The organism is Deinococcus sp. KSM4-11, from assembly GCF_004801415.1.
Taxonomy (GTDB): domain Bacteria; phylum Deinococcota; class Deinococci; order Deinococcales; family Deinococcaceae; genus Deinococcus.
The window spans coordinates 112,460-221,986 of sequence record NZ_SSNX01000003.1 but is presented as its reverse complement, the minus strand read 5'-3'; the positions used below and the strand labels follow the sequence as shown (position 1 = coordinate 221,986).

General features: G+C 68.7%; 115 protein-coding genes and 3 tRNA genes (1 of these 118 running past the window's edge). 69 read left to right on the top strand and 49 right to left on the bottom strand.

Translation table 11 applies throughout. From position 1 onward, the window contains the following. A protein-coding gene (clpP, locus tag E7T09_RS10975; RefSeq protein WP_168734808.1) for an ATP-dependent Clp protease proteolytic subunit crosses the window boundary here: on the bottom strand, positions 1–141 show its 5' end (the start). It extends 471 nt beyond the left edge of the window; only the first 141 of its 612 coding nucleotides appear in the window; it begins with the start codon at positions 139–141; its stop codon lies beyond the left edge, outside the window. A 155-nt stretch (positions 142–296) separates the two neighbouring features. Between clpP and E7T09_RS10970 the strand changes: the two genes are divergently transcribed. Then, a complete protein-coding gene (locus E7T09_RS10970; RefSeq protein ID WP_136389220.1) occupies positions 297–1,349 on the top strand; it encodes an aldo/keto reductase in 1,053 nt (350 codons plus the stop codon). Between the two features lie 54 nt (positions 1,350–1,403). Here E7T09_RS10970 and E7T09_RS10965 read toward each other — a convergent pair whose 3' ends face one another. Together E7T09_RS10965 and E7T09_RS10960 are read right to left on the bottom strand one after the other, a co-directional pair. Continuing rightward, entirely contained in the window at positions 1,404–3,080 is a 1,677-nt protein-coding gene (locus E7T09_RS10965; protein WP_136389219.1) for a ribonuclease J, read from the bottom strand. Between the two features lie 373 nt (positions 3,081–3,453). Continuing rightward, positions 3,454–3,528 (bottom strand) — tRNA-Glu (locus E7T09_RS10960). Between the two features lie 248 nt (positions 3,529–3,776). Here E7T09_RS10960 and dnaX point away from each other — a divergent pair. Next, complete coding sequence (dnaX, locus tag E7T09_RS10955) at positions 3,777–6,053, top strand: DNA polymerase III subunit gamma/tau (RefSeq protein ID WP_136389218.1); 2,277 nt, start codon at positions 3,777–3,779, stop codon at positions 6,051–6,053. Between the two features lie 67 nt (positions 6,054–6,120). Beyond that, the gene (locus E7T09_RS10950; RefSeq protein WP_136389481.1) at positions 6,121–7,671 is read left to right on the top strand and encodes a glycoside hydrolase family 10 protein; all 1,551 of its coding nucleotides are present in this window, start codon (positions 6,121–6,123) and stop codon (positions 7,669–7,671) included. 70 nt (positions 7,672–7,741) lie between these two features. Here the strand turns inward: E7T09_RS10950 and E7T09_RS10945 are convergent, their stop codons facing one another. Beyond that, positions 7,742–8,749: a LacI family DNA-binding transcriptional regulator gene (locus E7T09_RS10945; RefSeq protein ID WP_136389217.1), complete on the bottom strand. Its 1,008-nt coding sequence runs from the start codon at positions 8,747–8,749 to the stop codon at positions 7,742–7,744. Between the two features lie 134 nt (positions 8,750–8,883). Here E7T09_RS10945 and E7T09_RS10940 point away from each other — a divergent pair, with 134 nt between their 5' ends. Genes E7T09_RS10940 through E7T09_RS10925 form a run of 4 tightly spaced genes read left to right on the top strand, consistent with a single transcriptional unit; the run spans position 8,884 to position 11,888 of the window. Continuing rightward, entirely contained in the window at positions 8,884–9,396 is a 513-nt protein-coding gene (locus E7T09_RS10940) for a copper chaperone PCu(A)C (protein WP_136389216.1), read from the top strand. Between the two features lie 4 nt (positions 9,397–9,400). Beyond that, on the top strand, positions 9,401–10,054 hold the full coding sequence (locus E7T09_RS10935; RefSeq protein ID WP_136389215.1) for an SCO family protein: 654 nt from the start codon (positions 9,401–9,403) through the stop codon (positions 10,052–10,054). Then, positions 10,051–10,914, top strand: a complete 864-nt coding sequence (locus E7T09_RS10930) for a cytochrome c oxidase assembly protein (protein ID WP_240741748.1) — start codon at positions 10,051–10,053, stop codon at positions 10,912–10,914. Before E7T09_RS10935 ends, E7T09_RS10930 begins: the two co-directional genes overlap by 4 nt. 38 nt (positions 10,915–10,952) lie before the next feature. Then, entirely contained in the window at positions 10,953–11,888 is a 936-nt protein-coding gene (locus E7T09_RS10925; protein ID WP_168734807.1) for a quinate 5-dehydrogenase, read from the top strand. A 139-nt stretch (positions 11,889–12,027) separates the two neighbouring features. Here E7T09_RS10925 and E7T09_RS10920 read toward each other — a convergent pair whose 3' ends face one another. The 4 genes from E7T09_RS10920 to E7T09_RS10905 form a co-directional block, all read right to left on the bottom strand. Next, positions 12,028–13,224, bottom strand: coding sequence for an acyl-CoA dehydrogenase family protein (locus E7T09_RS10920; protein WP_136389214.1), 1,197 nt, complete (start codon positions 13,222–13,224; stop codon positions 12,028–12,030). 218 nt (positions 13,225–13,442) lie between these two features. Next, positions 13,443–15,536 carry an alpha/beta hydrolase gene (locus E7T09_RS10915; protein ID WP_136389213.1) on the bottom strand — a complete coding sequence of 698 codons (2,094 nt, stop codon included), beginning with the start codon at positions 15,534–15,536 and terminating at the stop codon, positions 13,443–13,445. Between the two features lie 59 nt (positions 15,537–15,595). Next, positions 15,596–16,213, bottom strand: coding sequence for a TetR/AcrR family transcriptional regulator (locus E7T09_RS10910; RefSeq protein ID WP_168734806.1), 618 nt, complete (start codon positions 16,211–16,213; stop codon positions 15,596–15,598). A 197-nt stretch (positions 16,214–16,410) separates the two neighbouring features. Continuing rightward, positions 16,411–17,406: a phosphotransferase family protein gene (locus tag E7T09_RS10905; protein WP_136389211.1), complete on the bottom strand. Its 996-nt coding sequence runs from the start codon at positions 17,404–17,406 to the stop codon at positions 16,411–16,413. On the opposite strand from E7T09_RS10905, the gene xpt reads away from it, so the two are divergent. Beyond that, positions 17,405–17,986 carry a xanthine phosphoribosyltransferase gene (gene xpt, locus E7T09_RS10900; protein WP_136389210.1) on the top strand — a complete coding sequence of 194 codons (582 nt, stop codon included), beginning with the start codon at positions 17,405–17,407 and terminating at the stop codon, positions 17,984–17,986. The two genes, E7T09_RS10905 and xpt, sit on opposite strands and share 2 nt — an antisense overlap. Before the next feature lie 115 nt (positions 17,987–18,101). Beyond that, positions 18,102–19,664, top strand: coding sequence for an acyl-CoA carboxylase subunit beta (locus E7T09_RS10895; RefSeq protein WP_136389209.1), 1,563 nt, complete (start codon positions 18,102–18,104; stop codon positions 19,662–19,664). 48 nt (positions 19,665–19,712) lie between these two features. Here the strand turns inward: E7T09_RS10895 and E7T09_RS10890 are convergent. The 3 genes from E7T09_RS10890 to E7T09_RS10880 all read right to left on the bottom strand — a co-directional run bounded on the left by E7T09_RS10890 (position 19,713) and on the right by E7T09_RS10880 (position 21,171). Further along, positions 19,713–19,802 (bottom strand) — tRNA-Ser (locus E7T09_RS10890). A gap of 2 nt (positions 19,803–19,804) precedes the next feature. Next, positions 19,805–19,880, bottom strand: a tRNA-His gene (locus tag E7T09_RS10885). A 109-nt stretch (positions 19,881–19,989) separates the two neighbouring features. Continuing rightward, entirely contained in the window at positions 19,990–21,171 is a 1,182-nt protein-coding gene (locus E7T09_RS10880; protein ID WP_168734805.1) for a cytochrome P450, read from the bottom strand. 133 nt (positions 21,172–21,304) lie between these two features. On the opposite strand from E7T09_RS10880, the gene E7T09_RS10875 reads away from it, so the two are divergent. Both E7T09_RS10875 and E7T09_RS10870 read left to right on the top strand, forming a co-directional pair. Beyond that, positions 21,305–21,736, top strand: a complete 432-nt coding sequence (locus E7T09_RS10875) for a MarR family winged helix-turn-helix transcriptional regulator (protein ID WP_168734804.1) — start codon at positions 21,305–21,307, stop codon at positions 21,734–21,736. After that, the gene (locus E7T09_RS10870; RefSeq protein ID WP_136389206.1) at positions 21,733–22,980 is read left to right on the top strand and encodes a cytochrome P450; all 1,248 of its coding nucleotides are present in this window, start codon (positions 21,733–21,735) and stop codon (positions 22,978–22,980) included. Before E7T09_RS10875 ends, E7T09_RS10870 begins: the two co-directional genes overlap by 4 nt. Positions 22,981–23,068: 88 nt before the next feature. Here E7T09_RS10870 and E7T09_RS10865 read toward each other — a convergent pair whose 3' ends face one another. After that, positions 23,069–23,764: a CAP domain-containing protein gene (locus tag E7T09_RS10865; RefSeq protein WP_240741747.1), complete on the bottom strand. Its 696-nt coding sequence runs from the start codon at positions 23,762–23,764 to the stop codon at positions 23,069–23,071. A 720-nt stretch (positions 23,765–24,484) separates the two neighbouring features. Here E7T09_RS10865 and E7T09_RS22450 point away from each other — a divergent pair. The 4 genes from E7T09_RS22450 to E7T09_RS10850 all read left to right on the top strand — a co-directional run bounded on the left by E7T09_RS22450 (position 24,485) and on the right by E7T09_RS10850 (position 26,218). Further along, positions 24,485–24,619: a hypothetical protein gene (locus tag E7T09_RS22450; protein WP_255578427.1), complete on the top strand. Its 135-nt coding sequence runs from the start codon at positions 24,485–24,487 to the stop codon at positions 24,617–24,619. Between the two features lie 163 nt (positions 24,620–24,782). Next, a complete protein-coding gene (locus E7T09_RS10860) occupies positions 24,783–24,980 on the top strand; it encodes a hypothetical protein (RefSeq protein WP_136389204.1) in 198 nt (65 codons plus the stop codon). Between the two features lie 37 nt (positions 24,981–25,017). Beyond that, complete coding sequence (locus tag E7T09_RS10855) at positions 25,018–25,863, top strand: IS5 family transposase (protein WP_136389203.1); 846 nt, start codon at positions 25,018–25,020, stop codon at positions 25,861–25,863. Between the two features lie 16 nt (positions 25,864–25,879). After that, on the top strand, positions 25,880–26,218 hold the full coding sequence (locus tag E7T09_RS10850) for a hypothetical protein (RefSeq protein ID WP_136389202.1): 339 nt from the start codon (positions 25,880–25,882) through the stop codon (positions 26,216–26,218). 323 nt (positions 26,219–26,541) lie between these two features. Here the strand turns inward: E7T09_RS10850 and E7T09_RS10845 are convergent, their stop codons facing one another. After that, complete coding sequence (locus E7T09_RS10845; RefSeq protein WP_136389201.1) at positions 26,542–27,555, bottom strand: GNAT family N-acetyltransferase; 1,014 nt, start codon at positions 27,553–27,555, stop codon at positions 26,542–26,544. Positions 27,556–27,626: 71 nt separating this feature from the next. Between E7T09_RS10845 and E7T09_RS10840 the strand changes: the two genes are divergently transcribed. The 6 genes from E7T09_RS10840 to E7T09_RS10815 all read left to right on the top strand — a co-directional run bounded on the left by E7T09_RS10840 (position 27,627) and on the right by E7T09_RS10815 (position 32,539). Further along, a complete protein-coding gene (locus E7T09_RS10840; protein WP_370293904.1) occupies positions 27,627–28,175 on the top strand; it encodes a DUF99 family protein in 549 nt (182 codons plus the stop codon). A 119-nt stretch (positions 28,176–28,294) separates the two neighbouring features. After that, positions 28,295–28,735 carry a MarR family winged helix-turn-helix transcriptional regulator gene (locus E7T09_RS10835; protein ID WP_136389199.1) on the top strand — a complete coding sequence of 147 codons (441 nt, stop codon included), beginning with the start codon at positions 28,295–28,297 and terminating at the stop codon, positions 28,733–28,735. Continuing rightward, the gene (locus E7T09_RS10830; RefSeq protein WP_136389198.1) at positions 28,732–29,709 is read left to right on the top strand and encodes a VOC family protein; all 978 of its coding nucleotides are present in this window, start codon (positions 28,732–28,734) and stop codon (positions 29,707–29,709) included. The genes E7T09_RS10835 and E7T09_RS10830 overlap by 4 nt, the downstream gene beginning before the upstream one ends. 17 nt (positions 29,710–29,726) lie before the next feature. After that, positions 29,727–30,689 (top strand): ring-cleaving dioxygenase, encoded by a 963-nt coding sequence (locus E7T09_RS10825; protein WP_136389197.1) that lies wholly within the window; start codon positions 29,727–29,729, stop codon positions 30,687–30,689. Positions 30,690–30,712: 23 nt separating this feature from the next. Next, positions 30,713–31,333, top strand: a complete 621-nt coding sequence (locus E7T09_RS10820; protein WP_136389196.1) for an alpha/beta hydrolase — start codon at positions 30,713–30,715, stop codon at positions 31,331–31,333. 84 nt (positions 31,334–31,417) lie between these two features. Beyond that, complete coding sequence (locus tag E7T09_RS10815) at positions 31,418–32,539, top strand: DUF4384 domain-containing protein (RefSeq protein WP_136389195.1); 1,122 nt, start codon at positions 31,418–31,420, stop codon at positions 32,537–32,539. Between the two features lie 52 nt (positions 32,540–32,591). On the opposite strand, the gene E7T09_RS10810 is transcribed toward E7T09_RS10815, so the two are convergent. From E7T09_RS10810 to E7T09_RS10800, 3 genes are all read right to left on the bottom strand, one after another. Beyond that, entirely contained in the window at positions 32,592–34,316 is a 1,725-nt protein-coding gene (locus E7T09_RS10810) for a M3 family oligoendopeptidase (RefSeq protein WP_136389194.1), read from the bottom strand. Between the two features lie 44 nt (positions 34,317–34,360). Next, positions 34,361–35,218, bottom strand: a complete 858-nt coding sequence (locus E7T09_RS10805; protein WP_136389193.1) for a stage 0 sporulation family protein — start codon at positions 35,216–35,218, stop codon at positions 34,361–34,363. 113 nt (positions 35,219–35,331) lie between these two features. After that, positions 35,332–35,709, bottom strand: coding sequence for a RidA family protein (locus E7T09_RS10800; RefSeq protein WP_136389192.1), 378 nt, complete (start codon positions 35,707–35,709; stop codon positions 35,332–35,334). Between the two features lie 353 nt (positions 35,710–36,062). On the opposite strand from E7T09_RS10800, the gene E7T09_RS10795 reads away from it, so the two are divergent. The 9 genes from E7T09_RS10795 (at position 36,063) to E7T09_RS10755 (ending at position 44,653) form a co-directional block, all read left to right on the top strand. Next, positions 36,063–36,380 (top strand): V-type ATPase subunit subunit G family protein, encoded by a 318-nt coding sequence (locus E7T09_RS10795; RefSeq protein ID WP_136389191.1) that lies wholly within the window; start codon positions 36,063–36,065, stop codon positions 36,378–36,380. After that, a complete protein-coding gene (locus tag E7T09_RS10790) occupies positions 36,377–38,401 on the top strand; it encodes a V-type ATP synthase subunit I (RefSeq protein WP_240741746.1) in 2,025 nt (674 codons plus the stop codon). Before E7T09_RS10795 ends, E7T09_RS10790 begins: the two co-directional genes overlap by 4 nt. Before the next feature lie 22 nt (positions 38,402–38,423). Beyond that, the gene (locus E7T09_RS10785; protein WP_136389190.1) at positions 38,424–38,744 is read left to right on the top strand and encodes a V-type ATP synthase subunit K; all 321 of its coding nucleotides are present in this window, start codon (positions 38,424–38,426) and stop codon (positions 38,742–38,744) included. A 13-nt stretch (positions 38,745–38,757) separates the two neighbouring features. Continuing rightward, the gene (locus E7T09_RS10780; RefSeq protein WP_136389189.1) at positions 38,758–39,330 is read left to right on the top strand and encodes a V-type ATP synthase subunit E; all 573 of its coding nucleotides are present in this window, start codon (positions 38,758–38,760) and stop codon (positions 39,328–39,330) included. Positions 39,331–39,341: 11 nt separating this feature from the next. Further along, positions 39,342–40,322 carry a V-type ATPase subunit gene (locus E7T09_RS10775; protein ID WP_136389188.1) on the top strand — a complete coding sequence of 327 codons (981 nt, stop codon included), beginning with the start codon at positions 39,342–39,344 and terminating at the stop codon, positions 40,320–40,322. Next, positions 40,315–40,641, top strand: coding sequence for a V-type ATP synthase subunit F (locus E7T09_RS10770; protein WP_136389187.1), 327 nt, complete (start codon positions 40,315–40,317; stop codon positions 40,639–40,641). The genes E7T09_RS10775 and E7T09_RS10770 overlap by 8 nt, the downstream gene beginning before the upstream one ends. Positions 40,642–40,728: 87 nt before the next feature. Further along, positions 40,729–42,477 carry a V-type ATP synthase subunit A gene (locus E7T09_RS10765; protein ID WP_136389186.1) on the top strand — a complete coding sequence of 583 codons (1,749 nt, stop codon included), beginning with the start codon at positions 40,729–40,731 and terminating at the stop codon, positions 42,475–42,477. Continuing rightward, on the top strand, positions 42,474–43,892 hold the full coding sequence (locus E7T09_RS10760) for a V-type ATP synthase subunit B (protein ID WP_136389185.1): 1,419 nt from the start codon (positions 42,474–42,476) through the stop codon (positions 43,890–43,892). Before E7T09_RS10765 ends, E7T09_RS10760 begins: the two co-directional genes overlap by 4 nt. Positions 43,893–43,978: 86 nt before the next feature. Beyond that, entirely contained in the window at positions 43,979–44,653 is a 675-nt protein-coding gene (locus E7T09_RS10755) for a V-type ATP synthase subunit D (RefSeq protein WP_136389184.1), read from the top strand. Positions 44,654–44,786: 133 nt separating this feature from the next. Here E7T09_RS10755 and E7T09_RS10750 read toward each other — a convergent pair whose 3' ends face one another. Continuing rightward, the gene (locus E7T09_RS10750; protein WP_136389183.1) at positions 44,787–45,359 is read right to left on the bottom strand and encodes a hypothetical protein; all 573 of its coding nucleotides are present in this window, start codon (positions 45,357–45,359) and stop codon (positions 44,787–44,789) included. A gap of 222 nt (positions 45,360–45,581) precedes the next feature. After that, positions 45,582–47,834 carry a xanthine dehydrogenase family protein molybdopterin-binding subunit gene (locus tag E7T09_RS10745; RefSeq protein WP_136389182.1) on the bottom strand — a complete coding sequence of 751 codons (2,253 nt, stop codon included), beginning with the start codon at positions 47,832–47,834 and terminating at the stop codon, positions 45,582–45,584. Positions 47,835–47,985: 151 nt separating this feature from the next. On the opposite strand from E7T09_RS10745, the gene E7T09_RS10740 reads away from it, so the two are divergent. From E7T09_RS10740 to E7T09_RS10725, 4 genes are all read left to right on the top strand, one after another. Further along, positions 47,986–49,176, top strand: a complete 1,191-nt coding sequence (locus E7T09_RS10740; RefSeq protein ID WP_136389181.1) for a CaiB/BaiF CoA-transferase family protein — start codon at positions 47,986–47,988, stop codon at positions 49,174–49,176. A gap of 166 nt (positions 49,177–49,342) precedes the next feature. Next, a complete protein-coding gene (locus E7T09_RS10735; protein ID WP_168734803.1) occupies positions 49,343–50,380 on the top strand; it encodes a diguanylate cyclase in 1,038 nt (345 codons plus the stop codon). A 162-nt stretch (positions 50,381–50,542) separates the two neighbouring features. Further along, positions 50,543–52,555 (top strand): DNA/RNA non-specific endonuclease, encoded by a 2,013-nt coding sequence (locus tag E7T09_RS10730; RefSeq protein WP_136389179.1) that lies wholly within the window; start codon positions 50,543–50,545, stop codon positions 52,553–52,555. Positions 52,556–52,676: 121 nt separating this feature from the next. Then, positions 52,677–54,110, top strand: coding sequence for a nitronate monooxygenase (locus E7T09_RS10725; protein WP_205746993.1), 1,434 nt, complete (start codon positions 52,677–52,679; stop codon positions 54,108–54,110). 275 nt (positions 54,111–54,385) lie between these two features. Here the strand turns inward: E7T09_RS10725 and E7T09_RS10720 are convergent, their stop codons facing one another. From E7T09_RS10720 to E7T09_RS10705, 4 genes are all read right to left on the bottom strand, one after another. Then, a complete protein-coding gene (locus tag E7T09_RS10720; protein ID WP_136389178.1) occupies positions 54,386–54,949 on the bottom strand; it encodes a phosphohydrolase in 564 nt (187 codons plus the stop codon). 1 nt (position 54,950) lies between these two features. Next, positions 54,951–55,859: an ROK family protein gene (locus tag E7T09_RS10715; RefSeq protein ID WP_136389177.1), complete on the bottom strand. Its 909-nt coding sequence runs from the start codon at positions 55,857–55,859 to the stop codon at positions 54,951–54,953. Positions 55,860–55,987: 128 nt separating this feature from the next. After that, the gene (locus E7T09_RS10710; RefSeq protein WP_136389176.1) at positions 55,988–56,287 is read right to left on the bottom strand and encodes a hypothetical protein; all 300 of its coding nucleotides are present in this window, start codon (positions 56,285–56,287) and stop codon (positions 55,988–55,990) included. A 10-nt stretch (positions 56,288–56,297) separates the two neighbouring features. Continuing rightward, positions 56,298–56,741, bottom strand: coding sequence for a thioesterase family protein (locus tag E7T09_RS10705; RefSeq protein ID WP_136389175.1), 444 nt, complete (start codon positions 56,739–56,741; stop codon positions 56,298–56,300). 49 nt (positions 56,742–56,790) lie between these two features. Between E7T09_RS10705 and E7T09_RS10700 the strand changes: the two genes are divergently transcribed. After that, the gene (locus E7T09_RS10700; protein WP_240741745.1) at positions 56,791–57,168 is read left to right on the top strand and encodes a cell division protein FtsB; all 378 of its coding nucleotides are present in this window, start codon (positions 56,791–56,793) and stop codon (positions 57,166–57,168) included. Between the two features lie 29 nt (positions 57,169–57,197). On the opposite strand, the gene E7T09_RS10695 is transcribed toward E7T09_RS10700, so the two are convergent. The 6 genes from E7T09_RS10695 to E7T09_RS10670 form a co-directional block, all read right to left on the bottom strand. Beyond that, a complete protein-coding gene (locus E7T09_RS10695; protein ID WP_136389173.1) occupies positions 57,198–58,508 on the bottom strand; it encodes a thymidine phosphorylase in 1,311 nt (436 codons plus the stop codon). A 49-nt stretch (positions 58,509–58,557) separates the two neighbouring features. Further along, entirely contained in the window at positions 58,558–59,103 is a 546-nt protein-coding gene (locus E7T09_RS10690; protein WP_136389172.1) for an AAA family ATPase, read from the bottom strand. After that, on the bottom strand, positions 59,087–59,542 hold the full coding sequence (locus E7T09_RS10685) for a (4Fe-4S)-binding protein (RefSeq protein ID WP_136389171.1): 456 nt from the start codon (positions 59,540–59,542) through the stop codon (positions 59,087–59,089). Before E7T09_RS10685 ends, E7T09_RS10690 begins: the two co-directional genes overlap by 17 nt. A 59-nt stretch (positions 59,543–59,601) precedes the next feature. Next, entirely contained in the window at positions 59,602–60,246 is a 645-nt protein-coding gene (locus tag E7T09_RS10680) for a hypothetical protein (protein ID WP_136389170.1), read from the bottom strand. A 10-nt stretch (positions 60,247–60,256) separates the two neighbouring features. After that, complete coding sequence (locus tag E7T09_RS10675) at positions 60,257–62,281, bottom strand: PQQ-binding-like beta-propeller repeat protein (protein ID WP_136389169.1); 2,025 nt, start codon at positions 62,279–62,281, stop codon at positions 60,257–60,259. Between the two features lie 218 nt (positions 62,282–62,499). After that, positions 62,500–63,462: a YafY family protein gene (locus tag E7T09_RS10670; RefSeq protein ID WP_136389168.1), complete on the bottom strand. Its 963-nt coding sequence runs from the start codon at positions 63,460–63,462 to the stop codon at positions 62,500–62,502. An 86-nt stretch (positions 63,463–63,548) separates the two neighbouring features. Here E7T09_RS10670 and E7T09_RS10665 point away from each other — a divergent pair, with 86 nt between their 5' ends. From E7T09_RS10665 to zapE, 14 genes are all read left to right on the top strand, one after another. Beyond that, on the top strand, positions 63,549–64,028 hold the full coding sequence (locus E7T09_RS10665) for a DinB family protein (RefSeq protein ID WP_136389167.1): 480 nt from the start codon (positions 63,549–63,551) through the stop codon (positions 64,026–64,028). A 13-nt stretch (positions 64,029–64,041) separates the two neighbouring features. Next, the gene (locus E7T09_RS10660) at positions 64,042–64,518 is read left to right on the top strand and encodes a DinB family protein (RefSeq protein WP_136389166.1); all 477 of its coding nucleotides are present in this window, start codon (positions 64,042–64,044) and stop codon (positions 64,516–64,518) included. Further along, positions 64,515–64,928, top strand: coding sequence for a DUF6157 family protein (locus E7T09_RS10655; RefSeq protein ID WP_136389165.1), 414 nt, complete (start codon positions 64,515–64,517; stop codon positions 64,926–64,928). Before E7T09_RS10660 ends, E7T09_RS10655 begins: the two co-directional genes overlap by 4 nt. Further along, the gene (locus tag E7T09_RS10650) at positions 64,925–65,824 is read left to right on the top strand and encodes a DUF3224 domain-containing protein (protein ID WP_136389164.1); all 900 of its coding nucleotides are present in this window, start codon (positions 64,925–64,927) and stop codon (positions 65,822–65,824) included. Before E7T09_RS10655 ends, E7T09_RS10650 begins: the two co-directional genes overlap by 4 nt. Before the next feature lie 50 nt (positions 65,825–65,874). Beyond that, positions 65,875–66,468, top strand: a complete 594-nt coding sequence (locus E7T09_RS10645) for a GNAT family N-acetyltransferase (protein ID WP_136389163.1) — start codon at positions 65,875–65,877, stop codon at positions 66,466–66,468. Positions 66,469–66,499: 31 nt separating this feature from the next. Then, the gene (locus E7T09_RS10640; protein ID WP_136389162.1) at positions 66,500–66,697 is read left to right on the top strand and encodes a hypothetical protein; all 198 of its coding nucleotides are present in this window, start codon (positions 66,500–66,502) and stop codon (positions 66,695–66,697) included. Next, on the top strand, positions 66,694–67,203 hold the full coding sequence (locus E7T09_RS10635) for a DinB family protein (protein WP_136389161.1): 510 nt from the start codon (positions 66,694–66,696) through the stop codon (positions 67,201–67,203). Before E7T09_RS10640 ends, E7T09_RS10635 begins: the two co-directional genes overlap by 4 nt. A 31-nt stretch (positions 67,204–67,234) precedes the next feature. After that, positions 67,235–67,756, top strand: coding sequence for a DinB family protein (locus tag E7T09_RS10630; RefSeq protein WP_136389160.1), 522 nt, complete (start codon positions 67,235–67,237; stop codon positions 67,754–67,756). 72 nt (positions 67,757–67,828) lie between these two features. Further along, positions 67,829–68,224 carry a low affinity iron permease family protein gene (locus E7T09_RS10625; protein ID WP_136389159.1) on the top strand — a complete coding sequence of 132 codons (396 nt, stop codon included), beginning with the start codon at positions 67,829–67,831 and terminating at the stop codon, positions 68,222–68,224. Between the two features lie 44 nt (positions 68,225–68,268). Then, positions 68,269–68,748, top strand: coding sequence for a DinB family protein (locus E7T09_RS10620; RefSeq protein WP_136389158.1), 480 nt, complete (start codon positions 68,269–68,271; stop codon positions 68,746–68,748). Between the two features lie 4 nt (positions 68,749–68,752). Continuing rightward, a complete protein-coding gene (locus tag E7T09_RS10615) occupies positions 68,753–69,163 on the top strand; it encodes an ACT domain-containing protein (protein ID WP_136389157.1) in 411 nt (136 codons plus the stop codon). Continuing rightward, entirely contained in the window at positions 69,160–69,756 is a 597-nt protein-coding gene (locus E7T09_RS10610; protein WP_136389156.1) for a histidine phosphatase family protein, read from the top strand. Before E7T09_RS10615 ends, E7T09_RS10610 begins: the two co-directional genes overlap by 4 nt. A 40-nt stretch (positions 69,757–69,796) precedes the next feature. Beyond that, positions 69,797–70,495 carry a S4 domain-containing protein gene (locus tag E7T09_RS10605; protein ID WP_136389155.1) on the top strand — a complete coding sequence of 233 codons (699 nt, stop codon included), beginning with the start codon at positions 69,797–69,799 and terminating at the stop codon, positions 70,493–70,495. A gap of 5 nt (positions 70,496–70,500) precedes the next feature. After that, positions 70,501–71,517, top strand: a complete 1,017-nt coding sequence (zapE, locus tag E7T09_RS10600; RefSeq protein ID WP_136389154.1) for a cell division protein ZapE — start codon at positions 70,501–70,503, stop codon at positions 71,515–71,517. Between the two features lie 7 nt (positions 71,518–71,524). Here the strand turns inward: zapE and dnaG are convergent, their stop codons facing one another. Further along, entirely contained in the window at positions 71,525–73,291 is a 1,767-nt protein-coding gene (dnaG, locus tag E7T09_RS10595) for a DNA primase (RefSeq protein WP_136389153.1), read from the bottom strand. A 216-nt stretch (positions 73,292–73,507) separates the two neighbouring features. Between dnaG and E7T09_RS10590 the strand changes: the two genes are divergently transcribed. Continuing rightward, positions 73,508–73,939: a hypothetical protein gene (locus E7T09_RS10590; RefSeq protein WP_168734802.1), complete on the top strand. Its 432-nt coding sequence runs from the start codon at positions 73,508–73,510 to the stop codon at positions 73,937–73,939. A 10-nt stretch (positions 73,940–73,949) separates the two neighbouring features. Here the strand turns inward: E7T09_RS10590 and E7T09_RS10585 are convergent, their stop codons facing one another. Beyond that, positions 73,950–74,273 carry a hypothetical protein gene (locus tag E7T09_RS10585; RefSeq protein WP_136389152.1) on the bottom strand — a complete coding sequence of 108 codons (324 nt, stop codon included), beginning with the start codon at positions 74,271–74,273 and terminating at the stop codon, positions 73,950–73,952. Between the two features lie 155 nt (positions 74,274–74,428). Here E7T09_RS10585 and E7T09_RS10580 point away from each other — a divergent pair, with 155 nt between their 5' ends. Then, a complete protein-coding gene (locus tag E7T09_RS10580) occupies positions 74,429–74,992 on the top strand; it encodes a type 1 glutamine amidotransferase domain-containing protein (protein ID WP_136389151.1) in 564 nt (187 codons plus the stop codon). A gap of 126 nt (positions 74,993–75,118) precedes the next feature. After that, positions 75,119–75,445: a cupin domain-containing protein gene (locus E7T09_RS10575; protein ID WP_136389150.1), complete on the top strand. Its 327-nt coding sequence runs from the start codon at positions 75,119–75,121 to the stop codon at positions 75,443–75,445. Between the two features lie 60 nt (positions 75,446–75,505). On the opposite strand, the gene E7T09_RS10570 is transcribed toward E7T09_RS10575, so the two are convergent. Beyond that, complete coding sequence (locus tag E7T09_RS10570) at positions 75,506–75,883, bottom strand: nuclear transport factor 2 family protein (RefSeq protein ID WP_136389149.1); 378 nt, start codon at positions 75,881–75,883, stop codon at positions 75,506–75,508. 107 nt (positions 75,884–75,990) lie between these two features. Here E7T09_RS10570 and E7T09_RS10565 point away from each other — a divergent pair, with 107 nt between their 5' ends. From E7T09_RS10565 to E7T09_RS10560, 3 genes are all read left to right on the top strand, one after another. Beyond that, a complete protein-coding gene (locus E7T09_RS10565; RefSeq protein ID WP_136389148.1) occupies positions 75,991–76,533 on the top strand; it encodes a histidine phosphatase family protein in 543 nt (180 codons plus the stop codon). Between the two features lie 113 nt (positions 76,534–76,646). Further along, positions 76,647–76,856 carry a hypothetical protein gene (locus E7T09_RS21890; RefSeq protein WP_168734801.1) on the top strand — a complete coding sequence of 70 codons (210 nt, stop codon included), beginning with the start codon at positions 76,647–76,649 and terminating at the stop codon, positions 76,854–76,856. Continuing rightward, on the top strand, positions 76,789–77,235 hold the full coding sequence (locus E7T09_RS10560; protein WP_136389147.1) for a nucleotidyltransferase: 447 nt from the start codon (positions 76,789–76,791) through the stop codon (positions 77,233–77,235). The genes E7T09_RS21890 and E7T09_RS10560 overlap by 68 nt, the downstream gene beginning before the upstream one ends. Before the next feature lie 348 nt (positions 77,236–77,583). Here the strand turns inward: E7T09_RS10560 and E7T09_RS10555 are convergent, their stop codons facing one another. The 4 genes from E7T09_RS10555 to gcvT all read right to left on the bottom strand — a co-directional run bounded on the left by E7T09_RS10555 (position 77,584) and on the right by gcvT (position 84,139). After that, complete coding sequence (locus E7T09_RS10555; RefSeq protein ID WP_136389146.1) at positions 77,584–79,599, bottom strand: hypothetical protein; 2,016 nt, start codon at positions 79,597–79,599, stop codon at positions 77,584–77,586. A gap of 112 nt (positions 79,600–79,711) precedes the next feature. Then, positions 79,712–82,588: an aminomethyl-transferring glycine dehydrogenase gene (gcvP, locus tag E7T09_RS10550; RefSeq protein ID WP_136389145.1), complete on the bottom strand. Its 2,877-nt coding sequence runs from the start codon at positions 82,586–82,588 to the stop codon at positions 79,712–79,714. Between the two features lie 103 nt (positions 82,589–82,691). After that, complete coding sequence (gene gcvH / locus E7T09_RS10545) at positions 82,692–83,054, bottom strand: glycine cleavage system protein GcvH (RefSeq protein WP_136389144.1); 363 nt, start codon at positions 83,052–83,054, stop codon at positions 82,692–82,694. Positions 83,055–83,140: 86 nt separating this feature from the next. Next, on the bottom strand, positions 83,141–84,139 hold the full coding sequence (gcvT, locus tag E7T09_RS10540; protein ID WP_240741760.1) for a glycine cleavage system aminomethyltransferase GcvT: 999 nt from the start codon (positions 84,137–84,139) through the stop codon (positions 83,141–83,143). Positions 84,140–84,370: 231 nt separating this feature from the next. On the opposite strand from gcvT, the gene E7T09_RS10535 reads away from it, so the two are divergent. The 4 genes from E7T09_RS10535 to E7T09_RS10520 all read left to right on the top strand — a co-directional run bounded on the left by E7T09_RS10535 (position 84,371) and on the right by E7T09_RS10520 (position 87,150). Next, positions 84,371–84,907: a 2'-5' RNA ligase family protein gene (locus E7T09_RS10535; RefSeq protein WP_136389143.1), complete on the top strand. Its 537-nt coding sequence runs from the start codon at positions 84,371–84,373 to the stop codon at positions 84,905–84,907. 10 nt (positions 84,908–84,917) lie between these two features. After that, positions 84,918–85,541, top strand: coding sequence for an NUDIX hydrolase (locus E7T09_RS10530; RefSeq protein WP_136389142.1), 624 nt, complete (start codon positions 84,918–84,920; stop codon positions 85,539–85,541). 99 nt (positions 85,542–85,640) lie between these two features. Further along, a complete protein-coding gene (locus E7T09_RS10525; protein ID WP_136389141.1) occupies positions 85,641–86,450 on the top strand; it encodes a class I SAM-dependent methyltransferase in 810 nt (269 codons plus the stop codon). 67 nt (positions 86,451–86,517) lie between these two features. Further along, positions 86,518–87,150, top strand: a complete 633-nt coding sequence (locus E7T09_RS10520; RefSeq protein ID WP_136389140.1) for an SDR family NAD(P)-dependent oxidoreductase — start codon at positions 86,518–86,520, stop codon at positions 87,148–87,150. 21 nt (positions 87,151–87,171) lie between these two features. Here the strand turns inward: E7T09_RS10520 and E7T09_RS10515 are convergent, their stop codons facing one another. Then, positions 87,172–87,720 carry a 5-formyltetrahydrofolate cyclo-ligase gene (locus E7T09_RS10515; RefSeq protein ID WP_136389139.1) on the bottom strand — a complete coding sequence of 183 codons (549 nt, stop codon included), beginning with the start codon at positions 87,718–87,720 and terminating at the stop codon, positions 87,172–87,174. Between the two features lie 99 nt (positions 87,721–87,819). Between E7T09_RS10515 and E7T09_RS10510 the strand changes: the two genes are divergently transcribed. After that, a complete protein-coding gene (locus E7T09_RS10510) occupies positions 87,820–88,614 on the top strand; it encodes an SDR family NAD(P)-dependent oxidoreductase (protein ID WP_136389138.1) in 795 nt (264 codons plus the stop codon). 9 nt (positions 88,615–88,623) lie between these two features. Here E7T09_RS10510 and E7T09_RS10505 read toward each other — a convergent pair whose 3' ends face one another. Continuing rightward, entirely contained in the window at positions 88,624–89,415 is a 792-nt protein-coding gene (locus tag E7T09_RS10505; RefSeq protein ID WP_136389137.1) for a phosphodiesterase, read from the bottom strand. Between the two features lie 109 nt (positions 89,416–89,524). Between E7T09_RS10505 and nucS the strand changes: the two genes are divergently transcribed. Further along, on the top strand, positions 89,525–90,274 hold the full coding sequence (gene nucS, locus E7T09_RS10500) for an endonuclease NucS (protein WP_240741744.1): 750 nt from the start codon (positions 89,525–89,527) through the stop codon (positions 90,272–90,274). Between the two features lie 12 nt (positions 90,275–90,286). Here the strand turns inward: nucS and hisD are convergent, their stop codons facing one another. The 7 genes from hisD to E7T09_RS10465 form a co-directional block, all read right to left on the bottom strand. Continuing rightward, positions 90,287–91,615, bottom strand: coding sequence for a histidinol dehydrogenase (gene hisD, locus E7T09_RS10495; protein WP_136389135.1), 1,329 nt, complete (start codon positions 91,613–91,615; stop codon positions 90,287–90,289). Positions 91,616–91,664: 49 nt separating this feature from the next. Further along, on the bottom strand, positions 91,665–92,345 hold the full coding sequence (locus tag E7T09_RS10490) for a hypothetical protein (protein ID WP_370293859.1): 681 nt from the start codon (positions 92,343–92,345) through the stop codon (positions 91,665–91,667). Continuing rightward, the gene (locus E7T09_RS10485) at positions 92,342–93,520 is read right to left on the bottom strand and encodes a phosphopentomutase (protein WP_136389134.1); all 1,179 of its coding nucleotides are present in this window, start codon (positions 93,518–93,520) and stop codon (positions 92,342–92,344) included. The genes E7T09_RS10490 and E7T09_RS10485 overlap by 4 nt, the downstream gene beginning before the upstream one ends. A gap of 121 nt (positions 93,521–93,641) precedes the next feature. Next, the gene (locus E7T09_RS10480; RefSeq protein WP_136389133.1) at positions 93,642–94,196 is read right to left on the bottom strand and encodes a hypothetical protein; all 555 of its coding nucleotides are present in this window, start codon (positions 94,194–94,196) and stop codon (positions 93,642–93,644) included. 111 nt (positions 94,197–94,307) lie between these two features. After that, positions 94,308–95,204: a pyridoxal kinase gene (gene pdxY / locus E7T09_RS10475; protein ID WP_136389132.1), complete on the bottom strand. Its 897-nt coding sequence runs from the start codon at positions 95,202–95,204 to the stop codon at positions 94,308–94,310. A 27-nt stretch (positions 95,205–95,231) separates the two neighbouring features. Continuing rightward, complete coding sequence (locus E7T09_RS10470; RefSeq protein ID WP_136389131.1) at positions 95,232–96,707, bottom strand: CHASE2 domain-containing protein; 1,476 nt, start codon at positions 96,705–96,707, stop codon at positions 95,232–95,234. Continuing rightward, positions 96,691–98,259 carry a FecR domain-containing protein gene (locus E7T09_RS10465; protein WP_136389130.1) on the bottom strand — a complete coding sequence of 523 codons (1,569 nt, stop codon included), beginning with the start codon at positions 98,257–98,259 and terminating at the stop codon, positions 96,691–96,693. Before E7T09_RS10465 ends, E7T09_RS10470 begins: the two co-directional genes overlap by 17 nt. Before the next feature lie 57 nt (positions 98,260–98,316). Between E7T09_RS10465 and abc-f the strand changes: the two genes are divergently transcribed. Next, the gene (gene abc-f / locus E7T09_RS10460; RefSeq protein WP_136389129.1) at positions 98,317–100,206 is read left to right on the top strand and encodes a ribosomal protection-like ABC-F family protein; all 1,890 of its coding nucleotides are present in this window, start codon (positions 98,317–98,319) and stop codon (positions 100,204–100,206) included. Between the two features lie 63 nt (positions 100,207–100,269). Here abc-f and E7T09_RS10455 read toward each other — a convergent pair whose 3' ends face one another. Continuing rightward, on the bottom strand, positions 100,270–101,424 hold the full coding sequence (locus E7T09_RS10455) for an Ig-like domain-containing protein (protein ID WP_136389128.1): 1,155 nt from the start codon (positions 101,422–101,424) through the stop codon (positions 100,270–100,272). A gap of 496 nt (positions 101,425–101,920) precedes the next feature. On the opposite strand from E7T09_RS10455, the gene E7T09_RS10450 reads away from it, so the two are divergent. Next, the gene (locus E7T09_RS10450) at positions 101,921–102,760 is read left to right on the top strand and encodes a carbon-nitrogen hydrolase family protein (RefSeq protein WP_205746991.1); all 840 of its coding nucleotides are present in this window, start codon (positions 101,921–101,923) and stop codon (positions 102,758–102,760) included. A 1-nt stretch (position 102,761) separates the two neighbouring features. Here E7T09_RS10450 and E7T09_RS10445 read toward each other — a convergent pair whose 3' ends face one another. Continuing rightward, complete coding sequence (locus E7T09_RS10445) at positions 102,762–103,982, bottom strand: toxic anion resistance protein (RefSeq protein ID WP_136389127.1); 1,221 nt, start codon at positions 103,980–103,982, stop codon at positions 102,762–102,764. A 173-nt stretch (positions 103,983–104,155) separates the two neighbouring features. Here E7T09_RS10445 and E7T09_RS10440 point away from each other — a divergent pair, with 173 nt between their 5' ends. Beyond that, positions 104,156–104,620, top strand: a complete 465-nt coding sequence (locus E7T09_RS10440) for an AAA family ATPase (protein WP_136389126.1) — start codon at positions 104,156–104,158, stop codon at positions 104,618–104,620. A 3-nt stretch (positions 104,621–104,623) separates the two neighbouring features. Here the strand turns inward: E7T09_RS10440 and E7T09_RS10435 are convergent, their stop codons facing one another. Continuing rightward, complete coding sequence (locus tag E7T09_RS10435) at positions 104,624–105,391, bottom strand: hypothetical protein (RefSeq protein WP_136389125.1); 768 nt, start codon at positions 105,389–105,391, stop codon at positions 104,624–104,626. Positions 105,392–105,596: 205 nt separating this feature from the next. Here E7T09_RS10435 and gatC point away from each other — a divergent pair, with 205 nt between their 5' ends. From gatC to E7T09_RS10420, 3 genes are all read left to right on the top strand, one after another. Then, a complete protein-coding gene (gatC, locus tag E7T09_RS10430) occupies positions 105,597–105,887 on the top strand; it encodes an Asp-tRNA(Asn)/Glu-tRNA(Gln) amidotransferase subunit GatC (RefSeq protein ID WP_136389124.1) in 291 nt (96 codons plus the stop codon). After that, positions 105,887–107,170, top strand: a complete 1,284-nt coding sequence (serS, locus tag E7T09_RS10425; protein ID WP_136389123.1) for a serine--tRNA ligase — start codon at positions 105,887–105,889, stop codon at positions 107,168–107,170. Before gatC ends, serS begins: the two co-directional genes overlap by 1 nt. 113 nt (positions 107,171–107,283) lie before the next feature. Further along, entirely contained in the window at positions 107,284–107,721 is a 438-nt protein-coding gene (locus tag E7T09_RS10420) for a hypothetical protein (RefSeq protein WP_136389122.1), read from the top strand. A 17-nt stretch (positions 107,722–107,738) separates the two neighbouring features. Here the strand turns inward: E7T09_RS10420 and E7T09_RS10415 are convergent, their stop codons facing one another. Then, positions 107,739–108,017, bottom strand: a complete 279-nt coding sequence (locus E7T09_RS10415; protein WP_136389121.1) for a hypothetical protein — start codon at positions 108,015–108,017, stop codon at positions 107,739–107,741. Between the two features lie 143 nt (positions 108,018–108,160). On the opposite strand from E7T09_RS10415, the gene E7T09_RS10410 reads away from it, so the two are divergent. Continuing rightward, positions 108,161–108,676, top strand: coding sequence for a hypothetical protein (locus E7T09_RS10410; RefSeq protein WP_136389120.1), 516 nt, complete (start codon positions 108,161–108,163; stop codon positions 108,674–108,676). Next, the gene (locus E7T09_RS10405) at positions 108,669–109,310 is read left to right on the top strand and encodes a ComF family protein (RefSeq protein WP_136389119.1); all 642 of its coding nucleotides are present in this window, start codon (positions 108,669–108,671) and stop codon (positions 109,308–109,310) included. The genes E7T09_RS10410 and E7T09_RS10405 overlap by 8 nt, the downstream gene beginning before the upstream one ends. A gap of 9 nt (positions 109,311–109,319) precedes the next feature. Here E7T09_RS10405 and E7T09_RS10400 read toward each other — a convergent pair whose 3' ends face one another. Beyond that, positions 109,320–109,505, bottom strand: a complete 186-nt coding sequence (locus E7T09_RS10400; protein ID WP_136389118.1) for a hypothetical protein — start codon at positions 109,503–109,505, stop codon at positions 109,320–109,322. Positions 109,506–109,527 lie beyond the last annotated feature (22 nt).

The following is a 109,527-nucleotide window of genomic DNA, read 5'->3' as shown; positions in this document are numbered from 1 at the left end:
CTGCGCCACGATGGAATTCGCCATCTGCGACTCGATGGGCGTGCCCACGAAGATGATCCGGTCTTTGAGCAGGCGCGAGTAGATGTCATAACTGCGTTCGCCGCGCCCGGTCTGCTCGATCACGTAAGGAATGATGCCCATGCGGGGGATTATAGGCCCGGTCAGCGGCGTGAATGGAGGGAAAGCTGGGATGCGCCGCCCGCCCATGACGCCCCTGGGCTGTTCTGGTGGTGCTCTGGCGGCTGTTTGGTAGCGCCGCCCACACCCCGCCCCCACCCGGGTGTGCACCCTGAAGTATGAATCTCCGCTCCTACCGCACCCTGGGCCGCTCGGGCCTGATCGTCAGCCCCCTGGCACTGGGCACCATGACCTTCGGCAACGCTGCATGGGGCAGTCCCGACGACGAGTCCGCGCAGATCCTGGACGCCTATCTCAAGGCCGGCGGCAACGTCATTGATACCGCCGACGTGTACTCCGGCGGGCGCAGCGAGGCCCTGCTGGGCCAGCTGATCGCCGACCGGAAGATCCGGGATCAGGTCGTGCTCGCCACCAAATTCGGCTTCAATGCCAGGAAGGGTGATCCGCACGCGGGCGGCAACGGGCGCAAGCACATCCACCAGGCCCTGGAAGGCTCGCTGCGCCGTCTGAAGACCGAGTACATCGACCTGTACTGGCTGCACGTGTGGGACATGGTCACGCCCGTGGAGGAGGTCTTGCAGACCCTGGGCGACCTCGTGCGCGCCGGGCAGATCCGCTACTTCGGACTGTCGGACATGCCCGCGTGGTACGCCGCCAAAATGGCCACCCTGGCGCACGCGCACCACGTGCCCGGCCCGGTCGCCATGCAGCTCGAATACTCGCTGGTGGCCCGCGACCTGGAAATCGAACACGCTCCGGCGGCCCGCGACAGCGGCCTGGGCATCGTGCCGTGGAGCCCGCTGGCCGGCGGCTTCCTGGCCGGGAAGTACCAGCAGGGCAGCGACCAGGTGACCGGCCAGGGTCGCCTGAGTGGCAGCAACCCCTTCCAGGGGCCGTTCACCAAGTTCACTGCGCGCAACTGGGCCATCCTGGACGCCCTGCGCGGTGTGGCCGCCGAGGTGGGCCGCCCGCCGGCCCAGGTCGCGCTGGCATGGCTGGTGGCGCAGCCCGGCGTGGCCTCGACCATCCTCGGGGCCAGTCGGCTGTCGCAGCTTCAGGACAACCTCGCCTCGCTGGAGATCACCCTGACGCCCGAGCAGCTCGGGACTCTGAACACGGCGGGCGCTCCCGCCACCCCCTTCTTCACGCCGGATCTGCGGCGCGTGGTCTTCGGTGGTGCGGACGTGCAGAACTGGGACGAGCAGGAGTAGGTGCAGGGAAAACCGGCCGCTCCCTGGGTGGGGCGGCCGGCTCACGCAGAGGGTTCAGTCCACGATCATGGGGATCAGTACAGGGTTGCGCCCGGTGACCTTGCGCACGAAGCGTCGTACGGCGCCGTACATGTCGTCCCGCACGTCTTCCAGCCGCTTCTTCTCACGCATCCCGGTCTCGATGGATTCCAGCGCCACCTTGCGGATCTGGTTGTCCAGGTCGCGGTTGGCGCGCACGAAGCCGCGCGACACGACCTCCACGTGCGGCGTGGGGTGCAGGATCGCGGTCATGATCAGGATGCCCTCCTGGCTCATGTTCACGCGGTCGAGCAGCACGTCGTCCCCGATGTCGCCCACACCCAGGCCGTCCACGTAGACCGCGCCGGCCGGCACCGTGCCCGTCACCTTGAACTCGTCGGCCGAGAGCTTCACCACGTCGCCGTTCTTGGCGATCAGCGTGCGCTTGGGCGGGCGCGGCAGGGTCTGTGCCAGCTTGGCATGGTTGATCTGGTGGCGGGGCTCGCCGTGCCACGGCAGGAAGAACTTCGGCCGTGCGAGGTTCAGCACCGTCGCCAGTTCCTCCTGCGAGCCGTGCCCGGACGCGTGCACGCGGTACGTGGGCGGGTAGACCACGTCCACGCCAATCTCGTACAGGCGGTTGATGACGAGGTTCACCGCCTCCTCGTTCCCGGGAATCGGGTTGCTCGACAGGATCACGGTGTCGCCCCGGCGCAGCGCAATCTTGGCGTGGTTCCCGAAGGCCAGGCGCGACAGGACGCTCATGGGCTGGCCCTGCGAGCCGGTGCACACGAACAGGATCTGCTGATCCTGCAGCTGCCCCACGTCCTCGGAGGTCAGGAACGGATCCGGCGCGTTCATGTACCCGAGCTGCGTGGCGACCTGCGCGTACTTCAGCATCGAGCGGCCTTCCATGACCACCCGGCGTCCGCAGCGGTGCGCGACGTCCAGCGTGTTCTGGATGCGGTGCACGTTGCTGGCGAAGGTCGTCATGAACACGCGGCCCTTGCAGTTCTTGATGACCTCCTCGAGGTTCCGCGCGACCTCCATCTCGCTGACCGTGCGCCCTGGCCGCTCCGCGTTGGTGGAGTCGCTGATCAGCAGCAGCACGCCGTCCTTGCCCGCCTGCTCGATCTTCGCGAGGTCGCTGAGCTTCCCGTCGCTGGGTTCCTCGTCCAGCTTGAAGTCCCCCGTGTGCAGCACCCGCCCGACCGGCGTGGTCAGGATGTACCCGGCGTTGTCCGGAATCGAGTGCGTCATGCGGATGAACTCGATGTTGAAGTGCTTCCCGATCCGCACCCGCTCGTTCTGGTCGATGTCGATCTCGCGCAGATCCGTGTCGGCTTCCTTAATGCCGAATTCCGCCAGTTTCTCGCGCACCAGCCCGAGCGTCAGGGGCGCGCCGTACACGGGCATCTTCGGCAGGCGGGGCAGGATGTACGGCAGGCCGCCGATGTGATCCTCGTGCCCGTGCGTGAGGATCATGCCCTTGATGAGCCCCGCGTTCTGTTGCAGGTAATCGATGCGCGGAATGATCAGGTCGATGCCCATCTGGTGCGAATCCGGGAAGGCCAGTCCGCCGTCGACGATCATGATCTCGTCTTCAAAGCGGTACGCGGTGATGTTCTTGCCGATCTCGCCCATGCCGCCCAGCGGCATCACTTCCAGGTGTGGCAGTACGGGCCCGTCCTGGCCATTGGTGTTCTGTGTCATGTGGTACTCCGTGTCCCCGGCCAGCCCACAGCCGGGCCGGAGTGTCTTGAATGAGGCGTGCGGCCCAGACGTGCGGCCAGATGGTGCGGTTGTGTCGCTGACCTTCACCCAGGGTGGGAAGGCAGACGCGGTTCACTCAAAGTAGCACAGGGGTACGCGCGGGCGCCCGGCCTGGGGTAAACGAATGGGTGGCGGAGCTTGGCGGCGTCCGAACATGGCCCAACCCGAACCGTCCGCGTTCGCTGAACCCGGGCCACAGCTCAACACAGAAGGGCTGTTGTCTCTATGGCGTTCAGGCGCTTCCACAGGTGCGCCGAATAAACCTCACACTCGCAGCCAACGAAAACGCCCCCGCTTGCGCGGAGGCGTTGTCTGGTGACCCCAACGGGATTCGAACCCGTATCGCTACCTTGAAAGGGTAGTGTCCTAACCGTTAGACGATGGGGCCACACCACTTCAGTTTTCGCTTGGGCGCCTGGGGTCAGGGCTGTTCGCGGACTGCCTTTCAAGGGGCACCTTTTCAGGCACCACAGAACTGTACAGGGGTGGTCTCATTCCGTCAATAGCTGGGGGGTGTGCGCGGCTCACTCCGGCGGACAGCGGGCCGCACTAGACTGCCAGGGTGAAGCGGTGCATGTTCAGCATTCGGCCACTGGCCACGGGTGACGCCGCCTCCGTGTGGCCCTGGGTGGCGTCTTGAGCGCCATCTACCAGCGGGCCCGGCCGATCCGCTGGGATCAGGTGGTGGGACAGGAGCACGTCAAGGATGTCCTGAAGGCGGCGCTGGAGCAGGGCCGGGTGGGGCATGCGTACCTGTTCTCCGGCCCGCGCGGGGTGGGGAAGACCACCACCGCCCGCCTGATCGCCATGACCGCGAACTGCTCGGGCCCGGCCCCGAAACCGTGTGGGGAATGCGAGTCGTGCCTGAGCGTGCGCGCGGGCTCGCACCCGGACGTCATGGAGATCGACGCGGCCAGCAACAACTCCGTGGACGACGTGCGCGACCTGCGCGAGAAGGTGTCGCTGGCGGCCATGCGCGGCGGGAAGAAGATCTACATCCTGGACGAGGCACACATGATGAGCCGCGCCGCGTTCAACGCCCTCCTGAAGACCCTGGAGGAGCCGCCCGGCCACGTGATCTTCATTCTGGCGACGACCGAGCCGGAAAAGATCATCCCGACCATCCTGAGCCGCTGCCAGCACTACCGCTTCCGTCGCCTGACGCCGGAGGAGGTCGCCGGGAAGCTCGCGGGCCTGGCCCGGCAGGAGGGCGTGAGTGCCGAACCGGCCGCCCTGCAGCTGATCGGCCGCCTTGCCGACGGCGCCATGCGCGATGGCGAGAGCCTGCTCGAACGCATGCTGGCCGCCGGCAGCGCGATCACTCGGGCGGGCGTGGAAGATGCGCTGGGCCTGCCGCCGGGCGAGCGGGTGCGGGCGGTGGCGGCAGCGCTGGTGGGCGGCGATCCCGGCGCGGCCCTGTCCGGCGCGGCGCAGCTGTACCGGGACGGCTTCGCGGCCCGCACGGTCGTCGAGGGGCTGGTGGCGGCCTTAGGCGCGGCCCTGCACGCCGAACTGGGCCTGAGTGAGGAGGGCCGCCTGGACGGCGCGGACGTGCCGAGGCTGCTGAAGCTCCAGGCGGCGCTGGATGAGCAGGAGGCCCGTTTCGCCCGGTCGGCGGATCAGCAGAGCCTGGAACTCGCCCTCACGCACGCCCTGCTGGCCGCCGATGGGGGCGGAGCGGGGAGTGCAGGCAGCGGCGCTGGGGCGGCCGTTCCTGCCGACATCACCCAGCGGCTGAACCGGCTGGAGAAGGAACTGGCGGGCCTGCGGGCCAGCGGAGCCCGTCCTGCGTCGGTGACCGCGCCCGTGGCCGAGTTCGATCCGGCCGCGCGGCGCGGCGCGGCCCCGGTGCGGGACGTGGTGACCGAGGCCGCAGCCAGCGTGGGGGAAGTGCCCGCCCCGGCACAGGGCAACTGGGCGGACGTGGTGCGGCAGGCCAGCATGCAGGTTCGGGCCTTCCTGAAACCGGCCCGGATGCACGCCGAGGCCGGATACGTGAGCCTGACCTACGACGGCAAGAACGCCTTCCATGCCAAGCAGGTCGTGTCGAAATTCGACGATCTGGCGAAACTGGTGTTGCAGGTGTTCGGTCCCGTGGTGTTCGAACTGGTCGTCCCGGACGGCGGTCGCAAACTCAAGCTGGGTGGCCCCGCCGATCCGGCCTCCGCGCCCGCACCGGCGACGCGGCCTGATCCCGCTCCGGCCCGCGCTGCGCCCGCGCCTGTAGCCGAGGTTCCGGAGGTCGCTCCCTTCGACCCGGCTCCCCGCCGCTCCGTGGCACGCGGCCCCACCTTCGATCCCGTGCCCGAGCCTCCGCAGGCGACCGCGGCGCCCCAGGTCACGCCAGACCGGCCTCCGCCCCGGCCCGCCGCGCGCGTGGCGACGCTGGATCCCCCGCCGGAAGTGCGGATTCCGCCCTCCAGTCCGGACGACGTGGCCCCCGCCCCCCTGCCCGAGGTCGAGCCGCCCGCATGGACGCTGGAGCACGCCGCCGATCCGGCTCCGGCTCCGGCGGACGCGCAGGGCGGAGACCGCGTGCCGCCACCCGCCGCCGCCCGCGACCTGTACCTGGGTGAGATCATCACCGAGGAGCCCGACTGGGACGACATCGGCGGCCCGCTGGAGACCGGTGGGCCGGACGTGGCAGCCCAGCTCGTGGACGCGCCCTTCGCGAACCTGACCGTGGAGCGTCCTGCTCCCGCGCCGCCGCCCGCTGCCCCCCTGCCCGGGCCGACGGAGCCTCGGCAGGCCACCGCCCCGGCCCGTGTGGGAGACATCCGCGCGCACCCCATGTATGAGGACATCAAGGGCCGCTTCTCCGGACGCGTGCGCGAGATCGGCAAGAATCGGTCGGTGCCCGCCACGTCGGCGCAGGCCGACGACGAACCCGGCGAGGACGAGGCGGAGGCCTGAGCGGAGGAGGCCGCGCGGGTTCACGTTCCTCTGAAACGCGTGCGCTAGCCTGCCGTTCGAACCCATGATGCCCACTGCCTTGCGCCGCGCCCTGCTCTGTTCCCTGCTCCTGACCGGAGTAGGCATGGCGCAGGACTCCCCGCCGCTGCCGACCAGCCCGGCCGCCATGCCCGTGGCCACGCCAGCCAGCGCCCTGCGGGGCCTGTGGGTGGACGCCTTCGGGCCGGGCCTGAAGACGCGGGCGCAGGCGCAGCAGACGGTGGACGACGCCGCGCGGCTGGGCGTGAATACGCTGTTCGTGCAGGCGATCCGCCGCGCCGACTGCCTGTGCCTGAACTCCACGTACCCGGCCGTGACCGACAAGGATCTGGAAAAGGGCTTCGACCCGCTGGCCGTGATGGTGAAGTTCGCCCACGCCCGGGGGATGCGCGTGATCGCGTGGGTGAGCGTGACCGGGGCGGCCAACATCACCGCTCCGAACAGCGATCCCCGGCACGTGTTCCGCACGCACGGCCCCGATGCGGGCGCGCAGTCCTGGCTGACCCGCCGTCCGGACGGCACGTGGCAGGAAGGCCGCGACGGCTGGCTCGACGTGGCCCTGCCGGACGTGCAGGACTACGTCACCCAGGGCATCGTGAGCCTCGTGAAGAACTACGCGGTGGACGGCGTGCAGCTCGACCGCATCCGGTACCCCGACGGGGACGTGTGGGGCTATGTGCCCGCCGTCCTCGACCGGTACCGGGCCGAGACCGGGGCCACCGGCACGCCCGCCGTGGACGATGCTGCGTGGGCCGACTGGAAACGGCAGCAGGTCACCAACCTCGTACGCCGCATTGCGCTGGAGGTCAAGGCGGTGCGGTCGAGCGCGTGGGTCAGCGCGGCGACCATCACGTACCTGGAACCGCCCCGCGCGGGCGACCTCGTGTCGTTCCGGCGCACCCGCACGTACTGGGACGTGCTGCAGGACTGGCCTACCTGGATGAACGAGGGCCTGCTCGACCTGAATGTCCTGATGAACTACAAGCGCGACACGGTGGAATCGCAGGCGGCGTGGTTCGACGGCTGGAACGCTTTCGCGCAGAGTGTCAGCGGTCGGGCCGACGGAGCACGCGCCCTGGTCGCGGCGGGCAGCGCCATGTACCTCAACCCCCCGGAAGTCACGGCCGCGCAGGCCGTGCGGGCCGTAAACAGTGGCCTGGGCTGGGTGGGGTACTCGTACCGCACGCCGACCGCCGCCGTGTACGGCGAGAAGGAGACGGGCGCGCAGGGACTGGACACCGTCCGCCGCCTGCTGACCGCGCCGGGCGCGCCGCTGGCGATGCCAGCCCAGTGGACGGCGGCCCCGCCGACCCTGCGCGGCCTGCTGGGCCGTGTGACGGGCACGGCCCTGCCCGGCTCGCGCGCGGTGGAGGCGTGGCAGGGCGGGCACCTCGTGGCGCGCGGCCTGACCGACGCCCTGGGCTATTACGGCTTCGCCACCCTCAAGGCCGGGGCGGTCGAGGTGCGCGTGGCCGGACAGCGCTGGACGGACAGCGTGCCCCCGCGCGGCGTGGTGCGCTTGCCGTATCTGCTGGTGCGCGATCTGCCGCCCCTGTCCGCCACTCCATCCAGCCCCTGAGTCGGCGGCGGCAAGGCGGGGCGATCAGAAGCCGTTTGTTCTGATCGCTGTGCCCAGCACCGGTTCCTGCTCAGGCGGTGTCGCGGATGAGCAGGCGCGGCTCGAAGCGGCGGGCGCGGGCGGGGCCCTTGAAGCCGTTCAGGCGCGAGAGCAGCAGCTGCGCGGCCTCGTAGCCCATGCTCTCGACCGGCTGATGCAGCGTCGTCAGGCCCCGCGCCGCCGCCCACGGCTGGTCGTCGAAGCCGATGATCCGCACGTCCTGGCCGGGCGTGAGGCCACGGGCACGCACCTCGTCGAGCAGCGCGCCCGCGAGCAGATCCGCCGAGGCGAAGACCGTGCAGGGCAGGCCATCCGGTGAGGCCTGGGCGTCGTCCAACAGGCTCGCCGCCGTGTTACGTGCGGCCAGCGTGTCGAAACTGGACGTGAATTCGCGCCGCACGCGGCGTCCGGCCGTCTCGAGCGCGCGCATGAATCCGCTGCGGCGGTCCTCAAACACGCGTGTGGTGAACAGCTGATCCAGTTCCGTCTCGACCCAGATGGCGTACAGCGCGCCGGGGAAGCTCGCGGCGTACTCGCCGGCCAGCACGCCGCCGCCCACGTTGTCCATGAACGAGCAGTCCACGTTCTCGGCAAAGGCGTCGACCAGCACGGTGGGCTGCTGGGTGCGCAGCCGCCGCTCGTGGAACATCTGCGTCAGGTTGTACGTCGCCATGACCAGGCCATCGGCTTGGTACGCCAGCGTGTGCGACCCCAGGTAGCGTTCCAGCCGCGAGCGGTCGAGCAGCGGGAAGATCGCCACGTCGTACCGGGCTTCCTGGAAGGCGGTTTCCAGGCCGTCCATCAGCCGGGCGTAGAACTCGGTGGTCAGCACCGGCAACAGCACGCTGATGGTGTAGCTCTTGCCGCCCGCGATCCGGCGGGCGTGGGGGTTGGGCGTGTAGTCCAGGTCGGCGATGGCGCGCAGCACGGTCTCGCGGGTCGCGCCCTTGACGGCCGCATGGTTGTTCAGCACGCGTGAGACCGTGCCGACGCCGACACCGGCCTGCCGGGCCACATCCTGGATGGTGGGTTTGCGCATGGTTTGCGAGCAGGATACCCGAAGTTGTGGAAGCGGGTTCCATCGGGGGACAATCCGGCCCCGGCCCCGGCCTAGACTGCGGGTCACGGCCCGGGTGTTCCTGCCCCGTGGCCCGTCCCCGAGGAGCCTGCCTGATGTTCCCCATTTCCGCTCTGTCCGCCCGTGTCCGGGCGCTGCTGGCCCTGGGGCTGCTGGCCGTCCCGGCGCTGGCGCAGTCGGCCGGGAATTCTATGGATCTGACCATGCCCACGCTGAAGTCCGCTGCGGCCAGTACCGCCCCCCTGGCCCTCAAGGTCACGGCGGCCCGCGTGGTCGCCGTGCCGCCCGGCATTGAGGACACCAGTGTATTTGTGACCCTGACCAACCCCGGGAGCCGGCCGGTCGTCCTGACGTCTGCGCAGACCGCCGTGTCGGCGCACGCCATGCTGATGCTCACGGTGAAGGACGCGCAGGGCCTCACGGGCATGAAAGCCACGCCGTCCCTTACGGTGCCCGCGCACGGCACGCTGGTGCTGGACGACGCCGGGCCGCACATCATGCTGATGGGCCTGAAACGCTCCCTGAAGCCCGGCGAGGTCGTGACCGTGATCCTCCGCGACCGGGCCGGCCACACCCTGAGCATCCGGGCTCCCGTCCGGAAACCCTGAGCCCATGACCGACTCGACCCCCACGTCCGAGACCGGCGCCCGTGCACGCCCGTGGTACGCGTCGGCGCTGCTGGCGGTGGTGGGCGTGACGCTCCTGCTGCTGGCCGCGTGGGGGTATGCCCGCTTGCAGAGCCCGTATCCTTTCTACGGCACGGCGTATCAGGGCGTGCGGGCCACGCCACTCAGCGGCGTGGCGCAGGGCGGCCGGGCGTACACCCTCACGCCCGGTGTGGGCGGCAAGACCACGGCGCTGTTCTTCGGCTTCACGCACTGCGCGAACATCTGCCCGCTGACCCTGTCGTACCTGAACAAGGCGCGTCAGCAACTGCCAGCCGCCGAGCGCGAGACCTTCCAAGTGCTGTTCGTGAGCATCGACCCCGCTCGCGATACGCCCGAGCGCCTGGGCGAGTACGTCTCGTATTTCGGCTCCGGGATCGGCCTGCGCATCCCAGAGCCCGCGCTGGGCGAGGTCGCGCGCGCGTACGGCGTGGGCTACCAGAAGGTGGACGTGAAGGGCGCCGAGTACCAGATGAACCACACCACCGCCACCTACCTGATCGACGCCGCCGGGAAGCTGAGACTGCTGTGGGACTACACGCAACTGCCGCAGGTGCCGCGCGTGGTCCGGGATATCGAGTACGTCATGGAGCACCCGTGAGTGCGCCTGCCGCCGGCGGCGTGAACCTGAACCCCACGCTGGCCGACCTGCTCACGCTGCATGCGCAGCCCGCGCTGCTGGTGCCCACGCTGCTGATCGGCGCGTGGTACGCGTGGCGCTTCGTGGCATCGCGCCGGACGGGGGACGGCCGGGCGCGCTGGCCGGTGTGGCGGGCCGCGCTGTTCGCCGTGGGCTGGGTGCTGCTGCTCCTCACCACGCAGAGCCGCGCGGCGACCCTCACGCAGAGCAGCATGGCACTGTACATGGCCCGCCTGATGATCCTCGCGGAGATCGTCCCGCCCCTGCTGGTGCTGGGGCTTCCCCGCGGCGTGCGGCTCGATCCCCGGCGCGGCGTGGGCCGCGTGCTCAACCTCCTGCTCGATCCGTGGCTGGCGCTGGCGGTCTGGACGGCCGTGATCGTCTTCTGGAATATTCCCGCCGGCTTCAACGCGTCCGTCGTCGCCAACACGGCCGCCACCCTGCTGCCCGGACTGTACCTGCTGAGCAGCCTGCTGGTGTGGTCGGTCATCCTGCGGCCCCTCCCGGCGGTGCAGCCCGCCGGCATCGGCTCGCGCGGGTGGTTCGGGCTGCTGGCCGCGCTGCCGATGATGTCGGTGGCGAGCGTGTGGCTGTACACGCCGCGCGTGCTGTACCAGCCCTTCGTGAACGCCCTGTGCCTGTGGAACCTGACCCCGCTGCAAAACCAGCAGCTCTCCGGCTGGATCATGATGCTGGCCGGATTGCCCGCGCTGGCGCTGGCGTTTATCCAACTGTTCCAGTGGCTGGTCGGCCTGACCGAGACCCAGGGGCTGCCGCCCGCCCGGCCCGCGCCCGGCCAGCCTCCGGAACCTCCCGCCTGAAGCTGCCGCTTTCACCTTGGGCCTAGAATGCCGGGCATATGACCACCCCCCTGGAAGGCTGGCAACCCGCCCCGGCCGGTTACAAACACGTCGTGAGCGTCTCCCTGGGCAGCAGCAAACGCAACGCCCGCGAGGAGATCACCGTGCTCGGCCAGCCCTTCATTCTGGAGCGCATCGGCACCGACGCCGACGCGAAGAAGGCCGCCGCGATGTTCGCCGCCCTGGACGGTAGGGTGGACGCCTTCGGGCTGGGCGGCGCCGACCTGTACGTCATTGCCGATGGCAAGCGTTACCTGTTCAACAACGTCAAGAAACTGATCGCGGGCGCGAAGATCACGCCGGTGCTGGACGGCTCGGGACTAAAGAACACCCTGGAACGCGACGCCATTGCGCAGCTCGATCCCCTCCTGAACTGGCGGTCGCAGAAAGTCCTGATGGTCAGTGCCGTCGACCGCTTCGGCATGGCCGAGGCGCTGTCGCAGGCGGGCGCGGACATCGTGTACGGGGACCTCGTGTTCGGTCTGAACATCGACCGCCCGCTGCGGAGCCTGTCCTCGTTGCGAACCGTCGCCAAGCTCGTGCTGCCGGTGATCACCAAGCTCCCGCAGGACTGGTTCTACCCGACCGGCGCGAAACAGGAAGTCAGCGTGGAGGGCAACGGCACCAAGTACTACGCCTGGGCCGACGTGATCGCCGGCGACACCCACTACGCCAAGCGCTACGCTCCGAAAGACCTGAAGGGCAAGACCATCCTGACCCAGACGATCACGGAAGCCGACCGCGCGTGGATGAAGGATCGGGGCGTCGCCCGCCTGATCACCACCACGCCCCGCATGGGCAGCCGCAACTTCGCCACAAACGTCCTGGAGGCCTTCTTTGTCGCCCTGAGCGGTAAGAAGGAAGCGCTGAGCGAAGGAGAGTACCTGAACTACATCCGGCAGGTGAACTTCAAACCCGAGATCAACGAGCTGTAATCCGGACGCCGACCCAGCCCCCTCGGTTGCGGGTTCGATCCGACCGAAGGGGGAGGGAGAACGAACGGAGTTCGGCGATGGATGGGCAGGCGGTGGCGTTTCGACGGTTCGGGCACCCGGCTGAATCCGGAGCCGCGGTTCAGCCCCAGCGCGGAGAGGCGCCCAGCAGGCCCAGGTGCGTCTTCCCGACGATCTCGTGCGCCAGCGGGTTGTTCGCGGGGTGAACGCCGCCCATGGACACGTCGCGGTACAGCCGCTCGAACTCGGTGCCCCGGAACACGCCGCTCCCGCCCATCACGTCCAGGGCCAGACCCAGGATGTGCCGGGCCCCCTGCACGGCCCGGTACTTGGCCGCCACGATCTTCGACGGCCACAGGCCGCCATGGTTCACGCCGCCCGACCAGTCGCTCGCCACGCGCTCGATCTGGGGCAGCATGGCCTCGAGTTCCAGGGCCATCTCGGCCACGAGGTGCTGGATCATCGGGTTGTGCGCCATGGTCGCGCCGCCCAGGGCCACCGAGGTCTTGCGGGTCGCGCTCTGCACCGTCAGGTCGAACGCCCGCTCGGCGCAGCCCGCGTAGATGTGGGCGAAATTAATCAGCGCCCACGCGAAGATGTTCAGCACGAAGGCGTCCGCCCCGGCCCAGTCGGCAGGCAGCACCCGAACGACATAGCGGTCCGGGACGAAGACGCCGTCCAGCAGCGTGTCGTCGCTGCGGGTGGCGCGCATCCCCAGCACGTCCCAGGTCTCGGAGATGCGGAAGCCCGGCGTGTCGCGGGGAATGAAGGCGTGCACGACCCGGGGCTGGGCCGGATCCGAGGTGTCCATGGCGTGCAGGCCGAGCCACGTCCAGACCGGGGACAGGCTGCCGAAGATCTTGTGGCCGCTGAAGCGGTAGCCGCCCTCGACGCGCTCGGCGCGGGCGCTGGAGTACATGACGGGCAGGTCGTTGCCGGCCTCGCCGTGCCCGGCGGCGAAGACCGCGCCGGCCGCCGCCTCGTGCAGCAGCCAGTCCAGGGAGGTGTCCCCGGCCCGGTGGAGGTCGGCCGCCACCCCGGTCCAGTACAGGTGCATATTGGTCGCCAGGGCGGTCGCGGGCGCGCGGTAGGCCAGGCGGCGCTGCTCACGGGCGACCTCGGCCAGCGTCAGGCCCGCCCCGCCCAGGTCTGCGGGAAGGGCGAGCTTCAGGTATCCGGCCGCCTGCAATTCCCGGAAGTCCTCGTCGAAGAAGCGGTTCTCGCGGTCGTAGCCGGGAGCGCGGTCGGCGAAGCCCTGGAGCAGGTCGTCGCTGAGCAGCGGCGGGCGGAACGGGGAATCGTGCAACGTGGTGGTCATGGCTGCCTCCTGGGGCGAAGTGAACGGGACGGACGTGAAGGACGGCCGCACGGGCAACGCGCACAGGGGTGTCCCGCGGGTGGTTCTGGTGGCGGGCATGCGCCGGGGCGCTCAGGGGGCAGGCGCGCGGTTCGGTGGCGGAAGTCCGGTGTGCAGGAGGAAGTGGTGACGCGTCATGGTGGCCCTCCTCGCAGGATGGTTTGGGCGCGGCCCGCGCCTCAGAGCAGTTCGGCGATCATGGCGGCGGCGCGGGCGGCCCCGGTCGTCTCGACGGGCCGGGAGGTGGCCGGGCGGCCGATGGTTGACGCGATGGCCCCGGCGATCACGCTGGGCGTGGCGGTCGTGAAGTCCATGCGGTGCCCGGCACCGTACCGGTTCAGGCGGTGCGGCACGTGGAACTGCTGTTCGAAGTGGTGGCCCAGCGGGAAGTACAGGAACGGCCGCCCGCACGCCACAAGTTCCATGGTGGTCGTGAGGCCCCCCTGCACGACCGCCAGATCGCATGCGGCCAGCAGCCGGTAGAGGTTGTGCACGTAGGCCAGCACCTCCAGGCCGTCCCGGATCGGCAGGGTGGCCGGGTCGATCCTGGGGCCGGCGACGACGACCATCCGCAGGCCCGGCACCAGGCGGCGGGCCTCATCGAAGGCGGCCACCACCCGGCGCAGCAGGGCCTCGCCCACGCCGGACCCGCCCACCGTGACCACGCAGACCGGTTCGCCCGGCGCAAAACCGAACGCGGCCCGCAGTTCGTCGCGCGCGGGCAGGGCCGCCGGGTCGAAGCCCGCGACATAGCCGGGAAACGCGAAGTGCGCTTCCGTCCAGTCGCGGATCATCGGCAGGCCCGGCCCGAACCGCTCCGGCACGATGTCGTCCGGCTGTCCCACGAACAGCGAGCGATCCCGGACGCGCGGGTGGCGGGCGAGGTGTTCGATCATCTCCGCGTTGTAGTCGGCGGTGAGGGCCGCCTCGGGCTGCCCGCCGTCCGGCATGGGCAGGTAGCCGACGAAATCGCTGAGCCAGACGTACGGAGCCGTTTTCAGTTCCGGGTTCTCGTGCAGGAAGTGGTCGACTTCCCAGGCCTCGTCGCCGATCCACAGGTCGTACGGCTGCTCGCGCACCACCTCGTGGAAGACCATGAAGTTCGCGACGAAGATCTCGTCCATGCGCCGCAGCGCCTGGAAGACGTGCAGGTCGTGCGCGGCGGCCTCCAGCTCGATGTGCCGGGACTCGCTCGCCAGGGCCGCGCTCGCGGGATGCACCCGCTCGCCCTCGGCATTCAGGACGCGGGTGACCGGATCCTGCGCCAGCCAGTCGATCTCCAGGTCCGGCACCAGGCGGCGCAGTTCGCGGGCGATGGCGGCGTCCCGCTGGGCGTGGCCCAGCCCGATGGGCGACGAGACGAACAGCGCCCGGCGGGGGCGGCTCGCCGCCCGAGTCCACACTGGCGGAAAGGACGCGGCCGGGCGGAGAAATTCGTGCAGCAGCAGGTTGACCCGCACCGGGTCGCGGCTCTGCGGCAGGTGCCCCGAGCCGTCCAGAGTCACCAGCTGCCCGCCAGTGGCGCGCGCCAGCTCCACGCCGTTCGCATGCGGCCGGATGGCGTCCTGGCTGCCGTGCAGCACCAGCGTGGGGCAGCGCACGCGGGCGCAGAGTTCCAGCAGCTCCGGTTGCGGCCCGCCCCCGCCCAGCCAGGAGGCGATCAGCGTGTCGGGATCGCCGTCCAGGCCCCAGCCCACGCAGTCCTCGATCACCTTCGTCGAGTGGGGTTCGGTGCAGGCCTGCCCGAAGAAGAACTCCAGAAATCCCCGGAAGTCCTGACGCCAGGCGTGGGCATTGAATTTCGCCCACCCCTCGGTGGTGTCCAGCGGCGTATCAAAGGGGTAATGCTGCCGCTGCGGTAGATCCGGCGCGAGGTTCACCGCCGCGCCGATGAACACGGCGGCCAGCACGCGCTCCGGGTGATCGGCCGCGAGGTGCAGCGCCCGCAGCGCTCCCATCGAGAGCCCGACCATGACGGCGCGTTCCGTGCCGGTCGCGTCCATGACGGCCAACGCGTCGGCCACGAACTCCTGAACGCGGTAGGCCTGCGGCTCCGCGGGCCGGTCGGACTGGCCGTTGCCCCGCCCGTCGTAGGTCAGGACGCGGTAGTGCCGCGCCAGGAAATGCACCTGCGCCTTCCAGAAGCGCGAGTGGATGATCGACCAGGTGGGCAGCAGGAAGACCGTCAACGGGCCGCTCCCGAAGACTTCGTAATGCAGCCGCACTCCATCCCGCTCGACGTGTCCTGACTGGTCCGGTTCGCGTGCCCTCATCTCTGCCCCCCCGGGGTTCCCAGCCCTCACGTCTGGGCGATGATGTGCCGACCTCGGCCTTACCCCTCCGGCACGCTGTGGTGCGCGGCCCGCTCGTCCAGCGTGGTCATCCAGCGCTCGATGGCCGCCAGGAGCGAGGTGTGTCCCTCGTCGATGCCCGACAGCCGCTGGTGGATGACGCCCGTGTTCATGGTGACGATCAGCGTGATCCAGTCCTCGGCCGAGAACGGGCCGGTGTCGAGCCGGTAGCAGCCGACGGCCTGCGAGACGGCCGTTCGCATGGCGTCCCGCCAAACCGTGTGGACGAGCAGCACCCGCGGCTGGTACTCCGGGCGGTTCCAGGCCAGGGCCTGCAGTTCCCACCAGATCTTCTGATAGGGCCGGTCCTCGTCCAGGTACCGCATGGCCTCCCGCCACTTCTCGATGAACGGGATCGGCGCGGCGTACATGGCCCGCTGCCGTTCCGTGAGGCGCTGGGTGAAGCGTTCCAGCACCCGCAGGAACAGTTCCTCCATCGAGCCGAAGTAGTAGTGGACGAGTCCATGGTTGACTCCAGCCTCCTCGGCCAGCGTCCGGGTGGTGATCGAGGCGTAGCCCACCTGGATCAGCAGCCGTTCGGCGGCGTCGAGCAGGCGCTGCTCCGTCTCGCCCCGAGGGCTGGCCCGGCTGGCTCTCACGCGCCTCGCCGCTGACCGCAGACAGATGATCGGCGGCGGTTCAATGGGCCGGAGCGGGGATCGTTCCCCTCCGGTGCTGCCCTCTGGTGTTCGATCCCATCAGCGTTCACGGGCACCTCCGGTTTTGGTCACCTGTCTTAGTCAAGTGTATAATTCTGACATCATGTCGTCAAGTGGTCAGTCGGTCATAGTGCTGGTCAACGCTCCAGATACGCCTTCCACTCCGGGAACAGCGGCGCCACCCGCAGCAGCTGCATCAGCGCGGTGCCGGGGCGGGTGTACCACAGGTCGGCCTCGTCCTGCCCCGGCTCACGGGTCAGACGGCGGATGGCATCGTCCAGCAGGTACGCGAGCAGGCGCAGGATGGCCCCGTCGCCCAGCGCTCCGGGCGCGGCTTCGGTATACCCGCGCAGCAGCTCCGGCGCGGCGAGCGGCCCGGCATAGCACAGGTCGATGACCGGGTCGCCCCACGCGGCGTCGCCCCAGTCGATCAGGGCCGTGACCGCGCCCTGCGGCGTGACCATCAGGTTGCCGGCGTGCAGGTCATTGTGCAGGAACACCGGAGCCGGGGGCGGCGCGTCGTGCAGGAGCTGGCGCACGGTCTCCACCGCCCACTGCGCGTCCTGCTGTCCCAGCCGCCGCGTGTCGGTCACGCGGGCCAGGGTGCGCTCCGGCACCGCGCCCTGGGCGGTGTCCAGCCAGCCGTTCGGATCGTCCACGGCGCTCACGCCCGCGTGCAGGTGCGCGAGTTCCTGCCCTGCCTCCCGCCACGCGCGGTTCAGGCGTGGATCGCCCGGCCGCCACCCGCAGCTGTCCAGGCTCTGCCCCGTTGCCCAGGCGTAGACCGTCACCGGCGCGTCCACGATGTCCCGGTCGTTGTCGAATACCAACAGTTCCGGCGTCCGCACCCCGGCACGAACGGCCGCCGGGACAGCCACGCTCTCCGTCAGGGTGTCCTCGGCGTCGCCGGGGCGGGGCACCCGCAGCGCCACGGCCTGCCCACGCCAGAGGGTGCGGTACACGCGGTTCACGATGCCCACGCTGGGCAGCCGGACCAGCGGCCCCGACAGCGCGTACTTGTGGGCGAAGGCCGACAGTTCCGTGGGGGTCAGATCCGGCAGGTCGGGCACCCGCGCAGTCTGCCGCAGCGGCCCGGCCCGCGCGCGCCATGAGACGGGTACACTCGCGGCCATGGAATCTCTCGTGCAGGCAATCCGGGAGCAGGGCGTGATCCTTCCCGGCGGTTTTCTCAAGGTGGACGGCCTGGTCAACCACCAGCTGCTGCCCCGCCTGACCCGTGAAATGGGCGTGCGGTTCGCGGAACTGTTCGCGCCGCTGCGGCCCAACAAGGTGCTGACCATCGAGGTGAGCGGCATCGCGCCCGCCATCGCCACGGCCATGGAACTCGACGTGCCCATGGTGTACGCCCGCAAGAAGAAACCCCTGACCATGAAGGAACCCGCCTACACGGCGTCCTCGGTGAGCCGCACCAAGGGCGGGAACGTCGACCTGTTCATCAGCAGCGAATTCCTGGGGCAAGGCGACCGGGTGGTCGTCATCGACGATTTCCTCGCGTCGGGCGGCACGCTGCGCGCCCTGACCGGCATGATCGAACTCAGCGGCGCGACCCTGCTGGGGCTGGGCTGCGTGGTCGAGAAGCAGTTCGAGCAGGGCCGCGAGCACCTCGCCGACCTGGAGGTGCCCATCCACACGCTGGCGAACATCGTCCGCATGAGCGAGCAGGACGGCATCGTGGTCGAGATCGGGAGGTAGGCGGCGGGGGCGTTCCCACCCGCCCGACGATCCACCGAGGCCGCAGGTGACGGCAGGGCAGGCCCGCCCGTCCGGGAGCGCCGCGCCCTAACACCCGTTTGGGTACAGTGACAGCATGACCCAACCCGCCGTGGAATTGCAGGAACTGATCGCCGCCATGGAGCAACGCCGCGCCAAGGTCGAGGCCGGCGGCGGCCCGGAGCGGGCTCAGAAGCAGCACGAGGGCGGCAAACTGACCGCCCGCGAGCGGATCGAGTACCTGCTCGACCCTGGCTCGTTCCTGGAGACCAGCACCTTCGTGCAGCACGCCCGCAACCGCCTGATGGACGGCGTGGAAGCCCCCGGCGAGGGGGTGGTCACCGGCAGCGGCACCATCGGGGGGCGGCAGGTGTTCGTGTTCTCCCAGGACTTCACGGTTCTGGGCGGCAGCCTGGGCAAACGCCACGCGGCGAAGGTGACGAAGATCATGGACCTCGCCGCCAAGACCGGCTGCCCCGTCATCGGCCTGAACGACAGCGCCGGGGCGCGCATCCAGGAGGGCGTGGACTCCCTGTCCGGCTACGGCGAGATCTTCTACCGCAACGCCATCTACTCCGGCGCGGTGCCGCAGATCAGCGCCATCCTGGGACCGTGCGCGGGCGGCGCGGTGTACAGCCCCGCCCTCACGGACTTCATCCTGATGAGCCGGGGCAGCAGCTACATGTTCATCACCGGCCCCGAAGTCATCAAGAGCGTCACGCGCGAGGACGTGACCTTCGACACGCTGGGCGGCGCCGACGTGCATACCCGCAAGTCCGGCGTGGCCCACCTCGCCTACGACGGCGACGAGGCCGTGCTCGACGGTATCCGGCACCTGCTCACGTACCTGCCGCAGAACGCCCGCGAGCAGCCCCCGGTGCGTGAGAACCGCGATCCGGCCACGCGCCGCACCGAGAAACTGCTCGACCTCGTCACGCCGGATCAACGCCGGCCCTACGCCATGCACGACGTTATCCACGAACTGGTGGACAGCGCCGAATTCCTCGAAATCCAGCCGGACTGGGCCAAGAACATCATTGTGGGCTTCGCGCACCTGGACGGCAGCCCGGTCGGCATTGTCGCCAACAACCCTAAGGTCATGGCGGGCACTCTGAACATCGACGCCTCCGACAAGGCCGCGCGCTTTATCCGCACCTGCGACTGCTACAACATCCCGATCCTGACGCTGGTCGACGTGACCGGCTTCCTGCCCGGCACGCAGCAGGAGTACGGCGGGATCATCCGTCACGGCGCGAAGATGCTCTACGCCTACGCCGAGGCCACCGTGCCGAAGGTCACGCTGATCACCCGCAAAAGCTATGGCGGCGCGTACCTCGCCATGAACAGCAAGGACATGGGCGCCGACGTGGTGTACGCGTGGCCGACCGCCGCCGTGGCCGTCATGGGCGCCGAGGGCGCGGCGAATATCGTGTACCGCAAGGAGATCAAGGACTCCGAGAATCCGGCCGCCACCCGCGCCGAGCTGGTCGCCAAGTACAAGGAGACCTTCGACAACCCGTACATCGCCGCGGCGAAGGGCTACATCGACGACGTGATTCCCATGGAAACCACGCGCCATCGCCTGATCCAGACCTTCACCATGCTGAGGGACAAGCAGGAGCAGCGGCCATACAAGAAGCACGGGAACATCCCGCTGTGAGCAGCCCAGGAGAATGCCCGGCAGCCATCGGACTGCCGGGCGGTGCATTGGCGAAGGGAGCAGGATTCGAACCTGCGGGGGCGTACACCCCTCCCGCCTAGCAAGCGGGTGCAATCAGCCGGACTCTGCCATCCCTCCGGTGGGGTGATCGGCGGGACTTGAACCCGCTGCCTTCCGAATCACACTCGGACGCTCTGCCGGAGGAGCTACGAACACCAGCAGGCAGTGTCGCAGCGTCTGGATCTGAACGCATGCGGCTCATGGCGTAGGCGCGATGGCCGATCTGCGCCAGACGTATGCCGCGTCAGGACTAAGGTGTGGAACTTCATTCCATCCACAATTCCCCCAATCCCCGGAACATGCTGCTCGGCCGCCTCGTAAAGCCTTTCAGCTCCATCTGTGGAAAGGCCGTCAACAGCTCCTCGAAGGCCACCCTGGCTTCCAGCTTCGCCAGTGGAGCGCCCAGGCAGAAGTGCAGGCCGCGCCCGAAGGACAGGTGCCGGTTGGGGCTGCGGATGATGTCGAAGCGGTCAGGGTCCGGGAACACGGCCGGATCGCGGTTGGCCGCCCCGATCACGGCGCTGACCTGCTCGCCTTTCTTCACGTGCTGGCCGCCGATCTCGATGTCTTCCAGGGCGGCGCGGAACAGGGCGCGCTGCACGGGCGGGTCGTAGCGCAGCATCTCCTCGATGGCGGTAGGAAGCAGCGCTGGCTGGGCGCGCAGGCGGGCCAGTTCGGCGGGGTGGTTCAGCAGCGCCAGCAGGCCGTTGCCGATCAGGTTCACGGTCGTCTCGTGCCCGGCGATGACCAGCAGCAGGCAGTTCGAGACGAGTTCGCCGGGCTTTAATGCCCCCAGTTCCTCCTCGGCGCGGACGAGGTGGCTGATCAGGTCGTCCTGCGGGGCGGCGCGGCGGGTCTCGACCAGCTCGGCAAAGTAGCCGCCCAGGGCCATGATGCTCTGCTGTGCCTTCTCGGCCGATTCTGGCGTGGCGGTGGCGAAGTCGCTGCCGTCGATGAAGTCGCCGGACCACTGGCGGAAGAGGTCGCGGTCGGCTTCCGGGACGCCCAGCAGTTCCGCGATCACGATGACGGGGAGGGGCATGGCGTAGTTCCGCATGGCCTCGAACGGCTGGCCGGGCGTCACGCGGGAGAGCAGGGTGCGGGCAATGCTGCGGATGTGCGCTTCCTGCTCCTCGATCACGCGGGGCGTGAAGGCGTGGGCGACCAGCTGCCGCATGCGGGTGTGATCCGGCGGATCGCGGTCGAGCATGTTGCCCGGCATGACCTCCTCGCCCGCGTCGCGGACTTTGGTGACGTCCTTGGTCAGGCGCTGATCCTTGAGCGCCTGTTCCACGTCACCGTAGCGGGTCAGCATCCACATGCCGCCGGTGCCGCGCGGGTGCGGTTGCCAGAACGCGCCGGGCTGGGCGCGCAGGTCGGCGTACATGGGGTACGGATCGGCGAGGATATCCGGCGCGAACAAGCCGGCGCTGCGGGGTGCGGTCATGAGTCCTCCTGGGTGTCCAGTGTAGGTGGCGGGGCGGGGCGCTTCGCGGCCAGCAGCTTCCTCACCTTCACTGTTGCATACTGCAACTGTGCCCACTAGCGAGGCCCCACTACCTTCGATCCCTGATTTACGCGTGCAGCCGCTGCGCTTCCTGACGGCGTACTGGAGCGTGTGGCAGGGCCTGTCCGGCCGGGCGAACAGCGAACTGGGCCGGCATGGACTCGATCTGCGCGCCTTCATCGCGCTGAGTTACGTGCAGGGCAGTCCGACGTCGCCCGGCGAACTGGCCCGCGTGCTGGACGTGCCCAAGTACGAGGTGACGCGCATCCTCGACCGGCTCACCGGACTAGGGGCCATCACCCGCCAGAGCCACCCCGGGAATGCCCGGTTCCGCCGCCTGGAGGTCACCCCGTCCGGGCAGACGCTGTGGGAAACGTCCCTGCATGCGGTCAGCACCCTCGTCGGCCCTGCTCTGGACGCCCTTGGATCGGGACTGGAACCCCTCACCGTCAGCCTGGAACACCTCGCCACCCTCACCGACATGCCCCCGGAGGAGATCCCATGACCAGCGCCATTCCCGAAGGTTCCGACCCGCACGGCCAGACCCGAACCGGTCAGGGCAAGTGCCCCTTTCCGCATGCTCAGGCGTCCCTAACGCGTAAGCCCGATCTGACGGCGCAGCCGGGCGGGCCGGTCGAACTGGACGGGCGCGGCATCTACCGCGTGAACGACTTCCAGGTGGCCCGCGAGGTGCTGCGCTCCGAGGACACGGCCCAGGCGGGCTTCGGCGCAGATATGGTCACGCAGCTGAGTGCCCTGAAGCACCAGCCGGTGCTCTACACCGAGGGCCAGGAGCACCATGACATGCGGCGGGACACGGCCCGCTACTTCACGCCGACCGCCGTGGCCGCGTACCACCCGTTCATCGCGGGCCTCGCCGACCGGCTGGTGGGCGACCTGGTCCGCCAGGGCGAGGGGAACCTCGACGACCTGAGCCTGACCATGGCCGTGCAGGTGGCCGCCCAGGTCGTCGGTCTGACCGACTCGCTGCTGCCGGGCCTGCAACGCCGCGTCATGGCATTCGTCGAGGGCGAGGGGGACAGTGAACCCGGTACGGAGAACACCCAGACCCTCGCCGCGCGGCTCCACCAGCTGGTGGACGTGCCGATGTTCTACGCGCTGGACGTGAAACCCGCCATTCAGGCCCGCCGCAAGCAGCGCCGCGACGACCTGATCAGCCACCTGCTCGACAAGGACTACAGCGACCTGGAAATCCTGACCGAGTGCCTCACCTACGGCACAGCAGGCATGGTCACCACCCGCGAGTTCATCTCGGTCGCCGCGTGGCACCTGCTCCAGCGCCCGGAACTGCGGGCCGACTACGTGCACGGTACGGAACCTGAGCGGCACGCCATCCTGCACGAGATCCTGCGGCTCGAACCCGTCGTGAACACCCTGTACCGCCGCGCCCAGACGGACATGCAGATCGGCGGCCAGCTCATCCCACAGGGCAGCGTGCTTGCGTTGAACGTCCCGAACACCAACGCCGACCCGACCATGGCCGGTGAGGACGCCGCGCAGCTGTGTCCGGGCCGCTCCCTGCCGCGCGGCGTGCAGGCGCCGGTGCTGTCGTTCGGCGATGGCCACCACCGCTGCCCCGGCGCGTTCCTGGCGATCCGCGAGAGCGATGTGCTGCTGCGCCGCCTGCTGATCTGGAACGACCTGCGGGTCGTGACGCCGCCCACTGTGACGTACAACGAAGTCATCAAGGGCTACGAACTGCGGAACTTCCGCATCGCGCTGGGGTAGGAGGGAGTGGGGCTGGGATTGTTCAGCCAACCTGGGGAACCGAATGGGGCGGCCCTGTGCTCAGCGTGGCCACTCCATCCGTTGCGGTTCAGCGCGTGCCGAAGTCCTGCACCCAGTAGTGGCCGTAGCTGCCACCCTGGGCGTAACCCACGCCGAGTTCCTTCAGGGCGGGGTTCATGATGTTCGCGCAGTGCCCGGCGCTGGTCAGCCAGCCCGCAACCACGCTCTCCGGAGTGCTCTGACCGGCGGCGATATTCTCCGCGATGCGTGTCCAGGTGTACCCGGCGGCTGTGATGCGCTGGTCGAAGGTGCGCCCATCCTGGCTGGTGTGCGAGAAGTAGTTTCGGGTGGCCATGTCGGTCGCGTGCCCCTGCGCCGCTTGTTCCAGCGCGGTGTTGTATGTCAGGGCCGTGGTCGCCGCGTAACTGGTCGTGCCGCAGGTGCGGGCCTGGGCACGGGCGGCGTTCGTCAGGTCGAGGACGCGCTGCGCGAAGGTGCCGCCGGGCGCGGTGCCCGTGGGTGGAAGAGTGGTTGAAGTCGCCTGCACGACCACCGGGAACTCGATGTAGGCGCTGATGTTCGAGGCGAGTGCGGCGCGCACGGTGGCGCTGCCGGTGGCTTTCGCGGTCACCAGTCCCGTCTGCGTTACCGGGGCAACGCTGCCGTTGGTGGTCGTCCACTTCAGCTGGCCGGGTTGTGCGGGGCGCCCGCTGATAGTCACGTTGAACTGCCGGGTCTGGCCCACGCTCAAGGTGGTGGGTGTCGCCGTGGTCAGTCCGGTCATGCTGGCGAGGCTAGCGTCGGAGGTGGGTACTGTGGTTGATGGCTGTCCGCAGGCGGCGAGAGTCAACGCCAGGATCGGGACGAGAAGGAGCAGGGAGGATTTCATCACCAGTCAGGAGATCAGACTGAGATGTGCCCGACCGCTGTCTGGAAGTCTCATGTCTCATCTACGCTCAATGCAGTTGGGGACGGCAAAGATGTCCAGGTGTGAAGTTTGTCGTATTAAGCCATTTTCATTTTTATCATGTGGCACTGCCAGCGCTGTTCTTCGGCCACACTTCCGGACCTGGCCTTGCGGGGGATCGAACCGATCCGCTGAACCTCGTCCTACGGCGCTATTCACCTGGGATGCCAAGGTCTCTCTAGCGCCGCCCTGGGGCAGATTCCTCCGACTGGGATCACTCGGCCTGGATGAGACCTGTCAGCTTGGGTGAGTGATCTCGTAGAAGATCGCCAACTGCTGACGTCAACGCTCATCACAACATTCTTACGGCTCGCGATCACCCTGCGGGAATAAAACTGGAACCACTGTGATGAGAGTGAATTGATGTCGTCCAGCACGCCGTCTAGAGACCTGGAGTGCTCTGCGATATGGGCAGGCCGTGGAAATGGGGGGGTAGGGTGGAACCCCCGCTTTCTGATCCGTTCCTAAACCCTGACTGGGCGCCAGTTAAAGGGGGGTATCATCCACCCACTGCTGGCGGCCTTCACACTTGATGGTATGAACGTTCCCCGCTCCCCCCTGACCCTGAAGGCCCCCGCGCCCCGGCTGGCGCTGCAGCCCCTCAACGGTCGCACTCAGGCCACACGCCCCCGTCAGGGCAACGCGTGCAGCCACCTGAGCTGGGCTGGCTGAGCGCAGAACCGCGTCGCTGACGAAGGGGCCGCTGCTGGGCGGCCTCTTTTTGCTCTTGTGCCCGTCATGGCGGCGCTGGTGTCACAGGCCTGTCACGGAAAGCGAGTTGGGGGGGTCTAAGGCTTGTAAGACTTTAGAAAGAGTTCCTTCTTCATGCTGAGGTATGACCAGCGTGGAGTATGGCCGACATGTCCGCCGCGTTCTGGAATGGGATGAAGTTGAAATCGAGCTGGAGGATCTGACGCCGCGTATCCCGGTGGATCTCACGCACGGTTCGGTGTTCCTTGTCGACGAGGAAGAGCCGACCACGCCGGCGCCCTCCCTGCTGACTTCGGTCGCCCGCCTGCTCGGCCGTCGCTAGGGCGTGTGCTCACGGTTGCTCGATAACCTGACAGGCTTTGAGTGCTCTCCATCGCCATGATCTGACAAACGACCAATGGGCTGCCCTGCAACCGCATCTCCCTGCCGCACGTGGTATCGGTGGTCGTCCCCGTCTCGACGAGCGAACCTTCGTCAACGCCATCCTGTGGCTCCTCCGTACGGGTGCGCCCTGGCGGGATCTCCCGCCTTGCTTCGGCAACTGGAGCTCCGTCGCTACGCGCTTCTACCGCTGGGGCCACCAAGCCGTGTGGACGCGCGTCCTCGCACAGCTTCAGCAACTTGCTGACGGGCAAGGTGACATTGACTGGAACAAGCAGTACATCGACTCCACCGTCGTCCGAGCCCATCAACATGCCGCAGGGGCACAAGGAGGTCAACAGCATGAAGCGCTCGGCCGCTCCCGAGGTGGGTTCAGCACCAAACTACACCTCAAGTGCGAGGGGCAGGGGAAACCGCTCGCTCTTCACCTCACTGGTGGTGAGCGCCACGACATGGTCGGCTTTCGCCCACTGCTCGACGGGGGGAAGGTGAAACGTTACGGTCCTGGGCGACCCAAGCAACGCCCGAAGCAATTGGTGGGCGACCGCGGGTACAGCAATGGTGTCGCTCGTCAAGAGCTGACTCGTCGAGGCATTCGCGCTGTGATCCCACCTAAGCGGAATCATCGCCGCCCCCAAGCGTACGACCATCGGATGTACCGTGAGCGGAATCAAATTGAGCGGGCGATCGCTCGGCTCAAGCGCTACCGCCGAGTAGCGACGCGATATGACAAACGGCAGCTCCATTATTTGACTTGGCTGACCATTGCGGTGGTATTGGCGTGGCTGCCAACTGAAGCGGCCGAATCAGGAATCGCGCACTGACAGGCACAATACGGGCATGAAGCCTTCTCCTGACCCCCTTCCCATTGTTTTACAAGCTCGCAATGACAAGCCGCACGACGTGACGTTGGTGCTGGAGCCGTGGGGGGAAGAGGTCGTGCTCCTGAGCGGTGTGACGGTCACCGTGACGGTTCACGGTGTGCGTGCACAAGAGGTTGAATTCGTTTGGGGCGAGCAGGACGTGACGCTCTTCGCGGCGCCAGGCAGCACGGTTGAGGTAGCAGATGAGCAAGGGTTACAGGTGCTTGAGTTAGATCTACCTGTTCCGGGCCTTCCGGAAGGAATGTCGACGCGTGCGTTCGTGAGTCAGGTACTCACAGGCGAGGACCAGACTTGACCCTGGCCCATGAGAACACGCCCTAGTTATATTGAGACTGGCAGGCTCGGCGCGGTCGGGCTTGGTGAGTGCGGTGAATCCGCCGCGGATTGGACAGACCGTCGTTGCGACTGCGATAGGGGTGCCTTGGATGAACCCGACCCGCACAGTGTTGCGGTGTAGGTCGGTATGGGGTCAGGCCAGGTTAGTGAGCGCTTCGCATCCTTTCGATTCCGACCGGCATGAAAAAACCCCGCTCTTGTTGCGGGGTACCCGCCGACTTCACCCGGTCGGATTCGATTGTTGGGTATGCTTAGTGTACGGTGGACACGAGATCATCTGCTTCATGAAAGCTTGAGCTGCCACTCTGTGAACGTCGCCCAGGGCTCGAAGCCCATGGCCTCGTTGATGCCGAGCATGGCCTCGTTGACCGTGGCGTTGTTGGTGCGGACGAAGCGGGCTTCCGGACACTGCCTCCGGACATGCTCGATCATGGCCGCCTTCACCCATTTGCCCAGGCCCAGGCCACGTGCCATGGGACGCACGCCGGTCGCCCCCTGGTGCAGCAGGGCGGCCCGCTCCGGCTGCCAGAACATCTCCGTAAAGCTGTCGATCTGTCCGCTGCGCGTGTCCTCGACCGCCATCAGGAAGCGCACCTCGCCGGCCTCCTCCAGCATGGCGTCCCACGCCCGGATCATGTCGGTGGTGATCGTCCAGTCCTCCATCTCCAGGTCGCCGCGCGGTGCGGTGTTCATAACCATCATCATGTCCGCCATGCGCTCCAAGTACTCGTCCGGGATGGTGCGCCAGACGTGCAGGCGGTACGGGTCACCGTCCGGCCGAGTCTGCCAGCGGGCCAGCAGGTCAGCGTCCACGGTGCTCAGGTCAAGCTGGCTCTGCCGGTTGGGGAGCGCAGCCTCGGCCCCCAGGTGCTCGGCGAACGCCTCACCCGCCGGCGAGCGGCTGGACGTGCCCGCCATGACCACGCGGCGGCCCTCGCGGTCGGCGACCTCGCGCAGCGCGGCCCACAGGCGGGTGCCGAGCCCCTGACGGCGCCTGGTGGGGTGCACCACGATGCGCGCGTGGGCGGAGTGGGTGTTCTGCTTGAGGTCGTACCCCAGCTTGGCCCAGCCGACGGCCCGGTCTCCGTCCCAGACCACGAAGTGATCCATCTGCTCGTCCGGGTTCAGCTGGGCCAGGCTGATCGCCTCTTTCTCGGGCAGCGGCGGCGGATCGCCGGGGTAGGCGAAGACGAAGGCATCGCGCAGCAACCGGCCGACCGCGAGTCGCTGTTCCTGCGGGGCGCTGCGGGGGTCGAAGGCCGTGGCCTTCAGTTCGTTACGGGACAGTGCGGTCATGGCCGCAGTGTGACTCCGGATGGTCAGAAGTGCATGGGCCAACTGGCGGATAGCCTGCACGGGTGAACGGGGTGCATGCCATCGGCTTCGACGACGCTCCTTTCGGCCGTGCCTGGCGGGGCGACGTCCGCGTGTTCGGCGCGGTCTACGCGGGTCGGACGCTGCACGGCGTGGTGTCCGGACGGGTGCGGCGCGACGGCCGCAACAGCACGGCCGAACTGGCCCGGCTGACCGTCCTGGCGGGCGAGCAGGTGCGGCTGATCCTCCTTCAGGGCATCGCGCTGGCGGGCTTCAACGTGGTGGAGATCGCGGCGCTGTACGAGGCCACGGGCTGCCCGATACTGGTCGTGGCCCGCCGGCCGCCGAATCTGGAGGCGGTGCGGATAGCGCTCCTGGCGCATGTGCCCGGCGGGGCGCGCAAGTGGCGGCTGGTGCAGGCGGCCGGGGAGATGGAGTCCTGCGCGGGCGTGTGGGTGCAGCGCGCCGGGTTGACGCCCACGCAGGCGGAAGAAGCGCTGGCCGCCCTGACGGTCACGGGCCGCATTCCCGAGCCGCTGCGGGCCGCGCATCTGATCGCAGGGGGCGTTACGCGGGGCTCGAGCCGGGGCCAGCGGGTCTGAGCGTGTGTGGGACGTTGGTTCTGCAACCAGTTCCATTCCCCCACTTGAATTTGCTTTGCAAAGCAAGTATATTCTGGTCATCGCCGGGAAGGAGCACGCAACCCGGCCAGGAGCGCCCGATGCTGAACCTCACTCCCACCGAAAAGCAGGCCTGGCGCGGCTTCCTGCACGCGCACGACACCCTCTGGAAGGGCCTGGACAGCGAACTCGCTCGGGACGACCTGAACCTTCCGGCGTACGAGCTGCTCACCACCCTGCAGGAGGCGGGGCTGAGCGGCATGCGGATGACCGAACTGGCCCGCACGCTGCGCTTCTCCGGGGGCGGCCTGACCCGACTGGCCGACAAGGTGCAGCGTCTGGGTCTGATCGGCCGCCGCCGCTGCCCCGAAGACGGCCGTGGCTGGGAGGTCTACCTGACCTCCATCGGCGAGGAGAAACTGCGCCGTATCCACGCCCGTCACCTGCGCGAGGTGCGCCGCCGGTTTCTCGACAAGCTCTCCCCGCAGGAGACCGAACTGCTCGCCGGTCTCTGGACGCGCTTTCAGGAGGACACCCCATGACCACCCTGCCGACTCGATGGCCCGCTCCGCTGGGCGGGCTTCACCACGTCAGCGCCCTGAGCGCCGACATCGCCGCGAACCACGACTTCTACACGCGCTCTCTGGGCCTGCGGCTGGTCAAGAAGACCGTCAACCAGGACTCGCCCGGCATGTACCACCTGTTCTACGCCGACGGCGTGGGCAGTCCCGGCACCGACATGACCTTCTTCGACTTTCCCCGCGCGGCCCGCGAGCACCGGGGTGTGGACGCGATCACCCGCACGACCTTCCGCGTGACGGGCGCACCGGCCCTGAGCGCGTGGGCGGCCCGCCTGGACGACCTGGGCGTACCCCATGGGGAGATCCACGTCCGGGACGGCCGCCTGCACCTCGACCTGGAGGACGTGGACGGCACCCGCCTGTCGCTGATCGACGACGGGGGAGAGGGGCCGCGCGGCGAGCCGAACCCGCACACCGACGTGCCCGACGACGATCAGATTCAGGGCCTCGGCTACAGCGCCTTCACGGTCGCGGATCTGGGCCCCACGCACGACCTCCTGACGCGCGGCCTGAATCTCGAAGAAGCGCGCGTGTACGCTCTGGACGGGCACCCGACCCACGTGTACGGAATGGCGGACGGTGGCCCCCACGCGGAACTGCACGTGACCGTCCGGAACGACCTGCCGCGCGCGAAACCCGGTGCCGGCGGTGTCCACCACGTCGCCCTGCGCGTCCACGACCAGGAGGACATGGCCCGCTGGCTGCTGCACCTGGCGGATCAGGGCTTCGGCAACAGCGGTCTGGTCGACCGGCACTACTTCCGCAGCATCTACATCAAGGACGGCAACGGCCTGGTCATCGAACTCGCCACGGATGGCCCCGGCTTCACCACCGACGAATCCGTGGATGACCTGGGCGTGCGGCTGGCCCTGCCGCCTTTCCTCGAAGCGCGCCGCGCGACCATCGAAGCCCACCTGCGCCCCCTCACCGTCTGACCCTCCCAGGAGACACCATGACCCTCAACCTCACCGGGTTCCACCACCTGACCGCCGTCTCCGGGAACATCCGCGAGAACAAACGCTTCTACACCCAGGATCTGGGCATGCGCCTCGTCAAGCGCAGCGTGAACCAGGACGACGTCAGCGCCTACCACCTGTTCTACGCCGACAACGTCGGGCATCCCGGCACGGACATCACCTTCTTCGACTGGAACGTGCCCCGCGAACGGCGCGGGAACAACACCGTGACCCGCACCGGCCTGCGCGTCAGGGACGACGCGAGTCTCGCGTACTGGCAGGGCCGCCTGGGCGACCTGAACGTGGCGCATGGCGAGATCGTGGAGCGCGACGGCCGCCATGTGCTGGACTTCGAGGATCGCGAGGGCCAGCGCCTGATGCTCGTCACGGACGGCGGCGCGGGCGATCCGCCGACCCCCTGGCCAGGCAGTCCCGTGCCTGCCGAGCACCAGATCCGGGGCCTGGGGGCAATCACCCTGACCGTACCGAACCTGCGCAATACCGATGTGGTGCTCCAGAAGGTCATGAACCTACGTCCCGTGCGCGAGTACCCCGATCCCGAGAGCCCCGCGCACACCGTGCACGTGTACGAGATGGGCGCCGGCGGCGGCCCGCACGCGGAACTGCACGTGGCCGTGCGGCCAGACCTTTCCCCCGCCACGCCCGGCGCGGGCGGCGTGCACCACGTCGCCTTCCGCACCCCGAACGAGGACGAGTACCACGCCTGGACCGAGCACTTCCGGCATTTCGGCCTCCAGACGAGCGGCGAGGTGGACCGCTACTGGTTTCGCAGCCTGTACTTCCGGGAGCCCAACGGCATCCTGTACGAGATCGCCACCGACGGCCCCGGCTTCGGCGTGGACGAGGACATGGCCACCCTGGGCGACAAGATCGTCCTGGCCCCCTTTCTGGAAGCCCGCCGCGAGCAGATCGTGGCGAACCTCAAGCCGATCGACTGAAGTTTCTACCCCCTGGAGCGCACATGACAGACCTCAACTGGATTCATCATCTGGAACGCGGCACGGGCGACCTGACCCTGCTGCTGCTGCACGGCACGGGCGGGAACGAGCATCAGCTCCTGGACTTCGGACGGCAGGTCGCACCGACCGCGACCCTGCTGGGCGTGCAGGGCCGATCGCTGGAGGAGGGCTCACCGCGCTTCTTCCGGCGCTTCACCGCCACGGCCTACGACCAGCCCCACCTGCTGTCCGAGGGGGCGGCGCTCGCGCACTTCGTCGCCCAGGCCGCGCAGGCATACGGCCTGGACGCGACGAAGGTCGTGGCCCTGGGCTACAGCAACGGGGCGAACATCGCCCTGGCGAGCCTCGCCTGGCATCCAGACGCCTGGGCGGGGGCGGTGCTGCTGCGCCCCGTGATGCCCATGGACGAGCCGCCGGGAACGCCCCTGAACGGCCTCCCCGTGCTCGTGACCAGCGGCGCCCGCGATTCGTACCAGCCCTTCGCCGCGCCCGTCGTGCCGTATCTGACATCCGTCGGCGCGAACGTCGAGGAGCACCTGCTGGCCGCCGGACATGAACTCACCGCGCAGGATGCCGACCTCACCGCCGCGTGGCTGCGCGGCCTGACGCTGCCGTCCGCCTGATCCACCCGCCAGCACCCCCGGATTCTGAGTGCGCCGTCAGACCCCATCAGCGGGCCGTCAATTGCTGTCTCCACACTGCACCCCATGAAGACCACCGCCACCGCCCTGCTGGCCCTGACCGCGTTCTCCGCCCTCTCGACCGCTGGAGCGCAGGCGAGGATCAGCGCTCAGAGCATCATCGTCAACCCCAGTGCGCCTGACCTGAACGTATCGGTGCGGGTCGACCGGGACGCCACCGGGAGCCAGAACCCCGCGTACCGCATCGGAGACGGCATCATCATCCGCGCCAGCGTGAACCGCGACGCCTACGTGTACCTGTTCAACCTCGACCCGAGCGGCGCGGTCGATCAGATCCTCCCGAACCGGCTGGGCGGCGACAACTTCGTGAAGGCCGGCACCACCCGCGCCTTCCCCGCTCCCGGTGACGGCTTCACGTACACCGTGGACGGCCCGGCTGGGCAGAGCAAGGTGCTCGCGCTGGCCAGCGTCAGCCCGCTGAACCTGGGCGAGCTCAGTGCCTTCAAGACCCAGCAGGACAGCTTTGCGACCGTGAACGCCAGCACGCAGGCCGGGCTGGCCCAGGCCCTGAGCATCGTCGTGAACCCCCTGCCGCAGAATTCGTGGGTCAGTGACACCGCGTTCTACACGGTCGCGGCCGTGAACCCCGTCACGACCGGCAGCCTGTTCGTCGGCACGAACGTCAGCGCCACCGTCCTGCTGAACGGGCAGCCGCTGGGGGGCAGCAACGCCACCTACGGCAACCTGCGCTCCGGCACGTACCCGGTGCGGGTGCAGGCGCGCGGCTACCGCGACTACGCGGGCAGCGTCACCATCCGCTCCGGCGCCGTCACCACCCTGAACGTGGATCTGGTGCCGCAGTTCCGCGCGCCCGTCCCCATGCCCCGGCCCGTGCCGACCCCGCCCGTCACGCCCTCCGGCACCGGTGGCACGGTGCTGGACTTCCTCGGGAACCTGCTCGGCGCGGTGACCGGCCTACCCATGCAGGATCCGGCCCGCAGCGCCTACGACCAGAAGCTGGGCGACCTTGAGGGCCAGGGCTACGCCATCCAGCAGAGTGTCTCGACGGCCAGCGGCTTCCAGGGCGTGCTCGTGAAGGGAGCCAGCAGCGTGACCGTCACGGTCGACCGGGGAGCCGACCGGACGGTTCGCGTGAACGTCAGCGAGACGACCACCTACCAGTACTGAGCGCTAGCACACCGGCGGCCCCCGTGAGCTGAGGCCGCCGGTGGCTGTGCGGTCAGGTCGCCGCGTCCGGCAGGAGCTGCCCGGTCAGGAAGGTCATCAGGCCCCGGATGTACTCCCGGTCGAAGCGGAACTCCACCCCGGCCGCCCGGTACAGCTCCGGCACGCTGGCCGCGCTGCCCAGCCGCAGGGCGGCTTTGTACCCGTCCAGGGCCGCGGCTTCATCCGCCTGCGCGGCCCGCCACACGCCCACGGCCGCCAGATAACACATGGCGTACTCGATGTAATAAAACGGCACCTGGAAGATGTGGTAATACTGCCAGCCCTTCGCGCGCACCCGCTCGTCCAGGCCGTCCCAGTTCACGAAGCCGTGGTAGACCCGGTCGAGTTCCAGCCACTTTGCGTCCAGGGCCGCGATGTCCACGCCCTGCGGCGCGTCGTGGTACAGCCAGTGCTGGAAGGCGTCCATCTGAGCCGCCCACGGCAGGAAGGCCACCACACCCTGAAGCTGCGAGGTGCGGTACCGGGCCAGCGCTTCTGTCGGGAACACGCCGCCCAGATGGTCGAGCGTCAGGAACTCCATGGCCATGCTCGGAATCTCCACGAATTCCGTGGGACTCCAGCGGTTCCACAACAGCGGCTGGCTCTCGCCGCTGTAAAAACCGTGGAAGGCGTGTCCGACCTCGTGGAACAGCACGCGCACGTCCTCGGCGCTGCCCACCACGTTCATCAGCACGAAGGGCTCGTTGCGGGTCGGGAAGTACTGACAGTAGGCGTGCGTCATCTTGCCCGGCCGGGATTCCAGATCCAGCAGACCGTGCCCCCGCATGTACGCGAAGCGCCCGGCCAGATCTCCGTCCAGCTTCGTGAAGACGTCGGCGGCCAGATCCTCCAGCTCCTCCGCCCCGCTGAACGGGATCAGGGGCGCGCGGCCCTCCGGATCCAGCAGGGTATTGCGGTTGTAATCCCAGGGGCGCACCGTGTCCAGCTCCAGCTGAGCGGCCACCTGCTCCACCAGCCCAGCCAGCACCGGCACCACCTCGACCTGCACGGCCTCGTGGAAAGCGCGGCAGTCGGTCGGCGTGTAATCCACCCGGTCGAGCGCCCGCCACTGGTACGCCCTGAAATCCGGCTCGTCCGCGTTGCGTGCCAGCTGTCGTCGCGTGACCAGCAGATCGAGCATCACCTCATCGAGCGCGGCCGAGACCCGCAGGTTGCTGTCTGACAGGGCCCGCCACGCGCTCTCCCGCGCAGCGCGATCCGGACTGTCCAGCCGCTGGCGGGCCTGCGGAATCGTGAGGGCCTCGCCGTCCAGGGTCACCGACTGGTTCCCGGTGATCACCGAATGCCGGTTCTTCTGCTGCTCGTGCATCACGCCCAGCTCCACGTTCGCCTCGCGGAACAGCGCCGCCGCATCCCGGAACCGGCGGTAGGTCAGCGCGAAGTCCGCCGCCGGCGTGTACCCGGGCACGGCCAGCAGTTTTTCCCGCAGGGCCTGATCAGCTCGCTCCGCATTGGGCATCACGTCCGCCAGGAAGGACTGGTACCGCTGCTGCACGTCCGGCTGATCCGTGTGCAGGTCGGCGTGCGTGGAGAGCTTCCCGGCCACCTCGGCCAGTGTGGAGGACAACTCACTCCAACGCGTCAGCCAGCCGGGAACGGCCGGGGCGTCCAGCGGTTCGTCCAGCAGCGCCCGGAAGCCCGGCGCATACGCGCTCCATTGCGACGCGGCGGGCGGCACGGCAAGCTTGTGTTCAACTGCGTCCAGGGTGCCGGTCATGCCCCGGAGTGTACCGGTTCCGGTTCCAGCTCACGCCTGCGCGCTCAGGCGTCTGTGCCCTGCTGGCGGGGGGATTTGCCCCCCCGCTCGCCGCCCGCCTTCTGGCCCTCGTCCGGAGCGCGGCGCAGTTCCGTGGCGACCACGCCCATCAGCATGCCCTGCTCGGTCAGGACATCCACCGTGCCGCTCAGGGGGTGCAGCTTGGTGACCTTCCCGCACGCGCCGCTGCCGTCGTGACAGACCTTCGCGTTCTTGCGCGGCAGGTTCTTCAACAGGTCCACGTACTGCGTGTGCTCGAACTGCAGGCAGCACAACAGCCGCCCACACGGCCCGGACAGCTTCTCCGGATTCAGCGGCAACTGCTGGTCGCGCGCCATGCGGATGCTGACCGGCGCGAAGTCCTGCAGGTGCGTGCTGGAGCAGTTCTCGCGCCCACAGGCCCCCAGCGCGCCCAGCATCTGCGCCTGCTCGCGCGGCCCGATTGCCGCGAAGTTCACGCGTGCCCGCGTCTGCGACCGCACCTCGCCGATCAGGCTGGTCAGTTCGATGCGCTCGTCGGCGCTGTAACTGACGGTCACGAGGCTCTCGTCGAGCGTGAATTCCACGGCCACCAGCTTCACTGGCAGGCTGCGTTCCCGCGCCCGGGCCCGCAGCAGCCACTTCAGATCCTCGCCCGCACGGTGCAGTTCCTCCCAGCGTTCCAGATCGCCCGGAGTCGCGGCCCGCAGCACCGCACCATACCGTTCGGATGGGTGTGGGTCGCTGGCCTCCCCGCGCACGGTCGCCACCTCCGGCCCGCGTTTGCCCTGCACGACGACCTTCGTTCCGACCGCATACGCCTCCTCACTCAGCATGGAGTGAAGGCGTGGGCTGCGCTCGAAGCGGACGGGCAGGACGACCATGGCGCGCAGCATGGCACGCGCCGCGTGGCAGCGTCGAGAGTTGAGGCACAAAAGGCGTACAGGGCCGGGGGCAGGAACTCGACTCAGGCTTCGCCGCGGCTATTGGCTTTCTGTCAGTGCCGCTCGGCCAGCACCTCGATCTCCACCCGCACGTCGCGGGGCAGGCGCGCCACCTGCACGGTGCTGCGGGCCGGGTACGGCGCCTTGAAGTGCGCTCCGTACACGGCGTTCATGGCGGCGAACTCGGCCATGTCGGCCAGGAACACGGTGGTCTTCACGACCCGGTCGAGATCGGTGCCGGCCGCCGCCAGCACGGCCCTGAGGTTGGCGATCACCTGCTCGGTCTGCTCCGTGATGCCGCCCTCCACCAGGTCGCCGGCCGGCGTGAGGGGAATCTGCCCGCTGGTCACCACCAGGTTCCCGAAGGTGATGGCCTGGCTGTACGGGCCGATGGCCGCGGGGGCACTGGGCGTCTCGATGATCTCTTTCATCCCCTGAGCATAGACGCCCGGCCTGCCGGGACGACCACCGTGGCCGAGTGCACCGGGCCGAACCGGCGATCATGTGGCCCTGACCTCACGCCCAGATGAAACGGGATCGGGCCGGATTCGCCGGGGCAGGCCCGCTTCCGCGCGTGGTGGCGCCGGAACAGCGTGCACAGGGACGCTTGCCCCCCGGCTCTATTTCAGGGCTGTGTTACGATGCGGGCTGAGTCTGACGCAATTATTACAAGTAGGTCGGGCCACCGGAAACCCTGTGCAAGACGACCCAGACCTCATCCCCTCAGGATGGGGCTTTTGGAGCGGAGTGCGCGGGGAGTACATCGGGAAAGGAGGAGTGGGTTTTGGACGTCTCAAGTCGAGTCTTAAGTGAACTGGCCAGCCGGGAAGCGGCGCTGGACGCGCAGATCGAAGCGGCTCGCGCGCAGGCAAAGCAGACCGTGGACGCTGCCGAGGCGCAGGCGGCCGGCATTGTGCGGGACGCGGAGGCTCAGGTGAAGGCCCTCCAGGCCGCGCACGAGCAGAAGCTGTCCGCAGAAATGCAGTCGATCCGTGACGCGGCAAGGGCGCAGGCGGGCGAGCAGGCGCAGGCCACGCGAACCCGCGCTGGCGACAAGCTGGGCCAGGCGGTGGAAACCATCATGAGGGCGGTGCTGCCGTGATCAACCCCATGCAGCAGGTGGTCGTCGCCGGCCGTCAGAGTGACAGCCGCGCGGTCATGCAGGCCCTCCAGCAGGTGGGCGTGCTGCACATCATTCCGCTGGAAGCACAGGGCTTCCAGAGCGGCCCCCTGTCCGGGCAGGCCGCCGAGGACCGTCGCGACGCCGAACGTCTGCTGGCCCGCACGGAAAGCACGCTAGGCGAACTCGACGCCTCGCGCGCCCCGCGCGCCGCCCTGCCCGCCGAGGAGCAGTGGAGCGCGCTGGTCGAGCAGGCCGCCGGTCCCGCCGGTGCGCTGGGCGACCGTGAAACCGCGCTGCGCAGCGATCTGGACACCCAGCGCACCTACGCCGACGTGGTGACCGCCCTGGCCCGCGCGGCCGGTGGCGTGGATCGCAGCGCCCGCGTGGCCGTCATTCCCCTGACGGTCGAGCAGCCGGCGGAGTTGCAGGCCGCGCAGGACGCCCTGAAGGCTGAACTCGGTGACCGCTTCGAGATCGGCACCCAGCGCGTGAGCGACCGCCAGACGGCTGTGGTTGTTGCGGTGCTCAAGGCGGACCGTGAGCGGGCCCGCGTGGCGCTCGGCAAGGCCCGCCTGGGTGAACTGAGATTGCCGGGCCGCTTCGAGCGGCTCCCGCTCTCCGAGGTCGCCTCGGCCTTCGAGGCCGTGGCGCGGAACAACCCGCAGGCGCTGGAACAGGTCGCCCGCGAGAAGGCCGCACTGGCCTCGCAGCACGGCGGCGTGCTGACCTCCATCCGCGACGCGCTGGCCGACCGGGTGGGCATCGACGACGCCCGCGCCCAGACGGCCCGCGGCAAGTACGGGTTCGTGCTCCAGGGCTACGTGCCGGAAGACCGCGTGGCCGACATGCAGCGCGCGCTGGAGCCCTACAAGCAGAGCGCCGTGTACGAACTGCACCCCGTCGACGCCCACCACGGCGACGGCGTGCCCGTGCAGCTGAAGAACGGCGCGTACACCGAGAACTTCGAGTTCATGCTGAACATCAGCGATCCCCCGAAGTACGGCACCTTCGATCCGTCATGGGTCGTGGCGTGGTTCTTCCCACTGTTCTTCGGCTTCATCGTCGCGGACATCGGCTTCGGCCTGCTGTTCCTGGTGGCCGCTCTGTGGGGCCTCGCCAAGGCCCGGCGCGGCGAGAGCCTGCCGATCGGCCTGCTGGGTATCACCCTCGATCCCGCGACCCTCAAGCGCGTGGGTGTGGTGCTGCAGACCATGAGCCTGTGGAGCATCCTGTGGGGCTTCCTCACGGGCGAGTTCTTCGGCAACATCCTGGAGAAGCTGCACGTCTTCTACGTCAATCCCGAGCTGATCCACCGCGTCTGGGGCGTCACGCTGGGCGCCGGGGAAGCGCACGAGACGGGCCTCATCCCGATCCTCTTCCCGCGCGTGCTGCCCGAATTCAGCAACACCATCATGCTGATCTGCATCGCCGTGGGCGTGATCTTCATGCTGTGGAGCTGGGGCCTCAAGGCGCAGCTCACGTACAAGCACAAGCACATGCACCACTTCTGGGAAGCGGTGGGCATGCTGGGCGGCCTGATCGGCCTGATCATGCTTGCCTACGTGTCCAAGGCCGGGCAGAACTTCGGGGCGCTCTCGAACTTCGGCAATCCCCTCGTGCTGCTGATGATCGTGGGCTTCATCGTGTTCGTGATCGGCCTGTTCGCCAGCCGCACCCCGCTGATGCTGATCGAGCTGCTCTCCAACGGCGGCAACATCATCTCCTTTACCCGACTGTTCGCGGTCGGCGTGGCCGCCGCGATCCTCGCGAACCTCGCCACCGACGTCGGCTGGGGCCTGGGCGGCGTGCTCCCGATCATCGGGCCGCTGCTGGGCATCATCCTGGGCTTCATCGTCCACCTGTTCCTGTTCGCCCTGACGATCCTGGGTCACGTCATGCAGCCCATCCGACTCGTCTGGGTCGAATACCTCAACCCCACCGGCTTCTACCAGGAAACCGGCACCCGCTACGCTCCCTTTGCCCCCGCGGCACGGAAATAACCCCACCTTTCGGAGGAACCATATGAAGAACACTGCTTTCAACGCCGCCAAGTACCTGCCCGCCCTCGCCCTGATGACCTTCGCCACCTCGGCCTTCGCTCAGGACGCCGCGACCACCGCTGCCACCACCGACTCCACCACCGCGGGCCTCAAGGCCATCGGCGCGGGCCTCGCGCTGGGCCTGGGCGCCGTCGGCACCGGCCTCGCGCAGGGCCCCATCGGCGCCGCCGCCGCGGGCGTCGTGGCCGAGCGTCCCGAGAAGTTCGGTCAGATGGCCATCTGGTTCTTCATCCCGGAAACGCTGGTCATCTTCGGCTTCGTCGGCTTCTTCCTCCTCAAGTAAGGAGGCCAGCGACATGAGCCTAGGGGACATTCTCGAAACCGAAATTCAGGGCGAGATCACGCGCATCCGCGAGGACGCGCAGGCGAAAGCCGCACAGATCGTCGCCCAGGCGCAGGAACGCGCCAGGAGCATGGTCGAGAGCCGCACCCGCGCTCTGGCGACCGATTACGCCGCCGGCCTGACCCGCGCGCGCTCGGCGGCCGACCTGGACGCCAACGCCCAGCGGCTCTCCGCGAGCGACAGCCTGCAGGTGCAGGCCTTCAAGGCCGCCGAGGACTACCTGCACTCGGCCACGACCGCGCCCGAGTACCCGCAGGTGCTCGCCAAGCTGATCAGCGAGGGCCTGGCCGCCCTGCCCAGCGCCGAGGTCATCGAGGCCGCCAGTGCCGAACATGACGCCGTGCGCGCCGCGCTCTCGCAGCTCGGCAAGACCCTGGAACTGCGCGCGAACGAGAGCGTCAAGACCGGCGTGCGTCTGGTCGGCCCCGGCGGCAAATCCAGCGTGCAGAACACCCTGCTGGGCCGCCTGAACGCCAGCCGCGCCGAACTGAGCGCCCAGGTCTCGCGCATGCTCGCGGAAGGCTGAGGGGGAAGCACGTGAACAACCCCTACGGGTACATCAACGGCCGCGTGCGCATGATGCGCACCGCGCTGGTCGAGTCCCGATCCATGGATGAGGCCGCCGGCACCGTGAACTACCAGGAGTTCCTGCGCCAGATCAGCGAAACGCCTCTGCGCGAGGATCTGGGCGATGCCACCGCGCAGGGCGCCGGCCTGGGCCAGCTCGACGAGGCCCTGAGCCGCAACTCCCTGAAGGCCATCCAGCAGCTGCGCTCGATTGCCACCGGGCAACCCGCCCAGGAGATCGAGGCGCTGCTGCTGCGCTACGACCTCCAGAACGTCAAGACGCTGGTGCGCGGCGTGCAGAACGGCCGCAGCGCCGACGACATCGTGGCGGGCCTGCTTCCGGCGGGCACCATTCCCTGGAGCGTCCTGCAAGGGGCGGCCCAGAGTGCGGACGTGCCCAGCCTCGCGCAGACCCTCTCGGTCGCGGGCGGAAAACTGGGCTCCATCCTGCGCGCGGCCGTCAGCGGCGGGGCGAGCACGCTGCTCGACCTGGAAGTCGCGCTGGATCAGGGGTACTACCGCGCGGTGCTGGCGGGCGTGCGCGGCACCAACGTGCGGCGCTACTTCACCCGCGAGATCGACGTGCGCAACATCCTGATCGCGCGGCAGCTGCGCGGCGGCGCGCCCAACGCCCGGTACTTCATTCCGGGCGGGCGGGACGTGACCGAGGCCGATTTCCTGCGGATCGCGGGCGGGGACAACTCCGTGTCCGCGCCGGATCTGCAGGCCGTCACCGAGGCGCCGGATCTGGGCAGTGCCGAGGCGGTCGCCCGCCGCCTGCTGGACGAGGCGAGCCGCAACGTGGCCATGGCCGACGCCCTGGGGCCGGGCGTGGCCCTGGACTTCCTGCGCCGCAAGGAACAGGAGATCGCCCGGCTGAGATTGATCGGCCGCGCGAAGTTCTACGGTCTGAGCAAGGACGAACTGCAAAAGGAGCTGGAAGGTGCGTAAAGTCGTCGTATTGACCGACCACGAGACCGCCACCGGCTTCCGCCTCGCCGGGGCCGAGGTCGTGGCCACCACGCCCGAACAGGCCCAGCAGGCGCTGGAACAGCTGATCACGGACGGCGACTACGGTCTGGTGGCCGTGGACACCAGCCTGATCCCCGATCCGGCGAGCAGCACGGCCCGTCTCATGCGCGGCCGGGAACTGCCGATCCTGCTCCCCATCCCCAGCCTGAAGGACGCCTTCTCGCCCGACACCGTGGACGCCAAGGCGTACATGGGCAAACTCGTGCGCGACACCATCGGCTTCGACATCAAGCTGTAACCGAGGTCAGGGTGTGTGGCGGCCACAGCGTGCAGACTGAACGCCCCGACAACCCCGCCCCCGACCTCTTTCCCTAAGGAGCACCAAATGACGCAGAACAAGAGCGGCGTCGTGCAGAGCATCGCAGGCCCGGCCGTAATCGCCAAGGGCATGTACGGCGCGAAAATGTACGACATCGTGCGCGTGGGCAGCGAGCGCCTCGTGGGCGAGATCATCCGCCTCGACGGCGACACCGCCTTCGTGCAGGTGTACGAGGACACGTCCGGCCTGACCGTCGGCGAGCCCGTGCAGACGACCAACCTTCCCCTCTCGGTGGAACTGGGGCCAGGGATGCTGAACGGCATCTACGACGGCATCCAGCGCCCGCTGGGCAAGATCCGCGAGGCCAGCGGCGACTTCATCGCGCGCGGCATCGAGGTGAGCAGCCTTGACCGCCAGCAGATGTGGGACTTCACGCCCAGCGTGAACGTCGGCGACACCGTCGGCGGCAGCGCCATCCTGGGCACCGTGCCGGAATTCAGCTTCACGCACAAGATCCTCACGCCGCCCGACCAGGGCGGCAAGATCGCGTGGATCGCGCCGGCCGGGCAGTACAACATCGACCAGACCATCGCCAAACTGGACGATGGCACGGAACTCCGCATGGCCCACTACTGGCCCGTGCGCGCGCCGCGCCCGGTAGCCCAGAAGCTCGACCCCAGCCTGCCCTTCCTCACCGGGATGCGCATTCTGGACGTGCTGTTCCCGCTGGTCATGGGCGGCACCGCCGCGATCCCCGGTCCCTTCGGGAGTGGCAAGACCGTGACCCAGCAGTCCGTGGCGAAGTACGGCAACGCCGACATCGTGGTGTACGTGGGCTGCGGCGAACGCGGCAACGAGATGACCGACGTGCTGGTGGAATTCCCGGAACTGGAAGACCCCAAGACCGGCGGGCCCCTGATGCACCGCACCATCCTGATCGCCAACACCAGCAACATGCCGGTGGCCGCGCGTGAAGCCAGCGTGTACACCGGCGTGACCCTCGCCGAGTACTTCCGCGACCAGGGCTACAGCGTGTCGCTGATGGCCGACAGCACCAGCCGCTGGGCCGAGGCGCTGCGCGAGATCAGCTCCCGCCTGGAAGAAATGCCCGCCGAAGAAGGCTACCCGCCCTACCTGGGCGCGAAGCTCGCCGCGTTCTACGAACGGTCCGGCGCGGTCAAGACCCTCGGCGGCGAGGACGGCGCGGTGTCCATCATCGGTGCCGTCAGCCCGGCCGGTGGCGACATGTCCGAACCCGTCACGCAGGCCACGCTGCGTATCACCGGCGCGTTCTGGCGACTGGACGCAGGCCTGGCCCGCCGCCGCCACTTCCCCGCCATCAACTGGAACGGTTCCTACTCGCTGTTCACGCCGATCCTCGACAAGTGGTACCGCGCGAACATCGCCGAGGATTTCCCCGAGCTGCGCCAGCGCATCGGCACCATCCTCCAGGAAGAAGCGTCCCTGCAGGAAGTCGTGCAGCTCGTCGGCCCCGACGCCCTGCAGGACAACGAACGCCTGATCATCGAGACCGGCCGCATGCTGCGCCAGGACTTCCTGCAGCAGAACGGCTTCGATCCGGTCGATGCCTCGGCGTCCATGCCGAAGAACTACGGCCTGATGCGGATGTTCCTGAAGTTCTACGACCAGGCCGATATCGCCCTCAAGGGCGGCGCGACCATAGACGAGATCATCCAGAGCCCCGTCATCGAGAAGCTCGCCCGCGCCCGCTACACGCCCGAGGATCAGTTCGCGGCCTACGCGGACGGCGTGCTCGGTGAACTCGATTCCACCTTCAAGGCGGTGAAAGCGTGACCCTCCTACAAAAGGAATACAACGACGTCGCCTACATCTCCGGGCCGCTGCTGTTCGTGAACGCCGCCTCGGACCTCGCGTACGGCGCCATCGTGAACATCAAGGACGCGAACGGCAAGATGCGCGGCGGTCAGGTCATCAGCGTGTCCGACCAGAACGCCGTCATCCAGGTGTTCGAGGAAACGCGCGGCCTCGACCTCGCCACCGCCTCCGTGAGCCTCGTCGAAGACGTGGCCCGCCTGGGCGTGAGCAAGGAAATGATCGGCCGCCGCTTCGACGGCCTGGGCCGCCCCATTGACGGCCTGCCGGAAGTGGTCGCCGAGCGCCGCCAGAGCATCAACGGCCAGCCCATGAACCCCGCCGCGCGCGCCAAGCCGGAGGAGTTCATCCAGACCGGCATTTCGACCATCGACGTGCAGACCTCGCTGATCCGTGGGCAGAAGCTCCCGATCTTCAGCGGCTCCGGTCTGCCGCACAACGAACTCGCCGCGCAGATCGCCCGCCAGGCCAAGGTGCCCGGCCACGAGGGTGACTTCGCCGTGGTGTTTGCCGCCATGGGCCTGACCCAGCGCGAAGTGTCGTTCTTCACGCAGGAATTCGAGCGAACCGGCGCGCTGGCCCGCAGCGTGCTGTTCCTCAACAAGGCCGACGACCCCGCCGTGGAACGCCTGCTGACGCCCCGCATGGCCCTCACGACTGCCGAGTACCTGGCTTTCGAGCACGGCTACCACGTCCTCGTGATCCTCACGGACTTGACCAACTACTGCGAGGCCCTGCGCGAGATCGGCGGCGCCCGCGAAGAAATTCCTGGTCGGCGCGGCTTCCCCGGCTACATGTACACGGACCTGGCGTCGCTGTACGAACGCGCCGGCGTGGTGCAGGGCAAGCCCGGCTCGGTCACGCAGGTGCCGATCCTGTCCATGCCCGACGATGACATCACCCACCCGATCCCCGACCTGACCGGCTACATCACCGAAGGGCAGATCGTGGTCGACCGCACCCTGAACTCCAAGGGCGTGTTTCCCCCCATCAACCCCCTGCCCTCGCTGTCGCGCCTCCAGGGCAACGGCATCGGCAAGGGCAAGACCCGCGCCGACCACAAGAACATCAGCGATCAGCTGTTCGCCGCGTACGCCAACGGCCTCGACCTGCGCAAACTGGTGGCCATCACCGGTGAAGACGCGCTGACCGAGACCGACAAGCTGTACCTGAAGTTCGCCGACGATTTCGAGACGTACTTCATCGGCCAGGGCGACCAGGACCGTTCCATCGACGACAGCCTGACCGTCGCGTGGGGCATCCTGAGCAAGCTGCCGCAGAGCCAGCTCACCCGGATCTCCAAGGACTCCATCGACAAGTACTACGGTCAGGCGATGGACGAGATGTGGCGCGGCGGCCGGAGCATGAGCGTCTGATTGGAGCGTGGATGGTAGAAGCCGGGCTTGCCCAGCGCCTATCATCCCAGCACCACCCATTCACCCACGACAGGAGGTGAACACACATGGCAGGACAGATCAGCCCCACCCGCAGCGCCCTGCTGGCCAGCAAAGCCAGCCTGAAAACCGCGTCCGGCGGTGCCGACCTGCTCAAGCGCAAGCGTGACGCCCTGATCGGCGAGTTCTTCGCCCTGGTCAAGGACGCGCTCGCCGCACGCGAACAGCTTTCGGGCGTCAGCAAGGGCGCCTACACCAGCCTGTTCGGCGCGAAAGCCTGGGACAGCCCTGAAGCCGTCGAGAGCCTGAGTCTCGCCGGCAGCAGTGACTACCAGATCGACATGCAGATCGAGAACCTGTACGGCGTGAAGGTGCCCAAGATCAACGTGCCCGAACGCACCCAGGTCTCGACCTTCAGCCCGATCAACGTCGGCGCGCGCACCATCCAGGCCTCCACCGACTTCGGCGGCGTGCTGGAAGCCATCGTCAAGGTCGCCGGCACCGAGACCAAACTCCGGCGCATCGGTGAGGAGATCAAGAAGACCTCGCGCCGCGTGAACGCGCTGGAACAGGTGGTCATCCCCGGTATTCAGGACGACATCCGCTTCATCCGCAGCGTGCTCGACCAGCGCGAACGCGAGGCTGGATTCACCCAGAAGAAGATCAAGGCCAAGATCGAGGCCAAGAACAAGGCCGCGAGGGAAGCCATCGCCGCCACCAGCCACGGCAGCGCAGCAGACTGAACGCGAGCAGTTCACGAGAAACCGCCCTCCGAGTGGGGGCGGTTTTTTTGATGCGTCACGGTGCGGTCGCTCTGGCCTGAATCCGTCCCAGAGCGTTCGTTCAGAAGGTGGAACGCTCTCCAGGGCGGCTGGTCTACTTCGGGGTCAGGGCGGTGACCTGCTGTTGCAGGGTGGCCACCTGGGCCTGCAACTGCCGGATCATGGTGGCCATCTGCTGGGCCGACAGGTCGCCGCCGACGATGGTCGTTTTGGCGTCGGTATTCACCTCGACGACCAGCGCGTTTCCCCGATCCGCGCGCAGGATGACGTCCCGCAGGATGAAGGTTCTGAGCTCGCTGCCGTTCCGGACGGCGTACCGCACCTCGTACGTCCCGAGGGGCAGCGTGCGGACATCCCGCTGGCTGGGGCCGAGTTCGGTGGCGGCGACCGGTCCGGAACCATACTGCCGGACGAGATCGGCGCTGGCAGGCACGATGGTCACGTAGACCAGCCCCCTGTACATGGGTGAGCCGACCTTGCCGGAGAGCACGCCGGAATTCGGGTAGTTGATGACCAGGGTCTGGGTGGGGCCGCTGACCGCCTGCGCCTGGGCGTCCTGTGGAGCCCTCCCGGTGAGGGTGGGCAGCAGGACGAACAGCGCCGTGGCCGTCAGGAGGGAGCGGAGGCGGAGGGCAGGCCGGGCCGACGTGGACAAGAGCGTGAACATGACAGGCTCCAGAGCGGCTTCCTGAGTAGGGCAGCCACCGTGCTCGGGTCAGGGCGAACGTGCGGCCGCGGCGCCAGGAATACCGGTATGCCACCCTGGAGATCGGACACCGTGTGTATTCCTTCACAGTGTGACCGGATATCTCATCGCAGGTCAACGGCGCCGACGGCGGAACAGCCCGCATTGGGTGCGAGTGTTCAGCTGTCGGCGCCACCCAAGCCATCAGGCGTTCTGCATCAGGCTCCACACCATCTCGGCAGTCACTGGCAGTGCCGTGACGCGGACGCCCACCGCGTCCTTGATCGCGTTGGCAAGGGCGGCCGCCCCGGCCGTAATCGGCGGTTCACCCACGATGCGCGCCCCGAACGGCCCGTGCTCCGAGGGCTGTTCGACCAGCACGGCGTCGATGGGGGGAATGTCGGTGGCGGTGGGGAAGGCGTACTCCATGAAGTTCGGGTTGCCGAGGGTGCCGTGTTCGAAGCGCTGGCCCTCGTACAGGCCGATGCCGAGGCCCTGCGCCATGCCGCCCTGCATCTGTCCTTCCACCAGCATGGGGTTCAGGGCGTACCCGACGTCCTGGATGGTGGCCGCGCCGAGCAGCGTGACGTGCCCGGTGTCCGGGTCGACGCGGACGTGCACGAGCTGCGCGGTGAAGCCGGGCGCTCCGGCCTTCAGGGCGGCGCGGCCCTCGGCGACGACGGGGCCGGGGCCGCCGGGCGTGCGCTGCCCGAGGGCGGCGAGCTTCCCGATGCTGATGCTCTTGTCGGGCACACCGGCGACCCGGGCGTGGCCCTGCGCCAGCTCGACGTCGTCGCGGTGCGCCTCGAAGTGCCGGGCGGCCAGGTCGAGGAGCTGGGTTTTGACCTGTGTGCTCGCGTCGAGCACTGCGCCGGACAGACTGATGGTGATCTGCGAGCCGCCAGAGCCGGGCGCGTATGGGCCACTGTCGGTGGTGCCCTGCACGATCTCGATGGTGTCCGGATCGACGTCCAGCGTCTCGGCGGCGATCAGCACCATGGAGGAGTGCACGCCGCTGATGTCCACGCTGCCCACGTGCAGGCGGACGGTGCCGTCGGTGTCCACTCGGCACACGGCCCCGGTGGGGGAGAACGCGCCGGGCCACCCGCCGATGGCGAGGCCCACGCCCTCGTTCGGCGTCTGTCCGCGCGCCAGCCACAGCGGATGCTCGCGCACCTTCTCCAGGCAGGCGTGCAGGCCGATGTCCGGCCAGGGGCGGCCGGTGCCGGTGGCGTCGCCCGCCTGCACGGCGTTCTTCACCCGCAGTTCCAGGGGATCGGTGCCCAGTTGCTGTGCCAGGTCGTCCACGGCGCTCTCCAGCGCGAACAGCGCCTGCGGCATGCCGGGCGCGCGGTACGCGCCGCTGGCCGCGCGGTTCAGCAGGAGTTCCTGCGTTCGAATCCGCACGTTCGCGCAGCGGTACATCCCGCCGATGATCGTGGCGATGATGCCCGCGTGCCCGAAGCGGAACACGCCGTTCTCGATCACGGCATGCACATCCAGCCCGACGATGGTTCCGTCCGCGTCGGCCCCGAGCTTCACGGTGATCTGCGTGCCGGGGGCGGGCATGGTGGTCAGCATGTCCTCGGTGCGGGTCAGCACCATCCGCACCGGACGCTCCGTGTGCAGGGCGGCGGCGGTGACCAGGGCGTCGGTGATGCCGTACTTCGCGCCGAAGCCCCCGCCGACCGTCATGGGTTCCACGCGCACGTCACCCTCGCGCAGGCCCAGTGCGCCCGCGACCTCGTTGCGCACGGTGTACTGGCCCTGCGTGCTGGTGTACACGGTGACCTGACCGGGCCTCAGGCCGGGTTCCGCCACGACTGCGTGCGGTTCCAGGTACGACTGGTGCACCGGGGAATTCACGTAGGTGCCCTCCACGACGGTGTGGGCGCTGCTCAAGGCGGCCTCCACGTCTCCCCGCTCGAAGGTGCGGGCCTCGTCGATATTGGTGGGGGCGTGCTCGGCCTCCGCGCCCGCCTCGCCGCCGTGCAGGCTGGCGAGGCTGGTCTCGGCCTTCGGCACTCCTTTCGGCCAGACCAGCACGTCGTCCGCGAGGGCCTGCGCGCCGTCCTCCACCGCTGGCAACTCCTCGTAGTCGATGTCCACCAGCGCGGCTCCGTCGGCCGCCTGCGCGTCGGTCTGCGCGAGCACCAGCACCACGGGCTGCCCGGCGAACACGACCTCCTCTCCGGCCAGGATCATGTTCGGGCGGGAGTACGCGGTGCGCCCGCCGTTCAGATCCGCGCCGGTCAGCACGGCCACCACGCCCGGCACCGCCAGGGCCGCCTGCGTGTCGATGTTCCGCACGCGGGCGTGCGGGTAGGGAGACAGCACCGGGCGGGCGTGCAGCATGCCCGCCAATGTCAGGTCGCCGGCATACCGGGCGCGGCCCCGCACTTTCTCCAGGCCGTCGATGATCTTGCGCCGCTTGCCGAGGTAGGTGGTCGTGGTCATGAAACCCTCCTGTCAGGTCAGACCGGGAGTCTACGACCGCAGCCGTCAGGAAACTGTCGGTCAGCGCCCATCCACGCGGCGTTCAGGTTAGACTCCGCCTCAACCTGTCCAGCCCGGAGGTTCCCCCCATGCCCTGCTCCACGGTGTTTCCATGATCCCCGCCCTACCGCTGTCCGGCGTGCGCGTGGCCGATTTCTCGCGCGTGCTGACCGGCCCCTTTGCCACCATGCTGCTCGGCGACCTGGGCGCGGATGTGGTCAAGGTCGAGCCGCCCGGCGGGGACGACACGCGCGGCTGGGGGCCGCCGTTTCAGTATGGCCAGGGTTCGGAGGGGCCCGGTGGGCGGGAATCGAGCTACTTCCTGAGCGTGAACCGCAACAAACGCAGCATCCTCCTCGACCTGAAATCCGAGGAGGGGCTGGACGCGGCCCACCGGCTGGTGGCGGGCAGCGACATTCTGGTGGAGAACTTCCGGCCCGGCACGCTGGATCGGCTGGGCCTGGGCTGGGACGCGCTGCACGAACAGTTCCCGCGCCTGATCTACGCGACCATCACGGGCTTCGGCCTGAGCGGCCCGTACCGCGACCGGGCCGGCTACGACGTGATCGCGCAGGGCATGGGCGGCATGATGAGCTACAACGGCGACTCCGGCGGCCCGCCGCTGCGGGTGGGCGTGGCCGTCGCGGACGTGTTCAGCGGCGCGCTGATTACGCAGGCGATCCTCGCGGCCCTGTACCAGCGTGAGAAGACCGGCGAGGGCGTGCGGGTGGACGTGAACCTGCTCGAGAGCGTGATCTCATTGGGCTCGTCGCAGGTGGGCCGCTACCTCGCGACCGGCGAGGTGCCCGTGCCGGTGGGCAACGACCACCGTTCCATCGTGCCGTACGGTACGGTGCGCTGCGGTGACGGTTACCTGAACATCGCCGTGGGGAACGACGCGCTGTGGCGGCGCTTCTGCGCGGCGCTGGGGCTCACGGCCCTCGGCGCGGACGACCGCTTCGCCACGAACGAGGGCCGCGTGACCCACCGAGAGGCCCTCGACACGCTGATGCTGGGCGGCCTGTCCGCCTTCACCCGGCAGGAGATCATGGAGCGGCTGGACGTGGCGGGCGTGCCCTGCGGCCCCGTGAACGACCTCGCGGAGGTGTTCGCCGATCCGCACGTGCAGGCGCGCGGCGTGGCCGTGACGGTGCCGCACCCCACGCTGGGCGAGACGACCGTGACCTCGCCGCCCTGGCGGTTCGGCGGCGAGGCGTTGCCGGTCCGCCGGGCGCCGCCCACCCCCGGACAGCACACGGCGGAGGTGCTGGCGGAACTCGCCGGGACGCCGGACACTCCCTGAGCTGGCCGGTGCCACCGGCCACACCGCCAGGAGGCGTTTTCCACCTTCCGTCGGCGTCCAGCCGCTACACTGATTCGGGCCAGATGAGCGGCGCGGGCTGCCGGGGCCACGGGTGCCGACGCGCGGCGCGTGTCCGGGAGTGACCTGAGGAATGTCGCCTGACGTGTTGACCCCTTCCAGACCTGACGAGTTCCGGGCGCCGCTAAGCGAGGTCGGCCAGCGCCGGGTGCTGACGGTGCTGGCCGTCCTCGCCGACGTGATTCACGCGGTTACGCTGGTGTACTTCTGGCAGCAGGGCAGCGCGCGCGCCACGCAGGCGGCGACCAGTCTGGTCATCACGCTGGTGCTCACCGGTCTGGCGCTGTGGCCGGCCTTTCCGCTGCGGCGGGTGCAGCAGATCGTGGTCGGTCTGGTCTGCGCGCTGCTGCTCCTGAACCTTCTGAGCGTCTACCAGACCGGGCGGCCCATCACATCCGGCCTGCTCATCCATCTGGTGATCCTGGCGCTGTTCGCGTACACCTGGCTGCCACCGCGCGTGGCGACCGCCGTGCTGGGCGTCAGTTACGCCGCGCTGGCGGGGGCCGCCGCCGCGTCCCGCATGCCGGACGTGCCGGGCGTGCTGCTGGTGGGCCTCACCCTGCCGCTGGTGTGGTACTTGACCGTGCACGGCCGTGAGGTCAGCCGGGAGCGCGGGCGCAGCGAGGCCCTGCGCACCCTGGCCTACCGGGACGCCCTGACCGGCGTGCACAACCGCCGTGCCGGTACCGAACGGCTCTCCAGCCTGCTGGACGGCCCGGTGGCCGGCGGCGGAGAGGTCGGCGGTGGGGAGGTCGCGGCCGCGCTGTTCGACCTCGACCACTTCAAGCAGATCAACGACACGCTGGGCCATCAGCAGGGCGACCGGATGCTGGTGGCCGTCGCGGACTCGCTGGTCGCGAGTTTCGGCGAGGGCGGCACGGTCGTCCGCTGGGGCGGCGAGGAATTCCTGGTGATCCTGACCGGCCTGACCCGCGCCCAGGCCCGCGAGCGGGTGGACGGCGCTCTGGACGCCGTGCGCGAGCTGTACCTGAGCGGCCTGCCCGCCATGACCATCAGCGCCGGGCTCGCGTTCGCCACTGAGACCCGCGATCCGGTCGCCCTGCTCGACCTGGCCGACGGCCGCTTGTACCAGGCCAAAGCCGCTGGCCGGAACCGCGCCCGCTGACGCGCCATGCCGCCCAGAGGGGCGATCACGGGGTGATCACCATCCGTGGCTACGCTGTGGGAAAGCGGGCGGGCAGTCCCTGTCCACCCAGCTCGGGGTGTTCCGCGTCCGCTCGCCCGCCACGTTCACCCGTTCCCGACAGTGGGAACGCCCGGGAGCCACATGTACCAGCCACAGGAGCTCCAGCAGATCGTCGAGCAGCGCCTGGAGCAGACGCGCCGGCAGCGCCTTCACTCGCACACCGAGATCCAGCAGGGCCGCCCGGATCTCGCCGAGGACGACCCGCAGCGCCGGGCCCGCTTCGAGGCGCACATGAGCGGCGACGCGCCCGTGAACGCCGAGAAGGTCTGGGGCGACGCGGACTTCGTGGACGCCGTGTTCCTGCTGGTGGGGAGCCGGGCCGCGCGGGCCGTTGCGAGGATCGTGACCGATGCCGGCCGGACGCCGCTCGGCACGGGCTTTCTGGTCAGTCCCCGCGTGCTGATCACGAACAACCATGTGCTGGAGGACGCGGCCAGTGCCGGGGACGCCTGGGTGCAGTTCAACTACGAACTGGACGAGACCTTCACCCCGCGCCCGCCCGACGTGTACGCCCTGCGGCCCGACCTGTACTTCCACGCAGTCAGCTGGCAGGATCTGGATTTCACGCTCGTCGCCGTCGGGGAGCGCCTGCAGGGCACGGGAAGTCTGTCCGCGCAGGGATACTGTCCGCTCAGTGACCGGCCGGACAAGCACGCTAAGGGCGCCACTGTGAACATCGTCCAGCATCCCGGCGGGGACTACAAGAAACTCGTGCTGCGCGGCAACCGTATCGTGGCCCGTACCGACAAGGTGCTGCACTACGAGGCTGACACCGAGGGCGGGTCCAGCGGCTCCCCGGTCTTCAACGACGCGTGGGAGGTCGTCGCGCTGCACCACTGGGGCTCCCCGCACCTGAGCACCGCCCTGCCGGACGGCCAGCCCCTGGGCACGCTGGTCAACGAGGGCGTGCGGATCAGCGCCATCGTGGAGTCCCTGCGCGCCGCGCGCGACCACCTGCCGAACCCGTACCTCGACGAGGTGCTGGCGGCCTCCGCGCAGTCCCGCCCGCAGGGAAGCGCGGCGAGTCCACCCGCGATGGAGACCCTGCCGTCCCCCGCACCCGTCGAGGCCCGCCTGAGCGTCCCCATCGAGATCACGGTACGCCTGGGCACGCCCGGCCCGGTTCAGACGGGTCCGGCGCCCACCGCGCCCTCTGGCCCGGAGCGCGTGCGGGTCGACCGGAACTACGGCAACCGCCCCGGTTTCGATGGGGCCTTCCTGCCGGGCCTGGGGGTGCCCCTGGCGGACATCGTGGCCCCGGTTCAGCGGCAGATTGCACCGCTGCTGGCCGGGCCAAGCAGTGGACTCCTGAGCTACCAGCATTTCAGCGTCGTCATGAACGGCGGGCGGCGACTGGCCTTCCTGACTGCCACGAACATCGACGGAGCCACCTACATTCCCATCGACCGCAGCACCGGACAGCCCGCGGCCGAGGCCGCCGAGGGCGACCAGTGGTTCGAGGACACCCGCATCGACCCCGCGCTGACGGTCACGCAGCCCTTCTACTCCGCGAACAGCCGCACCTTCGACCGGGGACACCTCACGCGCCGCAGCGACCCCACCTGGGGCACCCCGGAGAAGGCGGTGCGGGCGAACGCCGACACCTTCCACTTCACGAACTGCTCACCGCAGCACTGGCTGTTCAACGAGTCCGTGAAGTACTGGCAGGGTGTGGAACGCCATTACCTGGAGTTCGGCGCGACCCTCGACCGCTCGCGCCTGAGCGTGTTGCAGGGCCCTGTGTTCGCCCCGGACGACCCCGTGTACACCGACACGGCGGGCCGCGACCTGCAGGTGCCCGTTCAGTTCTGGAAGCTCGTGCTGCGCGTCCAGAATGGCGTACCCCAGGCCACCGCCCTCCTGGTGTCGCAACGCGACCTGCTCCCCCTGCCCCGCAAACCTGTTCTGCCCGGCGGAGACGGCAGCCCTCCGGACGTCACGACGTTCCTGACCTCGGTCGCGCATCTGCAGGATCAGACCGGACTGAACTTCACTTCCCTCGCACCGTACGATACCTTCCGACCGCCCCCCGCGATCCCGCACGCCGAGGGCGCCCCACTGCGCGCCATCACCTCCTGGGCCGACCTGCCCTGAGCACCCCGGCTCAGATTCGCTTGACTGCGTTCCAGGTTGACGCTCCTGTCAGAAACTCGTTGAATACTGAGGACTGTCCCCGCGCCAGACTCCAACCAGCCGCGCGGCCTCAGGTGAACCCATGACCGTAGCAACACCCACCCCACCCACGCTGCCCCGCATCATCCAGGGGGGCATGGGCGTGGCCATCTCCGGCTGGGAACTCGCCCGCGCCGTCTCCAGCATCGGCGAACTCGGCGTGATCTCCGCCACCGGCATCGACAACCTCCTCGTCCGTCGCCTGCAGGACGGCGACCCCGGCGGGCACGTCCGCGCCGCCCTGGCCGCCTACCCGGATCGGGAACGCGCCCAGAAGGCTGTTCAGGACTACCACATCGAGGGCGGCCGTGCTCCTGGCCAGGGCTACAAGCGCGTTCCCCTGCCCAGCCTGCGCAACCACCGCGTCGCGTGGGAACTCGCCATCATGGGCGGCTTCGTGGAAGTCTGGCTCGCCAAACAGGGCCACACCAACCCGGTCGGCGCCAACCTGCTCACCAAACTCCAGATGCATACCCTGCCGGCCCTGTACGGCTGCCTGCTCGCCGGGGTGGACGTCGTCATCATGGGCGCCGGTATTCCCAGGGACATTCCCGGCGTCCTCGACGCCTTCGCGCAGGGCCAGCCCGCCTCCATCCGCCTGGACATCAAGGGCGACTCTGCCGGCGAACCCGTCCTCCTGACCTTCAACCCCGCCGACTACGGCTTCGGCGGCCGCTCCCTCACGCGCCCCCGCTTCTACCCGATCGTCACGTCCCACGTTCTCGCCAGCGTCCTGGCCAAGAAAGCCACCGGCAGCATCGAGGGCTTCATCATCGAGGCGCCCACCGCCGGCGGCCACAACGCCCCGCCACGCGGCACCGTCACCTACGACGACACCGGCCAGCCCATCTACGGCGAACGCGACCTCGCCGACCTGAACGAAATGCGTAAACTCGGCCTGCCCTTCTGGCTCGCGGGCGGCAGCGGTTCCCCCGAAGCGCTCCAGACGGCCATTGCCGAAGGCGCCGCCGGTATCCAGGTCGGCACGCTCTTCGCCTACTGCAAGGAATCCGGCTTCCAGGAGGATCTCCGCACCCAGGTGCAGGAACGCGCCCAGACCCAGCGCCTCCAGGTGTACACCGACCCCCTGGCCTCACCCACCGGCTTCCCCTTCAAGGTCGTCACCCTGCCCGACACCCTCAGCAACGAGGAACTGTACCTGGCCCGCCCCCGCATCTGCGACATCGGCTACCTCCGCGAGGCCTACCGCGACGAGGTCGGCAAGGTCGGCCTGCGCTGCCCTGCCGAACCCGTCGACGCCTTCCTCAGCAAGGACGGCAAGCTCGAGGACACCGTGGGGCGCAAGTGCCTGTGCAACGCCCTGATGGCCGACGCCGGGCACGCCCAGATCCAGAAAAGCGGGTACGAGGAACTGCCCCTGCTTACCAGCGGGGACGGCGTGAGCGCACTCACCGACTGGCCGGTGGGGTATACGGCAGCGGACGTGGTGACGTACCTGCGGGGTGGACTGAGTTAAGTCGGTTGCTCATTGGCGTTTTCCCCACCCCCCAGCCCCCATCCCCAGAGGGGACGGGGGAGCAGCGCTGCGCTTGGCATGTGGGGACTACGTCATTCGGGCTGGCCGGAACTGGAGTCTCGTTGGCGAGAAGCGTCGCCCCTGCCTCATGCATTCCCGTCGTCAGCGCCCGCGCGCTTCGCGCACGATGGCGTTCGGTTGGGTGATCGGTGGAACGCTTCGGTTTTTATATCGGAGAGTGTGGCGTTCGGCTGCCGGAACCGCTCCCGGCGTCTTCAATTGCCTTCCAGTCGTGCCAGCGCCCGTTGTAGATTCTTCTGTGCCAGCGCTTCCAGTTCACTGAATTCCGGCGTGGTGTAGAGGCGTTTGCGGTTCAGGAAGTGCCGGAGCACCTGCGCCCGGCCCGGCCGGTAAACGTCGTCCGGGACGTGGGCGTATTCCTCGCGGATCGCGCGGTCGTAGATGCCGAATTCCTCGCTGTTCGCGCCGAGGATGCTCAGATCGGCGTCCACGAACAGGGCCTCGTCGCGGCCGGACGGGGGAGCGGTGTGGCGGGTGGCGAGGATCAGCGCCCTGACGGTGCGGCGCAGGTCGTCAGGCGCGCCCTGGGCGGCGAGCCAGGTGTCGAATTCTTCGGCGCTGCGCTGCTCGTTGTCGTTCGCGCGGGGGTCGTAGATCAGGTCGTGGCCCCACGCGGCCAGTTCCAGGGCAGGCGTGAGGGCGCCGCGCACCTTCAGGACGTGAACGACAGCCTGGACGTGCGCGGCGGTGTGGTAGTGCCGGTGGGCTTCGGCGTAGCGGGGCCGGGCGAACGCTGCGGCGTCCGTGAGCAGGGTCATGTCAGCCGTGACGGGCGGCGAGGGCCGCGCCGATCACGCCGGCGTCCGTGCCGAGCTGCGCGCGGCGGATGGTCACGGGCGCGAAGCCCTGGGCGTACTCGTCGGCGGCCTTCTGCACGCCCAGGAAGAAGTAATCCCCGACGCTGGCAACGCCACCGCCAATCACGAAGACTTCCGGGTCGATGACCTTCTGAAGGTCGGCCAGCGCCACGCCGATGTGCTTCATGGCCTGCTGCACCACGCGGCGCGCACCGGGGTGGCCCTGCTGCGCCAGCTCGAAGGCTTCCGGGGTGCTCACGTCGCGGTTCAGGGCGTAACTGGCGTCGCGCGCGATGGCGGTGCCGCTGGCAATGGCCTCCAGCGCGCCGTCCAGGCCCGCGCCGCTGACCGGGCCGCCGGGCATGGCGGTCACGTGCCCGAGTTCGCCAGCAATGCCGTGCCGACCCCGCCAGATGCGGCCGTTCAGGACGAGGCCCGCGCCGATGCCGGTGCTGACGGTCACGTAGATGCTGCTCTCCGCGCCGCGCGCCGCGCCCAGGTGCGCTTCGGCCAGGGCGGCGGCCTTGGCGTCGTTCTCCAGCATGATGCGCTGCCCGAGGCGTTCGCGCAGGCCGTCCACCAGGGGCACGTCGGTAAAGCCATAGATGTTCGGCGCGAACTTCACGCGGGTGCGGTCGCTGTTCAGCGGGCCGGGCACGCCCACACCGACCAGCCGGGCATCCGGATGCCGGGCCTGGAGGTCGCTGACCTGCGCGGCAATGGCGTCCAGCACGGCTTCCCAGCCGGTCTCGGGCGTGGGCTGGACGTGGCGGTCGTGCAGTTCGTCGCCGCGCAGGACGCCGGTGGCGATCTTGGTGCCGCCGACATCGACGCCGATGCTGATGGCTTCCGGGGTGGAGGGGGTGGTCATGGGAACTCCTGAGACGGAAAGAGAGAAGGCCGTGGGATCGCTTCCAGGCAGGGGGGACGGGCGCTGGCTATTCACGGCACAATACCCCGCCGCCTGGCGGCCTGTCGCCGGTCGGAACCCCGCCCGGGCTAGTCGTCGGTGCGGTCGTCGGGCTCGCCGGGCGGGGCGTCCAGGCCCAGCAGCGCGAGCGCCTCGTCAAGCTGCACTTCCGGCACGTACAGGCCCACGTCGCCCATGTATCCACCCGTCTCGATCTCGATTACGGGGCTGCCCATCGCCCACTGGAAGGGGGTGCGCACCACGCTTACCACGCCGCCGCCCGAAAGGCTGCGCCGCCAGCCCTCCGCGAGCAGGCGGGGCAGAGTGTCCACCCGCACCCAGATGTCGCCCTGGTACAGCACGCGGTCTTCATACACCGCGCGCGTCATGCCCGGCCCCTCATGGCCGCACCAGCACGGCGGCCACCCGCTGGGCGAACCCGGGTGGGAGCGCGCGCGGCGTGTGGGCCTCGTCCACGCTGACCTGCACGCTGCGCGCAAAGGCGCAGGGCACGCCGTCGGCCAGGAAGCGCGACACGACCACCCAGCTCGTGCGGCCCACCCGCTCGACCAGCGACTCAATCACCACCTCCTGCCCCAGCCGCAGCTCGCCCACGTAATCCAGTTCCAGGCGGGCCAGCACGGACAGATCATCGACATCCCGGATGCCCAGCGCCGCCGACAGATCCATCCGGGACACTTCCAGGAACTCCGCGTACCGTGCGTTGTTGATGTGCCCCATGGCGTCCAGGTCGCTGTAGCGCAGCTGGATGGTGCAGCGCCGCGCATCCTGCCAGTTCAGCGCCGGTATCCGCCCCGCCGCGCCCGTCGTGTCGACCGTCATGGGGGCAGTGTAGAGCCCACGCTCAGGCAGCGGCGGTATGCTGACCGGGATGGACGATGCGCCCGCCCCTTCCCCCGTCCGGCCCCGTGGGTCGGTGTGGCGGCGGGCCGCCCGCCTGCCGTACGCGATGATCCTCACCAGCCTGCTGGCCGCGCTGGGCATCGTGCAGCTGTCGTTTCAACTCGGCAACACCGTTTTCCGCACCGTGACCTGGACGCAGGAGACGCAGGACACCCGCGCCCGCATCGCCTTGCTGGAACGGGATCTGCGGGTGCTCCGGGACGCGAAGACCGCCCTGAACACCCCGGAGTACCTCAGGGATCTCGCCCGCTGCCAGGGCTTCGTGGGCCTGACGGAAACGGTCGTCGTGTCGCCCACCGCGCCCGCAGTGCCCGGCGAGAACTGCCAGATCGTCGCCCTGCCCTGAGGGACGGGGGGCTCAGCTCAGGTGGGCCTTCAGTTCACCCGGTCGAGGATCAGGGCGTCCGGGGCCGGGGCCAGTTCTCCCACGCTCAGGCCGTCCGCAAGCAGCGACGTGGCCGTGTCCAGACCGCGCCCGCCCCTGTGGTACACGCGCATGACGGGTTCGCCCGCCTGGACGGCCTTGCCGGGCTTCTTCAGCAGTTCGACCCCCACGCCGTGGTCGATGGCCTCGCCCTTGCGTTCCCGACCGCCCCCGAGCGCCAGCACCGAGCGCCCCACCGAGAGGGCGTCGATGCGTGCCACGAACCCGGCGGTGGGCGCCGTCACGTTCGCGCGGCCCGGAGCCACGTCGAACTTCGAGACGTCGTCCACGTAGGTGGCGTCCCCGCCCTGGGCGGCGATGAAGGCGCGGAATTTCGCCATGGCGGAGCCGTCGGCCAGGGTGGCCCGCGCCCGCACCTCGGCCTGCGCGGCGTCCTCTCCCTGCGCTGCCAGGGCCTCCACCGCCAGGGCCACGCACAGTTCCGTCAGGTCGTGCGGGCCGTGGCCGCGCAGCGCATCCAGGGCCTCCAGCACCTCCAGGCTGTTCCCGGCCATGTGGCCCAGGGGCGTGTCCATGTCGGTCAGCACGGCGCGCACCTGCCGCCCGGCGCGCGTGCCGATGTCCACCATCGCGCGCGCCAGCCCGCGCCCGTCCTCCAGCGTCCGCATGAACGCGCCCGCCCCGACCTTCACGTCCAGAACGACCGTGTGTGCTCCGGAGGCCAGCTTCTTGCTCATGATCGAGCTGGCGATCAAGGGGAGGCAGTCCACGGTGGCTGTCACGTCCCGCAGCGCGTACAGTTTGCCGTCCGCCGGGGCCAGGTCCTTGCTCTGCCCGACCAGCGCGAGGCCGATCTCGCGCGCCTGGGCAATGAACCGGGCCTCGTCCAGCTCGCTCGTCCAGCCGGGAATGCTCTCCAGCTTGTCGATGGTGCCCCCGGTATGCGCCAGTCCACGCCCGCTCATCTTCGCCACGGTCAGGCCCAGCGCGGCCAGCATGGGCGTCAGGATCAGGCTGGTCTTGTCGCCCACACCGCCCGTGCTGTGCTTGTCCACCGTGCGGGGCAGCTCTCCCAGGTTCATCAGGTCGCCGGACTCGGCCATGACCATGGTCAGGTCGGCGGTCTCCTGCGGCGTCATGCCCTTCAGGTACACGGCCATCAGCCACGCGCTGATCTGGTAGTCCGGCACGTCCCCGCGCGTGTAGCCCAGGATCAGCTCCTCCAGCTCGGCGCGGGAATGCGTGTGGCCATCGCGTTTCCTGCGGATCAGGTCGGGCACGTTCAGCGGCGTGGAGGTCATGAGACAGTCTACGTTTCCTGTTTCCACTGACGACCGTGGCCCAGTCGGGTCAGTCCGCCACCCAACCCGTCAACCGCGCGAGCTGTGCGGCCAGTCCGTCCAGGCTGCGGCCATCCGTCGCAATGCGATGCACCCACGCCGGAGCGTCCCGGTCCAGCGCAGCCCGGCGGGGCAGGTTGCGCTCCAGGTGCCGGGCCAGCGACTCCTTGGATTCGCGCTGCTGGAGGCGCTGACGCATCACGTCGTCCGGGACGTCGAGCAGCACACCGATCACGCGCGGCGAGTCTCCCATCGCGGCCGCGAGCTTCTCCGTCTCCAGCACGCTCATCACGTTCGTGTAGATCAGCCGCCGGTGGCCCAGCGCGCGGTAGTTCGCCCACAGCGCCCGCAGGTTCGTCTCGGCCAGACCGTGTTCCCACGGGGGTGGGTACGCCATATCGAGATAATCGCCCTCGATGACGGCGTGCTTCACCTGACGCCCGGACAGCAGTTCATGCAGGGCCGACGCCACACTGGTCTTGCCCGACCCCGCCCGGCCCCCGATGAACAGCACCTCGCTGCGGGGGTCGCCCGCCGGATCAGCCGCTCTGGTCACCCGCGTCACTCGTCCAGCCGACTTTCTTGTGTGTGTTGTCGCAGAAGGGTTTATGGGCGCTCTGGCCGCAGCGGCACAGGGCGGCGCGGACCTCCCTCTTCTCGCCGGCCGGCGTGTCGATCACGAGGTTCCCGGCGACCATCAGCGGGCCGTCCTTGCTGGGTTTGACGGTCGTGGGTTCCTGCGGCATTTCGGCCTCCTGGGTGTCCAGTACGTAATGCAGCGCTCCGGTGGGGCAGGTGCGGACGACCGCCGCGACGGCCTGCGCTCCGGCGTTCGCGGGTTGAATCCACGGTCGCTTCGCGGTATCGAACACCTCCGGTAGGCCCCGGATGCAGTTCGCGACGTGCAGGCAGCGGTGGATGTCGTAGTACACGGTGATGCCTTCGCCCGTGTACGCCCTGCCCAGGGCCAGATCGTCGTTGCTGGGGCGGGTCATGCGTCAGTGTAAGGCCGCCGCTCCCTCGCGGGAACCGGCGGCGTGGTGGTCAGGAGGCCTCAGCGGTACTTGGTCAGGTCGACCGCCATGCTGTAGGCCTTGCCGCTGGAATCCGTGAACGACAGGGTACCCTTCGCGGCGTTCAGGCTGTCCGGCACCACGTACCGGTACGTGACCGTACCGATGTACCGCAGCCCCAGTTCCCCGACGGTGCGCGGGTACTGCGACAGCGACACGTCCGAGAGGGCGGTGGCCGTGGGCTGGAGGGTGCGTCCGCCCAGGGTCAGGCGGGGTCGGCTGATGTTCTTCTGGAAGGTCTGGTCATCCAGGCGCAGGCCGTGCGCGAACACGATGAACGCCACCTGATGGTCGGGCAGGTCGGCCTGCTCACGGGCCTGCTGGGCGGTGATGGGATCGTCCCCGATCTTGTGCAGGAAGGTCTGGTAGCGGGTGCGTTCGAAGGGCGTGGCGATCACCACGGCGTCCACCGCGCCGTTCTTCGCCTCCAGTTTCAGGGTGTCCTCGACCGCGTACAGCGTGTAGGGCCGCACGGGATACCCGGAGTCCGTGGTCTGCGCCAGACGCTGCGCCTGGGCATACGCCTCCTGCAGCTGTGCGTCCGTCAGGGTGGGCAGGTAGGCCATGGCCTGGGAACCGGTCAGGACGGCCAGCAGGGCGGCCGTGTGCGTGCGGGTGAACCTCATGCCCATGGCCTTATTCCTTGGGCACGGTGAACACGAAGATGGTCGCGGCCCCCGTGGTGCTCCAGATGCTGCGCGAGGCATTGCCGGACGCGACCGCCACGTACTGCTGGCCGTTCACGCCGTACGTGATGATCCCGCCGCCGATCGCGCCGCCCGTGCGGAACTTGTACAGCGTGGCGCCGTCCTTGGAGTTCAAGGCGTAGAAATCGCCGTTCTGGTCGCCGGTGAACAGCACGCCGCCGGCCGTAGGCGTGATGCCGGAGATCATGGGCGTGGGCATCTTCTTCTGCCACGCGGGCTTGCCGGTCGCGGCGTCGTAGGCGCGCACCCAGCCGCGGCCATCCTTGGCCGGGTCAAAGGTGCCAGTGCCGCCGAAGTAGAAGCTGCCGTCCACGTACCGCGTCTCGCCGATCTTGTAGGTGGCGCACCAGTCCACGGAGTTCACGTACAGCAGGCCGGCGCTGGGATCGAGGGCCGGACCGTTCCATTCCACGCCGCCCAGCGTGCCGGGGCAGTCGCGGCGACCCGTCAGGCTTACGGCCTTGTCGGCATTGAGGTGCGTGGTGGTTTCTTCCTTGGCGAACATCTTCTGGGTAGCGCGGTCGTAGAAGTAGATCCAGCCGCCCTTGTTCGCCACGGTCATGATCTTCTTCCCGCCCGCCTCGTACAGGACGGGCGAGGCGGCCGTGTCCCAGTCGTGCGTGTCGTGGGCGATTTGCTGCGCGTACCAGTCGAGTTTACCGGTCTTGCCGTTCAGCACGACCACCGAATCCGTGTACAGGTTCGCGCCGGGGCGCATGCCGCCGTTGAGGTCAGGAGCGGGATTCCCGATGCTCACGAACAGCTGGTTGCTGGCCGTGTCGAGCGTCAGGGTCGTCCACAGCGAGCCGCCGCCATGCTCGGCCCCCTTCTGCCAGGTGTCGGCGCCGGGCTCGGTGCCGGTGGGAATCACGTTGAAGGTCCAGACGCGCTTGCCGGTGTTGGCGTCGAAGGCGTAGATGTGGCCGTTGGCGCCCCAGTCGGCGCCGGCCTCGCCCATGTACACCAGGCCGTTGGCGGCAGCGGGCGCCGCCGAGAGGAAGTACCCCTTGGTGCTGTCGGCCACCCAGGTATCCCACAGGGTCGCGCCGGTCTTGGCGTCCAGGGCGATCAGGTGCCCGTCGGTGGTGCCCCGGAACAGCTTGCCGCCGTACAGGGCCACGCCCCGGTTGGTGTTGAACGGCTCCGGCCCTTTGGGCGTGTAGGTGGACTGCCAGACCTTGTTGCAGGTGTCGGCGTTCAGGGCGGTGGTGCCGTGCGCGGTCGTGATGTACATCTTGCCCTGGTACACGACCGGGCCGACCTGGAAGGCCCCGACCTCGCCCAGCTGGTACACGCACTTGACCATCAGCTTGGAGGCGTTGTCGGTCGTGATCTGATTCAGCGCGGAGTACCGCTGGCCGTCGAAACTGCCGTTGTACATGGGCCAGTCGTTCGCATCCGGTTTGAGCAGTTCGGCGTCGGTGGGCGCGGTGGTGCTGGCCGCCTTGGCGGTCCCCAGGACGCGGGGCAGACTGCCCGCCGCCGCGGTGGGTGCGGCGCCCGCACTGGACGCGGCGGTGCTTGCGGTGGGTTTGGCCAGGGCCACCTTCAGGGTGCTGGCGCTCAGGGCCGTGCTGCCCGCCGTATACCCGTTCTTCGAGAGGATGTACGCCGTGACGTTCAGGTACTGCGTGGCGCTCAGGCTGCCGGGTTTGGTGAGCGGCATCTGCTGCGAGATGAGGGCGTGCAGGTCGGCGAGCTGCTTGCTGCCATCGGCCCACTTGTTCAGGAAGGCGGTGCCGCTCAGCGCGGGGGCAGACACGCCCTGCAGGGCGGCGCCGTGGCAGGCGGCGCAGTTGGCGGTGTACACCTGCGCGCCGGCGGTGGCCTGCGCGGCGGTATAGCTCGGCCCGCCCATGGGCGCCGCCGCGAGCGCGATGGACACGGCGACCAGTGCCGAGCCGCCAGCAAGAGTGTAGGGAACCAGGGAACGACCATCGCGGGATACCTTCATGCGCCTCCTCCTTGACTCCAGACGGACGCACAGATGAGGTGGATGCTGGACGGCGTTCGGGCGCAGGCCTACCCGCCGGCATTCAGGACTCTGTGACTCCACCGGGATACCACCAACCGGGAGCAGGGGCAGCACATTAAAGCAACGCTCAATACACTGTTCCAGTACGTGTACTGACGGTGGGCCGAAATCAACATGGCCTCAGCCCGGTTCTGGTCTCAGGGCTGGGGACTCTGGGCCTGGGCGTCGCGACACCGCTCTCCCAGCGTCTGAAAGATGCCCTGCAATGCCGGCGGGCTGTCCACGCGGAAGGCGCAGTCCAGACCCAGCAGGAAGGCCGCGAAGGAAGGCAGATCGTCCCGCTGGGCGCGCAGCCTGGTGCCCCCCGCCTCGCCGGTGATCTCGGTGTGCCAGCCGGACACCCGGCCACGCAGTTCTTCCGGCGGGCGCGCGAGCCACACGCTCACGCCGTGGGCAGCGGGCGCGTCGGGCAGCGTGGAGCGCAGGTACGCCACGGCGTCGAAGTCCGCCGGGGGCGTGAAGGTTTCCTCCAGGGCGGTCACGTCCTGCATGCGGTCGAGGCGGAAGGAGCGCAGGGCGCGGCGCAGGTGGCAGTGCCCGACCGCGTACCAGCGGCCGTCCAGATGCACGACCTTGTACACGCTGGCGCGGCGGGTGGTGCTGCGGGCCGTCTGGGCCGTGTACGAGAACGCCACGACCTGCGTGGCCCGCACGGCGCGCAGCAGTTCGGACAGCAGCGCGGCGTCCGTGCCGACCACCCACGGCGAGGCGTCCAGCTGCACGCCGTCCTCGAGCGCCTGCACGTGCTCGCGCAGGGCGTGCGGAAGGGTGCGGGCCAGTTTCGCGGCCGCCCCCTGCGCGGCGGGGGCCAGGGCGTGCAGGCCCAGGTGGGCGAGCGCCCGCAGGCCCAGGCTGAGGGCCAGCGCCTCGTCGGACGTGAACATCAGCGGCGGCAACTGGAACCCGGGTTTCAGGCGGTACGCGCCGCCCACGCCCCGGCGGCCCTGCACGGGAATGCCCAGATCCTGCAACCTGGCCACGTAGCGCTGCACGGTGCGTGGACTGACCTCCAGCCGCCGCGCGAGTTCCGCGCCCGTGACCTCCTCGCGCGATTGCAGGAGTTCGAGTACGGTCAGCACCCGCATGGAGGGGTCGTACATGAACCGAGTGTAGACGCAATTCACGACACACCCTGACGGGAATCTGGATTACGCTGGTAACAGATTCACCCCAGGGAGGTTCCAGCATGACCACCACCACGAGTCCGTCCGTCCTGACCCTCGACGCCCTGCGCGACCACTGGCAGGGCCACCGTGCCCTCACCCGCCGGGTGATCCTGGCCATCCCCGAGGATCAGCTGTTCACCTTCAGCATCGGCGGCATGCGTTCCCTCGGCGACCTCGCGTGGGAGGCGTATGGCGTGGCCGCGTACAACGTGCAGGGCCTCACCACCGACGACTGGAGCTGGAACCCGCCCGCCGGCGAGCTGCCCAGAGACCGGGCCGCGCTGCTAGCAGCCTGGGACGCCTTGACCCCGCAGATCGACGCGGCGCTGCCGGCCGCCGACCCCGCGTGGTTCACCGTGCCGCAGCAGATGGCCTGGGGCACCATGGCTCCGCTGCACAGCGTGCAGTACGGCATCGACAACGAAATCCACCACCGTGGGCAGGGGTACGTGTATCTGCGCGCCCTCGGCATTGAGCCCCCCGCCTTCTACGAACGCTGAGGAGAACCCTTGCATGCCGCATTCGTTGCTGATCCCGCCGGACATCCTCGCCCTCCACTGGCTCGGGCACCGCCACGTCACGCGGCGCGTGATCGAGGCCTTCCCGCAGGGTCAGCTGTTCACCTTCCGGCCCACCGACACGCTGCGGCCCTTCGGTGAGATGGCGTGGGAACTGCATGGGCAGACGGCCTACACGCTGCGCAGCCTGCTGGACGGCGACTGGGGACAGCCCACCTGGAACCCGCTGCCCAGCACCGACAAGACCACCTTGCTGGCGGCCTGGGACGAGCAGGTTCGCCGCATCCAGACCGGACTGCCCGGCGTGCCCCCGGACGCGTTCGGGCAGATGCTGCGGCTGCCGTGGGGCGAGATGCTGACCTTCACCGCCGTGATCGGTGCCATCGATAACGAGATCCACCACCGGGGACAGGGCATGGTCTACCTGCGCGAACTGGGTGTGGAGCCGCCCGCGTTCTGGGAGCGCGCATGAGCGCCGCCGCTGGCTACCACAACACCCTGATCACCGTCGCGCCCGACAGCACCGCCGGCGGCGGCACGGTGCCAGACCGGGGCGTGGCGGCCTTCCAGTACGCCCTGCTCGCCGGACACCCCCACGAATTCACCCAGGCGGAGGTGCTGTTCCGCACCGCGCACCGCGACGTGCCCGGCGACCCGCAGAAGCTGCGCGCTGCCCACTGGGACGCCTTCTTTGCGCAGCCGCGCGCGTGCCTGCGGGCCTCGCCGCTGCCCAAGAGCTACGGCTGGGGCCTGCACTTCGACGCGCGGGGCCGCGTGGCGCTCATCGACATGACCGCGCCGGAGTACCGTCAGTTGATGGAAACCCCCAGTGTGAAGGTCGTGCCCGCCCTCCGTTCCGCCCGCCCCCGGAGGCAGCCATGAGCAGCGCGACCGGCACCTTCCAGATCCGCATGAATCCGCACGCGCCGAACGGAGCGTCCAGCCCAGACCTCGGCCGGATGCACTTCGACAAGGACTGGACGGGTGACCTGACCGGCCACAGCCAGGGTGAGATGATCTCGGTCGGCGATCCGGCCAGCGGCACCGCCTCGTACGTGGTGCTGGAAGTCTTCACCGGCACCCTGCACGGGCAGCGCGGCTCCTTCGCCTTCCGGCAGGTGGGCGACATGCACGCCGGGCAGGTCACGCTGGTCTACACGGTCGTGCCCCACTCCGGAAGCGGCGAGCTGGAGGGGTTGACCGGCACCCTCACCCTGACGCGCGAGGCTGGCGTCCACACCTACACCCTGGACGCCACTGTCGGGGCAGCGGACGGGCCGACCAGCCCGCTCAGCGCAGAACTCCGCGCGCTGTTCCTGCGCGACCTGGACAGCCTGGAACGCGAACTCGACCTGTACCCGGACGACGCGAGCGTGTGGCAGGCGGTGCCGGGCCAGCCGAACACCGCCGGTACCCTGATCCTGCACGTGGCGGGCGGCACGCAGCACTTCCTGGGCGCGGCCGTGGGCGGCAGCGGGTACGTGCGCGACCGCGCCGCCGAATTCGCCCGCCGGGACGTGCCTCGTGCCGAACTGCGCGCAGAACTCGCCGCCGCCCGGCAGGCCGTGACCGCCGCCCTGACCCGCCTGACGGACGCCGACCTGGCCCGCCCGTACCCGGCCCGCCTGACCGACCATGACCTGAGCGGCCGCCTGACGCTGCTGCAACTCGCCACGCACCTCGCCTACCACCTGGGTCAGGTGGACTACCATCGCCGCGCCGTGACGGGCGATGCCACGTCCGCCGGCACCCTCGCTCCCCCGTCGGTGACGCCGTGACGTGGCAGGCGTCCGGTGATTGCTGCCGGGCCACCGGGCGGTGACGCCCCATGGCTGAGCCCGCGTTGACCGTCAGACCCCTCGAACCCGGAACCTGGGACGCCTACGCCCGGCTGATCGAGCGGCATGGCGGCGTGTGGGGCGGGTGCTGGTGCACGTGGTTCCACACCCCGCCGGCCGAGAAGACCCACACCGCCGAGGGCAACCGCGCCCTGAAGGAGCGGCTGGTATGTGAGGGCAAGGCCCACGCGGCCGTGGTCTTCGACGGGGACGCCGCCGTCGGCTGGTGCCAGTACGGGTCGCCGGCGGACCTTCCCAACATCCACCACCGCCGGGAGTACGAGGCCGCGCAGCCCACCCTGCCGGACTACCGCCTGACGTGCATCTTCGTGGATCGGGCGTACCGCCGCCGGGGCGTGGCGGACATCGCGCTGCGGGGAGCGCTGGAGCTGATCGCCGGGCTGGGCGGTGGGGTGGTCGAGGGCTACCCGCACGACACGCAGGGCAAGAAGGTGTCGGCGTCGTTCCTGTACAACGGCACGCGGCACCTGTACGAGCGCGCCGGATTCACGTACGTGCGGCCCAAGGGCAAGGGCAACTGCGTGATGAGCCGCGTGGTCGCGGGTGCGGCCAGCCGGCCCTGATGCTCTCCCGATACCCGACAAGGAGCTCCGCATGTTCCGAGGACTGAACACCGTGACGCACCTGAGCAGCGACCTCGACGTCGCCACCCACCGATCCACCGACCGGCCCGGCCACGCCGAGTTCCGCGGGGGCGACGACCAGCATGAACCAGATCTGATGAACGTCTTCCTCGCGCCTCGGCTGGGCGTCCTAACCGCACGCCCGGTGACAGCAGCAAAGACCACATGACCGACACCGACCCGCTGTTCGAGGCATTCCGCCGCAACGCCCGGATCAATACTCTGTTGCTGGACGACCTGACCGACACCGACCTCGCCCTCTCGGACGGCCAGGGCGGCATGACTGTCGCCGGGATGCTGTCCCACATGGGCGTGTCCCGTGGTGGGTGGCTGGCCGAGATGTCGCCGGAGCACACGGCCACCACCGTGGCGATCACCGGTACGACGCCCATCTGGAACTGGCGCTCGGACGACCTGGCCGCGATCCGGGCCATGCTGGAGGCCGGCGATGAGGCCGCCATCCAGGCGGTGCAAGCGCACGTCCGCAGCGGCGAGCCCTTCGCCGATCCGCGCGGCGTGGGCACGTTCCCGTCGAACCCCGCCCTGTTCCTGCTGTATATGATCGTCCACGACGCCAATCACCGCGGCCAGATCGTCGCCCTGCTGCGCCAGGCCGGGGCCTCGACCGAACGCCTCGACCACCTGGAAGACGGGTGGAACGTGTGGCGCGAGTGATTCTTCTTCCACCCCATTCACCGGAGACCCCATGACGGATCTGACCCTGCTGCTCGAATCCTTCCACCGCAACGCCCGCGTGAACACCTTCGTGCTGGACGCCCTGAAGCCCGAGGAGTACGACCTCTCGGACGGCCGGGGCGGACAGACGGTGGCGCAGATCCTGCGGCACATGGCCGGGTTCCGGGTGGGCTGGCTGTGGAACATCTCCCGCGAGCACGCCATGCCGCTGCTCGACCCCACCCTGAAGGATGCCGACGGCGACCCCCAGTGGCGCTGGCAGGGCAAGGCCCCGAACGAACTGCAGGGCGCCTTCACCGAGGGCGACGCCGCCGCCGTGACGGCCGTACAGAGCGCCCTGGACGAGGGCCGCACCTTTCCCGACCCGTGGAACGAGGGCACGTACCAGAGCAGTCCCGCGCACTTCCTGCAACACACCATCGTGCACGACAGCCACCACCGGGGGCAGATCCTGACCCTGCTGCGGGAGGGGGGCCGCAGCAAGGAGGACATGGATAAACTCGATGACCTGTGGGCCATCTGGCGCGAATAGGCTGATTTCATGCGGAATTGAGGCGCTGGGCGCAGGCTTTCCCTGAGCCGCCTGTGGCTCGGGAGGTGCGTTATGTCGCTGAGTGACCTGAAGGTTCTTCCCCGCCGCCGTCCCCTCAGTCTGGAAGCCCGGTTCCAGCGCTTCTCCCGTGGGATCGCCGATTGTACGGGAACAGCGACCGCCTTCAGTAGCGCCTTCCTGATCCTGCTGGTGTGGGCGCTGAGCGGCCCCGTCTTCCACTTCTCGGACGCGTGGCAGCTGGTGATCAACACCGGCACGACCATCGTGACCTTCCTGATGGTCTTCCTGATCCAGAACGCCCAGACCGAGGACACCCGTGAACTGCACGCCAAGCTGGACGCCGTGCTGGCCGAGCTGCGGGTGGGTCGCGGCATGGTGCACGACCCGGAACTCCTGACCCTGAGCCCCGACGAGATCATCGAGGACGTGCGCGCCGGCGAGGACTGACGTCACGTAGGACACGGCGCTCTGTCCGGGATCAGACTGCCTGCATGACGCCGCTGCTGTACGGCCCGCCACCCGAGACCCTGCTGCGGCTGCTGGGGCACGCCGAGTTCGCCGCGCCAGAACGGATTGTCGGTGGTCTGGATGGCCAGCAGGCGGTTCGGCGGCCCGGAGCGGCCGTGCATTCGGTGGCCGAGGTGGTGGCGCACCTGCTGTCCAACATGCGGTTCAACCTCGACCTGATCGAGGGTCGCCCGGCCAGTGGTCTGCCAGACTGGCCGACCGTCCGCGCCGAGGACTGGGATGACCTGGTCAGCGACTTCCTGGCGACGCTGGAACGGCTGATGACGCTGGCCCAGGCTCCAGAGGTGTTGGCCCGCGTCATCTTCCCGGCCACCGACACCGAACCGGGGTGGACGGCCGGCTACAAGCTGGCCGTGAACGTGGCCAAGCACAATGCCTACCACCTGGGGCAGATCGTGGTGCTGCGGCAACTGCTGGGCGCGTGGACGGACACGGCACAATGACCGCATGACGCCCCGGCTGACCCTGTCCGTGCTGCCCCTGACCTTCGCCGTCTGCCGGTTCGCGCCGGACGCGCCGCTTCCTCCGCTGGGCGGGACGCTGTTCAGCGTGACCCGCACCGCCGACGAACTCTCCCTGGTCTGTGAAGACACCCTGATTCCCGCCGGCGCGCGGGCCGAAGGTGGGTGGGTGGCGCTGAAACTCCACGGGCCGTTCGAGTTCAGCCTGACCGGCATCCTCGCCGCCGTGCTGAACCCCCTCAAGGGCGCGGGTGTGGGGATCTTCGCCATCAGCACCTTCGACACGGACTACGTGCTCGTGAAACGCGAGCGTCTGGACGCGGCCCTGGACGCCCTGCGCGCGGCGGGCCATACCCTGCTGGATGCCGGCGTGCAGGACGCGGCGGAGCTGGAATGAAACTGGTGCTCGTCCGGCACGGCGAGTCCGCCGGGAATGTCGCTCAGGTATTCCGTGGCCCGAGCAGCCAGCACGACGGCCTCACGGGTGCGGGCGAGGCGCAGGCCCGCGCCCTCGGCCGGCACCTGCGCACCCTGAACCTGCCCGCTCCGCGCGTGTACGCCAGCACCTATCGCCGCGCCCAGGCCACCGCGCGGGCCATCGCCGACGCCCTCGGGACGGGCGTGACCGTGCTGGACGGCGTGCAGGAGGTGGACTGCGGCGACTGGGCGGGCCGCCCCTACGCTGACATGCACACCTGCCGGGGTGAGGTGCTCGGGCCGGACGGCTGCCCCGCCTTTCCCGGCGGGGAGGCCGCGTCCGCGGTGGCCGCCCGCTTCCGCGTGGCCCTCGCGCCGCTCCTGGATGGCCAGGGCAGCGCCATCGTCGTGTCGCACGGCTTCGCCCTCACCGCCGCGCTGATCGACCTGCTGCACGCCGACGCTCCCGCCGCCTGGGCCGACGACCGCTACCGGCACGGGAACGCCGCGCACACCATCCTGACCCGGCAGGGCGGCGCGTGGCACGTCCAGACGCTCGCCGCACCGGTCTGAACATCCAGACCACGGCGCACTCAGGCACTATCCTGCCCGCATGAAGCAGAAGCTCTCCACGCTCGTGGCGCAGGCGCGCGGCGGCCGGGTGATCCGCACGCCGTTCGTCGAGGCCGACGAGATCGACCGCCGCCTCCTGCAGGACGACGAAGTCAGGCACCGCATCGCCGGGGGTTTCCCCGACGCCCGCCGCGTGATCCTGACCCTGCACCCCGCCCACATTCCCGAGGTGGACGCCGGCGTGACCGTCTACCGCCTCGACCCCGAGGACGCCGCGCCCGCGTGGGACATACAGGACTTCCTGGTGCAGCTCCGCCGCTTGGAGCTGGACGAGGAGCAACTCGGCGACGTCCGCGAGGAACGCGGCGCCTTCCTGATCGCCGCGACCGGCAAGGCCGCGCAGACGCTGGGAGCGCTCACCGAACTCGGCGGGCGGCACGTGGACGTGGAGGAGGTCGGCGAGACAGCCGGCAAGGGCAGCAAGGTGCGCGAGGTGGTCGTGCCGTCCATGCGCGTCGATGTCGTCGGGGCCAAGGGCTTCGGCGTGAGCCGCGCGTACTTCCAGCAGGGCATCGACGGCGGCAAGGTGCGGCTGAACGGCGCCCCCGCCCGCGCCAGCAGCGAGATCCGCGAGGGCGACAGCCTGGCCGCCGACGGCCTGGGCCGCATCGACTTCCGGCGCGTGCTGAACGAAACGCGGCGCGGCAACTACAAAGTCGAACTCGACGTCCACAAGTAGCGCGCGTGATCGACCTCACTGCCCGCCACCCCCCACCGGATCCACAGGGGCTCCTGGCCGGCCTGAACCCCAGCGCCCGTTTCGAGCACGTCCGCTTCGGCACGTACCGCCCGAACCCCGACTACCCGAGTCAGGCGGAGGCCCGCACCAGCCTCCAGGCCTTCCTGAAGGGCGCCCAGGTGCGCCCCGGCGGCTTCCGGCTCTTCCGGCGAGCCAAGCCCGAGGGCCGTGGCCTGTACCTTGACGGGGGGTTCGGCGTCGGCAAGACCCACCTGCTCGCCAGCACGTACCACGAAGCCGACGGCGACAGTTCCTACTCAACCCGCGCCCTGATGAGCTTCCAGGATCTGATGTACCTGATCGGCGCGCTGGGCATGGCGGGCGCCGTGGACGCCTTCCGGGGCCACGACCTGCTGCTGATCGACGAATTCGAACTCGACGACCCCGGCAACACCCACATGGCCAACACCTTCCTCGGGCAGCTCATGCCCGCCGGCACCAGCGTCGTCGCCACCAGCAACACCGAACCCGGTGCGCTGGGCCAGGGCCGCTTCAACGCCGCCGACTTCCAGCGCCAGATCCAGGGCATCGCCGAGCGCTTCGACACCCACCGCATCGACGGCCCCGACTACCGCCAGCGCGGCACCGCCCCCGCCGATGTGCTCAGCCCCGCCGAATTCGCCGTGTGGCAGGCCCGGCAGGACGACCGCACCCTCGCCGTCATCACGCACCGCGACCTCAACCGACACCTGCTGGCCATTCACCCCAGCCGCTTCTCGCAACTGCTGGACGGTGTGGGGGCCGTCGGCATCACCGAACTGGGGGCCATGTCCGACCAGAACGTCGCCCTGCGCTTCGTCCACTTCATCGACAAGCTCTACGACCTCGGGCTGCACGCCGCGTTCACCGGCCTGCCGCTCGGGAAACTGTTCAGCGACACGTACCGGCACGGCGCGTATGCGAAGAAGTACAGCCGGTGCCTGTCGCGGGTGTCAGAGCTGCTGTGGGAGGCGCGAGGGTAAGGGCCGCTTACGCGATCCCACGCCGCCCGCGATTTTCGGCCTCGATCGCCCGCTGGAGTTCCTGGATCTGCTTGAGCATGCCGAGCTGTTCGGTGGGCAGGGCGCTCCCGAGCTGGGTCTTGAGGAGGTTCACCTCGGCCCGCATAGAGTCTATCGACATGCTGACCTGAATGTCGTCCACGGCGCTGGCGGCGTAGGCACCGCGTTTCTGGTCGAACTGCTCGGTTCCCTCGCGGGAGATGGTGCCGGAATCCCGGCCCTCGAACATCAGGCGGATCAGGAGCTGTTCCTCGGGCTGGCCGCGGAACAGGTCGAGGATGTCGTCGGAACCGTGGGCCCCCTGCAGGGCGAGCATGACCTTGCGTACCGACTCGTTGCGCCAGGGCACCGAGCCGTCGAGTTTGGCATGCAGGGTGGGATCGACGAGCAGTTGCCGCAGCAGGGACAGCTCGCGGTCTTCCTCGCTGCGCACGGTGCTCATGCCGGCCAGGTGCGTGTCGGTCAGCTGGCGGCGCTTGGCCTTGCTGCCGATCCATTCCATCAGCGCCTCGGGCTTGATGCCCAGGGTCTCGCACGCGGCGGTGCGGACACCCTCGGCGATGTCGTCCAGGGGATCGAGGTTCTGCATGCGGGGCAGCAGTTCCATCAGGATGCGGCGTTTGCCCTCGGTGGTCTCCGTGCCGTGTTTCTCGATGGCGGCCTGCACCCGGTACCGCACCTCGTCCAGCCCGCCCGTGAGCGCGTCGCGCAGCGCGGCGTCGTCGCCGGCCAGTAGCGCGTCGGCCGGATCCTTGCCGCTGGGCACGCTGGTGGCGCGCACGCGGAACTTCGAGCCGATCACCTGATCCAGCCCCGACAGGGTGGCCTTGAGACCCGCCTCGTCCTGGTCGAACAGCAGGGTGACGCTGCGTGCCCCCAGGCGTTCGAGCAGCAGAGCGTGCTCGGCGGTCAGGGCGGTGCCCAGGGACGCCACCGCGCCGGTGAAGCTGTGCTGGTGCATGGTGATGACGTCCATGTATCCTTCCACCACGACCAGCTCGGCGCTGGCGTCTTTCAGGGTCGTACGGGCCTTGTCCAGGCCGTACAGCAGCTCGCCCTTGCGGAAGGCCTCCGTTTCCGGGGTGTTCAGGTACTTGGGTTTGCTGTCGTCCAGCACGCGCCCGCCGAAGCCCACCAGGCGGCCCAGGTGGTCGCGGATGGGGAACATCACACGCGCCCGGAAGCGGTCGTACACGCGCCCGTTCTCGGGATTCTCGGTGAGCAGCCCGGCGTCCAGCAGCTGCTTCTCGGTCACGCCCTTCACGCGCGCGTGCTTCAGCAGGCCGTCCCAGCCGTCCGGGGCGTAGCCGAGTTCGAAGGCGTCGATGGTCGCGTCCGTCAGGCCCCGGCGGCGCAGGTAGTCCAGGGCCGGCCCCGGCAGGTGCTCGCGGAAATACGTCAGGGCGAAGGCGTTGACGTCGTACAGGTCGCGGCTGCTCTTCTCGCCGTACTTCGCCTCGACCTGGATGCCCGCGCGGTCGGCCAGTTTGCGCAGCGCGTCCCCGAAACTCAGGTTCTCGGTGCGCTGCACGAAGCTGAACACGTCGCCTCCGGCCTTGCAGCCGAAGCAGTAGAAGTACCCCTGCTCGGTGTCGACCTGGAAGCTGGGGCTCTTCTCGTTGTGGAACGGGCACAGGCCCTTCAGGCGGCCCTTGCCGGCAGGGGAGAGGCGCACGTGCTCGCCGACGATGTCCGCGATGTTCAGCCGCGCCCGAACGTCTTCCTTGGTACCCACGTGTCCCCACCTCCCTCTGCCGGATCTCCGGGTGGCCGGTCACCATAGACCAAGGACACCCGACACACTTCCGGTAGTCTCCAAGTCTACTCCTGTCCGGGCCGGCATACCAGGGGCAAAAAGCACCGTCTGGCACGGCAAATTTCTGGAGCACTCGGGTGGGTGGGCTTTCCCTCAGTTTCCACTGGGCCAGGGGTGCAAGCTGGGTGCACACCCATGGCCACGTTCGGCGATCCACCCACCTACTCCACGCCCCGTACGCTGGGCCTCGCCCTGGTGAGCATCCTGGCGTCGCTCGCGCACTTCGTGCTGGGCGCGCTGGACTACGGCGCCGTGAGCCGCTACCTGGGCCTGGGCACCATGCTCCTGGCGGGCCTGCTGCTGGTGTACGGCATCCTGACCCTGATCCGCTACGCCGAGGCGCGCGACGCGATGGGCGACCCGTACGCCCGCGCGCCCATGTACGCCACGCCGCATGAACACCTGACCTTCGTGGTGGGCGTGGGCCTCAATGCCGCCGGACTGCTGGCCGCCCTGGTGTGGGCCGCCCACGGCACCTGGCCCGCGTGGCACACCCTGGCCGCGCTCGTGAACGCCTGGGCGGCCGTACTCGCGTGGCGCAGCCGGCCCACCGCCGAGCAGCCCTGACCCTGGCCATTCAGTCGAACAGGTTCACGGGACGCGCCGCGTCCAGCCAGCCGTGATCGCGCAGGAACGCCCGGAATTCCGCGAGCACCTCCCGCGCCTCGGGCTGCACGCCCAGCGGCAGCGACCGCGCCCACTGCTCCCCCGTGAGCGGCGTGTACGCCAACAGGGGGGCCGGGTAGCCCAGGAACGAATCCAGCGCGTCCAGCAGCACCTTCACCCGGCCGCGCCGCAGGGTCGGCACGCCGTCCATGAAGGCCTGGATCGCCAGGCTCAGGCGCAGCGGCCCGCGGTGAACGCCGGGCGCAATCCAGGAGGAAGGGGGCACCGGAGACATGCCCACCATGGTGCCCGGCCCCCGTCAGCGCACCTTCAGCCGCGCGTCAGGCGGAGGTCAGGGCCGACCACATGAAGAAGGCAGCAATTCACGGCCAACCCTCCCTTCAGCCGCGCATCACGCCTACTTCAGCCGCGCCGCGCACGCTGGGTGGCATGACCACACTGCAACTCCAGGGCAAGAAAGTCGCCATCCTCGCCGCCGAGGGCTTCGAGCAGGTCGAACTCGTGAAACCCCGTCAGGCGCTCACGGATGCCGGGGCGACCACCGAGATCGTCAGCCTCAAGCCCGGCGAGATCCAGGGCCTGAACCACATCGACAAGGGCGACAAACTCAAGGTGGACAGAACCGTCGATGCCGTTCAGGCCAGCGACTACGACGCGCTTTTGCTGCCCGGCGGGGCCGTGAACCCCGACACCCTGCGCCTCAGCAAACCCGCCATGGCCTTCGTGCGCGCGTTCTACGACGCGGGCAAGCCCATCGCCGCCATCTGCCACGCTCCGTGGAGCCTCTCGGAGACCGGCATCGTGGACGGCCTGAAGATGACGAGCTGGCCCAGCCTGCAACACGAACTCAAGCAGGGCGGCGCCCAGTGGGTCGATCAGGAGGTGGTCGTGGACAAGGGCATCGTCACCAGCCGCAACCCCGACGACATCCCCGCCTTCAACGCGAAGATGATCGAGGAATTCGCCGAGGGAGACCACAGCAGCAAACGCTGAACCGAGCACGCTCACGGGCGCCGGGAACCCGATGTTCCCGGCGCCCGTTTGGCCTGACCTTCACGCCTGAACTCCCCTGAAAGCCCGCCTCACCCCGTTTCATGCCCACCGGCGCACCCTGAACGCATGCCCACCACCGATACCCAGTACAGAGTCAGCCAGCGCGACACCACCCACGGCCCCGACGGCGAACACCACCTCGTGCGCGGCCAGCACGGCAGCATGCGGCTGTGGCACCGGGAAGAACCCGCCGACACCAAACCCGAGACCATGAACGAGTACGAGACCCTCGGCTACGTCCTTGAGGGCCGCGCGGAACTCACCATCGACGGGCAGACCATCACCCTGGAACCCGGCGACTCGTACTGCGTCCCCATGAACACCCCGCACACGTACCGGATCACCGAGACCCTCACCGCCGTGGAAGTCACCACCCCCGCCACCCAGAAGTAAGCCGCACAGGAACAGGCCCGCCCCGGTTCGTCCGGCGGCGGGCCTGCTCGCGTCCGTGAACTAGTGGGTGTCCGCTGGCCCCACGAAGGCGGCGCTGTCGTAGTACGTCCGGAACGCCTGCACCTTTCCGTCCGCAATCTCGATGATGCTTACACCCGGATACGAGATCTCGCGCCCGCCCTTCAGATGACCCGTGCCCACCCATTCCATGACGCCCATGCCCGCCGCCTCGTGGCTCTCCGTGAACTCCGACCCGATGTCATCGAAGTTCCCCAGGTACGCCTCCCAGAACTCGCGCGCGCCCTCCAGCCCCGACCACTCCCGATCCGACAGGTTCCGCAACGTCACCGTTTCGGCATGCAGGGCCAGCAGCCCCGACACATCACCCGAAGATTCCGCCGTACTCAGCGCCGCCATGAAATCATCCGTGATCGTCATGGTTCACTGCACCACACCCCACCGTGCCCAAGCGTACGCCCGCGCACCGTATGGGCGGTCGCTGAAGCCCCAGTGAAGCTGCCCGCCACGGCCTACACTCGCCGGAGATGCCAGCCACGCCCCGCACCATCACCCTGATCCGCCACGCGGAGAAACCCGACGAGAAACACCCCGATCATCCCCCCCTGGGCGTGAACGAGGACGGGCAGCCCAGCCCCACCTCCCTCACCGTGCGCGGCTGGCAGCGGGCCGGTGCCCTGACCGTCCAGTTCGGCCAGCACATCATGCCCCTGGCCCGGCCCAGCAGCCTGTACGCGCCCGCGTACCCCGACGGCCCCAGCCACCGGCCCCGCGAGACCATCACCCCCCTCGCCCGGCACCTCGGCCTGACCATCCACACGCCGCAACCCAAAGGCAACGAGGCCGCGCTCGTCACCGACCACCTGCTCAGGGAACCCGACGCTGACATCCTCGTGTGCTGGGAACACCACCACCTTCCTGCCCTTGCCGCCGCACTGGCTGCCAGTGTTCACGTGAGCGGCACGGCCCGCAATGCCGTGCTGTGGCCGGACGACGATTTCAGCAGCGCGCTGGTGTACTCGCGGAATGGGAATGGGGCGTACACGCTGGTTCAGGTCAGAGTGGGGTGACAGGCGCGAGGATTCCCGGCCACAGGTTCTTCTCCGAACTCGAAAGAACTGCGGAGTAGGGGAAGCTGGCGGACGGAACTGCGGTGGCCTCTGCACCCTGATAAACTGCATCCATGACCGTCCAGAACGCCAGAATGAACCGGCAGGCGCTGGACGTGACCACCTTCGACGAGCAGGAACCGGACTACGTGTACTGGCTGGTTCGCACGCCCGCACAGCGGCTGGAAGCGCTGGAACTTCTCCGGCAGGTGCACTATGGATACGATCCAGCTACCACCCGACTTCAGCGAGTTCCTGAACTTATTGAACCAGCACCACGTTGACTACCTGCTGATCGGTGGGTACGCCGTCAACCTGTATGGCTTTGTCCGCACCACCGGCGACCTCGACATCTTCATTGACCTCACTCCCGAGAACGTCGCACGGCTTGTTGACGTTTACCACGAATTCGGAGTGTCCAGCGTCACTGCCGACCTGTTCCAGCCGGGCAAAATCGTCCGCATGGGCGTGCCTCCGCTGCGGCTGGAGGTGCTGAACCGAATCAGCGGCGTGGAATTCGCGGAAGCGTATGCAGCGCGGGAAACAGTCGAGCTTGGTGTGTTGAGCGTGCCGGTGATCAGCCTGCGACACCTTCGGCAGAACAAGGCCGCAAGTGGGCGGGCGAAGGACTTGGGGGATTTGAGTGAGCTTCCGGAGGGGTGAGTTGTGCGGGCGGGATTCCCCACCCCCCAGCCCCCTACCCCAGAGGGGCAGGGGGAGCGGCGCTGCGCTGGGCATGTGGTCGCCCCTTCATTCGGGCTGGCCTCGCACGAAGTCTCGTCAGCGTGTGGCCGCGTCTCCGCCCCCTCACTCCCCGCCCCCACCGCCCGCGCGCTTCGCGCACGATGGCATTCGGTCAGGCGCATCGTGGAATGCTTCGTTTCTTTGCGCCTGCTCCAGCCCTGGCGAGTCGAGTGCATGGAATACCCCATCCCCCGCCCCGTTCAACAGCCAGAGGCTAAAGCGGGGGCCGGGGCAAAGGGCGGCTATCATTTGATGTACAAACGTTAATTATAGATTTAATTTGTCGAAGAGAACTTTATTCCTTTGTCGAGCCTCCACTACTACTGCATCAAAGGATATAACTTCAATATAAACTTTCAATTGCGGGTTAAAGCCATAGTATTTCATGCCGTCATAGCTGGGTTGAAGTCCATTCAAACTAGTTGCAAGCCGTCTAAATTCTGGTGTAAAATCGCAGACCACATAGGCATATATTGGAATATCTCGATTCGGGATCGGCCTTCCCCCAAAATCTTTGGCTTCTCCGAATCTTATAATATCTGCATATCCATAAACTTGGCGAATCGGATCAGAATCATCACCGCTATAGCTGCTTTTTCCCGGGCGTTTAAATTCTACAATCACCATTGACTGAAAATTTGTACGTCCTTCTGAGAAAGCATGGGGTCTGTCAAAGTATCCAAGTACATCAGGCTCTTTGAGGCTGCCTGTTTGAACTAAGGGGGAAGAATTTAGCTTCTTATCAGAAGCAAGATAGTTATGGTAAAACAGTTTTTCGTCGAGGAGCCAGAGATTTTGGTAGTCTTCGTGTATCTGATCTGATGATGCATTTAACGGGTGAATGATCTTGTGAACGCTTTCCTCAAGTGTGTATTTACCATCATCGTCTATTTCCAGACTAGCTTCCAATAAATCAATCACCATTTTCCTGTGAATAACATGTTGGGCAAGGTTGGCAATACTTACATCCCCAATTCTTTCGAGAATGTCTTTCGAGCGATTTTGAAACTCTTCGGGGCTAGTTAAATCTTTGCCGCGCTTACTCAAAATCTCGGCGCTCTCCGATTTAATTTCAATCTCAACCTCAGATAGTGCCTTATGTAGCTCGATCTCAAGGGCTTTGCCGTGGACATTAGGTGCAATCTTATCAATTAGATAAGAATATCTTTCTCGTAAAAGAGGTCTGTAACGGGGTGCCTCAGTATTAACGTACTCTCGGATTTTATCTTCTTTGGCTTTTTGAACTATTCTAATGTCATCGGAGAACGATCTCATCACGTCGGAGGAGATATTTTCAATAATTTTATCCAAAGATAGGGCATCACTGTCATCTGGAAAGTTGAACTGGCTCCGCTCTTGATTTGCGTGCCTATTAAGGTATTCCCCTTGCACGTAACCTTGTATGACATAGCCATCCTCTTCCCCAAGATCGTATTTCAGGTCAGGAATATATTTCTCTAGATTAATAGATTTTACTGACCGTTTGTTGGCACAAAAATGTACAGCATGCTTATTATCCGAAACATTCCTGTTCTTCAAGTATTTGACTTCAAATACCTGACCGTTAATGTTTATTTCATTGTCTATTGCTACGGAATCAAATTCCTCGTTAAATATAGATCTAATATCTATCGTTTCATTGTCATCTTGTACCAAAATCTCGGGGGCTGTGTCAGTTGCATAATATGTCAGCAGATGCTCTACAATTTTGCGGCCTATAGAGCGCGCTGTTTTCGGCATATAGTCAACATAGTCCATCTTGAGAACATCCAATTTGACTTGTGTTCCCGATGCGCGATCGCCATCGTAATCCACAATCTTGAAATTCTCGATATATGGTTCATCGACGGAAAAACCGAAACTTACTCTTTTTCTCTGCTTGCCAACTGCGTATACACTGTCAATCTTTATAATTGAAAAAGCCTTTAACCACAAGAAGCGACCTATCCCCTTGTTTCCCCTGCTGAGCTTTAAAGTTGAATCGGCAGTCATAAATGATTTTAAGTTTGGAGGCGTGAATCCAATACCGTCATCGGTAACAATGAAGCCGCTGACATTGCTGAAGCCACGGTTTGAATCGCTTGCAATACTTTGTGAGAGTGGACTCCGCAATATTTTGATGTGGATATGGCCAGAATCCATTCCACGGTCTTCTGTAGCTTGTAAGGCGTTGATGACGGTCTCGTACAGGGGTAGTAATGCCTGCGATTTCGGCAGACTCATGTTTGTGACACGCCCTAGGACATCAGCAACAAAAGTGTGCTCAGGTAGTGTCTGCGTCACAATTATCCCCTGATTGGTCTATAGTCGAAATTACTACGGATATTAGTCCATGAACAGAAAAATGTCCATAGTAATGGGTGGAGAACTCTCGCGGCGAGCTTCTACCATCAATCTATGCCTCCGCCCACTCCTCGACAGGTGGGCAGCTACACACGAAATTCCTGTCGCCGTACACATTGTCCACCCGGTTCACGCTGGGCCAGTATTTCCACTGCTTCTGCGTGGGCGTGGGGTACGCGGCGGTGGCGCGGCTGTACGCCCGTTCCCACTCGTCGGCCATCAGGTCGTCCTGGGTGTGGGGCGCGTGCTTCAGCGGGCTGTCGGCGGCGGCGATCAGCTCGTCCTGCACGTCCTGAATCTCGCGGCGAATACCCAGCATGGCGGCAATGAAGCGGTCGAGTTCCGCCCTGGGTTCGCTCTCGGTGGGTTCGATCATCAGCGTGCCGGGCACGGGGAAGCTCATGGTGGGGGCATGGAAGCCGTAGTCCATGAGTCTCTTGGCGACGTCTTCCTCGGTGATGCCCGTGGCGGCCTTGAGGGGTCGCAGGTCGATGATGCACTCGTGCGCCACGCGGTCGTTCCGGCCTGTGTACAGCACCGGGTACGCGCCCTTCAGGTGCTGGGCGATGTAGTTGGCGTTCAGCAGCGCGACCTGCGTGGCCTTCTTCAGCCCGACGGGGCCGAGCAGGCGGATGTACAGGTACGAGATGGGCAGGATGCTCGCGCTCCCGTAGGGGGCGGCGCTGACGGCTCCGGTGTGGCTGTCTGACGTGGGCCGCACGGTGTGGTTCGGCAGGTATGGCGCGAGGTGCGCCTTGACGCCGATGGGGCCCATGCCGGGGCCGCCGCCGCCGTGGGGGATGGCGAAGGTCTTGTGCAGGTTCAGGTGGCTGACGTCACTGCCGATCAGGCCGGGTTTGGTCAGGCCGACCTGGGCGTTCATGTTCGCGCCGTCCAGGTACACCTGCCCGCCGTGCTGGTGGATCAGGTCGCAGGCGTCCTTCACGCGTTCCTCGTACACGCCGTGCGTGCTGGGGTACGTGATCATCAGCGCGCCCAGGGTATCGCTGTGCTTCTCGGCCTGCACTTTCAGGTCGTCCATGTCGATGTTGCCGTCGGCGTCGGTCTTCACGACCACCACCTGCATGCCCATCATGGCGGCGCTGGCGGGGTTGGTGCCGTGGGCGCTGGCGGGAATCAGGCACACGGTGCGGTGGCTCTCGCCGCGCGCCTCGTGGTACTTGCGGATGGTCAGCAGGCCCGCGTACTCGCCCTGCGCGCCGCTGTTCGGCTGGAGGTTCACGGCCTCGTAGCCCGTAATGTCGGCCAGCCACGCTTCCAGTTCTGCCAGCAGCTCGGCGTAGCCTTCCGTCTGGTCGGCGGGCGCGAAGGGGTGGAGCTGCCCGAACTCGGGCCACGTCACGGGGATCATCTCGGTCGTGGCGTTCAGTTTCATGGTGCAGCTGCCCAGGGGGATCATGCCATGCGTCAGGCTGTAGTCCTTGTTCTCCAGGGCCTTCAGGTAGCGCAGCATGCCGTGTTCGCTGTGGTGCGTGTTGAACACCGGGTGCGTCAGGTACTCGCTCTCCCGTTTCAGGGTCTCGGGAAGCCCGTCGGCGGACACGCCGTCCAGATCGAGGTCGGCGGCAGGCCGAGTGCCGGTGATCGCGTGGATCAGGTCGAGCACGTCGGCGGGCGTGGTCGTCTCGTCCAAGCTGACCGTGACCCACACGCCGCCCTTGCCGTAGCGCAGGTTCATGCCCATTCCCAGCGCGCGTTTCCGCACGGCGTCCACGTCCTCCGGCTTCACGGTGAGGGTGTCGAAGTACGTGTCGGATCCCAGCCGCACGCCCGCTGCCGTCAGCGCCCCGGCCAGCGCGCCCGTGAGGCGCTGCGTGCGCTCAGCAATCGTCCGGATGCCCTTCGGCCCGTGGTACACGGCGTACGCGGCGGCCATGTTCGCCAGCAGCGCCTGCGCGGTGCAGATGTTGCTGGTGGCCTTCTCGCGCCGGATGTGCTGCTCGCGCGTCTGCATCGCCATGCGCAGGGCCGTCTTGCCCCGCACGTCCTTGCTCACGCCGATCACGCGGCCCGGCATCTGGCGCTCGAAGGTCTTCTGGCATGCCAGGAAGGCCGCGTGCGGCCCGCCGAAGCCCATTGGCACGCCGAAGCGCTGCGCGCTCCCGATGGCGATATCTGCCCCCATCTCGCCCACCGGCTTTACCAGCGCGCTCGCCAGCAGATCGGTCGCCGCCACCAGCAGGCCGCCCTGGGCATGCACGGCGTCCGCAATAGGCGAGAGGTCGTGCAGGTCACCGAAGGTACCGGGCGTCTGCATCAGCACCCCGAAGCACTCGGGCAGCCCTTCGGCCATCTGCCCGGCCTTCAGCTCGACGATCTCGAAGCCGAAGTATTCCGCGCGGGTCTTGATCACGTCCTTCGTCTGCGGGTGCACGTCGTGCGCGATCACGAAGGTCGTGCTCTTGCTTTTTCCGGCCCGCTTCGCCAGCGTCATCGCCTCGGCGGCGGCGGTCGCCTCGTCCAGCAGCGAGGCATTGCACACCGGCATGGCCGTCAGGTCCATCACCGTCTGCTGGAAGTTCAGCAGCATCTCCAGCCGCCCCTGCGAGATCTCGGCCTGGTACGGCGTGTACGCCGTGTACCAGCCGGGGTTCTCCAGCATGTTCCGCAGGATCACGCCCGGCGTGTGCGTCCCGCTGTACCCCATCCCGATGTAGCTGCGGAACACCCTGTTCTTCGCCGCCACCGCCCGCAGGTCGGCCAGCGCCTGCGCCTCCGTGACCGGCCCGCCCACCTGCAACCCACCCTGGAACTGGATGCTCTCCGGCAGGGTCGTGTCGCTCAGCTCGTCCAGGCTGCCCACGCCCAGCTCCGCGAGCATGGCGGCCTGGTCCTCCGGCGTGGGGCCGATGTGGCGGTCGGTGAAGTCGGCGGTCTGGAGCAGGTCGGTCAGGGGGGTGCGGGTCATGGGGGGCTCCTGGGTCAGTGGCTCTGGGCTCTGGGGAGTGGGGGCAACGGACGAGGACTGTGGGCGTGTTGCTCGTGGCCCACAGCCCGGAGGTCACCGCCCCTCAGCTGTTCGCGCTGGCGTACGTTCCGGCGTCCATCAGCTCGGCGCTTTCCTCGGTCACGTCCATCTTGAACAGCCAGCCACCCTCGTAGGGGCCGCTGTTCACGAGTTCCGGCGTGCTGCTCAGCTCGTCGTTCACGGCCGTGATCGTGCCGCTGGCGGGCGCGTAGATGTCGCTAGCGGTCTTGACGCTCTCGACCACGGCGACCGTGTCCCCGGCCTCGACCTTCCGGCCGACCTCGGGAAGCTCGACGTACACCACGTCGCCCAGCTGATCCTGCGCGAAATCGCTGATGCCGACGGTGCCGTCAGGGGAGAGCCATTCGTGCGAGGCGGCGTATTTCAGTTCGGTGGGGGTGTTCATGGATGTCCTCCGGGGGCGGTGCGCTGAGCTACGGGCAGGATAGGGAGGGCGGGTTGGAATCTCTGCGTCTTTTGCCCAATGACAGTTCAGCGTTTGTAGAACGGCAGGTCCAGCCGGGTGGCGGGGTGATCCTTGCCGCGCACCTCGACCTCGAAGGCGCTGGCGTCGGCGTCGGCCGTGTTCACCAGGGCCATGGCGATCGGGTGGCCCAGGGTGGGGCTGGTCGTGCCGCTGGTAACGTGCCCCACGACGCGCCCGCCGACCTTCACGGGGTAGCCCTCGCGCACGGGCACCCGGTCGAGTTTCAGACCGATCAGGCGGTGCGTGGGTTCCAGAGCGATGTGCTCCCGGCCCACGTGCGCCTTGTCTTTCACGACCCAGGTGTACGTGCTGCTCAGCGGGTGGATGGTGTCGCTGAACTCGTGCCCGTACAGCGGGAAGCCCGCTTCCAGCCGCAGCGTGTCGCGCGCGCCCAGCCCGGCGGGCGTGATGCCGATGGCCAGAAGTTTGTCCCAGATCGTCTCGGCCTCGCTGGCGCCCGTGAAGACCTCGAACCCGTCCTCGCCGGTGTATCCGGTGCGCGCCAGCATTACCTCAAAGCCGAAGAGTTTCGACGGGAAGAAGGCGTTCTTCTTCGCGCCGCCGAGGTCGGTATCCGCATGCGGTTGCAGCAGCGCCTGCGCCTGCGGCCCCTGCACGGCCAGCAGTGCCCAGCGGCCCGATTCGTCGGTCAGCTGCACGTCGAAGCCGGCCGTGTGGCGCTGGAGGTGCGCCCAGTCCTTGCCGATGTTGCTGGCGTTCACGACCAGCAGGTAGTTCTCCGGAGCCTGCTGGTAGACGTAGATGTCATCCACCAGCCCGCCCGTCACGCCCGGCAGCCAGTTGTACTGCGCCCGGCCGGGTTTCAGCTTGCTCACGTCGTTGGTGGTCACGCTCTGCAAGAAGGCCAGCGCGCCCGGGCCCGTGGCGCGGAATTCGCCCATGTGCGACACGTCGAACACGCCTGCGCTGCTGCGCACGGCGTCGTGCTCGGCCTTCACGCCGGCGTACTGCACGGGCATGTCCCACCCGCCAAAGGGCACCATCCGCGCCCCGGCCCGCAGGTGCGCGGCATGCAGCGGCGTGCGCTTCAGGGGCTCCTGCCCTGGATTTTCGGGGGACGGGTTCACACCAGAAACTGTACCGGAGCAGGGGAGGGGGCGTCCAGGCCGACTGGACGGCTGGCCCTCTTCCCCGTGCGCGGAGGCAGGCGGGACAGAGCGGGAATTCGGCGGCCGACACGGTCATTTCCACCACCGATTCCCTACACTCGTTCTGTGACTCCCACCTTCCTGCTCGCCCTCCTGCCCCCGCCTGAGCTGGCGGCGCGCGTACAGGCGTTCCGGACGGCGCACGCCCTGCGGGACGCGGCGGGGGTGTCCCACATCACCGTGAAGGCTCGCAGCGGCCTGGACGCCGATCTGGCGTGGGTACCAGTGGCCCGTGAGGTCGTGGCCGCGCACCCGCCCCTTATGCTGACCATCGGTGGCCCGCGCGTGTTCGGGAACGGCAGCGCCCTGTACCTGCGGGTGGACAGTCCGGATGCCGTGCGCCTGCACGTCGCGCTGCTGGACGCTCTCCAGCCCGCCCAGCGCTTCGGCTTCGAGGGGCCGCACCTGACGCTCCACCTGTCCGTGGCCCTGGCGAGGCGTGGGGTCGATCTGCTCGCCCTGCTGGCCGACGCCCGGCGGGAATTCGCCGATCTGGAGGCGGCCCCGTTGACCTTCACGGCCCACGCAGTCGCCTTCATGCGGAAGCCGGGGCCGGACGGGGTCTACGTCCCGCTGGAGGCGTGGCCGCTGGCCGGCCGGTAGAGTCAGCCGTATGCCGACCCTCGCGCAGCTCCGCGAACTGCAGTCCATCGCCCAGGCGGGCCTGACGTACACCCGCGACGACTACGACCGCGACCGGTATGCGCGGCTGCTGGTCCTGACCGGGGAACTGCTGGCCGAGCAGACCGGGCAGGAGGCCGCCACCGTCTCCGGCCTGCTGAGCGTGGAGCAGGGCTACCTGACCCCCAAGGTGGACGTGCGCGCTGTGGTGCTGAATGCGGCGGGCGAGGTGCTCCTGACCCGCGAACGGGCCGACGGCCGCTGGAGCCTGCCCGGCGGCTGGGCCGACCCCGGCGAGAGCCCCCGCGAGATAGCCGTGCGCGAGGTACGCGAGGAGACGGGCCGCGAGGTGCGGGCCGTGCGCCTGCTGGCTGTGCTGGACAAGGGCAAGCATCCACATCCGGCCGACCTGTGGGCGGTGTACAAGCTGTTCCTGTACTGCGACCTCGTGGGCACGGAGGGGGCGGGACACGTGGCGAACACGGAGACGACCGACAGCGGCTGGTTTCCGCTGGACGCCCTGCCGCCCCTGAGCCTGGGCCGCAACCTGCCGGAACAGGTGCGCCGCGCGGTGGCCCTCGCCCACGATCCGGCGCTGGGCGTGGACGTGGACTGACGGCACCGGCGCGCTAAGCTCGGCGTACAGGCGATCCGGCCTCTCGCCGCCGCGTGGCGCGGGGAATCAGGGGGTCTCGACGCGGTGGGGGAGGCGCTCATGGCAGAGGCAGGGCGGGTGGACCGCTGGGCGGCCGGGAACCGCTACGAGCCGTTCATCGGGCGGTGGAGCCGGGTGGTCGCGCGGGCGTTCGTGGCGGGACTGGAGCGGCCCCCTGGGCTGGCCTGGGTGGATGTTGGGTGCGGCACGGGAGCGCTGACCGGCGCGGTGCTGGAGCAGATGGCGCCGCGGTCGGTCGTCGGGGTCGATCCCTCGGCCGGATACCTCGAGTACGCGCGGGCGCACGTCCCGGATGACCGGGCGCAGTTCGTGGTGGCCGGCGCTCAGGCGTTGCCCCTGGAGGCCGCCAGCGTCGACGTCGCGGTGGCTGGCCTGGTGCTCAACTTCGTGCCGGTTCCGCTGGAGGCCGTGACCGAGATGGCGCGCGTCGTCCGGCCGGGCGGACGGGTCGCCGCGTACGTGTGGGATTACGCGGGCGGCATGCAGCTCCTGCGCGCGTTCTGGGACGCGGTCACCGCGCTCGATCCTGCCGCCGGAACCCTCGACGAGGGCCGCCGCTTTCCGCTGTGCCAGCCGCAACCCCTGGCGGAGCTGTTCAGGGCAGCCGGGCTGGTGGACGTGACCGTCGGGCCCATCGACGTGCCGACCCCCTTCCGAACCTTCGATGAGTACTGGACGCCGTTCCTGGGCGGTGAGGGGCCGGCGCCCGGCTACACCATGACCCTGGACGACGCCCGGCGGGACGCCCTCAGGGAACGGCTGCGCGCGGCGCTGCCGGTGCAGCCCGACGGCTCGATCCACCTGACGGCGCGGGCCTGGGCCGTGCGCGGCCGTCGGCCCGAGGCCTGACCCCAGGCACCCGGCTCGGTAGGGAGGCGTACCGTCCCGTGCCGCCGGGCCGGGGTCTACTTCGGGCATGCAGACGCTGATCATCGGGGCGACGGGCGGAATCGGCGCGGCGACCGCGCGGGTCTTCGCGGCGCAGGGCGACACGCTCACGCTGTCCGGACGGGACGAGGGGAAACTGACCGCGCTGGCCGCCGACCTCGGCTCGGCCTTCCGGGTGGCGGACGTGGGCTACGAGAGTCACGTGAAGTCCCTGCTGGACGGTCTGACCGCGCTCGACACGCTTGTGTACGCGGCGGGGGTGGCCCTGCCGGAACCCCTGAAGGACGCCGATCCGGGGCACGTCCGCGCGGTGTGGAACGCGAACTACTTCGGGGCGCTGTGGGTCATGAAGCACGGGCTGGCCCGCCTGAACGCGGGCGGGCGCGTGTACCTGCTGGGAGCGCGTCCAGACCTCGTGACGGTGCGGGGCTTTACGCAGTACGCGGCCAGCAAGGCGGCCCTGGCGACGGCCGCCGGGATCGCCCGCCTGGAAACGCGCGGCGCGGGGATCACGCTGGTGCTGCCACCCGCCGTGGATACGCCCCTGTGGGCACAGGTGGGCCGGGCACCCAGGGGAGCCATCTCGCCGGAGGTGGTCGCGCGGGCCATCGTGCAGGATCGCGGCGGGGACGCGCAGAACGAATTGTGGATTGGGGAGTGACGGCCCGCTTTACCAACGCGCTCAGGTTACCGGGAACACGCCATCCTCGGTCGCCAGCCATGCCACCGGGCAGTCGTGCGCCTCGCCGGGCAATCCGTCCACCAGCAGCCCGCTGGGGATGACGCCGACGGTCGCGCCGCTGAACGAGGGCAGCAGGCGGTCATAGAAGCCCCCGCCGTAGCCCAGGCGCCGACCGCGCCAGTCGTAGGCCAGGGCCGGCAGCAGGATCACGTCGATGCTGTCCAGGGCCACCTGCGGCGCGTCACCGGGTGGTTGCAGGGCGCCGAACCGGCTGATCTCGGTCGCGGTGTGCCAGGGGTGCAGCGTCAGGCGCGGTTCGGGCCGGAAGCGGGCGCGGGTGGTGTAGAGCTCGAAGTCGCCCGCCAGGGCGCTCGGGTCGGGCTCGCCATCCAGCGGGCGGTACGCGAGGACGTGCCGGGCCCCGTGGGCGTGCAGGAAGGCGCGCAGGTGCGCGGTGACGGCCTCCGAGACGTCCGGGAGCACCGCCCGGGTTTGCCTGGCCCAGTCACGCCACTCGCTTTTGGGGGCGGTGGCCGGGGGCGGGAGCATGGCCAGCATTGTGCCACCGGGCTAGCATGCGGGGAATCGACCGGCCGCGCCTGCGGGCCGCCCCGCGTGGGGTGGCCGTCTCCGGCCAGAGGAGCACACATGGATCTGGGCCTGACGGGCAAGGTGGCGGTGGTGACGGGCGGCAGCGTGGGCATCGGGCTGGCGGTGGCGCGTGGGCTGGCGGCGGAGGGCGTACATCTGGCCGTGTGCGCGCGGGACGCCGCGAGGCTCTCGGACGTGGCCGCCGCGATCCGCGCGGACTTCGGCGTGCGGGTGCTGCCCGTCTCGGCAGACGTGGCGGTGGCGGCCGACATCGACCGCCTGGTGGGAGCGGTTCAGGCGGAATTCGGCGGTGCGGACATCCTGTTCAACAACGCGGGCACCGGCAGCGAGGAGACCATCCTCAGCGCCCCAGACGAGAAGTGGCAGCACTACTGGGACCTGCACGTCATGGCGGCCGTGCGCCTCGCGCGTTCGCTGGCCCCGCTGATGGCCGCGCGCGGTGGGGGCGTGATCCTGAACAACGCGTCCATCTGCGCCACGCAGCCGCTGGGGTACGAGCCGATCTACAACGTCACGAAGGCGGCGCTGGTCATGTTCTCGAAGTGCCTGGCGAACGAACTCATCCCGCAGGGGATCCGCGTGAACACCCTGAATCCGGGACTGGTGCGCACGCCCGACTGGGAGAAGACCGCCCGGATTCTCACCGAGGGCCAGGCGCAGACGTGGGAACAGTATCTCCAGAATATCGCCGACGAGAACGCGCCCATCGGCCGCTTTGCCACTCCAGAGGAGATCGCGGATTTCGCGGTGTTCCTGTGCTCTCCGCGCGCAAGTTACTCGGTCGGCTCGACGTACTACGTCGATGGCGGCTGGCTGCGCGTCACCACCTGAACGCCCGGGTCAGCCGACCCAGCCCTGGCCGTCGTGCAGGACAGTCCAGGGTGTGCGGTCGATCACGCGGGTGTAGCTGAGCAGGCCGGTCTTCTCGCTCCAGCTGTGCAGCAGGCACAGGGGCGGCTGGTACTGCACCACCAGGCGATCCGGGTGGCTCAGGTCCGGCTGGAAGGTGCAGTCTGTACCGGGACAGGTCATCAGGGTGCTGTGCCCGAAAGTCGTGGTGATCGCCATGTGCAGGTGCCCGGCCACCAGCCGGGCCACGTGCGGGTGGCGCAGCACGATGTCGCACAGCGCCGCGCTGCCCCGCAGGCCGATGGCGTCCATGATGTCCAGGCCGCTCACCAGCGGTGGGTGGTGCATGAACAGCAGCGTGGGCCGATCCCGCTGCTCGTCCAGGCGGGCGTCCAGCCAGTCCAGGCGCGTGTCGTCCAAGTCGCCGCTGCCCTGGCCGGGCACCAGCGTATCCAGGCCGATTAGGCGCACTGGCAGGTCGTCCACGGTGTACTGCATGAAGTCCGGCAGGGCGTCCTGACTACGCGGAAACAGGGCGCGCAGGCGGCCCCGGTCGTCGTGGTTGCCGGGAATGACGTGAACGGGCATGTCCAGGGGCCGCAGCAGGGTCATGAACTGCGCGTATTCGTCCGGCTGGCCGTGATCGGTGCAGTCGCCCGTGATCAGCACGGCGTCCGGCCGCATGGGCAGGCCCTGGATGTGGGCCACGGCCTGCGCGAAGGCGGCGGCCTTCTCGGGGCGCGTGCGGTCGATGTGCGGGTCGCTGAGCTGGGCGATGAGCATGGAATGGATCACCTCGCGGTCGGCGTGGGGCGGCAGGAGAGGAGGGCGAGTTCGGAACAGGGAAGGTGGTCGGAACCGAGGGGCTCAGGGCTCCAGTATCCTCCCCGGCGTGCTTCGATGTGTCCTGACCTGCCCCACCCCCCCCGACCTGCTGGGCTTTCTGCGTGACCACCTGCATGGCGGGGCGACGCTACACCTAGCGGGGGAACTGGAGGTCGTGTACCAGGGCCGCGCCGCCAGCATGGCCGAGGCCGGCGACCGCCTGCTGCTGATCAAACCCGACGGGAGCGTGCAGGTGCACGGCCCGAGGGGCGTGAAGCCCGTGAACTGGCAGCCGCGCACGGATCACCTGTCGGCCGCGCTGGAGGACGGCTGCGTGGTGCTGCACGCCGAACGCCGCAGCCCGGTCGAGGTCGTGCGGGTGCGGGTGCTGTCGTGTGCGCTGGCCAGCGCGCTGGATATGGTCGAGGACGCCCGGCTGGTGTTCAGCGGCACGGAGGCGCAGATGCAGTCGGCCCTGGCCCGCGCGCCGCACGTGATCGAGCCGGGCCTGGTGGTGCTCGACCGGGAACTGCTGGTCGGGGTGGGCGGCATCGACCTGTACGCCCGCGACCGCGCGGGACGGTACGTGGTGGTGGAACTCAAGCGCGGCAAGGCCGGGCACGAGGCGGTGCACCAGCTGGCCCGCTACGTGCAGGCGGTGCGGACTCAGGTGCCGGGCACCGTGCGCGGCATCCTGGCCGCCCCAGACATCACCACGCCCGCCCGCGTCGCGCTGGAGGCCGCCGGGCTGGAGTTCGTGGAGGTCAGCGCCCTGCCGCTGCCGGAGGAACGCGACTTCCAGCCGCTGCTGTTCTGAACACGGCAGGGGTCAGGCGTCCTGCGGGTCGCCCAGCAGGCGGCTCTCGATGGCGCGAGCGTGCGCCTCGAGGCCCTCGGCGCGGGCCAGGGTCACGCCCGCCGGCCCGATGCGCCGCAGCGTGGCCTCGGTCACGCCCACCACACTGATGATCGTCTGGAAGTCCCGGACGTTCACGGGGCTCATGAAGCGCGCGGTGCCGCCGGTCGGCATGACGTGGCTGGGTCCGGCCACGTAGTCCCCGAGGGCCTCCATGGAGTGTTCCCCGATAAACACACCCCCGGCGCGCGTCACGCGGCCCAGCAGGCTCCACGGATCGCGGGTCAGCAGGCACAGGTGCTCGGGCGCGTACAGGTTCGAGAGGGCCAGCGCCTCGTCCAGATCGGCGGCCAGGATGACCTTCATGCGGGCCGCCACGCTGTCGCGTGCCCAGCTGCGGTTCGGTTCCGGCAGGGCCTCCAGTTGCCCGTTCAGTTCGGCCTGCACGCGCACCAGCAGCTCCCTGCTGGTCGAGACGAGCACGGGTTCGGCGCCCAGGTGCTCGGCCTGCGCAAGCAGGTCTGCCGCCACGAACCGCGCGTCGGCGCTGTCGTCGGCGACCACCAGCGTCTCGGTCGGGCCGGGCAGGCTCTCGATCCCCGTCACGCCGTACACCAGCCGCTTGGCGATGACCACGAACAGGTTGCCCGGCCCCGCGATCTTGTCCACGGCAGGAATGCTGGCCGTGCCATACGCGAGCGCCCCGATGGCCTGCGCACCTCCCACCCGGAACACCTGCGTGATCCCCAGTTCCCGCGCCGCGACCAGGATCGCGGGGTGGATGTTCCCGCCCCTGTCCGGCGGGGTGGTCACCACGATCTCGGGCACGCCGGCCACCTGCGCGGGCACCGCCGTGTGGATCAGGGTACTGATCAGCGGGGCCAGCCCGCCGGGCACGTACACGCCCACCCGGCCGATGGGCCGCACCAACTGCCCCAGCGCGCCGTCCGGGCCGTGGTTCAGGAAGCCGTGCGCGGGCTGCTGCGCGTAGAAGGCCCGCACGCGGGCGATGGCCGTGAGGATCGCGCCGTGCAGGTCAGCCGGAACGTGCGCCTGCGCGATCTCGGCCTCACTCACGGCCAGGTCGCCCGGCCGGGTGCCGTCGAGTTTCTCCGTCCAGTCGCGCAGGGCGTCGTCGCCGCGCGTCCGGACGTCGGCCAGGATGCGCCCGGTGACCTCCTCGGGGCTCAGAGGCTCGCCGAACATGGCCTCGATGCGGGCCAGGACGGCCTCCGGAACGGGAATTTCACCGAAACTGCGGGTCAGGGCGGCGCGGGCAGAGGGGCCTTCGAGGACTTGCATGGGAACTCCAGAAGCGGGGGCGGGGCAGCGGCGGGGAAGCCGCGTGGGTTCAGTGGCGGCGGCGGCGGCGTTCCGGCCGTTCCGGGCGGCGGCCCGCGCTTACCTGGGCGTCCAGGTTCGCCTCGACCGGGCCGAAATCGGTCGGCTGGATCAGACGCAGCAGCCGGTGCGGCGGCGCGGCCTCCACGTACACGTAGGCGTTGCCGGGCCGCAGGAAATAGCCCACGGCGGCCTCTTCCGCGATCTCGGTGTCCGGCAGGCGCTGGATCAGGACGCGCCCGCCGGTAAGCTGCGCGTACAGCCGGTCGGAACCGTCCGGGCCCAGTGAGCGCAGCCACAGCAGCAGGCTGACCGGATCGTGGTAGTCGGTCGTGAGGGGCTGGGTGGCCTCGTCGCGGCCCTGGCGCAGCGTGACCAGGCCTCCCCGGCGGTCGAAGGTCGCCTCGAAGGTGGCGCGGCCCCCACGCCCGTCGCCCTCGCTGTAGCCCAGGCTGTGCAGCGTGCGGGGGTGCAGGCGGCTGGTCTGCGCGCGGCGGATGTCCGGCAGCACCCCGCCGAAGTCCGTCTGCACGCGGGCCACCAGGGCGCTGCGTTCGGACTGCACGGCCCAGTGCTGCTCGCCCGCGTAGCGGCCCCCCAGCGTGAGGGTCATGGAGAAGGCCTCCGCACCGGGCCGGTAACCGCCGGCGGCGACTTCACCGTCCCCGGGCAGCGGGCTTTCGGGGGTCATGCGATCCGTGTCCAGAAGCTCTCACCCGGCCCGGTCCACGTGGCGCCCAGCGCCTCGGCGGTGGTCGCGCCCACGTCCGCGAAGGTCTGCCGTTCGCCCAGATCCACGCCTGCCGGGCCGCCCGCCACGAAGCCCAGCAGCAGGCCGTACTCGCGGGTGTGATCCGTGCCGTGCCACGTGGGATCGTTCCCGTGGTCCGAGATGATCAGCAGCGCTCCGTCCGGCGGCAGCGCAGCCAGAATGTCCGGCAGCGCCGCGTCGAAGCGGGCCAGGCATGCCGAATAGCCCTGCGGGTCGCGGCGGTGACCGAATTTCGAGTCGAAATCCACCAGGTTCGTGTAGATCAGGCCGTGCGTGCCCTCCTGCGCCGCCCGCGCGATCCGGGCCACCGTTTTCGCGATGCCGTCGGCGTTGTCGTCGGTATGGATCTCCTCGGTGAAGCCCCGGTGGGCGTAGATGTCCGGGATCTTTCCAATGCCCACGACGGCGTGTCCCGCGTCCTTCAGGGCGTCCAGCACGGTGGGGGGCGGCGTGAGGCTGAAGTCGCGGCGGTGCTCGTTCGCCCGCTCGTAGGGGAAGTCCCCCCGGAACGGCCGGGCAATGACGCGGGCCACGGCGTCCGGCCCCTGGAGCAGGTTCCGGGCCGCCTGACACCACGCGTACAGCGTCTCCAGCGGCACCACGTCCTCGTGCGCGGCGATCTGGAACACGCTGTCGGCGCTGGTGTACACGATCGGGAAGCCGGTCTTCACGTGCTCCGGCCCGAAGTCCCGGATGACGTCCGTGCCCGAGTACGGCCGGTTGCACAGGTGCCCGCGTCCGGTCGCCGCGTCGAAGGCCGCCATGATCCGCGCCGGAAAGCCCTCGGGGAAGACCTGGAAGGCGTGCTCGAGCTGCACGCCCATGAACTCCCAGTGACCGGTGCTGGTGTCCTTGCCGGGGCTGACCTCGCGCAGCCGCCCGAAGGCGCCCTGCGCCGGGACGTCCTGCACGGTGTCCGGCGTGGTCTGCACGCCGGGGATGTGCCCCAGGCCCAGACGCGACAGGTTCGGCAGCGCCACGGGCGCGGCGGCCAGGGTGTGGTTCAGGGTGTGTGCCCCCACGTCGCCGAACGCGGCGGCGTCCGGCAGCTCGCCGACGCCCACGGAGTCCAGCACGATGATGCTCAGTAGCATGCCGACAGTCTAGGGCCTGCGACAATCCGTGGCCCGCGCCCACCCTCACCGGTGTCGCGGGCTGGAACCCGAAAACGGCTCCCGGTGCCTCAGGCAACCGGGAGCCGTGGAAAGGTCGGGTTCAGACGACCGGGTTCATGGGCGTCACGCTGTCGGCGGCGTCCACGATCTCTCCGCCGTGCTGGGTGGCAGCAGCCATCACGTCGGCAGGAACCGGATCCTGCACGGCGATCACACGGCCCCCACTGTTTACCGTGGAATCCATCCGGTCGTAGTAGTCGTCGTTGGCGGCATAGGCCGTATTTCCGGCGTCGGCCGTGCGGCCGTCCGCGTTTTCATCGATGCCCATCGCGCCGCCTGTGGCCCCCACGGCTGCGCCCACGCCGGAGCCCAGCGCCGCGAAGCCCAGGATGACCGGAATCGCGAGCCCACCGGTGGCCACCGCGCCCGCCGTGGCGAGCAGGCCCGCCGCTGCGCCGACCACGGCGCCCACGCCAGTGCCCTTCACGGCGCCCGCACCGGCATCCTCGGCTCCGGCCTCGGCGTCGGCCACGGTGCCGTCGGTGGTCGTCGTGCGGCGGGTGTAGGTGGCGCTGCCCAGGGTGGCGCCCTTCTGCTGGACATCGGCGAGGAAGGCGTCGGCGTCGGCGGCGGTCGGGAACATGATGTGTTTCATGGATCACAGTCTGCGTGGGGTTCCGGGCAGGGCTGTGAGAGTCCCTGAAAGCCGCCTTTGACTGACCCTGAGACGGTCAAGACCCTCCACTCATGGTGGATTGGTAAAGGCTCAGGCGAGCGGCTCGGCTGCGAAGAGCTGGGGCGGCCCCACGAGGTCATCCTGGGCGGCCACCAGCTGGATCTCGCGCGTCCCCGCCGCGTGGGTGCGCTCCAGCACGGCGTACAGGGCGCTCATGGCCAGCGACAGGGCCTCATCCACGCGCCCGGTGCGCAGGTACTGCCCGTAGAACAGCGCGGCGATGGCGTCCCCGGTGCCGTTGCGTGGCGGATCGAGCGGCAGCAGCGGCGTGCGGCACAGCCACGCCCCCCCACCCGTGACCGCCAGCGTCTCGATGGTGTTCGCCGGCGCATCCGCGCGGGTCAGGCTGGTGACCAGCACGATCCGGGGGCCGCCCGCGTGCAGCCGCTCCCTCAGCGCGTGGGCGGCGTTCAGCGCGTGCTCCAGCGTTTCCACCGCCATCCCCGTCAGCAGTTCCAGTTCGAACTGGTTCGGCGTGACGATATCCGCCGCCGCGATGGCCTGCGCGGCGATCAGGGCAGGCAGCTCCGGATGCACAAATACGCCCCGGCCCACGTCCCCCATCACGGGATCACAGCAGTACAGGGCGGCCGGGTTCGCGCTCCGCACGCGGCGCACCGCGTCCACGACCGCCGCCACCGTGCCCGCCGAGCCCAGGTAGCCGCTGAGCACGCCATCGCACCCGCCCAGCGCGCCGCGCGCCTCGATGCCGTCCAGCAGCTCCGCGATCAGCTCCGGCGCAAACACGCTGCCGGTCCACGCGCCGTAGCCGGTATGGTTCGAGAACTGCACCGTGTGCATGCCCCACACCTCGAAGCCCAGGCGTTGTAGCGGGAACATCGCCGCCGCGTTGCCCACATGGCCGTAGGCCACCCATGACTGGATGCTCAGGAGGTTACGCGGCAGGGACGCAGGCTGTCCGGTCATGCCAGGAGCATACCCGCCAGACCTTCCTCAGCTGCGTTGCAGACGCTGGTATTTCACGCGGTAGCGGCTGCGGCTGGCCGCCTCGACCAGTTCGGTCGGGGAACGGATCTCCGGGCCGGTGCGGGCGGCACCGACCGAGGCGCGCAGCGGCACCTCGCGGAAGCTCAGGGCGTCCAGAGATTCCTGGATGCGCTGCGTGATGGTCGCCAGTTCCTGAGGCCCGGCGTTGTCGAGCAGCACCGCGAACTCATCCGGGCCCCAGCGGAACAGCAGGTCGCCCCGGCGCTTGTGCTGCCCGATCCGCGCCGAGAGGTCGCGCAGCAGGTCGTCGCCGGCCGCGTGCCCGTACGCGTCGTTCACCTTCCGGAAGCCACTGAGATCCACCAGGATCAGCCCCAGCGGCCGTTCCGAACGCCCCTGCCAGCGCTGCTCGACCGCCCGCGTGAAGGCCACGCGGTTCCCGAAGCCGGTCAGCGGATCGCGCATGGTCAGGGTGCGCAGGTTCCACCCGCGTTCCCCCATGACCAGCGCCGTTCCCACGATCGCGCACAGCGACAGGGTGACGCCGGGCAGCAGCACGTTTCCCAGCCACAGCGGCGCGCTCAGGGCCAGCAGCAGCAGCGCCAGCGCGAAGCCCCACAGGCCCCGTGCCAGCACCGCCGCCACGGCCGACAGCGCGCCCAGCAGCATCAGGATGCCCCAGTGCAGGCGCAGGAAGGGCGCGTCCAGCAGGCTGCTCACCGCGCGCGCCTGCATCTGTACGGCGGGCACGACCTGCCCGGACACGTCGCGCACGGCCGGGCCGCCCAGGCCGTCGGCGGTCAGGCCCAGGATCACCACCTTGCCCTGTAGGTCGCCGTAGCGGACGTTGCCGTTCACGACGTCCCGGAACGACAGCACCGGCAGCCGTTGCGGATCCGGCTGCCGGTAGCGCAGCAGCCTCGGCGTGAGCGCCAGGGGGGCGCTGCGGCCCGCCGCGACCGCCACCTGCCGCGCGAAACTGGGCACCAGCACGTCCTGGCCTGCGTCGCCCGCCGCATACGCCGTCTGGAAGGTGCGCACCACGCCATCGGGGCTGATGTTCAGCAGGCTCACCCCGGTCGGGGACGTCCAGCCGGGCCGGGGCGGGCCGGTCGGGTCGCCCGGCGCGGTCGCCAGCACCACGTTCGGTCGGCTGAAGATCGTCCGCAGCCGCTCGTCGCCCACCGCCGGGTCGCTGAGCAGCACGTTCACGCCGATGGCGCTCACGCCCGCGTCGTTCAGGGTGCGCAGCGCCTGCGAGTACAGGTCGCGCGGCCACGACCCGATCCGTCCGTAATCCCGCAGGGACGCCTCATCGATTCCCACGACCAGCACCCGTGGATCCGGCGGGGCGGGCAGCGCGCGGTTCAGCGCGTCCCACAGCCGCTCGTTGTCCGGCGCGGCCAGGGTCAGCAGGGCGGCCAGGACGGCGGCCACCGGGACTGTCAGCGCGGCCAGCGACCGCTCAGGGGATGATCGCACGGCTCTCGTTTCCGGCGGCGTCCCGCACGGTGAGCTCGACCCTGGCCCCAGAGTCCGGATTCGGCAGCAGCCAGCGGAAGGTTCCGGCCGCGCCATCCACGTAATGCGTGGCGGTGCTGGTTCCAGCCGTCACAGTCACGGTCAGCCGGGCCGGACTGGCATCCCGCAGCGTGCCGGACACGACCAGCAGGTGCCCGGTTCGCTGTATCCGCACGTCACCCAGGGCCGGCGGCGTGCGGTCGATGTTGATGACCTGCGTGCGGGTCAGGGTCTGCCCGGCGCGCCGGGCCTGCACCTGCACGCGGTACATCCCCTCGGGCAGGCGGGCTTCCAGCTGGCCCAGGCGGTACTCGCTGCCCTCGCCGGAGAGCGGCAGGGTGCGCCCGGCGATGGTGACGCTCAGGCCCGCGCCCGGCTGGCTGCGCGCCTGCACCGCAAGGTCTTGCAGGCTCACCGCCAGGGGGCCCAGATCCAGGGTGAGCGGCTGGCGGCGCTGCACGTCCAGCGTCTGGTTGAAGCGGTCCGTGGAGTCCGGCACCAGCGGCGCGACCGGCCCAACCGGGGGGCGCTCCTGCCCCTGCGCGACCGGCTGATCCCCCTGACTGGGCAGCGCGACCTGCCCCTCGAAGACCTTCACGAGCCCGCTGGCATCCACCCGGAAGACCGTGCCGCGCACCGCCGTGCTCACGACCGGCGTGTCGATCCGGTATCCGCCCTGGCCCTTCTGCACGACATTCCACGCGGTGCCGCGCGCCAGCCGCAGCAGCACCTCGCGCCCATGGCTGGTCTTCTCCACGCTCAGCACGCTCAATTCACTCTGCTCGTTCAGTCGCAGGTACCCGCCGCCCGTGAAGCCGATCTCCGCCCAGGCCGCCGCGCCGGTCTTCAGTGCGTCGCCGGGATTCAGCGTGTCGCCCACGAGGGCGTTGTGCTCGGGGGCCGTGCCCGCCAGTCGCACCGGGCCGCGCGTCGCCTCGATCGCTGCGGCGCCCTCACCCCGGAACTGGGCGTCGTACCACGGATCGGTCTCCTGAAAGGCCGCGACTCCTCCGCCCCGGAGCGCCACCTGCTGTCCGGCCCTGAGCTCGATCAGCTTCCCGTCGAGGTCGAGCCGGAGCGCCCCATCCAGCGCCGCCACCCGCTGCGTCGCGTCTGAGAGGTCCACGCGCACCCGGCCCGGCCCCTCCATGACCAGATGGTGTCCCTGGACGTGCACCGCCAGCGGGCCGCGCAGCAGGAACTGTCCGCGCGTCAGGTCGGCCTCATCCTTGTAGCGGCGCAGCTGTGAGGCGCTGCCCATCACGATCTGCCCCGCAGGCCCGCTGCGCAGGGTGGCGCGGCCGGTGCCGGTGCGCAGCGCGGTGCTCAGCGCGAGGGGGCCGGTCTGGGGTGCCCAGCTGCCGCTGTCGGCCTGGACTTCCAGCCGCCCGAGGCCCTGCACCAGCGCCAGCGGCCCCCCGGCGGCCTGCGCCCAGGCCGTGGTCAGCAGCGTCACCCCGAACGACAGGGCGCGCCGCAGCAGACGGCCGGACGGGACGACACGGGAACTCACCCGAGCAGTTTACGAGAAAAATCTGACATTTTGGGCCGGCACCGTATAATCGGGGGCGTGCTTGTTGCCGTGCAGGACGCCAATAAAGAGTATGGGCCGCTCAGCGTGCTCAGCGACGTGACTTTCGCCGTGCAGCCCGGCGACCGGGTGGGTCTGGTGGGCCGCAACGGAGCGGGAAAGACCACGCTCTTCCGGCTGCTGACCGGCAGTCTGGTTCCCGACGGGGGCACGGTCAGGCGGTCACCGGGGGTGAGGGTGCGGGCGCTGCAACAGGATCCGACCTTCCCGGCCGGCGCGACCGTCGACTCGGTGCTCGACGCCGCCTTCCACGACCTCGACCTGCTCGAAGCCGAACTCCAGCAGGCCGCCGAGGCCATGCACACCGGCACGCCCGAGAGCATCCTGCACCACGAGGCCGTGCTGGAGCATTACCAGCGCCGCGGGGGCTTCGAGCGCCGCAGCCGCAAGGACGCCGTCACCCTGGCCTTCGGCTTCCGGGGCCGCGAGCAGACCGAGGTGACCGGCCTGAGCGGCGGGGAACGCACCCGCCTGGGCCTCGCCGCGCTGCTCGTCGAGAACCCGGACGTGCTGCTGCTCGACGAGCCCACCAACCACCTCGACATCGTGATGGTCGAGTGGCTGGAGAATTTCCTGAGCCGCTACCCCGGCGCGGTCTTGCTGATCAGCCACGACCGCACCTTCCTGGACGCCGTGACCAACGAGACCGCGTACCTGCGCGGCGGCACCCTGCGCGTGTACACAGGGAACTACACCACCTTCCGTGAGACGCTCGCCGCTGAACTCGAACAGCAGGCCGCGCGGCACGCCATCGAATCCCGCCAGGTCGCCTCGCTCCAGGCCAGCGCGGACCGCATGAAGATCTGGGGCCTGGGCATGAGCAAACTCGCCCGCCGCGCCAAGGCCATGCAGGCCAGGGTCGACCGCATGCAGGCCCGCGCGACCGCTGCGCCCCCGCCGGATCAGCGCACCACCCGCATCGTCTTCCACGCCCCGGAAAGCGGCGAGGTCGTCCTTGACGCCCGGCACATCACCCGGCGCATCGAGGGCCGCACCCTCTTCGAGAACCTCAGCGTGCAGGTACGTCGGGGCGAACGCATCGCCATCATCGGCCGCAACGGCGCGGGCAAGACCACCCTGCTGCGCGCCCTGCTGGGCATCGATCCCAGCGACGATCCACGCGGCCGGGTGCTGACCGGCGCGCGCGTCACGGTCGGGTACTACGACCAGGCGCTGCGCGGCGTGGAACCGGAGCAGACCCTCTATGACGTCGCCCGCGAGTACGTGCAGAAAGACCCGCAGGCGCACGACCTGCTCGGTACCTTCATGTTCCCCTACGACCAGCACGACAAACCCGCCCGCATCCTGTCCGGCGGGGAACGCGCCCGCCTCGCGCTGCTGAAACTCGCGCAGGAAGACCACAACCTGCTGGTGCTCGACGAGCCCACCAACCACCTCGACATGGAGATGGTCGAATCCCTGGAAGCTGCCCTGGACGACTTCGACGGCACGCTGCTGATGGTCAGCCACGACCGCGCGTTCATCGAGGGCCTCGCAGACCGAATCTGGCTGATCGAGGACGGCCAGTTCTACGAATACCCCGGCTGGGAGGACTACAAGGTCAAACACAGGACGGCCGCGCAACTCCAGGCCGAGGCGGAGGCCGCCGCGCCCCGTGTTCAGACCGCGCCCGTGGCCGCCAAAGGCAAGGGCCTGTGGCACCTGAAGCGCGAGGTCGAGGCCCTGGAAGCTGACATCGCCACCCTGGAAGCCGAGCTGGACGCCGCCCACACGGCCCTGGGATCAGCCGGAGCGGACGCCGACTACGCCGCGCTGGGTAGGGCAGCCCACGACCTGGAAGGCAAGCTGGAGCAGAAGATGCACACCTGGAGCGAGAAACAGGCCGAAGTCGAGGCGAAGGGCGGATAGCAGGCAACACGGAAGCAGCGCCCCCAGGTGAGTGGGGGCGCTGCTTGTTACCGCCGATTCAAATCAGGGGGCGGGAACGATGTCGATGTAGTTGATCTTGGTGTTCTTGCCGCCGATGGCGTCCACGGTCAGCATGCCGTCAGCGACCGTCACAGGAACGGAGGCACTCGTGAAAGGCTTCGCAACCGTGGGAACGAACTTGTCGATCACAGTCGTGCCTTCCAGACGGATGGAGTGCAGGCTGTTCAGGTTGGATTTCGTGGTGCCGTCATCGGCGGTGGCAGCATCGCCCACGCTGACCGTCACAGTGTACTTGCCGTTGGCAACCTTGTACTCGAAGGCTCCCGAGACCAGATTGGAGGCCACACCGTTGACAGCAGCGCAGTTCTTCCCGTCTGTAGCGGTTCCGCACTGCATGTTGATCTGGGTATAGAGGCGGGCGTCTGTGGTGCTGGTCGGGTTGGTGGCCGTGCGGTCACGGGCGTCAGTGCTCATGTCCAGCGGCTTGAGGGTGCCGCTCAGGCTCGCTTCCTCGACCCAGCCGATCCCGGTCGCGGCATTGTAGGCAGCGCCCGTATCATTGGTGTAGACCACTCCACCGACGGTCACCGTTCCAGCAGCTTTGGCGAAGTTGATGTGCGCAGTGGTTAGGGTGCCGCCGCCAGTGCCGCTGGTCACGGTCACGGTGGCGGTGCCGCACTTGGTGGTGTAGCTGGCCAGCGTGGAGCAGGCGGTGATGGTGGCCGTACCAGCCGTCTTGCCAGTCACGATGCCGGCCGAGCTAACGGTCGCAATGGCGTCGCTGCTGCTCTTCCAGCTGACGGTCTGCGCCGGGCTGTTGGTTCCGGTCACCGTGGCTTTCAGGGTGGTGGTGGCACCCACAGCAACCGACGCGGTGGTGGGAGCCACGGCAACACTGGTCACGGTTGCGGGCGTGGTCGTCTTGTTGCAGGCCATCATGCCAACGGACAGGGTGGCGGCGAGAACGGCGAGGGCAGAGCGGCGGAGCGTGTTGGATTGCAGCATGGGATACCGAACCTTTCTGAGAGAGGGCGGGCTGTGGATGCAGACCTCGATCTGATTGATCGTCCCTACTGTGACCCGCAGAGCGTTACTGGAACGTGAAAGGTCTTGCCACGAATCGTTTAGTTTCGGTGGGCAGCCAGTGGAGGCCTTGACCATGGTAGATCCGGTGTCCTGGTCAGTGGTGGCGGCCATAGAGAGCGCTAATGCTGGCTGACTGAAATCTGAAGACCGCTAGTTCTTGAGTGCTTCCTCGGAGACCAGGGGTGCGCCGGAGTCCCACCTTGACTGCGTCCTGCTAATCGCTTTCGCGGATAGTCATACCTCTACCAGTTGTGTCCAGTAGGGCAAGGTCATGGGGGTCGTCTGCGAGTCGCTGCGACGTTCCCGCCAGCTATACGCAGTAGACACTGGGGTTGGAACTCGGCGAGACTCGCTCGTCCCGCTCCTTCGAAGTCAACCTTGGTACGCTTGGCGTTCAGTCCACCCTTCAGGGGAGGCCGACCACGCCCGCGTTCCCCTGACTGGGGTGACGTTCACATGCACGAGCCGCTGGTGGCATCCTCCGGCATGCGGCTGCACGAGCAGCGCCCTGACTTCCCACAAGGCGAGCCGCCCCATGCTTGACCGCCTCCTCGCTGACGCTACTGGCTCCACCCGCTACTAGGGGAGTGGTGGCTACAGTAGACGGGTGACCCCCACCATTCCGTTCCGTCTGGCCACCGCGCAACTCCCAGTCAGCGGGGACGCCCATGTGAACGGCCGAAACGTGCAGGCCGCCATGCGCGAGGCCGCGGCCGGAGGTGCCCGCCTGATCCATTTCCCGGAAGGCGTGCTGTCCGGGTACGTGAAGCATCCCATTCAGGACTGGGCCGAGGTGGACTGGGAGATCGTGCGGGAGGAACTGGAGGCCGTGATGGCCCTGGCCGCTGACCTGAAACTCTGGGTGGTGCTCGGTTCGGCGCACCCGCTCACGCCGCCGCGCTGGCCGCACAACAGCCTGTACGTCATCTCGGATCAGGGCCACGTTGTCACCCGCTACGATAAGCGCATCTGCTCGCACACCGAGGTCACGCGGTTCTACACTCCCGGCCACGCCCCCACCGTGTTCGAGGTGGACAGCTTCCGCTTCGGCTGTGCGATATGCATTGAGGTCAACTTTCCCGCGCTGTTCATGGAGTACGACCGGCTCGGCGTCGATGTCGTGCTGCTCAGCGCGTATCCGGTCGACAGTATCTTCCTCGTCAAGGCCCGCTCCCACGCCGCCATTCACAACGTCTGGCTCAGCCTGTCGAGCGTGACCGAGACCGACCACCTGTTCCGCTCAGCCCTGATCGATCCGCGGGGCGAGGTCGTGGCCGAGGTGCCCGGCGTCCAGAGCCTCGTGATCCACACCCTCGATCCCGGCGCCCCGGAACTGGACATCGCCCTCACCAAGGCACGGCCGTGGCGGGCGAGCGTGGAGGGTGATCCTCGCTATGACACCGCCGGGCTGAACGATCCGCGCAGCACCGACCGAACCGGCGTCTAGCTCAGAGCTTCAGTTCACCCTGCGGCGTGACATTCAGATCCTGCGTCAGTTCCCGGGCGACCTGCTGGCGTTCGCGATCCAGGTACGTCTGGGCCTGTCCCACTTCCTTGTCGAGCACCTGCATGGTGTCCTTGAAGCGCTCCAGCGCCTGCTGCCGGTACGAGCTGATGGCGTCCAGGGCCCCGTAGACCTCGCGAAAGGCATTCTGGATGATCTGCGGATCGACGGTGGCGCTGCCCGCCTGCCGCTGGATTTCCGTGCTCTGCTCGCGCAGGAGCTTGGCGGTACTGCCGATCATCTTGCCGGTGGTGTCGTTCAGCGCCGTGACCTGCCCCAGCACGGCCTGCTGCGTGCCCAGCGCCTGCGAGACCATCAGCGCGGTTTTCAGGGCGCTGACCGTGGTGGTCGTGGCCCGATCCACGCCCTTGATGAGTTCCAGGTTGTTGCGCCGCACCAGGTCGAGCGCCAGGTACCCCTGAATGCTCACGGCCAGTTGGGTCAGCAGATCGGTCACGCGCTGGCGCACGGCGAACAGCAGTTCCTCGCTGACCATGCGCGCCTTGTCCGGATCGGTCTGCTGGAGCACTGCCAGGCGCCCGGTCAGCGCCTCATCCACCGCCTTGCCGACGTGCGCGTACTGCCGGAGTTTCTGCATGGTCTCCCACAGGTGCACCTTCTCGGTCTCGATAGTGGCGTTATCGCGCCGCAATTCATCCTGGCCGCGGTACAGCGCCTCCAGGATGCCGTTCAGGTGGCTCTGGGCGCTCTGGTACTTGTCCATGGCGTTCTGGACTTTCTTGCCGCCGGGCAGCATGCCCAGAAAGCGCCGGGGCGTGGGCGCGCGGCTGGGGTCGAGGCCCTCCACCGTGCGGCGCAGTTCCGTGAGGCCCTTCAGAATGTCGCTGCCCTCGGCCAGGACGCCCACGCGGGTGGCGCGCAGCGGCCGGTCGAGCATGCGGTTGGAGCTCTGCGCGGCGGCGCGCTGCTCGGGCAGGCCCAGGTCGTGCACGGCGTCCAGCTTGCGCTTGAACTCCGGGGTGTGGGTGCCTGCCGTCAGGACGTCCTCGGCAAAGGCGCGGGCCATGGTGTCCAGCCGCGCGCGATCCTCGTCCGAGAGGGGAACCATTTCCGGCGCCTGCTGCGGCTGCACGCCCGGCACGGCGTCCGGTGCCTTGAGGACCTGATCGGGTGGGGTCAGCGGGCCGGGATTGCCGTCACTCATTCTTCCTATTACGCCGCGTGTTCATGAAGGGTTGCATCCGGCAAAAGGCGGATCAGGAGCGAGCCTGCGGGACTGCCCCGCACGTCGGCCGGACGGGTTCAGAGACGGGTACCATGCCGACATGAATTACGCGGCGCGCTGGAACGGACGTCTTCACCACTCGGGTGCCTGAGATGCCCCCGCCCACCCTCTACGTGATGGTCGGCCTGCCCGGCGCCGGAAAGACCACGCTTGCCAGGCAGCTGGAGCTTGAACACGCCGCTCTGCGCCTCACCCCGGACGACTGGATGATGCCGCTGTTCGGCTGGGGCCAGTCCGGTGACAAGCGGGAGGTGGTCGAAGCGCTGCTCTGGGGCGTCGCGGCCCGCACCCTGACCCTGGGCGTGAACGTGGTGCTGGACTACGGGCTGTGGGGTCGCAGCGAGCGTGACGACTACCGGGCACGGGCGGCGGCCCTGGGCGCGCGGGTGCAGATGCATTACCTGGAAGCACCATTTGAAGAGCTGTGGCGACGGATCGAGGCCAGGAACTCGGCTCCCAGGCAGGGAGAAGTGCCGATCACGCGCGCCCAGCTCCAGGACTACTGGAACATCTTCGACCCCCAGCGCCCGACGCCGGACGAACTGGCCCTGTCCTGAGGGCTACTGAACCGTCACGGTCAGTGTGGCGAACTCACTGTGCATGCCGGCGCCGTTGAACACCGCGCGCAGCGTGTAGGTTCCGGCCGGGAGGGCCTGACCGGACGCGCCCCGCCCGTCCCAGCGGATCTTCTGCACTTCCGCCGTCTCTCCCGCACCCACGCTGGTGTTCACGATCTGCATGGTGCACAGCGTGTCCTTGGGATCCGGCCGCACGATCTCGCCGGCCGCGCTGATCACCTCGAAGCGCACGTCGCAGGCCCCGTGGGCGAGGTTCACGGCCGCCGTGCCGGTGTTCGACAGGGTGAAGCTCCAGGTGGTGGCGGTGCCGGCGCGCAGCGTGCCCGGCCCGCTCAGTGCGGCGCGCAGCGTGGGCGCCAGCGGGGAGCCCTTGATGGGCAGCGTGGTCGCGTCCGGCAGGCTACCGGCGGGCACTGGCGCGGGGGTGGTCGGGCCACTTCCGGTCGCGCCCGTCTTGTCGCCCACCTGGTAGTCCACGATCCCGGTCGGCAGTCCCGCCTGCCGCAGGCGCACCAGCAGCGTCAGGCGATCTACTGCCGAGAGGCCCACCACGACCACGCGGCCCTGCGTGAGGTCAAGGCGGCTGGATTGCAGGGTCTTCAGGTCACCGAGCAGCGGCGTCACGGCGTCCAGCTGGGCGCGCGTGTAGCCCGATGGGAAGGCGCTCATGGTGGTCGTCTGGGCGACTGCGGCGGTGAGCGGTGCGGCCCCGAGGGACAGCAGGGACAGGGTCAGCAGGACTCGCTTCATGCTCCTACCCTGACGTGAAGTAGCTGACGCTGGGTGAGGACACCTGACGTGGTTCCCTGGGGAACCGCAGAGGCGGTTAGGTCGAGAACGGGAAGAAGGCGCTTGAGAGGGCGACGGACACCCCCTGTACGGCGCCGCGCTGGCGGGCGGCGGCCCCTCGCGGACTGGTGTTCATGCACGCGGATACGACCCTATACTTCCCGTCATGATTGACGCGGCGCAGATCGACCACCTCGCGGCCCTGGCCCGGCTGCAGCTGACCCCTGAGGAGCGGGTGGACATGCAAGACGACCTGGGCCGCATCCTCGGGTACTTCGAACTCCTGAACGAGGTTGATGTGGACGGCGTGGAGGAGATGCAGCGCCCGGTCTCCCTGGTGAACGTGCTGCGCGACGACGTGCCCGGCGAGGCCTTCCCGCGCTCGGTGGTGGAGGCCCTGGCCCCCGAGATGCAGGACGGTCAGGTACGCGTGCCCCGCACGGTGGAGCAGGGCTGATGCTGGATCTGAAGTTCATCCGCGAGAACGCCGGCGCTGTCCGGGACGCCATCCGCGTCAAGTACGTGACCCTGGATCTGGACGAACTGCTGGCCCTCGACCGCGAACTTCTGGGCGTGAAACAGCGCGTGGAGGCCCTCCAGACCGAACGGAACGCCAACGCGAAACTCGTGCCAAAGGTCACGCCGGACGAGCGGCCCGCGCTGATCCAGAAGGGCAAAGACCTCGCCGAGGAGCTCAGGGGGCTGGAACCCGCCCTGCGCGCCCACGAGGAACAGCTGCGGCAACTGCTGCTGCGCGTGCCGAACATCCCTCTTCCCGGCGTGCCGGTGGGCCGTGACGACAGCGACAACGTGGAACTGCGCCGCGAGGGAACCCTGCCCACCTTCGATTTCACGCCGCTCGATCAGGTGGAGTTGCTGGAAAAGCAGGGCTGGAGCGACTTCGAGCGCGTGGCCCGTGTGAGCGGCAGCCGCAGCTATCTGCTCAAGGGCGAGGGCGCGCTGCTGGAGATGGCCGTGCAGATGTTCGCCATGAGCACGCTGGCCGGGCGGGGCTTCACGCCGCTGTCCACCACCGCGCTGGTGCGGCCCGAAACGCTGGTGCACTCCGGGCACTTCCCCGGCGACGAGGACAGCGTGTACAAGCTCGACGGCGACGAGCTGATGCTGGCCGGTACGGCGGAGGTGCCCGTGAACAGCCTGTACGCGGGCGAGCAGCTCACGCTGGAGCAGCTTCCCATGACCTTCGCGGCGATCAGCGGCGCGTTCCGGCGCGAGGCCGGGTCGGCGGGCCGCGACGTGCGGGGCCTGATCCGCGTGCACGAGTTCCGCAAGGTCGAGCAGTACGTGATCTGCCGCGCCGACGAGGCCGAGGGCCTGAAGTGGTTCGCGGCCCTGCTGGAGAACGCCGAGGTGATTCTGCAGGCACTGGAGCTGCCGTACCGCGTGGTGCAGAACTGCACGGGCGACATGGGCGCCGGCAAGGCGCTCATGTACGACATCGAGACCTGGGTGCCGAGCGAACAGGTGTACAGGGAGACGCATTCCTGTTCGTATCTGGGCGACTGGCAGGCCCGCCGCACCGGCCTGCGCTACCGCGACGAGGACGGCCGGCTCGTGTACGCGCATACCCTGAACAACACCGGGATCGCCACGCCGCGCATCCTGGTCCCCCTGCTCGAAAACCACCAGCAGGCCGATGGCACCATCCGGATTCCTGAGGCGCTGCGGCCCTATCTGGGGGGCAAGGCCGTGATCGGTACGCCCGTGCGCTCTGCCTAAATCGCGGAACAGGTGGTCTGAGGCGGGCCGACTTCCCCTGGCCCACCCACAGACCCGTCACGTCCGCGCCCGCCAGCGGCCCACGGGCAGGCACCGGGTTCTAGACTGCGCCCATGACCGCTGACCTGCCTCCCCGGCCCGAGAAGGGCGTCCGGGGGTTTGAACTGGACATCCACGTCGCCTTCGTGCACCCCCTGCCGGACGCGCAGGCACGGGCGGCGCTGCGCGTGCTGGACGGCCTTCGCGTGGAGCTGTACCGTCCGCACGCCTCACCGACCCGCGCGCTGCCGGACGGCGAGGACGGAGTGACCGGCGAGCCCGTTCCGTCAGCGCGCGTGACCGGGCCGCTGCGAGACCCGGAGGCCGTGCGGGCCGCCGTGGCCGCGCTCCTGCAGGATCGAGCGCGGTATGTCGAGGTCGGCGTGCGCGGTTTCCTGCGGGGCGCCGACGGCCGCACGGACTGGGTGCCGTGGCGGCGCAACACGGTGCTGCCCCGCACGGACACGGCCCGCGTGGCCTTCGAGCAGGGCGTGAAATACATCCTGGAATGATCCGCCGGCAGGGGCGCTCAGGCGCTCAGGGGCAGCACGCGGGCGCGGGCCTTCTCGCCCTCGGCCTGCGGGTGCACGGCCAGCACCAGCACATCCAGCCCGGCCGGGAGTAGGTAAGGCAGCCAGTGCTCGTTCAGCATGCGCAGGGCGCGCGTCGCGTCGGGCACCGGCACATCCCGCAGTACCAGCACCGCGCGCGTTCCGCCGTCGTTCAGCCACAGCTCCAGTACGCCCATGCGGTCGATGCCGCCGGCGGAACGGTACTCGAATTGCTGGGCTTGCCTGAGCGGCTTCATGCGGCGGGCCTCCTGTGATCCGGCACTGTGGTGTGGGGCCAGTGTACGGGCGGGCACTCTCCGGATTGTCCCGCGTGCTCCACCGTGCGCCGGGCCGGTGAACTGGGCGTGAATGCCCCGTGGCCGCCCGGTAGACTGCCCGCATGGACAGCGTCCGTGACCTGCTCGGCGAGTACCAGGGCTACGTGCTCGCGTACCGCCTGCGCGTGGCCGTGGGGGGTCGCGTCGCGCCGCCCGGTCCGCTGCTGAGCGTGGACGGCTATGCCGCGCGCCGCCTGGAACGCCAGAGCCTGGCCCGATCCCTGGTCACGCAGGGCATGGACGCCGGGCAGATGCGCCGCTTGGACGACCTCTCGGGCGAACTGATGTTCGGCTTCTGGTTGAACCCCTCGGAGGTCGCCGCCTTTCTGCGCGCCGCGATCCGCGAGGGCAGCCACCCCGCGCTGGGTGACCCGGCGGCATTCGCGGCCCTGCTGACCCCGACCGAACGGGCCCGGCTGGGCCGAGCTGGCCTCCAGCGCGTGTGCGCGCACCATCTGGCCTGCTTCACGCTGGCCGCCCCGATGCTCGACCCCGACGGCCTGACGGACGCCTTCCAGCTGATCGAGGCGACGCGCCCACCCCTGTTCCTGGACGGCCTGCCGGAGCAGGATGTCTGAGACGCCCGGTGTCCTGGGCCGCTGGTTGCGCCGCCTGCTGCCGCAACCCTGTCCCGGCTGCGGCGTCCAGCTGGGCCAGGAGGTCGGCCTGTGCGCTGCATGTCGCGCCACCCTGCGCCCGCGTGTGGACAGCCACAGTCCACTGCGCGCCCGACCGCAGCCGCACCTGGTCACGCTGGGCGAGTACCGGGGAGTGCGCCGCCGCGCGGTGCGTGCCCTGAAGTTCGCCGGAGCGCGGGATCTCGCCGGGGTACTGGGCGGGGCACTGGCGACCGGCGTTCCGACAACGTGGAACGTGGTGGCCGTCGTGCCGGTGCCGCTGCACCCCTCCCGGCAGCGCCAGCGGGGGTTCAACCAGGCCGCGCTGCTGGGACAGGCGGTCGCGGCCCATCTGGGCGTGCCTTGCGTGGACGCCCTGACCCGCACGCGCGCGACGGGACAGCAGGCAAAACAGCACGCGGCGCAGCGCGATCACATGCACGGTGCCTTCCAGGCCCGGCCCGGCGCGCTGCCACCGGGAGCCGTCCTGCTGCTCGATGACGTGTTGACCACCGGCGCCACGCTCGTCGCCTGTCAGCGGGCCCTTGAGGACGCGGGCGTCCTCGACGTCTACGCGGCCGTCATCGCCCGCTGAGGACGCAACTTACAGCCTGAACAGCACGAGGATGAGCAGCGCGACCAGCACCAAGATCGCCCACATCACCAGCGGTGAGCCGGAGCGCTCCGGCGCTCTGGACTGTCCCACGTAGATGCGCGGCGCGGAGCCCCGCAACCGGGTTCGTTCGGTCACTCCGGTGAAGATGGGCCTCGGCATCGAATGTCTGCTCATGCATCCCTCCCACGGCCTGCTA

Coding starts and splice junctions, on each gene's coding strand:
- E7T09_RS10700 (WP_240741745.1), top strand. CDS start 56,791: ATGGACGATGCGCCCGCCCCTTCCCCCGTCCGGCCCCGTGGGTCGGTG.
- E7T09_RS10560 (WP_136389147.1), top strand. CDS start 76,789: ATGGATACGATCCAGCTACCACCCGACTTCAGCGAGTTCCTGAACTTA.
- E7T09_RS10920 (WP_136389214.1), bottom strand. CDS start 13,224: ATGACCACCACGTTGCACGATTCCCCGTTCCGCCCGCCGCTGCTCAGC.
- E7T09_RS10640 (WP_136389162.1), top strand. CDS start 66,500: ATGTTCCGAGGACTGAACACCGTGACGCACCTGAGCAGCGACCTCGAC.
- E7T09_RS10505 (WP_136389137.1), bottom strand. CDS start 89,415: ATGCTCATCGCCCAGCTCAGCGACCCGCACATCGACCGCACGCGCCCC.
- E7T09_RS10665 (WP_136389167.1), top strand. CDS start 63,549: ATGACCACCACCACGAGTCCGTCCGTCCTGACCCTCGACGCCCTGCGC.
- hisD (WP_136389135.1), bottom strand. CDS start 91,615: ATGCAAGTCCTCGAAGGCCCCTCTGCCCGCGCCGCCCTGACCCGCAGT.
- E7T09_RS10610 (WP_136389156.1), top strand. CDS start 69,160: ATGAAACTGGTGCTCGTCCGGCACGGCGAGTCCGCCGGGAATGTCGCT.
- E7T09_RS10940 (WP_136389216.1), top strand. CDS start 8,884: ATGTTCCCCATTTCCGCTCTGTCCGCCCGTGTCCGGGCGCTGCTGGCC.
- E7T09_RS10485 (WP_136389134.1), bottom strand. CDS start 93,520: ATGCTACTGAGCATCATCGTGCTGGACTCCGTGGGCGTCGGCGAGCTG.
- gcvH (WP_136389144.1), bottom strand. CDS start 83,054: ATGAACACCCCCACCGAACTGAAATACGCCGCCTCGCACGAATGGCTC.
- E7T09_RS10530 (WP_136389142.1), top strand. CDS start 84,918: ATGCCGACCCTCGCGCAGCTCCGCGAACTGCAGTCCATCGCCCAGGCG.
- E7T09_RS10420 (WP_136389122.1), top strand. CDS start 107,284: ATGACCGCTGACCTGCCTCCCCGGCCCGAGAAGGGCGTCCGGGGGTTT.
- E7T09_RS10525 (WP_136389141.1), top strand. CDS start 85,641: ATGGCAGAGGCAGGGCGGGTGGACCGCTGGGCGGCCGGGAACCGCTAC.
- E7T09_RS10925 (WP_168734807.1), top strand. CDS start 10,953: ATGACCACCCCCCTGGAAGGCTGGCAACCCGCCCCGGCCGGTTACAAA.
- E7T09_RS10440 (WP_136389126.1), top strand. CDS start 104,156: ATGCCCCCGCCCACCCTCTACGTGATGGTCGGCCTGCCCGGCGCCGGA.
- E7T09_RS10765 (WP_136389186.1), top strand. CDS start 40,729: ATGACGCAGAACAAGAGCGGCGTCGTGCAGAGCATCGCAGGCCCGGCC.
- E7T09_RS10815 (WP_136389195.1), top strand. CDS start 31,418: ATGAAGACCACCGCCACCGCCCTGCTGGCCCTGACCGCGTTCTCCGCC.
- E7T09_RS10915 (WP_136389213.1), bottom strand. CDS start 15,536: ATGAGGGCACGCGAACCGGACCAGTCAGGACACGTCGAGCGGGATGGA.
- E7T09_RS10570 (WP_136389149.1), bottom strand. CDS start 75,883: ATGACGATCACGGATGATTTCATGGCGGCGCTGAGTACGGCGGAATCT.
- gcvT (WP_240741760.1), bottom strand. CDS start 84,139: ATGGTGCCCTTTGGCGGGTGGGACATGCCCGTGCAGTACGCCGGCGTG.
- E7T09_RS10740 (WP_136389181.1), top strand. CDS start 47,986: ATGATCCCCGCCCTACCGCTGTCCGGCGTGCGCGTGGCCGATTTCTCG.
- gatC (WP_136389124.1), top strand. CDS start 105,597: ATGATTGACGCGGCGCAGATCGACCACCTCGCGGCCCTGGCCCGGCTG.
- E7T09_RS10865 (WP_240741747.1), bottom strand. CDS start 23,764: ATGACCGGACTGACCACGGCGACACCCACCACCTTGAGCGTGGGCCAG.
- E7T09_RS22450 (WP_255578427.1), top strand. CDS start 24,485: ATGAACGTTCCCCGCTCCCCCCTGACCCTGAAGGCCCCCGCGCCCCGG.
- E7T09_RS10660 (WP_136389166.1), top strand. CDS start 64,042: ATGCCGCATTCGTTGCTGATCCCGCCGGACATCCTCGCCCTCCACTGG.
- E7T09_RS10715 (WP_136389177.1), bottom strand. CDS start 55,859: ATGACCACCCCCTCCACCCCGGAAGCCATCAGCATCGGCGTCGATGTC.
- E7T09_RS10750 (WP_136389183.1), bottom strand. CDS start 45,359: ATGTTCACGCTCTTGTCCACGTCGGCCCGGCCTGCCCTCCGCCTCCGC.
- xpt (WP_136389210.1), top strand. CDS start 17,405: ATGGAATCTCTCGTGCAGGCAATCCGGGAGCAGGGCGTGATCCTTCCC.
- E7T09_RS10580 (WP_136389151.1), top strand. CDS start 74,429: ATGACCACACTGCAACTCCAGGGCAAGAAAGTCGCCATCCTCGCCGCC.
- E7T09_RS10645 (WP_136389163.1), top strand. CDS start 65,875: ATGGCTGAGCCCGCGTTGACCGTCAGACCCCTCGAACCCGGAACCTGG.
- E7T09_RS10670 (WP_136389168.1), bottom strand. CDS start 63,462: ATGTACGACCCCTCCATGCGGGTGCTGACCGTACTCGAACTCCTGCAA.
- E7T09_RS10880 (WP_168734805.1), bottom strand. CDS start 21,171: ATGACCGCACCCCGCAGCGCCGGCTTGTTCGCGCCGGATATCCTCGCC.
- E7T09_RS10480 (WP_136389133.1), bottom strand. CDS start 94,196: ATGAAACACATCATGTTCCCGACCGCCGCCGACGCCGACGCCTTCCTC.
- E7T09_RS10635 (WP_136389161.1), top strand. CDS start 66,694: ATGACCGACACCGACCCGCTGTTCGAGGCATTCCGCCGCAACGCCCGG.
- E7T09_RS10490 (WP_370293859.1), bottom strand. CDS start 92,345: ATGACCCCCGAAAGCCCGCTGCCCGGGGACGGTGAAGTCGCCGCCGGC.
- E7T09_RS10825 (WP_136389197.1), top strand. CDS start 29,727: ATGACCCTCAACCTCACCGGGTTCCACCACCTGACCGCCGTCTCCGGG.
- E7T09_RS10585 (WP_136389152.1), bottom strand. CDS start 74,273: ATGTCTCCGGTGCCCCCTTCCTCCTGGATTGCGCCCGGCGTTCACCGC.
- E7T09_RS10680 (WP_136389170.1), bottom strand. CDS start 60,246: ATGAGGTTCACCCGCACGCACACGGCCGCCCTGCTGGCCGTCCTGACC.
- E7T09_RS10860 (WP_136389204.1), top strand. CDS start 24,783: ATGACCAGCGTGGAGTATGGCCGACATGTCCGCCGCGTTCTGGAATGG.
- E7T09_RS10405 (WP_136389119.1), top strand. CDS start 108,669: ATGTCTGAGACGCCCGGTGTCCTGGGCCGCTGGTTGCGCCGCCTGCTG.
- E7T09_RS10805 (WP_136389193.1), bottom strand. CDS start 35,218: ATGGTCGTCCTGCCCGTCCGCTTCGAGCGCAGCCCACGCCTTCACTCC.
- E7T09_RS10620 (WP_136389158.1), top strand. CDS start 68,269: ATGACGCCGCTGCTGTACGGCCCGCCACCCGAGACCCTGCTGCGGCTG.
- E7T09_RS10625 (WP_136389159.1), top strand. CDS start 67,829: ATGTCGCTGAGTGACCTGAAGGTTCTTCCCCGCCGCCGTCCCCTCAGT.
- E7T09_RS10970 (WP_136389220.1), top strand. CDS start 297: ATGAATCTCCGCTCCTACCGCACCCTGGGCCGCTCGGGCCTGATCGTC.
- E7T09_RS10895 (WP_136389209.1), top strand. CDS start 18,102: ATGACCCAACCCGCCGTGGAATTGCAGGAACTGATCGCCGCCATGGAG.
- E7T09_RS10650 (WP_136389164.1), top strand. CDS start 64,925: ATGAGCAGCGCGACCGGCACCTTCCAGATCCGCATGAATCCGCACGCG.
- E7T09_RS10870 (WP_136389206.1), top strand. CDS start 21,733: ATGACCAGCGCCATTCCCGAAGGTTCCGACCCGCACGGCCAGACCCGA.
- E7T09_RS10565 (WP_136389148.1), top strand. CDS start 75,991: ATGCCAGCCACGCCCCGCACCATCACCCTGATCCGCCACGCGGAGAAA.
- E7T09_RS10835 (WP_136389199.1), top strand. CDS start 28,295: ATGCTGAACCTCACTCCCACCGAAAAGCAGGCCTGGCGCGGCTTCCTG.
- E7T09_RS10730 (WP_136389179.1), top strand. CDS start 50,543: ATGTACCAGCCACAGGAGCTCCAGCAGATCGTCGAGCAGCGCCTGGAG.
- E7T09_RS10725 (WP_205746993.1), top strand. CDS start 52,677: ATGACCGTAGCAACACCCACCCCACCCACGCTGCCCCGCATCATCCAG.
- E7T09_RS10820 (WP_136389196.1), top strand. CDS start 30,713: ATGACAGACCTCAACTGGATTCATCATCTGGAACGCGGCACGGGCGAC.
- E7T09_RS10515 (WP_136389139.1), bottom strand. CDS start 87,720: ATGCTCCCGCCCCCGGCCACCGCCCCCAAAAGCGAGTGGCGTGACTGG.
- E7T09_RS10520 (WP_136389140.1), top strand. CDS start 86,518: ATGCAGACGCTGATCATCGGGGCGACGGGCGGAATCGGCGCGGCGACC.
- E7T09_RS10720 (WP_136389178.1), bottom strand. CDS start 54,949: ATGACCCTGCTCACGGACGCCGCAGCGTTCGCCCGGCCCCGCTACGCC.
- E7T09_RS10830 (WP_136389198.1), top strand. CDS start 28,732: ATGACCACCCTGCCGACTCGATGGCCCGCTCCGCTGGGCGGGCTTCAC.
- E7T09_RS10845 (WP_136389201.1), bottom strand. CDS start 27,555: ATGACCGCACTGTCCCGTAACGAACTGAAGGCCACGGCCTTCGACCCC.
- E7T09_RS10785 (WP_136389190.1), top strand. CDS start 38,424: ATGAAGAACACTGCTTTCAACGCCGCCAAGTACCTGCCCGCCCTCGCC.
- E7T09_RS10695 (WP_136389173.1), bottom strand. CDS start 58,508: ATGACCTCCACGCCGCTGAACGTGCCCGACCTGATCCGCAGGAAACGC.
- E7T09_RS10965 (WP_136389219.1), bottom strand. CDS start 3,080: ATGACACAGAACACCAATGGCCAGGACGGGCCCGTACTGCCACACCTG.
- E7T09_RS10810 (WP_136389194.1), bottom strand. CDS start 34,316: ATGACCGGCACCCTGGACGCAGTTGAACACAAGCTTGCCGTGCCGCCC.
- E7T09_RS10510 (WP_136389138.1), top strand. CDS start 87,820: ATGGATCTGGGCCTGACGGGCAAGGTGGCGGTGGTGACGGGCGGCAGC.
- E7T09_RS10755 (WP_136389184.1), top strand. CDS start 43,979: ATGGCAGGACAGATCAGCCCCACCCGCAGCGCCCTGCTGGCCAGCAAA.
- E7T09_RS10705 (WP_136389175.1), bottom strand. CDS start 56,741: ATGACGGTCGACACGACGGGCGCGGCGGGGCGGATACCGGCGCTGAAC.
- E7T09_RS10655 (WP_136389165.1), top strand. CDS start 64,515: ATGAGCGCCGCCGCTGGCTACCACAACACCCTGATCACCGTCGCGCCC.
- E7T09_RS10780 (WP_136389189.1), top strand. CDS start 38,758: ATGAGCCTAGGGGACATTCTCGAAACCGAAATTCAGGGCGAGATCACG.
- E7T09_RS10745 (WP_136389182.1), bottom strand. CDS start 47,834: ATGACCACGACCACCTACCTCGGCAAGCGGCGCAAGATCATCGACGGC.
- E7T09_RS10945 (WP_136389217.1), bottom strand. CDS start 8,749: ATGCGCAAACCCACCATCCAGGATGTGGCCCGGCAGGCCGGTGTCGGC.
- E7T09_RS10675 (WP_136389169.1), bottom strand. CDS start 62,281: ATGAAGGTATCCCGCGATGGTCGTTCCCTGGTTCCCTACACTCTTGCT.
- E7T09_RS21890 (WP_168734801.1), top strand. CDS start 76,647: ATGACCGTCCAGAACGCCAGAATGAACCGGCAGGCGCTGGACGTGACC.
- pdxY (WP_136389132.1), bottom strand. CDS start 95,204: ATGACCGGACAGCCTGCGTCCCTGCCGCGTAACCTCCTGAGCATCCAG.
- E7T09_RS10800 (WP_136389192.1), bottom strand. CDS start 35,709: ATGAAAGAGATCATCGAGACGCCCAGTGCCCCCGCGGCCATCGGCCCG.
- E7T09_RS10850 (WP_136389202.1), top strand. CDS start 25,880: ATGAAGCCTTCTCCTGACCCCCTTCCCATTGTTTTACAAGCTCGCAAT.
- E7T09_RS10615 (WP_136389157.1), top strand. CDS start 68,753: ATGACGCCCCGGCTGACCCTGTCCGTGCTGCCCCTGACCTTCGCCGTC.
- E7T09_RS10685 (WP_136389171.1), bottom strand. CDS start 59,542: ATGACCCGCCCCAGCAACGACGATCTGGCCCTGGGCAGGGCGTACACG.
- E7T09_RS10410 (WP_136389120.1), top strand. CDS start 108,161: ATGGACAGCGTCCGTGACCTGCTCGGCGAGTACCAGGGCTACGTGCTC.
- E7T09_RS10590 (WP_168734802.1), top strand. CDS start 73,508: ATGGCCACGTTCGGCGATCCACCCACCTACTCCACGCCCCGTACGCTG.
- E7T09_RS10455 (WP_136389128.1), bottom strand. CDS start 101,424: ATGGCCGCCACCACTGACCAGGACACCGGATCTACCATGGTCAAGGCC.
- E7T09_RS10605 (WP_136389155.1), top strand. CDS start 69,797: ATGAAGCAGAAGCTCTCCACGCTCGTGGCGCAGGCGCGCGGCGGCCGG.
- E7T09_RS10630 (WP_136389160.1), top strand. CDS start 67,235: ATGACGGATCTGACCCTGCTGCTCGAATCCTTCCACCGCAACGCCCGC.
- E7T09_RS10935 (WP_136389215.1), top strand. CDS start 9,401: ATGACCGACTCGACCCCCACGTCCGAGACCGGCGCCCGTGCACGCCCG.
- E7T09_RS10415 (WP_136389121.1), bottom strand. CDS start 108,017: ATGAAGCCGCTCAGGCAAGCCCAGCAATTCGAGTACCGTTCCGCCGGC.
- E7T09_RS10400 (WP_136389118.1), bottom strand. CDS start 109,505: ATGAGCAGACATTCGATGCCGAGGCCCATCTTCACCGGAGTGACCGAA.
- E7T09_RS10445 (WP_136389127.1), bottom strand. CDS start 103,982: ATGAGTGACGGCAATCCCGGCCCGCTGACCCCACCCGATCAGGTCCTC.
- E7T09_RS10575 (WP_136389150.1), top strand. CDS start 75,119: ATGCCCACCACCGATACCCAGTACAGAGTCAGCCAGCGCGACACCACC.
- E7T09_RS10950 (WP_136389481.1), top strand. CDS start 6,121: ATGCCCACTGCCTTGCGCCGCGCCCTGCTCTGTTCCCTGCTCCTGACC.
- E7T09_RS10710 (WP_136389176.1), bottom strand. CDS start 56,287: ATGACGCGCGCGGTGTATGAAGACCGCGTGCTGTACCAGGGCGACATC.
- E7T09_RS10435 (WP_136389125.1), bottom strand. CDS start 105,391: ATGAAGCGAGTCCTGCTGACCCTGTCCCTGCTGTCCCTCGGGGCCGCA.
- gcvP (WP_136389145.1), bottom strand. CDS start 82,588: ATGACCCGCACCCCCCTGACCGACCTGCTCCAGACCGCCGACTTCACC.
- E7T09_RS10905 (WP_136389211.1), bottom strand. CDS start 17,406: ATGGCCGCGAGTGTACCCGTCTCATGGCGCGCGCGGGCCGGGCCGCTG.
- serS (WP_136389123.1), top strand. CDS start 105,887: ATGCTGGATCTGAAGTTCATCCGCGAGAACGCCGGCGCTGTCCGGGAC.